The sequence below is a fragment of the Arthrobacter celericrescens genome, assembly GCF_003614925.1.
GTDB classification, from domain to species: Bacteria; Actinomycetota; Actinomycetes; order Actinomycetales; family Micrococcaceae; genus Arthrobacter; species Arthrobacter celericrescens.
In genome coordinates this window covers 1-110,577 of the sequence record NZ_QYLP01000050.1, presented here as the reverse complement: position 1 = coordinate 110,577, position 110,577 = coordinate 1, and the positions used below count along the sequence as shown (strand labels likewise).

General features: G+C 68.3%; 114 protein-coding genes (1 of these 114 only partly in view). 42 read left to right on the top strand and 72 right to left on the bottom strand.

The genetic code is table 11. From position 1 onward, the window contains the following. Positions 1–506, bottom strand: the 5' portion of a protein-coding gene (locus D3654_RS11670) for an HAD family hydrolase (RefSeq protein WP_120521661.1). 340 nt of this gene lie to the left of the window's left edge; 506 of the gene's 846 nt are visible here — the first part of the coding sequence; its start codon is at positions 504–506; its stop codon lies beyond the left edge, outside the window. Positions 507–727: 221 nt separating this feature from the next. Continuing rightward, positions 728–2,008 carry a serine--tRNA ligase gene (gene serS / locus D3654_RS11665; protein WP_120521660.1) on the bottom strand — a complete coding sequence of 427 codons (1,281 nt, stop codon included), beginning with the start codon at positions 2,006–2,008 and terminating at the stop codon, positions 728–730. Positions 2,009–2,121: 113 nt separating this feature from the next. On the opposite strand from serS, the gene D3654_RS11660 reads away from it, so the two are divergent. Then, positions 2,122–3,171, top strand: a complete 1,050-nt coding sequence (locus D3654_RS11660) for a diacylglycerol/lipid kinase family protein (protein WP_120521659.1) — start codon at positions 2,122–2,124, stop codon at positions 3,169–3,171. 30 nt (positions 3,172–3,201) lie between these two features. Here D3654_RS11660 and D3654_RS11655 read toward each other — a convergent pair whose 3' ends face one another. From D3654_RS11655 to D3654_RS11645, 3 genes are all read right to left on the bottom strand, one after another. Next, complete coding sequence (locus D3654_RS11655) at positions 3,202–3,420, bottom strand: hypothetical protein (protein ID WP_120521658.1); 219 nt, start codon at positions 3,418–3,420, stop codon at positions 3,202–3,204. Between the two features lie 103 nt (positions 3,421–3,523). Next, complete coding sequence (gene pheA, locus D3654_RS11650) at positions 3,524–4,501, bottom strand: prephenate dehydratase (RefSeq protein WP_120521657.1); 978 nt, start codon at positions 4,499–4,501, stop codon at positions 3,524–3,526. Positions 4,502–4,543: 42 nt separating this feature from the next. After that, a complete protein-coding gene (locus D3654_RS11645; protein WP_120521656.1) occupies positions 4,544–4,870 on the bottom strand; it encodes a rhodanese-like domain-containing protein in 327 nt (108 codons plus the stop codon). Positions 4,871–4,995: 125 nt separating this feature from the next. Between D3654_RS11645 and D3654_RS11635 the strand changes: the two genes are divergently transcribed. The 3 genes from D3654_RS11635 to D3654_RS11625 all read left to right on the top strand — a co-directional run bounded on the left by D3654_RS11635 (position 4,996) and on the right by D3654_RS11625 (position 8,701). Beyond that, a complete protein-coding gene (locus tag D3654_RS11635; protein ID WP_120521654.1) occupies positions 4,996–5,724 on the top strand; it encodes a Type 1 glutamine amidotransferase-like domain-containing protein in 729 nt (242 codons plus the stop codon). Beyond that, positions 5,717–7,150, top strand: coding sequence for an amidase (locus tag D3654_RS11630; protein WP_245413194.1), 1,434 nt, complete (start codon positions 5,717–5,719; stop codon positions 7,148–7,150). The genes D3654_RS11635 and D3654_RS11630 overlap by 8 nt, the downstream gene beginning before the upstream one ends. 81 nt (positions 7,151–7,231) lie before the next feature. Continuing rightward, positions 7,232–8,701 (top strand): peptide MFS transporter, encoded by a 1,470-nt coding sequence (locus D3654_RS11625; protein ID WP_120521652.1) that lies wholly within the window; start codon positions 7,232–7,234, stop codon positions 8,699–8,701. Positions 8,702–8,809: 108 nt separating this feature from the next. Here D3654_RS11625 and D3654_RS11620 read toward each other — a convergent pair whose 3' ends face one another. Continuing rightward, complete coding sequence (locus tag D3654_RS11620) at positions 8,810–9,457, bottom strand: DUF4190 domain-containing protein (protein ID WP_120521651.1); 648 nt, start codon at positions 9,455–9,457, stop codon at positions 8,810–8,812. A gap of 160 nt (positions 9,458–9,617) precedes the next feature. On the opposite strand from D3654_RS11620, the gene pgm reads away from it, so the two are divergent. Beyond that, positions 9,618–11,270, top strand: coding sequence for a phosphoglucomutase (alpha-D-glucose-1,6-bisphosphate-dependent) (gene pgm, locus D3654_RS11615; protein WP_120521650.1), 1,653 nt, complete (start codon positions 9,618–9,620; stop codon positions 11,268–11,270). Here pgm and D3654_RS11610 read toward each other — a convergent pair. The 3 genes from D3654_RS11610 to D3654_RS11600 all read right to left on the bottom strand — a co-directional run bounded on the left by D3654_RS11610 (position 11,260) and on the right by D3654_RS11600 (position 13,201). Then, on the bottom strand, positions 11,260–11,787 hold the full coding sequence (locus tag D3654_RS11610) for a 2'-5' RNA ligase family protein (RefSeq protein WP_120521649.1): 528 nt from the start codon (positions 11,785–11,787) through the stop codon (positions 11,260–11,262). The two genes, pgm and D3654_RS11610, sit on opposite strands and share 11 nt — an antisense overlap. Before the next feature lie 88 nt (positions 11,788–11,875). Next, a complete protein-coding gene (locus D3654_RS11605; protein ID WP_120521648.1) occupies positions 11,876–12,481 on the bottom strand; it encodes a malonic semialdehyde reductase in 606 nt (201 codons plus the stop codon). A 129-nt stretch (positions 12,482–12,610) separates the two neighbouring features. Then, positions 12,611–13,201: a helix-turn-helix domain-containing protein gene (locus D3654_RS11600; RefSeq protein ID WP_205571789.1), complete on the bottom strand. Its 591-nt coding sequence runs from the start codon at positions 13,199–13,201 to the stop codon at positions 12,611–12,613. Positions 13,202–13,278: 77 nt separating this feature from the next. Here D3654_RS11600 and D3654_RS11595 point away from each other — a divergent pair, with 77 nt between their 5' ends. Both D3654_RS11595 and D3654_RS11590 read left to right on the top strand, forming a co-directional pair. After that, positions 13,279–14,241 (top strand): NAD(P)/FAD-dependent oxidoreductase, encoded by a 963-nt coding sequence (locus D3654_RS11595; RefSeq protein ID WP_120521646.1) that lies wholly within the window; start codon positions 13,279–13,281, stop codon positions 14,239–14,241. A 120-nt stretch (positions 14,242–14,361) separates the two neighbouring features. Further along, on the top strand, positions 14,362–15,714 hold the full coding sequence (locus tag D3654_RS11590) for a uracil-xanthine permease family protein (RefSeq protein WP_120521645.1): 1,353 nt from the start codon (positions 14,362–14,364) through the stop codon (positions 15,712–15,714). Between the two features lie 214 nt (positions 15,715–15,928). Here the strand turns inward: D3654_RS11590 and D3654_RS11585 are convergent, their stop codons facing one another. Then, positions 15,929–16,357 carry a hypothetical protein gene (locus tag D3654_RS11585; protein WP_120521644.1) on the bottom strand — a complete coding sequence of 143 codons (429 nt, stop codon included), beginning with the start codon at positions 16,355–16,357 and terminating at the stop codon, positions 15,929–15,931. Positions 16,358–16,381: 24 nt separating this feature from the next. Further along, a complete protein-coding gene (locus D3654_RS11580; protein WP_120521643.1) occupies positions 16,382–17,311 on the bottom strand; it encodes an SDR family oxidoreductase in 930 nt (309 codons plus the stop codon). Between the two features lie 478 nt (positions 17,312–17,789). On the opposite strand from D3654_RS11580, the gene D3654_RS11575 reads away from it, so the two are divergent. Then, a complete protein-coding gene (locus D3654_RS11575; protein ID WP_120521642.1) occupies positions 17,790–19,544 on the top strand; it encodes an HNH endonuclease signature motif containing protein in 1,755 nt (584 codons plus the stop codon). Between the two features lie 289 nt (positions 19,545–19,833). On the opposite strand, the gene D3654_RS11570 is transcribed toward D3654_RS11575, so the two are convergent. From D3654_RS11570 to D3654_RS11540, 7 genes are all read right to left on the bottom strand, one after another. After that, positions 19,834–20,298, bottom strand: coding sequence for a GatB/YqeY domain-containing protein (locus tag D3654_RS11570; protein WP_120521641.1), 465 nt, complete (start codon positions 20,296–20,298; stop codon positions 19,834–19,836). 176 nt (positions 20,299–20,474) lie between these two features. Beyond that, on the bottom strand, positions 20,475–21,356 hold the full coding sequence (locus D3654_RS11565; protein WP_120521640.1) for an HAD-IIB family hydrolase: 882 nt from the start codon (positions 21,354–21,356) through the stop codon (positions 20,475–20,477). Between the two features lie 116 nt (positions 21,357–21,472). After that, positions 21,473–22,285: an alpha/beta fold hydrolase gene (locus tag D3654_RS11560; RefSeq protein ID WP_120521639.1), complete on the bottom strand. Its 813-nt coding sequence runs from the start codon at positions 22,283–22,285 to the stop codon at positions 21,473–21,475. Between the two features lie 11 nt (positions 22,286–22,296). After that, positions 22,297–23,451 carry a pyridoxal phosphate-dependent aminotransferase gene (locus tag D3654_RS11555; protein WP_120521638.1) on the bottom strand — a complete coding sequence of 385 codons (1,155 nt, stop codon included), beginning with the start codon at positions 23,449–23,451 and terminating at the stop codon, positions 22,297–22,299. Next, positions 23,448–24,080, bottom strand: a complete 633-nt coding sequence (locus D3654_RS11550) for an RraA family protein (RefSeq protein WP_120521637.1) — start codon at positions 24,078–24,080, stop codon at positions 23,448–23,450. Before D3654_RS11550 ends, D3654_RS11555 begins: the two co-directional genes overlap by 4 nt. A gap of 1 nt (position 24,081) precedes the next feature. Next, the gene (locus D3654_RS11545; protein WP_120521636.1) at positions 24,082–24,744 is read right to left on the bottom strand and encodes an RraA family protein; all 663 of its coding nucleotides are present in this window, start codon (positions 24,742–24,744) and stop codon (positions 24,082–24,084) included. Beyond that, complete coding sequence (locus D3654_RS11540) at positions 24,744–25,409, bottom strand: RraA family protein (RefSeq protein WP_120521635.1); 666 nt, start codon at positions 25,407–25,409, stop codon at positions 24,744–24,746. The genes D3654_RS11545 and D3654_RS11540 overlap by 1 nt, the downstream gene beginning before the upstream one ends. A 74-nt stretch (positions 25,410–25,483) precedes the next feature. Between D3654_RS11540 and D3654_RS11535 the strand changes: the two genes are divergently transcribed. Beyond that, the gene (locus tag D3654_RS11535) at positions 25,484–26,368 is read left to right on the top strand and encodes a LysR family transcriptional regulator (RefSeq protein ID WP_120521634.1); all 885 of its coding nucleotides are present in this window, start codon (positions 25,484–25,486) and stop codon (positions 26,366–26,368) included. A 33-nt stretch (positions 26,369–26,401) separates the two neighbouring features. Here the strand turns inward: D3654_RS11535 and D3654_RS11530 are convergent, their stop codons facing one another. Then, the gene (locus D3654_RS11530) at positions 26,402–27,544 is read right to left on the bottom strand and encodes a glycerate kinase (protein ID WP_120521633.1); all 1,143 of its coding nucleotides are present in this window, start codon (positions 27,542–27,544) and stop codon (positions 26,402–26,404) included. A gap of 198 nt (positions 27,545–27,742) precedes the next feature. On the opposite strand from D3654_RS11530, the gene D3654_RS11525 reads away from it, so the two are divergent. Beyond that, a complete protein-coding gene (locus tag D3654_RS11525; RefSeq protein ID WP_120521632.1) occupies positions 27,743–28,099 on the top strand; it encodes a hypothetical protein in 357 nt (118 codons plus the stop codon). On the opposite strand, the gene D3654_RS11520 is transcribed toward D3654_RS11525, so the two are convergent. The 5 genes from D3654_RS11520 to hxlB form a co-directional block, all read right to left on the bottom strand. Next, positions 28,077–30,782: an AMP-binding protein gene (locus D3654_RS11520; RefSeq protein WP_120521631.1), complete on the bottom strand. Its 2,706-nt coding sequence runs from the start codon at positions 30,780–30,782 to the stop codon at positions 28,077–28,079. The two genes, D3654_RS11525 and D3654_RS11520, sit on opposite strands and share 23 nt — an antisense overlap. An 80-nt stretch (positions 30,783–30,862) precedes the next feature. Next, a complete protein-coding gene (locus D3654_RS11515) occupies positions 30,863–31,663 on the bottom strand; it encodes a glycerophosphodiester phosphodiesterase family protein (RefSeq protein ID WP_245413192.1) in 801 nt (266 codons plus the stop codon). 31 nt (positions 31,664–31,694) lie between these two features. Then, positions 31,695–31,943 carry a hypothetical protein gene (locus tag D3654_RS11510; protein ID WP_120521630.1) on the bottom strand — a complete coding sequence of 83 codons (249 nt, stop codon included), beginning with the start codon at positions 31,941–31,943 and terminating at the stop codon, positions 31,695–31,697. Positions 31,944–32,229: 286 nt separating this feature from the next. Beyond that, positions 32,230–32,853, bottom strand: coding sequence for a 3-hexulose-6-phosphate synthase (gene hxlA / locus D3654_RS11505; protein ID WP_120521629.1), 624 nt, complete (start codon positions 32,851–32,853; stop codon positions 32,230–32,232). A gap of 54 nt (positions 32,854–32,907) precedes the next feature. After that, the gene (hxlB, locus tag D3654_RS11500) at positions 32,908–33,513 is read right to left on the bottom strand and encodes a 6-phospho-3-hexuloisomerase (protein WP_120521628.1); all 606 of its coding nucleotides are present in this window, start codon (positions 33,511–33,513) and stop codon (positions 32,908–32,910) included. 141 nt (positions 33,514–33,654) lie between these two features. Between hxlB and D3654_RS11495 the strand changes: the two genes are divergently transcribed. Further along, on the top strand, positions 33,655–34,950 hold the full coding sequence (locus tag D3654_RS11495) for a LuxR C-terminal-related transcriptional regulator (protein WP_120521627.1): 1,296 nt from the start codon (positions 33,655–33,657) through the stop codon (positions 34,948–34,950). 21 nt (positions 34,951–34,971) lie between these two features. On the opposite strand, the gene D3654_RS11490 is transcribed toward D3654_RS11495, so the two are convergent. Continuing rightward, complete coding sequence (locus D3654_RS11490) at positions 34,972–35,772, bottom strand: HAD family hydrolase (protein ID WP_120521626.1); 801 nt, start codon at positions 35,770–35,772, stop codon at positions 34,972–34,974. A 29-nt stretch (positions 35,773–35,801) separates the two neighbouring features. Further along, positions 35,802–36,743 (bottom strand): carbohydrate kinase family protein, encoded by a 942-nt coding sequence (locus D3654_RS11485; protein ID WP_120521625.1) that lies wholly within the window; start codon positions 36,741–36,743, stop codon positions 35,802–35,804. A gap of 231 nt (positions 36,744–36,974) precedes the next feature. Here D3654_RS11485 and D3654_RS11480 point away from each other — a divergent pair, with 231 nt between their 5' ends. Continuing rightward, positions 36,975–37,829 (top strand): lipase family alpha/beta hydrolase, encoded by an 855-nt coding sequence (locus D3654_RS11480; RefSeq protein ID WP_120521624.1) that lies wholly within the window; start codon positions 36,975–36,977, stop codon positions 37,827–37,829. Positions 37,830–37,854: 25 nt separating this feature from the next. Here the strand turns inward: D3654_RS11480 and D3654_RS11475 are convergent, their stop codons facing one another. After that, the gene (locus tag D3654_RS11475) at positions 37,855–38,676 is read right to left on the bottom strand and encodes an alpha/beta hydrolase (protein WP_120521623.1); all 822 of its coding nucleotides are present in this window, start codon (positions 38,674–38,676) and stop codon (positions 37,855–37,857) included. 175 nt (positions 38,677–38,851) lie between these two features. Between D3654_RS11475 and D3654_RS11470 the strand changes: the two genes are divergently transcribed. Then, on the top strand, positions 38,852–39,958 hold the full coding sequence (locus D3654_RS11470) for a GTP pyrophosphokinase (protein ID WP_120521622.1): 1,107 nt from the start codon (positions 38,852–38,854) through the stop codon (positions 39,956–39,958). Positions 39,959–39,985: 27 nt separating this feature from the next. After that, entirely contained in the window at positions 39,986–41,503 is a 1,518-nt protein-coding gene (locus D3654_RS11465; RefSeq protein ID WP_120521621.1) for a SulP family inorganic anion transporter, read from the top strand. A gap of 33 nt (positions 41,504–41,536) precedes the next feature. On the opposite strand, the gene D3654_RS11460 is transcribed toward D3654_RS11465, so the two are convergent. From D3654_RS11460 to D3654_RS11435, 6 genes are read right to left on the bottom strand one after another with little or no spacing between them, the layout of a single operon-like run. Further along, complete coding sequence (locus tag D3654_RS11460; RefSeq protein WP_120521620.1) at positions 41,537–42,367, bottom strand: ATP-binding cassette domain-containing protein; 831 nt, start codon at positions 42,365–42,367, stop codon at positions 41,537–41,539. After that, positions 42,364–43,215 carry an ABC transporter ATP-binding protein gene (locus D3654_RS11455; protein ID WP_120521619.1) on the bottom strand — a complete coding sequence of 284 codons (852 nt, stop codon included), beginning with the start codon at positions 43,213–43,215 and terminating at the stop codon, positions 42,364–42,366. Before D3654_RS11455 ends, D3654_RS11460 begins: the two co-directional genes overlap by 4 nt. After that, complete coding sequence (locus tag D3654_RS11450; RefSeq protein ID WP_245413191.1) at positions 43,212–44,096, bottom strand: ABC transporter permease; 885 nt, start codon at positions 44,094–44,096, stop codon at positions 43,212–43,214. The genes D3654_RS11455 and D3654_RS11450 overlap by 4 nt, the downstream gene beginning before the upstream one ends. Then, positions 44,093–45,037: an ABC transporter permease gene (locus tag D3654_RS11445; RefSeq protein ID WP_120521693.1), complete on the bottom strand. Its 945-nt coding sequence runs from the start codon at positions 45,035–45,037 to the stop codon at positions 44,093–44,095. Before D3654_RS11445 ends, D3654_RS11450 begins: the two co-directional genes overlap by 4 nt. Before the next feature lie 9 nt (positions 45,038–45,046). Further along, positions 45,047–46,678, bottom strand: coding sequence for an ABC transporter substrate-binding protein (locus tag D3654_RS11440; RefSeq protein ID WP_162943718.1), 1,632 nt, complete (start codon positions 46,676–46,678; stop codon positions 45,047–45,049). 49 nt (positions 46,679–46,727) lie between these two features. Further along, on the bottom strand, positions 46,728–47,825 hold the full coding sequence (locus tag D3654_RS11435) for an amidohydrolase family protein (protein WP_120521617.1): 1,098 nt from the start codon (positions 47,823–47,825) through the stop codon (positions 46,728–46,730). 167 nt (positions 47,826–47,992) lie between these two features. Here D3654_RS11435 and D3654_RS11430 point away from each other — a divergent pair, with 167 nt between their 5' ends. Continuing rightward, complete coding sequence (locus tag D3654_RS11430) at positions 47,993–48,679, top strand: FadR/GntR family transcriptional regulator (protein WP_162943717.1); 687 nt, start codon at positions 47,993–47,995, stop codon at positions 48,677–48,679. A gap of 64 nt (positions 48,680–48,743) precedes the next feature. Here D3654_RS11430 and D3654_RS11425 read toward each other — a convergent pair whose 3' ends face one another. From D3654_RS11425 to D3654_RS11370, 12 genes are all read right to left on the bottom strand, one after another. Further along, positions 48,744–50,234: an aldehyde dehydrogenase (NADP(+)) gene (locus D3654_RS11425; protein ID WP_120521615.1), complete on the bottom strand. Its 1,491-nt coding sequence runs from the start codon at positions 50,232–50,234 to the stop codon at positions 48,744–48,746. A 130-nt stretch (positions 50,235–50,364) separates the two neighbouring features. After that, entirely contained in the window at positions 50,365–51,771 is a 1,407-nt protein-coding gene (locus tag D3654_RS11420) for an FAD/NAD(P)-dependent oxidoreductase (RefSeq protein WP_120521614.1), read from the bottom strand. Further along, a complete protein-coding gene (locus tag D3654_RS11415) occupies positions 51,768–52,019 on the bottom strand; it encodes a (2Fe-2S)-binding protein (protein ID WP_205571788.1) in 252 nt (83 codons plus the stop codon). Before D3654_RS11415 ends, D3654_RS11420 begins: the two co-directional genes overlap by 4 nt. Further along, a complete protein-coding gene (locus D3654_RS11410; protein WP_120521613.1) occupies positions 52,016–53,227 on the bottom strand; it encodes an NAD(P)/FAD-dependent oxidoreductase in 1,212 nt (403 codons plus the stop codon). Before D3654_RS11410 ends, D3654_RS11415 begins: the two co-directional genes overlap by 4 nt. A 5-nt stretch (positions 53,228–53,232) precedes the next feature. Continuing rightward, complete coding sequence (locus D3654_RS11405) at positions 53,233–53,925, bottom strand: GntR family transcriptional regulator (RefSeq protein WP_245413190.1); 693 nt, start codon at positions 53,923–53,925, stop codon at positions 53,233–53,235. 23 nt (positions 53,926–53,948) lie between these two features. Beyond that, positions 53,949–54,890, bottom strand: coding sequence for an ornithine cyclodeaminase family protein (locus D3654_RS11400; protein ID WP_120521612.1), 942 nt, complete (start codon positions 54,888–54,890; stop codon positions 53,949–53,951). Further along, positions 54,887–55,888, bottom strand: a complete 1,002-nt coding sequence (locus D3654_RS11395) for a proline racemase family protein (protein ID WP_120521611.1) — start codon at positions 55,886–55,888, stop codon at positions 54,887–54,889. The genes D3654_RS11400 and D3654_RS11395 overlap by 4 nt, the downstream gene beginning before the upstream one ends. Before the next feature lie 197 nt (positions 55,889–56,085). Next, positions 56,086–56,991, bottom strand: a complete 906-nt coding sequence (locus D3654_RS11390) for a dihydrodipicolinate synthase family protein (RefSeq protein WP_120521610.1) — start codon at positions 56,989–56,991, stop codon at positions 56,086–56,088. 169 nt (positions 56,992–57,160) lie between these two features. After that, complete coding sequence (locus D3654_RS11385; protein WP_120521609.1) at positions 57,161–58,033, bottom strand: substrate-binding periplasmic protein; 873 nt, start codon at positions 58,031–58,033, stop codon at positions 57,161–57,163. A gap of 48 nt (positions 58,034–58,081) precedes the next feature. Further along, positions 58,082–58,735: an amino acid ABC transporter permease gene (locus D3654_RS11380; RefSeq protein ID WP_120521608.1), complete on the bottom strand. Its 654-nt coding sequence runs from the start codon at positions 58,733–58,735 to the stop codon at positions 58,082–58,084. Beyond that, positions 58,732–59,376 carry an amino acid ABC transporter permease gene (locus D3654_RS11375; RefSeq protein WP_120521607.1) on the bottom strand — a complete coding sequence of 215 codons (645 nt, stop codon included), beginning with the start codon at positions 59,374–59,376 and terminating at the stop codon, positions 58,732–58,734. Before D3654_RS11375 ends, D3654_RS11380 begins: the two co-directional genes overlap by 4 nt. Position 59,377: 1 nt before the next feature. Beyond that, positions 59,378–60,163 (bottom strand): amino acid ABC transporter ATP-binding protein, encoded by a 786-nt coding sequence (locus D3654_RS11370; protein ID WP_120521606.1) that lies wholly within the window; start codon positions 60,161–60,163, stop codon positions 59,378–59,380. Between the two features lie 193 nt (positions 60,164–60,356). Between D3654_RS11370 and D3654_RS11365 the strand changes: the two genes are divergently transcribed. The 4 genes from D3654_RS11365 to D3654_RS20490 all read left to right on the top strand — a co-directional run bounded on the left by D3654_RS11365 (position 60,357) and on the right by D3654_RS20490 (position 64,060). Next, on the top strand, positions 60,357–61,382 hold the full coding sequence (locus D3654_RS11365; RefSeq protein ID WP_120521605.1) for a LacI family DNA-binding transcriptional regulator: 1,026 nt from the start codon (positions 60,357–60,359) through the stop codon (positions 61,380–61,382). A gap of 35 nt (positions 61,383–61,417) precedes the next feature. After that, positions 61,418–62,416 (top strand): aldo/keto reductase family protein, encoded by a 999-nt coding sequence (locus D3654_RS11360; protein WP_120521604.1) that lies wholly within the window; start codon positions 61,418–61,420, stop codon positions 62,414–62,416. 109 nt (positions 62,417–62,525) lie between these two features. Further along, positions 62,526–63,509: a bile acid:sodium symporter family protein gene (locus tag D3654_RS11355; RefSeq protein WP_120521603.1), complete on the top strand. Its 984-nt coding sequence runs from the start codon at positions 62,526–62,528 to the stop codon at positions 63,507–63,509. 44 nt (positions 63,510–63,553) lie between these two features. After that, entirely contained in the window at positions 63,554–64,060 is a 507-nt protein-coding gene (locus D3654_RS20490) for a hypothetical protein (protein WP_162943716.1), read from the top strand. Positions 64,061–64,191: 131 nt separating this feature from the next. Here the strand turns inward: D3654_RS20490 and D3654_RS11345 are convergent, their stop codons facing one another. Both D3654_RS11345 and hisC read right to left on the bottom strand, forming a co-directional pair. Then, the gene (locus D3654_RS11345) at positions 64,192–65,634 is read right to left on the bottom strand and encodes an amino acid permease (protein WP_120521601.1); all 1,443 of its coding nucleotides are present in this window, start codon (positions 65,632–65,634) and stop codon (positions 64,192–64,194) included. 58 nt (positions 65,635–65,692) lie between these two features. Further along, entirely contained in the window at positions 65,693–66,790 is a 1,098-nt protein-coding gene (gene hisC, locus D3654_RS11340; protein WP_120521600.1) for a histidinol-phosphate transaminase, read from the bottom strand. A gap of 93 nt (positions 66,791–66,883) precedes the next feature. On the opposite strand from hisC, the gene D3654_RS11335 reads away from it, so the two are divergent. Beyond that, on the top strand, positions 66,884–67,387 hold the full coding sequence (locus D3654_RS11335; RefSeq protein WP_120521599.1) for an Lrp/AsnC family transcriptional regulator: 504 nt from the start codon (positions 66,884–66,886) through the stop codon (positions 67,385–67,387). A 120-nt stretch (positions 67,388–67,507) separates the two neighbouring features. Continuing rightward, positions 67,508–69,166: a thiamine pyrophosphate-binding protein gene (locus D3654_RS11330; protein ID WP_120521598.1), complete on the top strand. Its 1,659-nt coding sequence runs from the start codon at positions 67,508–67,510 to the stop codon at positions 69,164–69,166. On the opposite strand, the gene D3654_RS11325 is transcribed toward D3654_RS11330, so the two are convergent. The 4 genes from D3654_RS11325 to D3654_RS11310 form a co-directional block, all read right to left on the bottom strand. Continuing rightward, positions 69,163–70,704: a PepSY-associated TM helix domain-containing protein gene (locus D3654_RS11325; RefSeq protein WP_120521597.1), complete on the bottom strand. Its 1,542-nt coding sequence runs from the start codon at positions 70,702–70,704 to the stop codon at positions 69,163–69,165. The genes D3654_RS11330 and D3654_RS11325 overlap by 4 nt on opposite strands. Positions 70,705–70,797: 93 nt before the next feature. After that, positions 70,798–71,532, bottom strand: a complete 735-nt coding sequence (locus D3654_RS11320) for a YcnI family copper-binding membrane protein (RefSeq protein WP_120521596.1) — start codon at positions 71,530–71,532, stop codon at positions 70,798–70,800. Positions 71,533–71,648: 116 nt separating this feature from the next. Then, a complete protein-coding gene (locus tag D3654_RS11315) occupies positions 71,649–72,254 on the bottom strand; it encodes a hypothetical protein (RefSeq protein ID WP_120521690.1) in 606 nt (201 codons plus the stop codon). Between the two features lie 102 nt (positions 72,255–72,356). After that, positions 72,357–73,367 (bottom strand): LacI family DNA-binding transcriptional regulator, encoded by a 1,011-nt coding sequence (locus D3654_RS11310; RefSeq protein WP_120521595.1) that lies wholly within the window; start codon positions 73,365–73,367, stop codon positions 72,357–72,359. Positions 73,368–73,495: 128 nt separating this feature from the next. Between D3654_RS11310 and D3654_RS11305 the strand changes: the two genes are divergently transcribed. Further along, positions 73,496–73,945, top strand: a complete 450-nt coding sequence (locus D3654_RS11305; protein ID WP_120521594.1) for a hypothetical protein — start codon at positions 73,496–73,498, stop codon at positions 73,943–73,945. 58 nt (positions 73,946–74,003) lie between these two features. Further along, positions 74,004–74,402, top strand: a complete 399-nt coding sequence (locus D3654_RS11300) for a nuclear transport factor 2 family protein (protein ID WP_120521593.1) — start codon at positions 74,004–74,006, stop codon at positions 74,400–74,402. Positions 74,403–74,447: 45 nt separating this feature from the next. Here D3654_RS11300 and D3654_RS11295 read toward each other — a convergent pair whose 3' ends face one another. Together D3654_RS11295 and D3654_RS11290 are read right to left on the bottom strand one after the other, a co-directional pair. After that, on the bottom strand, positions 74,448–75,185 hold the full coding sequence (locus D3654_RS11295; RefSeq protein WP_120521592.1) for an SDR family NAD(P)-dependent oxidoreductase: 738 nt from the start codon (positions 75,183–75,185) through the stop codon (positions 74,448–74,450). A 30-nt stretch (positions 75,186–75,215) separates the two neighbouring features. Continuing rightward, positions 75,216–76,910, bottom strand: a complete 1,695-nt coding sequence (locus tag D3654_RS11290; RefSeq protein WP_120521591.1) for a SulP family inorganic anion transporter — start codon at positions 76,908–76,910, stop codon at positions 75,216–75,218. A gap of 126 nt (positions 76,911–77,036) precedes the next feature. Here D3654_RS11290 and D3654_RS11285 point away from each other — a divergent pair, with 126 nt between their 5' ends. Together D3654_RS11285 and D3654_RS11280 are read left to right on the top strand one after the other, a co-directional pair. After that, the gene (locus D3654_RS11285; RefSeq protein WP_120521689.1) at positions 77,037–77,363 is read left to right on the top strand and encodes an ArsR/SmtB family transcription factor; all 327 of its coding nucleotides are present in this window, start codon (positions 77,037–77,039) and stop codon (positions 77,361–77,363) included. Further along, the gene (locus tag D3654_RS11280) at positions 77,360–78,112 is read left to right on the top strand and encodes a cation efflux transmembrane domain-containing protein (RefSeq protein WP_120521590.1); all 753 of its coding nucleotides are present in this window, start codon (positions 77,360–77,362) and stop codon (positions 78,110–78,112) included. The genes D3654_RS11285 and D3654_RS11280 overlap by 4 nt, the downstream gene beginning before the upstream one ends. Here D3654_RS11280 and D3654_RS11275 read toward each other — a convergent pair. The 5 genes from D3654_RS11275 to D3654_RS11255 all read right to left on the bottom strand — a co-directional run bounded on the left by D3654_RS11275 (position 78,081) and on the right by D3654_RS11255 (position 82,014). Beyond that, positions 78,081–78,515 (bottom strand): arsenate-mycothiol transferase ArsC, encoded by a 435-nt coding sequence (locus tag D3654_RS11275; protein ID WP_120521589.1) that lies wholly within the window; start codon positions 78,513–78,515, stop codon positions 78,081–78,083. The genes D3654_RS11280 and D3654_RS11275 overlap by 32 nt on opposite strands. Further along, on the bottom strand, positions 78,516–79,172 hold the full coding sequence (locus D3654_RS11270; protein ID WP_120521588.1) for an arsenate reductase ArsC: 657 nt from the start codon (positions 79,170–79,172) through the stop codon (positions 78,516–78,518). A 35-nt stretch (positions 79,173–79,207) separates the two neighbouring features. After that, positions 79,208–80,584 (bottom strand): FAD-dependent oxidoreductase, encoded by a 1,377-nt coding sequence (locus D3654_RS11265; protein ID WP_120521587.1) that lies wholly within the window; start codon positions 80,582–80,584, stop codon positions 79,208–79,210. Positions 80,585–80,760: 176 nt separating this feature from the next. Next, positions 80,761–81,183 carry an arsenate reductase ArsC gene (locus D3654_RS11260; RefSeq protein ID WP_120521586.1) on the bottom strand — a complete coding sequence of 141 codons (423 nt, stop codon included), beginning with the start codon at positions 81,181–81,183 and terminating at the stop codon, positions 80,761–80,763. A 156-nt stretch (positions 81,184–81,339) separates the two neighbouring features. Then, complete coding sequence (locus D3654_RS11255) at positions 81,340–82,014, bottom strand: arsenate reductase/protein-tyrosine-phosphatase family protein (RefSeq protein WP_120521585.1); 675 nt, start codon at positions 82,012–82,014, stop codon at positions 81,340–81,342. Positions 82,015–82,060: 46 nt separating this feature from the next. On the opposite strand from D3654_RS11255, the gene D3654_RS11250 reads away from it, so the two are divergent. The 3 genes from D3654_RS11250 (at position 82,061) to D3654_RS11240 (ending at position 83,736) form a co-directional block, all read left to right on the top strand. Continuing rightward, positions 82,061–82,801, top strand: coding sequence for an aquaporin (locus D3654_RS11250; RefSeq protein WP_120521584.1), 741 nt, complete (start codon positions 82,061–82,063; stop codon positions 82,799–82,801). Between the two features lie 63 nt (positions 82,802–82,864). Next, positions 82,865–83,227, top strand: a complete 363-nt coding sequence (locus D3654_RS11245; protein WP_120521583.1) for an ArsR/SmtB family transcription factor — start codon at positions 82,865–82,867, stop codon at positions 83,225–83,227. Further along, a complete protein-coding gene (locus tag D3654_RS11240) occupies positions 83,224–83,736 on the top strand; it encodes a GNAT family N-acetyltransferase (protein WP_342635092.1) in 513 nt (170 codons plus the stop codon). The genes D3654_RS11245 and D3654_RS11240 overlap by 4 nt, the downstream gene beginning before the upstream one ends. Positions 83,737–83,805: 69 nt before the next feature. Here D3654_RS11240 and D3654_RS11235 read toward each other — a convergent pair whose 3' ends face one another. Together D3654_RS11235 and D3654_RS11230 are read right to left on the bottom strand one after the other, a co-directional pair. Continuing rightward, positions 83,806–84,141 (bottom strand): YnfA family protein, encoded by a 336-nt coding sequence (locus D3654_RS11235; RefSeq protein WP_120521581.1) that lies wholly within the window; start codon positions 84,139–84,141, stop codon positions 83,806–83,808. A gap of 16 nt (positions 84,142–84,157) precedes the next feature. Next, on the bottom strand, positions 84,158–85,084 hold the full coding sequence (locus D3654_RS11230) for a methyltransferase family protein (RefSeq protein ID WP_120521580.1): 927 nt from the start codon (positions 85,082–85,084) through the stop codon (positions 84,158–84,160). A gap of 211 nt (positions 85,085–85,295) precedes the next feature. On the opposite strand from D3654_RS11230, the gene D3654_RS11225 reads away from it, so the two are divergent. The 6 genes from D3654_RS11225 (at position 85,296) to D3654_RS11205 (ending at position 88,732) form a co-directional block, all read left to right on the top strand. Beyond that, positions 85,296–85,679 (top strand): hypothetical protein, encoded by a 384-nt coding sequence (locus D3654_RS11225; protein ID WP_120521579.1) that lies wholly within the window; start codon positions 85,296–85,298, stop codon positions 85,677–85,679. Positions 85,680–85,713: 34 nt separating this feature from the next. Then, entirely contained in the window at positions 85,714–86,196 is a 483-nt protein-coding gene (locus D3654_RS11220; protein ID WP_120521578.1) for a hypothetical protein, read from the top strand. Positions 86,197–86,842: 646 nt separating this feature from the next. Then, positions 86,843–87,082 (top strand): hypothetical protein, encoded by a 240-nt coding sequence (locus tag D3654_RS11215; protein ID WP_162943715.1) that lies wholly within the window; start codon positions 86,843–86,845, stop codon positions 87,080–87,082. Further along, positions 87,070–87,570 (top strand): hypothetical protein, encoded by a 501-nt coding sequence (locus D3654_RS20485; protein WP_162943714.1) that lies wholly within the window; start codon positions 87,070–87,072, stop codon positions 87,568–87,570. The genes D3654_RS11215 and D3654_RS20485 overlap by 13 nt, the downstream gene beginning before the upstream one ends. 274 nt (positions 87,571–87,844) lie before the next feature. Next, positions 87,845–88,189, top strand: a complete 345-nt coding sequence (locus D3654_RS11210; RefSeq protein ID WP_120521576.1) for a hypothetical protein — start codon at positions 87,845–87,847, stop codon at positions 88,187–88,189. 135 nt (positions 88,190–88,324) lie between these two features. After that, on the top strand, positions 88,325–88,732 hold the full coding sequence (locus D3654_RS11205) for a hypothetical protein (protein WP_120521575.1): 408 nt from the start codon (positions 88,325–88,327) through the stop codon (positions 88,730–88,732). A gap of 18 nt (positions 88,733–88,750) precedes the next feature. On the opposite strand, the gene D3654_RS11200 is transcribed toward D3654_RS11205, so the two are convergent. From D3654_RS11200 to D3654_RS11185, 4 genes are all read right to left on the bottom strand, one after another. Next, positions 88,751–90,520: an acetyl/propionyl/methylcrotonyl-CoA carboxylase subunit alpha gene (locus D3654_RS11200; RefSeq protein WP_120521574.1), complete on the bottom strand. Its 1,770-nt coding sequence runs from the start codon at positions 90,518–90,520 to the stop codon at positions 88,751–88,753. Next, positions 90,520–92,148, bottom strand: a complete 1,629-nt coding sequence (locus D3654_RS11195; protein WP_120521688.1) for a 5-oxoprolinase subunit B/C family protein — start codon at positions 92,146–92,148, stop codon at positions 90,520–90,522. Before D3654_RS11195 ends, D3654_RS11200 begins: the two co-directional genes overlap by 1 nt. A 48-nt stretch (positions 92,149–92,196) precedes the next feature. Next, positions 92,197–93,531 carry an MFS transporter gene (locus tag D3654_RS11190; protein ID WP_120521573.1) on the bottom strand — a complete coding sequence of 445 codons (1,335 nt, stop codon included), beginning with the start codon at positions 93,529–93,531 and terminating at the stop codon, positions 92,197–92,199. A 73-nt stretch (positions 93,532–93,604) separates the two neighbouring features. Then, positions 93,605–94,363 carry a LamB/YcsF family protein gene (locus D3654_RS11185; protein ID WP_120521572.1) on the bottom strand — a complete coding sequence of 253 codons (759 nt, stop codon included), beginning with the start codon at positions 94,361–94,363 and terminating at the stop codon, positions 93,605–93,607. Positions 94,364–94,469: 106 nt separating this feature from the next. On the opposite strand from D3654_RS11185, the gene D3654_RS11180 reads away from it, so the two are divergent. From D3654_RS11180 to D3654_RS11170, 3 genes are all read left to right on the top strand, one after another. Then, positions 94,470–95,138 (top strand): GntR family transcriptional regulator, encoded by a 669-nt coding sequence (locus tag D3654_RS11180; RefSeq protein WP_120521571.1) that lies wholly within the window; start codon positions 94,470–94,472, stop codon positions 95,136–95,138. Positions 95,139–95,189: 51 nt separating this feature from the next. After that, positions 95,190–95,648: an iron chaperone gene (locus D3654_RS11175; RefSeq protein ID WP_120521570.1), complete on the top strand. Its 459-nt coding sequence runs from the start codon at positions 95,190–95,192 to the stop codon at positions 95,646–95,648. A gap of 202 nt (positions 95,649–95,850) precedes the next feature. Further along, positions 95,851–97,725, top strand: a complete 1,875-nt coding sequence (locus tag D3654_RS11170; protein WP_245413189.1) for an APC family permease — start codon at positions 95,851–95,853, stop codon at positions 97,723–97,725. A gap of 39 nt (positions 97,726–97,764) precedes the next feature. Here D3654_RS11170 and D3654_RS11165 read toward each other — a convergent pair whose 3' ends face one another. The 3 genes from D3654_RS11165 to D3654_RS11155 all read right to left on the bottom strand — a co-directional run bounded on the left by D3654_RS11165 (position 97,765) and on the right by D3654_RS11155 (position 101,526). Further along, on the bottom strand, positions 97,765–100,647 hold the full coding sequence (locus D3654_RS11165; protein WP_120521568.1) for an NPCBM/NEW2 domain-containing protein: 2,883 nt from the start codon (positions 100,645–100,647) through the stop codon (positions 97,765–97,767). A gap of 118 nt (positions 100,648–100,765) precedes the next feature. Beyond that, positions 100,766–101,251, bottom strand: coding sequence for a hypothetical protein (locus tag D3654_RS11160; protein WP_120521567.1), 486 nt, complete (start codon positions 101,249–101,251; stop codon positions 100,766–100,768). 17 nt (positions 101,252–101,268) lie between these two features. Then, positions 101,269–101,526, bottom strand: coding sequence for a hypothetical protein (locus tag D3654_RS11155; RefSeq protein ID WP_120521566.1), 258 nt, complete (start codon positions 101,524–101,526; stop codon positions 101,269–101,271). Between the two features lie 271 nt (positions 101,527–101,797). Between D3654_RS11155 and D3654_RS11150 the strand changes: the two genes are divergently transcribed. Further along, positions 101,798–102,496: a TetR/AcrR family transcriptional regulator C-terminal domain-containing protein gene (locus tag D3654_RS11150; protein WP_120521565.1), complete on the top strand. Its 699-nt coding sequence runs from the start codon at positions 101,798–101,800 to the stop codon at positions 102,494–102,496. Between the two features lie 36 nt (positions 102,497–102,532). Here D3654_RS11150 and D3654_RS11145 read toward each other — a convergent pair whose 3' ends face one another. Beyond that, entirely contained in the window at positions 102,533–103,309 is a 777-nt protein-coding gene (locus D3654_RS11145) for a LysR family transcriptional regulator substrate-binding protein (protein ID WP_245413188.1), read from the bottom strand. A 390-nt stretch (positions 103,310–103,699) separates the two neighbouring features. Here D3654_RS11145 and D3654_RS11140 point away from each other — a divergent pair, with 390 nt between their 5' ends. Both D3654_RS11140 and D3654_RS11135 read left to right on the top strand, forming a co-directional pair. After that, a complete protein-coding gene (locus D3654_RS11140; RefSeq protein WP_120521563.1) occupies positions 103,700–105,205 on the top strand; it encodes an amino acid permease in 1,506 nt (501 codons plus the stop codon). Between the two features lie 153 nt (positions 105,206–105,358). Beyond that, positions 105,359–106,201, top strand: a complete 843-nt coding sequence (locus D3654_RS11135; protein ID WP_120521562.1) for an SDR family NAD(P)-dependent oxidoreductase — start codon at positions 105,359–105,361, stop codon at positions 106,199–106,201. 17 nt (positions 106,202–106,218) lie between these two features. On the opposite strand, the gene D3654_RS11130 is transcribed toward D3654_RS11135, so the two are convergent. The 4 genes from D3654_RS11130 to D3654_RS11115 are packed head-to-tail and all read right to left on the bottom strand — an operon-like array spanning position 106,219 to position 109,326. Continuing rightward, the gene (locus D3654_RS11130) at positions 106,219–107,295 is read right to left on the bottom strand and encodes a sulfate/molybdate ABC transporter ATP-binding protein (RefSeq protein WP_120521561.1); all 1,077 of its coding nucleotides are present in this window, start codon (positions 107,293–107,295) and stop codon (positions 106,219–106,221) included. Continuing rightward, positions 107,292–108,131, bottom strand: coding sequence for an ABC transporter permease (locus tag D3654_RS11125; RefSeq protein WP_245413200.1), 840 nt, complete (start codon positions 108,129–108,131; stop codon positions 107,292–107,294). The genes D3654_RS11130 and D3654_RS11125 overlap by 4 nt, the downstream gene beginning before the upstream one ends. Before the next feature lie 8 nt (positions 108,132–108,139). Then, positions 108,140–108,919, bottom strand: coding sequence for a molybdate ABC transporter substrate-binding protein (gene modA, locus D3654_RS11120; RefSeq protein WP_120521560.1), 780 nt, complete (start codon positions 108,917–108,919; stop codon positions 108,140–108,142). Next, a complete protein-coding gene (locus D3654_RS11115; RefSeq protein ID WP_120521686.1) occupies positions 108,916–109,326 on the bottom strand; it encodes a TOBE domain-containing protein in 411 nt (136 codons plus the stop codon). The genes modA and D3654_RS11115 overlap by 4 nt, the downstream gene beginning before the upstream one ends. Before the next feature lie 162 nt (positions 109,327–109,488). Between D3654_RS11115 and D3654_RS11110 the strand changes: the two genes are divergently transcribed. Beyond that, complete coding sequence (locus tag D3654_RS11110; protein ID WP_425359412.1) at positions 109,489–109,875, top strand: DUF5997 family protein; 387 nt, start codon at positions 109,489–109,491, stop codon at positions 109,873–109,875. 74 nt (positions 109,876–109,949) lie between these two features. Further along, positions 109,950–110,531, top strand: coding sequence for a hypothetical protein (locus tag D3654_RS11105; RefSeq protein WP_120521558.1), 582 nt, complete (start codon positions 109,950–109,952; stop codon positions 110,529–110,531). Positions 110,532–110,577: the final 46 nt, after the last annotated feature.

Here is a 110,577-nt window from a genome sequence, read left to right as displayed (position 1 = left end):
ACGACCACGCGCACCGCGGTCGCATCCAGCATGGTCTGGAAGTCGACGCCGACGGCCTCGACGCCGAAGCTGGCGTCCTGGAAGCGCTCGGTGGAGAGGAAGTTGCCTTCCTCGTCCTCAAGTGCGTACTTGGCGGAGGGAAGCCGTTCGCGCAGGGCCTTGAGGGCCGGGGCGGGATCGAAGGTGGCCTTGTGGATGATCTCGTAGCCGGTGTCCAGGGCCGGGTCCAGGCGGAGGGTCACGCCGCCGTTGCAGCACACCGCGTAGCCGCGTTCCAGGCCGATCTGCTCGATCACGGGCAGGGTGGCGTTGAGGGAACGGCCGGTGGCGATGAGGACGTCGTGGCCTTGCGCGACAACGCCCCTGGCGGCCTCACGGACGCCGGGCGACATGTGGCCGTCGTGGTCCACGAGGGTGCCGTCCACGTCCAGGGCGATCATGAGCTTGTGGTTTGCATTCCGCTGGTCATCGATGCCAGCGACTGAGGAGTCAGTCAAAGTAGTCATGGTCCTTAGTGTCGCAGAGCCCACCGACAGCCACTAGGACCGAGCCCACAGCAGAGGATGAATTCGCCGTGAAGACTTGGGGGCGCGGGTACCCTGCCCCGCCCCCACCGACGCTGCCTACTTCCGGAGGTATGGTTCCACTCCGTGCTGGAGCTGCCCCCAGAGGCTATCGCGCGCGGGACCGGTAACGGCTGCCGCGAGGAATCCCACGATCCCCGCCCCTACAGGACCGGAAGCACCTCAAGGCCGCCCAGGTACTTCTGCAGTGCCTTGGGGACATTGACGGAGCCGTCCGGGTTCTGGTGGTGCTCCAGGATGGCCACGATCCAGCGCGTGGTGGCCAGGGTGCCGTTCAGCGTGGCCACGGCGCGGGTGCCCTTGGGCGTACCGTCCTCGGCGAAGGCGCGTTCGCGCACGTTGAGGCGGCGGGCCTGGAACGTGGTGCAGTTGGAGGTGGAAGTGAGCTCGCGGTAGGCCTGCTGCGTGGGGACCCAGGCTTCGCAGTCGAACTTGCGGGCCGCGGACATGCCGAGGTCGCCTGCGGCGGTGTCGATCACGCGGTAGGGCAGCTCGCACTTGGCCAGCATTTCCTCTTCCCAGGCGAGCAGGCGATCGTGCTCGGCCTCGGCCTCTTCCACCGTGGTGTAGATGAACATCTCCACCTTGTTGAACTGGTGGACGCGGATGATGCCGCGGGTGTCCTTGCCGTGCGACCCGGCCTCGCGGCGGTAGCAGGAGCTCTGGCCTGCGTAGCGGATGGGGCCGCCGGAGAGGTCCAGGATCTCGTCCGCGTGGTAGCCGGCCAGGGCCACCTCGGAGGTGCCCACAAGGTAAAGGTCGTCTTCGGCGAGACGGTAGATCTCGGCGTCGTGCTTCACATCGAAGCCGGTACCCTGCATGGTCTCCGGACGTACCAGGGTGGGGGTGATCATCGGAACGAAACCGGCCTCGATAGCCTGGTCCATGGCCATCTGCAGCAGGGCCATCTCCAGGCGAGCGCCCACGCCCTTGAGGAAGTAGAAGCGGGCACCGGAAACCTTGGCGCCGCGTTCCATGTCGATCGCGCCGATGAGTTCGCCGATTTCCAGGTGGTCCTTCGGCTCGAAGTCCGGGAATTCGCGCGGAGTGCCGACCGTCTTGACCACCACGAAGTCGTCCTCGCCGCCTTCGGGCACGCCGTCGATGATGAGGTTGGGGATGATGCGCAGGAGTTCGTCGTGCTTGGCCTGGGCGGCATCGGCGTCAGCCGAGGCGGCCTTCACGGCGTTGGCGAGCTCCTTGACCTCGGACAGCAGGGCCTGCTTCTCTTCGCCCTTGGCTTGGGCGACCTTCTTCCCGAAGGCGTTCTGCTCGGCGCGAAGGGTTTCGAAGTGGATCAGCGCGGCCCGGCGTTCTGCGTCGGCGGAGATGATCGCATCCACCAGGGACTCGTCCGCTCCGCGGGCGTGCTGGCTGGCGCGGAACTTGTCCGGGTTTTCGCTGAGGTCTTTTACGTCGATCACCTGACAAGGGTATCTAATCGCAGGCGCCCTCCGCGGTCATTGCGCCCCCCGGTGCTCCCCCCGGTCCCCGCGCGGTCCGGAAGGACGGCGCGCCGGGATAATCTTGGAGCATCATGGGCGACTGGATCCTTTATGCGGTTCTCGCTGGGGGCATGGTGGTTTTCCTGGTCTCCAGCTGGTGGGGTGTGCGCCGGCTCAAGGCCCGGCACATCCGGAGCGCGGTGCGCGGTGCATCCCACAGGCCGATGCCCGGCGCCCAGAAGGTGGCCGTGGTACTGAACCCGGTGAAGGGCCACTCGGAAGATGCCCGGCGCGAGATCGCCGATGCCTGCGAGCTGGCCGGCTGGGATGCGCCGGCCTTCTTCGAAACCACGGCTGAGGATCCCGGCCATGCCCAGGCCCGCGCGGCGCTCGACTACGGGGCCGACGTCGTCCTGGTGGGCGGCGGTGACGGCACCGTGCGGGTGGTGGCCGAGGCCCTCGCGGGAACCGCCACCCCGATGGGACTGGTTCCGTTGGGGACCGGCAACCTGCTGGCCCGCAACCTCGACCTGGACGTCAGCGACCTCCGCGGCAACGTCCACACGGCCCTGTTCGGCCATCAGCGCTACATCGACACCGCCCGGATGGGCATCACCAACAGCCGGACCGGCGAATCCTCCGAACACGTCTTCCTGGTCATCGCCGGCATGGGCCTGGACGCCGAGGTGGTGGGCGACACCAACGCCGGCCTTAAGAAGGCCGTGGGCTGGCTTGCGTACACCGAGGCCGGCGTGCGGCACCTGCCGGGCCGGCGCAAGCGCGTCAGCATCTCCCTGGACGGCGAGCCGGAACAGTCCCGGAAGATCCGCAGCGTGCTGTTCGCCAACTGCGGGCTGATCCCGGGTGGCATCGATTTCATCCCTGAGGCCATGATCGACGACGGCATGCTGGACGTGGTGGTGATGAGCCCGCGCAGCGCCATCGGCTGGCTCGCCATGTACGCCAAGGTGCTGTTCAAGCACAACAGGAACCTGCCGGTGATGAACTTCTACCGTTCGGGGAAGGTGGTAATCCGCAGCTCCGAGCCGATGGCCACACAGCTTGACGGCGACCCCGCCGGCGCGGCGACGGAAGTCACCGTCAAGGTGGAAGCGCGGTCATTGCTGGTGCGCGTCCGCTGACCGCGGGACGACGCTTAGCCAGGACGACGCTTAGCTGGCGTCCTTCTGGTCCTTTTGGTCCTTCGCCTCGGCCGCGGCTTTTGCCGCCGCCCGGGCCTCGGATTGCTCGCGGATCATGGCCTGCTCTTCCTCGAAGCGCAGGCGGTCGGCGCGGTCGGCGTCGTCCCCGTCCCAGTCCTGGTTCTCCACTGTCGGTTTCGGGTTGACGATCATTCCCTGGCCGCCGGCGTCGCTGCTCTTATCTGTCATGGCCCGCTCCCTCCGTTTGGGGCATGGTCCATCCGTTATGGATCAGGCAAGCATACGCACTGTTCTTACCCGGCGGTAGGGGGCCGCCCGGCCGGATTCCCGGTCAAAGGACCGGCGTGCCCTCGGCGTCCGGAACGACGCCGGGCGCACCGGCCAGGATGCCGTTCACCCAGGCGTGGGCGGCGGCAAACGCGGCGTCCGAAGTGTGCGGAACAACGGCCGTCTTCTCCTGGTCCGCCCTGGCGTAGGAGCCGAGGAACCGGGTGGCCGGGCTGATCCGGTGCAGGCCGGCGAGGGCGTCCGCCACGCGGGCGTCTTCGGCGTGGCCGTCGGCGTCGATGCTGAAGAAGTAATGCCCCAAGTACTGGCCAGTCGGCCTGGATTCGATGCGGCTCAGGTTCACGCCCCGGGACGCGAACTGGTCCAGGATCTCCATCAGGGCACCGGGCCGGTCCTCGGGCAGCGGGACCACCACGGTGGTCTTGTCCGCGCCGGTGCGGGGCGTGAGCGGACCGGGACGGCTGACGAGCACGAAGCGGGTCACGGCGCCGGGGTTGTCGCCGATGTTCTCGGCGAGGATGTTCAGGCCAGGGCGTTCGGCCGCCACGAGCGGCGCGCAGATGGCGGCGTCGTAATGCCCCTCGTCTTCGAGGAGGCCGACGGCGGCAGCCGCCGTGGAGGAACCCGGAACATATTCCGCTCCCGGGATGTTTTCCTCGATCCACAGGCGGCACTGGGCCCAGGCGTGGCCGTGGGTGGAGATCCGGCGGATGTCCCCGATCCTGACGCCGGGGCGGGCCACCAGCACGAAGGTGATGGGGACCAGCGCTTCGCGGACGATCCGCAGCTCGGGGCCCGTGGCGATCGCATCGAGCGTGGCCGTGACCCCGCCTTCCACCGAGTTCTCGATGGGCACCATCGCGGCGTCCGCCTCGCCCTGGCGCACCCGGTCCAAGGCGGTGTTCACGCTGGAGCACGGCACCCTCGTGGACTCGGCAGCGCCGGGAACCTGCAGCAGGGCAGCCTCGGTGAAGGTGCCCTCCGGGCCCAGGAAGGTGTAGCGCAGCTCGGATGCCGACATCGAGTATTCCTTAGTGGTTATGTATTGGGTGGCGGCGGGCCGTCAGAGGACCACGGGCTTCAGGCCGTTGTCCGACACCATGGGCCGGCCGGCTTCGAACCACATGTCCATGCCGCCGGCGACATTCGTGGCGGTGTAGCCCTGGCCCACCAGCCACTGCGCAGCGCGCATGGACCGGCCGCCGGTGCGGCAGATGATGAAGAGGTCCTCGTCGGCATCGAGCTCATCGAGGCGCACCGGCAGCTGGTCGAGCGGAATGTGCAGTGCGCCGGCCACGTGGCCTGCCGCCCACTCGTACTCTTCCCGCACGTCCAGAATGACTGCGCCCTCCGGGACTTCGCTTGCCGGGATTGTTTCGAAATCGCTCATCGGTCCTTACGCTCCTCTTCGACTCCTTCCAGCTTACGGCCCGTGAACCCGGCCCGCTTCCGGCTCCCGTCCGCCGGCGCTAGGGTGGGCGGGAAAGGTAACGGAACACGCCTAGGAGACCTGTCATGCCCGCCGGAGAACCCACCATCCTGGCCACCTCCGGCGGCTACAAGCCAGGGCAGCGCACCCGGCTGGAGTTCGACCGCCTGGTGCATTACGCCGTCGAGCTTTCCGGAGTGTCCGGGCGGGCGCCGCGGATCGCGCACCTCGGCACGGCGTCCGGGGACCAACGCTGGTTCGCCGCGGAGATGGACCAGGCGGCCCGGATCGCGGGTTTCGACCTGAGCCACCTGAACCTCTTCACGATGCCCAACCAGGAGGACCCCGAAGGGTATCTGCTGGAGCAGGATGTGGTGTGGGTGCACGGCGGGTCGGTGGTGAACCTCCTGGCGGTGTGGCGGGCGCACGGCCTGGACGCCGTGCTCCGCCGGGTCTGGAAGTCCGGGGTAGTGCTGGCGGGCGTCTCGGCCGGGTCCATCTGCTGGTTCCAAGGCGGCACCACCGATTCCTTCGGCCCCGAGCTGCAGCCGGTCACCAACGGCCTGGCCCTGCTTCCCTACGCAAACGGCGTCCACTTCGACTCTGAACCCGCCCGCCGGCCGATGGTCCACCGCCTGGCGGCCGGGGGCGTGCTGGGCGAAACGCACTGCACCGACGACGGCGTCGGGCTGGTGTACCGGGGCACCGACCTGGTGGAGGTGGTGGCCGAGGTCCGGGACCGGGCGGCGTACCGGATCACTGCCGCGGACGGGGCCGTTGCCGAAGAGCGTCTGGAGCCGCGTTTCCTTGGCTGAGTTGCATGACATGGGTGCCGTCGAGCTGCGGGACGGCCTCGCCGCCGGGGACATGTCCGCCCGCGAAGTGGCCACGCATTTCCTGTCGCGGATCGCCGCCCGCAACCACCTGCTGGGCGCCTTCGTCACCGTCACCGCCGAACAGGCGCTGCTCGACGCCGGCGAAGCAGACGCGTTGCACGCACGGCTCCGGCGGGAGGGCCGCCTCCCCGGGCTGCCACCGCTGCACGGGATCCCGCTGGCGTTCAAGGACCTGACGGACGTGGCCGGCGTGGTGACCACGCACGGCAGCGCCGCGCTGGAGCACAAGCCGGCACCCGCCGACGGCGCGCTGGCCGCCGCGCTCAAAGGCGCCGGAGCCGTTTCGCTGGGCAAGACCCAGGTTCCCGAGTTCGGGCTGACGGCCTACAGCGAGAACCGGATAGCGCCGCCGTCGCGCAATCCGCACGCCCTCAGCCGCAGCTCCGGCGGCTCGTCGGGCGGCAGCGCTGCCGCGGTGGCGGCCGGTTTCCTGCCCTTCGCCCCGGGCAGCGACGGCGGCGGCTCCATCCGTATCCCCGCCGCGGCCTGCGGAATCCTCGGCCTGAAGCCAGGACGCGGGCTGGTGCCGGCCGGCGAGAGCCCGGGAGACGCGGCGCGCCTGGTCGTGGCCGGACCGCTGGCCCGGAACGCGGCAGACACGGCGCTGATGCTGGACGCCCTGGTCCCCCGCGAGGCCCAGCCCGACGGCGGCTACCTCGCCGGAGTCCGGCGCGAACCGCAGCGGCTGCGGATCGGCGTCAGCCTGGACAGTCCGTGGAGCGGAGCCTTCCCGTTCGACACCAGCGCCGAAGCCCTGGCGGGACTGGACCGGGGCATCGCGCTCCTTGAAGCCGCCGGCCACGCCGTCTTCGAAACCGAGGTCCGCTACGACAACCGCTACCCGGACGCGTTCACCGCGGCCTGGACGGCCGGCGTCGGGAGCGCCCGGATCCTTCCGCAGCGCGAGGCCCTGCTGACGCCCCTCACCCGGACGTTCCGGAAACGGGCACAGCAGCGCAGCGCACGGAAGGTGGCCGAGGCCGTGGCGTTCCTGCGCGGGTTCACCCAGGAAACCGTGGCGCAGTACGGGCAGTGGGACGTCATCCTCACGCCGTCGCTGGCACAGACAGCGCGGCCGGTGGGTTGGTTCAGCGGAGCGGGCGGCAGCTGGGACTGCGATCCCGACGACGACTACCGCCGGCAGTGCGAATTCGCGCCCTGGTCTTCCATGGTGAACGTGTGCGGGCTGCCCGCGGTCAGCATCCCGGTCAATGTCCCGGCGGACGCCCCTGGCGAGCTGCCGACCGGCATCCAGCTGATCGGCAAGGCGGGTTCGGAGCTGTTGCTCCTGCAGCTCGCAGCGCAGCTGGAGGAGCAGCGGGGAGCACCGGTCCTGCCGGTCTGAGCGGGGTTTCGGGCGCTCTTCGGCCCGCGCTGGGCGTCCACAATGTGACATTGACTACCATTCAGTGTCAGCATGGTGTAAATGAGCACTCCTTTAGATACGGTGTCCCCGGCCAAAACCCAGGGTGACACCTCTTTTTTTGGCCACCCAAAGATGTTGGCCAGCCTGTTCTCCGTAGAGATGTGGGAGCGATTCTCCTTCTACGGAATGCAGGGAATCCTCCTCTACTACATGTACTTCACCGCCGAGAAGGGCGGGCTGGCCATCGACCAGACCCTCGCCGCCGGCCTGGTGGGCGCCTACGGCGGCGGCGTGTACCTTTCGACAATCCTGGGCGCCTGGCTGGCTGACCGGATCTTCGGCTCCGAACGCGTCCTCTTCGGCTCCGCCATCCTGATCATGGCCGGCCACGTGGCCCTGGCCCTGCTGCCCGGCATCCCCGGCCTGATCGCCGGCCTGGTGCTCGTGGCCATCGGATCCGGCGGCCTCAAGGCCAACGCCACCGCCCTGGTCGGCACCCTGTACAAGGAAAAGGACGAGCGCCGCGACGCCGGCTTCTCGATCTTCTACATGGGCGTCAACATCGGCGGCCTCGTGGGCCCGCTGGTGACCGGCTGGCTGCAGGAAAGCAACGGCTTCCACTGGGGCTTCGGCGCCGCCGCGATCGGCATGGCCATCGGCCTGGGCATCTACGCGATCAACCGCAGCAAGCTGCCGCAGGAAGCGCACCACGTGCCGAACCCGCTGCCCGCCACCGGACGCGGCCGCTACGGGCTCATCTTCCTGGCCGTCGCCGCCGTGATCGCCGCACTGCTGGCCACCGGGATCGTCAACGCGGAGAACCTGGCCCGGTCCATGGCCTACGCCGCGATCGGCGCCTCAGTGATCTACTTCGTGCTGATTTTCCGCAGCCCCAAGGTCTCTTCCGTGGAGCGCAGCCGGGTGCTGGCCTTCATCCCGCTCTACATTGCCTCCGCCGCGTTCTGGGCCCTGTTCCAGCAGCAGTTCACGTTCATCGCCGTGTACTCCGAGGAGAAGCTGGACCGCACGCTGTTCGGCTGGGAGATGCCGGCCGCCTGGGTGCAGTCCATCAATCCGGTGTTCATCATCATCTTCGCCGGCGTCATGGCCGCGCTCTGGACCAGGCTGGGCCACAAGCAGCCGAGCTCGCCCCTGAAGTTCTCCGCCGGCCTGCTGGTGATGGGCCTGGCGTTCCTGGCCTTCATCCCGCTCGCCGGGGAAGGCAAGACCCCGCTGCTGGCGCTGGTGGGCATCCTGTTCCTCTTCACCCTGGCGGAGCTGTTCCTCTCTCCGATCGGCCTGTCCGTGAGCACCAAGCTCGCCCCGCAGGCGTTCCACACCCAGATGGTGGCGCTGTTCTTCCTGTCCGTGTCCCTGGGCACCACGCTCGCCGGCATCCTTGCCGGGCTGTACAACCCGAAGGACGAACTGCCCTATTTCGTGGGCGTCGGCGGTGCCGCCGTGGTCCTCGCCGTGGCGCTTGCCGCGGGCACCCCGGCCATCAAGAGGCTGATGGCCGGCGTGCGCTGACCGCCCCACGCTAGACGCGACCGTCAAACAGCGACGGCGGTTAAACAGCGACGGCGGCAGGCACCTTGGCGGGATTCCCGCCGGAGTGCCTGCCGCCGTCGTCGTCTGTCAGTTGCGGTAGTAGCCGTACTGCGATGCGGCCGACAGGGCGACGATCAGGAAAATGAGCCACAACAGCCCGAACAGGACTCCGATGTATCCGGTGATGAGGCCGGTCAGGGCGAAACCGCGGCCTGCGGGTTCCTTCTTCAGGCCGATGTGGCCCAGGATCACGGCGGCGATCTGGGGCAGCCCCAGGAACCCGCCGGACACGAGGCCGACGATGCCACAGATCATCGCCGCGATGCTCAGGCCCTTCGGTTCCGCGGGAACGCCGTAGTAGGCGGGCTGGCCGTAAGGGCTGGCCGGCTGGCCATACGCTGCTTGGCCGTACGCTGCCTGGCCGGGCGCCTGGCCATAGGGGCTGGCCGGCTGTCCGTACGGCTGCTGTCCGTACGGCTGCGGCTGCTGGCCATAGGGGCTGGCCGGCTGGCCATACGGCTGCTGGCCGTAAGCGGCATCCTGGGAGTAGGCGCCGGGCTGGGCGGCCGGCTGTCCGTATTGCTCCGAATCCGGCTGGCCCGGGGCGGGCTGCCCTGCACCCGACTGCTCCGTACCGTAGGGTTCCGAACTCGGCGGGATGAACGACGGCGGTTCGTACCCCTGCGGGGCGTCTTTCTTGGGCGTTTCGTCCGGCTTGCCTGGCTGCTCACTCATGAGTTCCCCCTTGTGAAGTGCTGTTTTGCCCAGCCTACCGCCGCACGACAGGTAAACGGACGATGAATCCTCCGGCGTTTGCGGCGACACCGGCCGTCACAGGGGCCAATTCGCGGTCACATCACTTCAACGCCACGAAACGGTCTGGCATGCTGGGGCAATGGCTAGCCGTGCGGGCACAATTGCCCTTCCCCAGGACCTTGTAGACCTCACTGCCCTCCTTGACGCGTACTACGACGTCAAGCCGGATCTGGGCGATCCCTCGCAACGCGTGGCCTTCGGTACGTCCGGCCACCGCGGCTCGAGCCTGAAGGCGTCCTTCAACGAGGGCCACATCCTCGCCATCACCCAGGCGATCGTCGAATACCGCGCCGGCCAGGGCATCACCGGGCCGCTGTTCCTCGCCAAGGACACCCACGGACTGAGCGAACCCGCACAGAACTCCGCCCTTGAAGTCCTTGCCGCGAACGGCGTCACCGTCCTCATCGACGCCCGCCACGGCTACACGCCGACGCCGGCCCTGAGCCACGCCATCCTCAAGTACAACCGGGAAGCCGCACCGGGCAGCCCGCAGGCGGACGGCATCGTCGTCACCCCCAGCCACAACCCGCCGGCCGACGGCGGATTCAAGTACAACCCGCCGCACGGCGGCCCGGCCGACACCGACGCCACCGGCTGGATCGCCAACCGTGCCAACGAACTGCTGGAAGACGGCCTGCGTGGCGTCAGGCGCATCCCGCTCAATGATGCCCTCAAGGCCGAAACCACGGGAAAGTTCGACTTCCTCAGCAGCTACGTGGACGACCTTCCCTCCGTGCTGGACCTGGACGCCATCCGCCGCGCCGGCGTGCGCATCGGCGCCGACCCGATGGGCGGTGCCTCCGTGGACTACTGGGGCGAGATCGGCGAGCGCCACCAGCTGGACCTCACCGTGGTGAACCCCACCGTCGACCCGCAGTGGGCGTTCATGACCCTCGACTGGGACGAGAAGATCCGCATGGACTGCTCCTCGCCGTCGGCCATGGCCTCGCTGATCCAGAAGGTCGCCTCCGGGGACGCCCGCTACGACGTCGCCACCGGTAACGACGCCGACGCCGACCGTCACGGCATCGTCACCCCCGACGGCGGGCTGATGAACCCGAACCACTACCTCGCCGTCGCGATCGACTACCTGTACCGCAACCGCAGCGGCTGGAACCCGGCCTCGGTGGTGGGCAAGACGCTCGTGTCCTCCTCGATCATCGACCGCGTGGCCGCGGGCCTCGGCCGCAAGCTCGTGGAAGTTCCCGTGGGCTTCAAGTGGTTCGTGCCCGGCCTGCTCTCCGGCGAAGGCGCATTCGGCGGCGAAGAGTCCGCGGGCGCTTCCTTCAACAAGCGCGACGGCAGCGTGTGGACCACGGACAAGGACGGCATCCTGCTGGCCCTGCTCGCCTCCGAGATTACGGCCGTGACCGGTTCCTCGCCCTCGCAGCTGTACAAGGGCCTCACCGACCAGTTCGGCTCACCCGTCTACGCCCGCATCGACGCCGCCGCAACGCGCGAGCAAAAGGCCAAGCTGGGCAAGCTCTCCGCTTCCGACGTAACGGCCACCACGCTGGCCGGCGAGGAGATCACGGCCAAGCTCACCGAGGCCCCCGGCAACGGCGCTTCGATCGGCGGCCTCAAGGTGGTCACGGAGAACGCCTGGTTCGCGGCGCGCCCCTCCGGCACCGAGGACGTCTACAAGATCTACGCCGAGTCCTTCAAGGGCGCCGAGCACCTCAAGCAGGTCCAGGACGAGGCCAAGAAGCTGGTGGACGGGGTCATCGCCTAGTTTCGGGCTCGAGGCGCACCTCAGGCTCGAGGCGCCACAGCTTCAGGATCCGGCGGATCGTGTGCTTGCCGCCGGGCGCCATGTCCACGAGGGCGACGCGGTCCAACAGGACGGCGTCGCCCTCGTGCGGCCGCTTGCCGTTGTGGTGCGAGATGTGGGGGCGGTAGCCCTCCAAGGTGTGGTGCAGGGTGGCGACATTCCCGCCCAGCTCCGCGACGGCGTCGAACAGTTCCTCGTGCAAGCCCTGCAGGATCGGGTGGGGGTCCACCAGGCTGACCGGGATGGAACCCTGCCGCCCGAACTTCTCTTCGCCGCCCACGGTGAGTTCCGCCCCCAGCGCGCCCGCCACGGGTGCCGCGGCGAGCGCGGCGAGGTGATCGACGACGTCGGGCTGGCTCCCTGGAGAGGAATCGACGTCGAACCTCAGCAGGGTGATGTGCAGCGGCCAGTCATCGCGGGGAAAGACGAGCCCCTCGGCCACTTCCTCGACGAAGACCACCATGATGAGGTTCCGCATAGGGACAGTTTCCCACCAGCCCCTTTAAACGAGCAGGCCCGGGGCCGCGCTGCGAGCGCGGTACCCGGGCCTCTGCGTCTGTTATTGCTTAGACGGTGCGGACGACGTCGTCGTAGGCGAACTTCGGCTTGGCGGCACCGAAGGCGTCCGGGCCGGGCTGGCCGATGTTGACCACGAGGAAGCTCTTCTGGTCGCCGGCCGGGAAGAAGTCGCGGTCGATCGCGGCGAAGTCGGCGCCGGTCATCGGGCCGGCGGCGAAGCCGAGGGAGCGGACCGCGAGGATGAAGTAACCGGCCTGCAGGTGGGCGTTGTTGTTGCCGGTGGCGGCGGTGACCTCGGCGTCGGCGTCGTACATGGCCTTGGGGGCGTTGTAACCCGGGAGGAAGGTGTCCCACTGCTCGTGCCAGGCGGTGTCGTAGCTGAGGATGGCGACCAGCGGGGCGGACGCGGTCTTGGCCTGGTTGCCCTTCATGAGGGAGTCCACGAGCTTGGCGCGGGCCTCGTCGGAGCGGACGTAGGTGACGCGCAGCGGCTGGGAGTTGAAGGCGGTGGGGCCGAACTTGGTCAGTTCGTAGATGGCCTGGGCCTGCTCGTCGGTGACTTCACCGGCAAAGGAGTTGGCGGTGCGGGCTTCGGCAAAAATGGCGTCGACTGCGGCGGCGTCAATCACTGCTTCTTCGTGGGCGATTGTCATTCGCGTACCTTTCGCTGGGCCCGTGGCTTTCGGGGATGGCCGGGCACTGTTGCTTTCCATGGTTGCAACTTCAAGCGTTTCCTGCCGATTCCCTTAACGCCGCGTGACGTTTGGCACACGGCCCCCCGGTCAGCGCTTGGGGCCCGACTTCGCCCGCACGTGCATCCGCTCGCCCTGCCCGCCGAAGACGCTCAGGAGTTCCACCGGCTGCTCCCCCGCGCTGCCGAACCAGTGCGGTACCCGGGTGTCGAACTCGGCCACTTCGCCGGGACCGAGCACCAGGTCGTGTTCGCCCAGGACGAGCCGCAGCCGCCCGGACAGCACGTACATCCATTCGTAGCCTTCGTGGACGCGCGGATCGGGTTCGGTGTTCGACGCCGGGATCACCATCTTCCAGCTCTGCAGGCCGCCGGGCTGCTTGGTCAGCGGGATGACCGTCCGCCCGTGCACCTGGCGGGGTTTGAGCGTGATCCGCGGGTCCCCGACCTCCGGCGCACCCACCAGGTCATCCAGCGGCACCCGGTACGTCTGCGCCAGCGGGAGCAGCAGTTCCAGGCTCGGCTTGCGCTGGCCGGTCTCCAGCCGGGACAGGGTGCTCTTCGAGATGCCCGTGGTTTCCGCGAGGGCCGTCAGTGTTATGCCGCGCTTTATCCGCAGCCGTTTCAACCGCTCGCCCACCTGGTCGAGTGCCGCCGTGATCCCGTTTGCTCCGTCTTCCACCCACCCATCCAAGCCGGATTTCCCGGAAACAGCAACGATTGTTGCCGGATCCGGGATGGCGGCCCAGCCTTGGATCCATGAGTGAATACGACGTGGTGGTTATTGGTGGCGGCGCGGCTGGATTGTCGGCGGCCTTGGTCCTGTCCCGTGCCGGGCGGAAGGTCCTGGTGGTGGATTCCGGATCTCCGCGGAACGCGCCGGCAGCGCACATGCACGGCTTCCTCTCGAGGGACGGCATGCCGCCGCGGGAGTTCGTGGCCCTTGGCCGGGAGGAAGTGCAGGGCTACGGCGGGGAGGTGCTCGACGGCGTCGTCCTGGAACTGGTGCCGGACGGCACCTCCGGTTTCTGGGTACTGCTGTCTGGCGAGGGTTCCGCCGGGGGCGGACCAAACGCCGCCGGGCGGCGGATTTCGGCCCGGCGGGTGCTCGTGGCGACCGGGCTGCGCGACGAACTGCCCGAGATCGAGGGCCTGGCGGAGCTGTGGGCCAAGGATGTGCTGCATTGCCCGTACTGCCACGGCTACGAGGTCCGTGACCGGCCGCTGGGCGTCATCGGCGCGTCCGCCGACTCGGTCCGTTACGTCCAGCTGATCCGCCAGTGGGCCAAGGACGTGGTGCTTTTCGTCCCCACAGGGCTCCTGAGCGTCCAGCAGCGCACCGAGCTGACTGCGCGCGCCATCGGGATCGTGGAAGGGACGGTCCGGCGGGTTGTTGCCCAGGACGGGCACCTTTCCGGCGTCGAAATGACGGACGGCAGGCTGGTCCCGCGGGGCGCGCTGTTCGTGCCGCCGCGCTTCGTGCCGAACAACGGCCCGCTCAATGGCCTGGCCTGTGAAACGGACGACGGCGGCTGGTTGGTCACGGACGGCACCGGGCAGACGAGTGTCCGCGGGGTCTATGTTGCCGGGAACCTGGCGAATCCCCGCGCCCAGGTCATCACGGCCGCCAGCGAAGGATCGGTTGCAGCAGCGGCCATCAACGCCGACCTGGTGGAGGAGGACATCAGGGAGGCGGTGCGCAGCTTCAATCTGGGGTACTGAGTCCGTTGCGGGGCCCGTTCTACGTCCGTTACTCGCGTCAAATCACGTAAAGCGGGCCTCGCATTTCAGGGGTAAAGTGGCAGCGAACCCCCGTTATTTCTTCTGAGGAAGGCCCCTGCCATGAGCATGCTCGGCGTCAAATGGAAGCTCCACGGCAACGGCAAGACCATCCGCCCCGGCCACGTGGTGGCGCCCGAGGAGCGCCTGGCCTGGCCGTTGACCATCGGCGTCGGCATGCAGCACGTGGTGGCGATGTTCGGCGCCACGTTCCTGGTGCCCATCATCACGGGCATGCCGCCGGCCACCACCCTGCTGTTCTCCGGCATCGGCACCCTGCTGTTCCTGGTCATCACGCAGGGCCGGGTGCCCAGCTACCTCGGCTCCAGCTTCGCGTTCATCGCGCCCATCATGGCGTCCCAGCAGCAGTACGGCGTGGCCGGAGCGCTCGGCGGAGTGGTGCTGGCCGGCGTCGTCCTGGCCCTGATCGGCGCGGTGGTGCACAAGTTCGGCGCGGAATGGATCAACCGGACCATGCCGCCGATCGTCACGGGTGCCGTCGTGGCGCTGATCGGCCTGAACCTGACTCCGGCCGCGAAGGTGAACTTCGACAAGGCACCCGTCACGGCGCTGGTGACCCTCGTGGTGATCATCCTGGTCGGCGTGCTGTTCCGCGGGATCCTGGGCCGCCTGAGCATCCTGGTGGGCGTCGTGGTCGGCTACCTCACGGCCATGGCGCGCGGCGAAGTGGACTATTCCAAGATGGACGCCGCCGCCTGGATCGGGCTGCCGCATTTCCAGACGCCGGAATTCCACCTGGGAGTGGTGGGGCTGTTCGTTCCGGTTGTCCTGGTGCTGGTGGCCGAGAACGTGGGACACGTGAAGTCGGTTGCCACGATGACCGGGCGGAACCTCGACGACGTCTCCGGCCGGGCACTGATCGCCGACGGCGCCGCGACCGTCCTCGCCGGTTTCGGCGGCGGCTCCGGCACCACCACCTACGCGGAGAACATCGGCGTCATGGCCGCCACCAAGGTGTATTCGACGGCGGCCTACTGGGTGGCGGGCGTGTTCGCGATCCTGCTGAGCTTCTCGCCGAAGTTCGGCGAACTGATTGCCACCGTCCCGGCCGGGGTGCTGGGCGGCGCGGCCACCATGCTGTACGGCATGATCGGCATCCTGGGCGTGAAGATCTGGGTGCAGAACAAGGTCAACTTCTCCAACCCCGTGAACCTGACCACGGCCGCCGTCGCCCTGATCATCGGCATCGCGGACTACACCTGGACCATCGGCGAACTGAAGTTCACCGGCATTGCGCTGGGTTCCGCCGCGGCCCTGGTGATCTACCACGGCATGCGGGCCGTCGCGAAGGCACGCGGCACCGCCGCCGAGCCCGAAACGGAAACCGCGGGGCTGCCGCCGGCCGCGAAGTCGGCAATCAACGCCGCGGCGAAGCGGCACCCGAAGAAGCGGTAGCAGTCTCTTCTACCCAGCAATCCTGCGGGCAGCGACTTGAGCCCGCGGGCGACGGCTGAAACCCGAGGGCAGCGAATCGATCCTGCAGATCAGGCGACCAGAGCCGCGTGAGACCCACCTGATCTGCAGGATGAACCGGCCTTGGCGGTACCGCCGGCCGGGAGTGCTGACGCGCTAGCGCCGCCAGGTACCGCCGGCCGGGAGCGCCGGCCGGCTATCCGGCGTCGAACCTTTCGCCTTCGTCCTCATCATCGCGGGGCGACTTTTCGTCCGGAAGCCCGCTTGCGCCGCCGTCAGGCTCTGGGTCAGCATCGGTGTTTCCGGCGTCCATGGGAGCGTCGGCGGACGGCAGGATGACATCCGGCTCGGCACTATCCTGCTCCGCCTTGGCCTGGTCTTCCGTGCCGCCCATGCGCCCGGCTCCTGGCTCGCCGGCGCTGTCGGCGTCCTCGTCTCCGAGGTGGCTCAGGTCCGGCGCGCCGCCCGGGTAGCCGCCCCCTTCGCCCCGTTCCTCCTCGAGCCCGGCCTCGTCAATGGCTTGCTCGGGGCGGTCCTGCGCGACGAGCCCGCCCATTTCCTGCTCCACCGTGGGCGTTCCGTAGCCGCCCGCTTCCTCTTCGGGGTTCCTGCGATCCTGCTCCATGGTGTTCCTCCCTTTCGTTGACAACTAGAGACCCTTGCCGCCCGTCACGGGGAGCACGGCGCCGGAGATGTACGATCCCTCATTGGACGCCAGCAGCACGTACGCGGCGGCCAGTTCGGCGGGCTGCCCCGGCCGGCCCAGGGGTGTGTCCTGCCCGAACTCGGGCAGGTGGTCGGGCCAATCGGTGGCCGGGATCAGCGGAGTCCAGATGGGCCCGGGCGCGACGGCGTTCACGCGGATGCCCTTCGGCCCGAGCTCCTGCGCGAGCGCCTTGGTGAACGCCACCTGCGCGGCTTTGGTCATCGCGTAATCGAACAGGCCCGGCGAGGGATTGAAGGCCTGGATCGACGCGGTGGTGATGATCGACGCGCCGGGCTCCATGTGCGGAATAGCCGCTTGCGCGCTCCAAATCAGGCTGTAGAGGTTGGTTTTGAAGACCCGGTCGAACTCCTCCGTGGGCGTCGAATCGAGGCTGTCGCGGTTCTTCTGGTAGGCCGCGTTCAGGACCAGGACGTCGAGCCGGCCGAATTCGTCCACGGTCTTTTCGACGATCTCCGTGCTGAACTGTTCCTCACGCCCGTCACCGGCGAGCAGCAGGGAGCGCCGACCGGCCTCCTGGATGAGGGCCGCGGTGGCCCTTGCGTCCGCCTCTTCTTCCGGAAGGTAGGAAATCGCGACGTCGGCGCCCTCCCTGGCGAACGCGATCGCCACCGCCCTGCCGATTCCGGAGTCCCCTCCGGTAATCAGGGCGGCCTTGCCGTCCAACCGGCCGTGGCCTTCGTAGCTGCTTTCGCCGTGGTCAGGCGTGGGATCGGTTTTCTCCGTGAGTCCGGGCTGTTCCTGTTCCTGTTTGGGGAAAGGACCCCTGGGGTAGCCACCGCGCGGGTCCTGGGGCGGTGCTTCAAGGGCGTTATCGGGGGTCTGTTGCGATACGTGCTGCTGCGGGTCGCTCATAGTCCACCTGCTTGTCTGCTGGGATGCCCGTCAAGGGATTCTGAGTTCGGTGGAAGGTGCCGTTATGACAACGTCCACTCTTTCGACGCTAACGGCGGGCGCGGGGCTAGTCCATGCTTTCCGGAAAAAATAATCAGTAAACTTAGTAAATTTTTTTGGGACGGGGTTAGGGGTTGGCTCGGGGCGAGCTTCGGCACGAAGGTACCGGCCGCTCGGGGCGGGGCGGGGCGAGGCGGGCTTCGCGGGGCGGGGAGGGGCGGGACGCGCAGCGCGGGGCTCCGCGGGGCGACTGCGGCACGAAGGTACCGGCCGCTCCGGATGGCTGCGGGCCAGGCTCGGCGGGCTCGGCATTGCTCTGCCGACTGTTCGGGGGCGGCGCGGGCCTTAAGCCCAGCACGAGGTCCCGGCCGAACGCGCTTCCCGTCACGGGGCTAACTCATGGGGCTAAAATGTCCGACCCCCTTGTTTGAATAAAGGCATGGAAAACACCACCCGGACCGGGGCGGCTTCGTCCCGGGAAGCGCAGGAGGGGACGGACGTCGTCCCTGTTGATGCGCTGGCCGAGGTGGTGTCTGCGCTGGAGTCTGTCGAGGTTGTCTTGGCTCGGTTGCAGGCGGTCCGCGAGGGGTTGCTGGCCATAGCCTCCCGGGTGGCGGTCTCGATGGAGCCCGACGGCGGTGCGCAGGTTGCGGGCTGGGACTCCCGGACCGCTGAGCTGGCCCAGCGTGCGGTGGCGGGGGAGATTGCGGCCGCGACGCGCATGAGTGACCGGACGGTGCAGCGCCAGAAGGGCCAGGCGTCCGAACTCATTGCCAGCTTTCCCTTGACCTTCGATGCATTGGCCGCCGGCAGGATCAGCCTGGCGCATGCCCGGGTGATCCAGGACGTCGGGACTGTGCTCTCTGATGCGGACGCACGCGCCCAGTACGAGGACGCCGCGGTGGGGTGCGCGGAGCGGCAGGCACCCTCACGGCTGCGGCGTGTGGCGGTCCGGGAGGCCGAGAAAGCCCACTCCGAACCGCTGGCAGATCGGCACGAGCGGGCGCGGGAAGAACGCAGGGTGTGGGTGAACCCCTTGCCGGACGGCATGGCCGAACTCGGGGCCGTGCTGCCCGCTGTGGTCGCGTACGGAATCCACGACCGGCTTACCCGGATGGCCCGCGCCTACGCAGACGCGGCTGTACCTGCCGGCGCTGGCAACCGCTGCGGCGACGATGGCCGCACAGGCACGGGCGCCGTCCCGGGCACCGGTAATTGCGTAAGTGGCGGCCCGGGCACTCATGCCGGCGCATCCACGGCTGCGGGCGCTGGCAACCGCTGCGGTGCCGATGGCGGGGAGACCGGCGCAGCTGGCGCAAACACAGACCGCGGACCCGGAGACGAGGCTGACAGCCACCCGTCTGCCCAAGGCCGGTCGCTGGATCAGCTCCGTGCCGACCTGCTCGCGGACATGATGCTGCGCGGGGCCCCCTCAGGACACGACACCACCGAAGGAGTGCTGGCTGCGATCATGGCAAGGATCGACGTCACCGTGCCGGCGGCGACCCTGATGGGCAGTAGAGAATCCGCCGGCGAGACCCCCGCCGGCATTGGACGGCCCACCGGCACCAGGCACCCCACCGGCACAGTAGACGCCGCGGCCAAGGAAGCGGTCGAACCCGGGACCGCCCCAGGCAACGGACCCGATGCCGACACCAGCCCATCCGGGACGGCCAACCCTGTCCCGGCCGAGCTCGACGGGCGGCACCCGATCGACACCGACACGGCGCGGTTTCTGGCCGGGATGGCAACAGGATGGAACCGGGTATTCACTGACCCGACGAACGGTTCTGTGCTGGCCGTGGACCGGTACCGGCCCAACGAAGACCTGCGGCGGCTGCTCAGGGCACGCGATTCACGCTGCCGTTTCCCGGGGTGCGGCATCAAGGCCAGTGAACTGGACCTCGACCACACCGTGGATGCGGCCTTCGGCGGGGCTACGCACTTCGGCAACCTCGCAGGCTTGTGCCGCCGCCATCACATGCTCAAGCACCACACAGGCTGGTCGGTCCGGCAGGTCGGGTCCGGGGTCCTCGAGTGGACCAGCCCCACTGGCCGGAGATATTCAGACGAACCCCCAACACCGGCCACCTACCCAACACTGCCAACAAACACCGGACCAAACACCCCGGGCCTCACATCCCCGTTCAAGGACCCGGGCCTGAGTAGTGACCCGAACCCACCGCCCTTCTAAGACCGCAAGACGCACCAAGGCGGGAACCACCCATTGGCGCCGCTGAAACGCCGTGTCAGGCAAGCGACCGCACTAACGCCCGATAGTTTCCGGACGCCGGAGGCACGCGCCCAGATGCCCTCGCGCACCACCGCCGAACCGCCGTCGTCGGTTGCCTCCACGTGCCCGTCACCCTCGGATTCCCAGCGCAGCAGCTCTGCAGGCTGGCGCTCGCGGTTTTCCTTCGCGCGGCCGCCGCCGTCAGCCGCGGCCGCCCGGCCGCCGTCATACGTCCTGCCGATCCGTTTCGCTACGTGAGGCGCTTGCGGACGATCTCGCTGACCGCCTTGCCGTCGAAGCGGCCGGCAACTTTCTCGGTAACCGGCTTCATGACATAACCCATGTGCATGAGGGACAGCTCCACACCGTCGGCCCTGAGGGAAGCGATGGCCTCCTCGACAATGGCCTCGACCTCGAGCTCCGTCAGCGGTTCCGGCAGGTAGGCCTCGATGACCTCGGCCTCTGCGATCTCCGTGGCTGCGCGCTCGGCTTCTCCCGCTTCTTCGTAAATATGGGCGGTCTCGTGGCGCTTGGCGGCCTCTTTCTGCAGCATGGCCGTGATCTGGGCGTCGTCCAGATGGATGGGTGACTTGCCCGCCTTCTCACGGGTGTCGATCTCGCTCAGGACATTGCGCACGGCGGACAAGGCCACGCGGTTGCCGTCCTTCATGTGGCTGACGACGTCTGCGTGCAGCCGTTCTTTCAACGTGGACATGGTGCTCCTCGATTCGATACGCCGGCTGGCTCGCTGCCAGCCCGGCCAGCGGTGACAGCGTCCCGGCGGGGCGTCGCATCGTAAGGTGCATGGCAGAAGTCAACGCCATACTTACTCATCAATTATCTGCCCCGCGGCAGGAATTGGAGCAGGCCTTGTCTTCACCCGGGAGGGCTTCAGATGAGTCCCAGCTCCTTGAAGGCCGCCACGAGTCCTTCGCGGTGCGGGGGCGCGGCGGTGCGGTCGGCCAGGGCAAGCAGCTCGGGCGAGGATCCCTCGATGGCGACCCCGATGCCGGCGAAAGCGACCATCTCAAGGTCGTTCTCGCCGTCGCCCACTGCGATGGTGTTTTCCCGCGAAATGCCCAGGTGCGCGATCGCGGCGGCTACGCCGTCGGCCTTGCTGATGCCGTGCTGGAACAGTTCGCCGGCGTGCCGGCCTTCGTCCGCGATGGAGTTCTCGACGACGGCGATCCCCTCGCCGATCTCCTCGACCAGTCGCCGCATGGGGGCGGCGGAGTCGAACACGGAGACCTTGGAGAACGGTACCTTGGCCAGGTCCGGGACGCGTACGAGCGAGCCCAGGATCGCGGAGGCTCCCACCTCGCGGCCGTCCGGCGCCTTCCGGAAGTGTTCCTCGATGATGGCGCGCAGCCGCTCCTCCGCCGCGGGTGCCACGTGCAGGGATTCCTGGGCTTCCAAGACGTAGACGGCATGGTGCGCATCGAGGGCGGCTACCGTGCGGGCCGCGAGGTCCGCGGGGAAGCGGCGGTCCACGAGCACCTCCCCGGCCACCTCAACATAGGCGCCCGCGCTGGCGACGAGCCCGTCGAAGCCTGCGCCGCGGATGGCCCCGGGCAGCATCGAGACCGGCCGGCCGGTGCACAGGAACACCCGGTGGCCCGCCTCGCGTGCTGCCCGAACGGCACGCACGTGGCCTGCGGGCACCACGCCGTAGTCCGCGTAGGTGCCGTCCACGTCGAGGAAGACGGCGCGGACGGTGGCTTCGGCGGCGGGGTTCGGGGTGCCTGCGATCTCACTGCTTGGCTCGGCGCTCATGGCTCCGGATCATACCGGGACCGGCCCCTCCGGCCCCAAGCGGCGTTCTGTCCGTGACGCGGCCGTGCAGGACCTGGTCGGCGGAGTGGACGTGGCCGCCGTCCGCAGAAAACAGCTCAGGAAACGGCCGCGTGGAACGTCGCGATCCGTTCCCACATCGCCACGGGGTTGGAGTACATCGGCCAGTGCGCGCTGTAGGGGATCTCCGCGAGTTCCACGCCGCGGGCCGCCAGGTGGGGCAGGTAGCTCAGGGTCCGGTTCTGCTCGCCGTACATGAACATGCGGGGGCAGGGCATGCCCAGGAAACGCTCCATGAGGCCGGCATTGTCCGAAAGGTCCACCATGGACTCGAAGATGCCGCGCACCGCCCCGGCCCTGACCTTGTGACGGACACTTGCCGCGTACAGCCGGCTGGAATAGTGCGGCGCGCTGTAGTTGCGGGCCACGAAACCGGCGAAGAACTCCTCCGGATCATCGTTCGGATGCAGCAGGATCTGGCGGCTGAGGAAGCAGTCTTCCGGGGCGACATTCCCCTCGATGTCCACGAAGCTCGCCACGCGTTCCGGGACCTGGTCCGCAAGCACGAGGGCGGTCAGGCCGCCCATCGAATGGCCCACCATGTGGAAGCGGCCGATCCCCCGCGCATCCAAGGCGGCCAGTGCGGTGTCCACCAGGAAGGGGATGGAAATCCGACCGAGATCGTCGCAGCCGGACTCCCCGCAACCCGGGGCGTCGTAGGCGAAGAACGGCCGGCCCGCCACAGCAGGATGCACGGCAAAATCGGCGTAGTCCTCCTTGGTGGATCCGAAGCCGTGCAGGAACACGGTGGGGATGCCGTTGCCGCTGCCGCTGAGGCAGGAGAGTTTCACTGCTGTTCCCCGGACGCTGAGGTCCAGGTCGTGCAGCGTGGGCACGGTGTTTGCGGGCATTGACGGTCCTTTCACGGCATGTCCCGGACGGCGGCGAGCAAGCGCTCCAGCGCGGCCTCCAGGCTCTCGGTGTCAGTGGCGAAGGACAGCCGCACATGACCCTCGCCCGAGGCACCGAACTCGCTCCCCGGGCGGACCAGCACCCCTGCTTCGGCGAAGCGGGCGGCCATGGCATCCGAGCCGAGGGTAGTGTCGATGCGGGGGAACGCGTAGAAGGCTCCCTGCGGCCGGCGCAGGCTGACACGGGGTTCCGTGCCGAGTTTGGCCAGGACCAGGTCGCGCCGGGCCTGGTAGGACTCGCGCAGCTGTTCGAGGTCCTCTTCGCTGGTTTCCAGGGCTGTGAGGGCGGCGTCCTGGACGAAGGTGTTCAGGGGGCCGTTGAGCGTCCGGTGGATGAGCGAGACCGGATCGGCGAGCGCGGTCGGGGCAATGACGTACCCCAGCCGCCAGCCGGTCATGGCGTAGCTCTTTGAGAAGGTCCCGCAGACCAGCACCTGGCCGGGCACGCGCTCGAGGGAGAGGGCGGAGACGAACGGCACGCCGTCGAAGACGATGGTGCCGTACGCCTCGTCCGAGAGCAGCACCAGGTTGGGGTTCTCCAGGAGCAGTTCCGCGACGCCGAGCAGTTCGGCGGGGCCGTAGACGGCCCCGGTGGGGTTGCCTGGATTGCACAGCACCAGCAGGCGCGCATCCGCGGCTTCCCGGCGAAGGGCTTCCAGGTCCAGCGAACCGTCCCGGCGGGGCGGCACCCAGACAACCTCGGCCCCGGCCAGCGCGGCCTGGTCGGCGTACAGGGAGTATGTCGGCTCGGGGATGAGCACCTTGTCCCCGGGGTTCAGGAGCGCCAGGAACGCGGCACCGAGGGCGGCGCTGCCGCCGTGGGTCAGGACGACTTCGTCCGGCGTCGTCTGACGGCCCGTCCGCCCCGTGACATCCGCGGCGATCGCACCGCGGAGCGCCGGGGCTCCGGTCATCGGCGCATACCGTGTCCTGCCGTCCTTGAGCGCCGCAATGGCGGCGTCGACGACGGCGGGCGGGGTGCCGCCGTCGGGCTCCCCCATCGCGAGGGAAACGGCTCCCTCAACGGCCGCTCCCAGCGTGGCGGAGCGGCGGCTGGCCCGGGTGATGCGTTCGACGGCGACGGCGGCCCGGACCCCGGCGCTCACGCGTCCGCTCCGGAGGACACGCGCCCCGCCGGGTCGAGGTTGTAGATCTCCAGGGTGGACCGGCCGGCGGCAACTTCGCGCAGGATGCGCCTCTCGTCCTCGACACGCTGGTCGGCACGGTCGAGCACCGTGTCAGCGACACTGCCGGGAATCACGACGACGCCGTCACCGTCGCCGACCACGAGGTCCCCGGGCCAGACGGTGCGTCCGCCGACCCGGACCGGGACACCGAACTCGCCGGCGTAGTCCTTGGCGGTGCCGACGACGGTCACGGAGCGGGAGAACACGGGGAAGCCTATGGCGGCCTGCTCGGCGGCATCGCGAACTCCGCCGTCGAGAACGAGTCCGGCGATGCCGCGGTGCTGCGCGGCGGCCGCGAGGATCTCGCCCCAGTGGCCGTGTTCGGCACCCTGGAGGTCGACGACGAGGACGCTTCCGGCAGGGGCGGCGAGCACGGCGTTGTGGAGGGCGAGGTTGTCTCCTCCGAGGCCGTGCACGGTGAACGCCGGGCCGGCGACCCGCGCGCCCGCCCAAGCGGGCTTGATCCCCGGATCGCAGGCAACAGGCAACTTGGCCGCCTCGAAGAGGGTCGCTGCGGAGTGGCCGCGGGCGGCGTCTGGTGCGGTCATTTCAGGCCTTCTTCCATTGGAGGTCGTGGTAGCCGAGGCTGGCGCGGGCTTCCTTGAGGGTGGCGCCGGCCTTGACGGTTTCGACGATCCGCTCCTCGGTGGCTTCGATGCCTTCGGCAAGGTCCGCGACCTGGGCGGCGAGTCCGGCAGGGACCACGAAGGCGCCGTCGGCATCGCCGCAGACGACGTCGCCGGGGGCGATAGCAATACCGTTGATGGTGACTTCGCTGCCCACGGCGGCGAGCCGGACGCGGTCCTTGCCGGTGCGCATGTAGCGGCCGGCGCTGAAGATCGGGTACTCCTGGCCGAGGGATGCGGCGACGTCGCGGCAGACACCGTTGATGACGGTGCCGGCGATGCCGCGGACGGCCGCCACCTCCGTCATGATTCCGCCCCACACGGTCACATCGGTGCGGCCCTGGTTGTCGATGACAATGATCGATCCAGGCGGGACATCATCCAGGAAATCGCCCACGCTGCCGCGTTCCTCATCGGCAGGGGCGTACCGCACGGTGAAGGCAGGGCCGGTGGCGCGGAAACCGCAGGTCAGCGGAGCAATGCCGTGCAGGGCGCCTTCTACGCCGAGGGAATCCATGGCGTCGGAGATGGAGGCCGTCGGGAGGGCCGCGAGGCGGGCCACGACGTCGGGAGTTGCGGGGGTCATCAGTGTTCCTCGGTGGTTCCGGCCAGGCGGGCATCGCGCATGGCCTCGTGCAGGGGGATGCCGGCGCGGACGTCTGCCGCGATGGCCTTTTCACGCTCGACGACGGCCTGCGCCTTCGCGAGCACGTCTTCGGCGTGGGCGCGGGGAACCACGACGACGCCGGTCTCGTCCGCGAACACGACGTCGCCAGAGGCCACCATGGCGGTGCCGATCCGGACGGTTTCGCCGATGGAGCGCTGCTGGACACGCGTGCGCGCGGTGGCGGGGATGCGGCCTTTGGCGAAGACGGGGAAGCCGAGTTCGCGGGCTTCGTGGACGTCGCGGCATGCACCGTCGGTAACGACTCCGCGCACACCCTTGAGGGAGGCTCCGAGGCTGAGGATGCCGCCCCAGCTGGAGACGTCGGTGCGGCCGCCGTTGGCGACCACGATGACGCTTTCATCGGTGGCCCGGGCGACGGCCTCGGTGCCGAGGTGGGCGCCCGAGGGCCCCGGGAGGTAAGGCTCAAGTTCGATGGTGACGGCGTAGCCGACAATTTTCGGGTGCCCCCAGACCGGCAGGAAACCGCCCTGCCCCGGAGGCAGGCCCAGGGCGTCGAGGGCGTCCGACACTGCGGCCGAGTCCAGTTCCGCGTAGGAAGCCAGGAGTGAATTTTCGGTGGTCATGCCTCAAGTACAGCGCCTTCAATTGATACTGTGAAGGTCTGATCCTGTATGGCTGCAAGACGAAGGGAGTCTTGATGAGCGTCGAGGTGCGGCAGGCCCGCTATTTCATCGCCGTCGCGGAGGAACTGCATTTCGGCCGGGCCGCGGAACGGTTGAACATGTCCCAGCCCCCTCTCAGCCAGGCAATCCTGCAGCTCGAGCGCCAACTGGGCGCCACCCTGCTCAACCGTTCGAGCCGGTCTGTCACCTTGACGGAGACCGGGCGGCTGTTCCTCGAGGAGTGCCGGCTCCTGGCCTCGGCGTCCGAGCGGGCACAGGAAATCGCAGCAAAGGCCCAGGCCGGCCTCATGGGCACGCTCCGGATCGGCGCCGTCACCTCGGCCTTCAGCGAGACACTGCCGGCAGCGTTTGAACGCTTCAGCCGGACGCATCCGCAGGTGGAACTCCGGGCGATGGAAATCGACAGCCACCACGGCCAGGAAGCGCTCCGTCGGCGCGAACTCGATGTCGCCGTGATCCGCCAGACCGTCACGGGAACCCAGCTCCGGGCCACCCCCTTGCGCCGCGACCACTTCGTCGTCGCGCTGCCTCCGGACCATTCGGCAGCCGCCCGGAGTGGCGCGGTTGAGCTTGGAGACTTCCGGGACGAGCCGTGGGTCTGGCTGGTCCGGCAGGTCTCGCCGGACTACCACGACGAAATGACGGCGGCCTGCCGGCAGGCCGGATTCAGCCCGGAAGTCCGCCATCTGGCCAACTCGATCCACTCGCAGCTTGCCATGGTGGCCTGCGGCCTCGGGGTGACGCTTGCGCCGGAATCGTCTGTGCGGCCGCTCAAGACCGTCGCCTGGCGCGAACCAGCGCAGCGGGTGGACCTGGTGGAGCTCTCCCTGGTCAGCCGCGCGGATCGTGCGGAACCGCTCGTGGACCATTTCATCGACTGCGCACTGGCCCGGAACTAGCTCGGCCGGCCAGTCCCGCCGGCCGGCTGGCGCTTACGCCCCTTCGAGAAGCTGGCTCGTGGCCCAGGCGAGGTACTTGGCGGCATTGGCAACGGCGTCCGCGACGTCCGGTTCGCCGTCGCGCTTCTGCGCGATGTCAATGAGCTGGGCGGCGCCTTCGACGCCGTGCTTGGCGAGGTCTTCGGGCGTGACCGCGATGCGGCCTGCCACCACCAGCACCGGAATCCCCCGGTCACGCGCGGCATCGGCGAGGCCGATCGGGCCCTTGCCGCTCAGCGACTGGGTGTCGAGGGAGCCTTCGCCGGTGATCACCAGGTCGGCGCTGTCCAGCTGGGATTCCAGGCCGGTCAGTCCGGCAACCAGTTCGAAGCCGCCTTCCAGCTGCGCTTCCGTGAAGGCCAGGAACGACGCCGGGAAGCCGCCGGCAGCACCCGCCCCGGGGACGTTGGCATCCCGGCCGGTCGCTTCCCGCAGCACGGACGCCCAGTTGCGCAGGCCGGCGTCGAGCAGTTCGACGGCGTCCGCGTCCGCGCCCTTCTGCGGTCCGAAAACGTGCGCCGCGCCGTCGCTGCCGTAGAGCGGATTCCGGACATCAACGGCGATACGGAAGGTGGTCTTCGCCAGCCGCGAATCCAGTGCGGAAGTGTCGAGGGCGGTGACGTCAGCCAGCGAACCGCCGCCGAGCGGGACCACGTTGCCCGCGGCGTCGAGCGGCTTGAGGCCGAGCGCGCGCAGGGCGCCGCTGCCGCCGTCGGTCATGGCCGAACCACCCAGGCCGAGCACGATCTCGGTGGCCCCGGCGTCGAGCGCCGCGGCGATGAGCTGGCCGCAGCCGTAACTGTGGGCGCGCAGGGAGTTTTCCGGCGTCGGCTCCATGCTGGCCAGGCCCGACGCCTGGGCGGTTTCGATCACGGCAGTGGCGCCGCCGAAGGAGTTTTCGCGGATCGCCCACGCGGCGCCGACGGGCTTCAGGATGGGACCGGTGACGGCGTTGATGCGTTCCTCGTAGCCGGCAGCGACGGCGGCTTCCAGCGTTCCCTCGCCGCCGTCGGCGATGGGGAAGCGGGTGACGACGGCGTCCGGGTAGACGCGCAGCGCCCCTTCGGCGATGGCCGCGGCCGCCTCAGTCGCGGTCAGGGAGCCTTTGAACTTGTCCGGGGCGATCAGAATGCGCATGGGCCCTATCTTGCCATCCGAGGCAGACAGTATGAGCTGCGTTACGCCGTCGCACGCTCCCGCCCTGACGGCGGGGGTTAACGGCCTGTGATGACCGCACCAAATCTTCGGGATTTTGCACTACGATTGTGTCTACGGGGGAAATAGTAAGCATGCTTATTAATTCACGGAGCTTAGTTCACGGAGCGAAGATCGGCCATGAAAACCACCCGCGCCTCCCTGGTGGAGGCACTCCCCCTGACTATTCAGGCTTTCCAACTCAACTATCCCCACCTGAACCTGATTGGCGATTCGTGGTCCCTCACCTTGATGTGCCCGTGGATGATTCGCCCGCCTGGCTGCCAGTTCGACTGGAGTTCGCCGGACTTGGAGACAAGAATCGGCGGCCTGCTGGGACGCAAAGTGGTTCAAGTTGAAGCCGGCACCGAGGAACTGATCGACCCGGAATTCATCCTCGACGACGGGACGCGAATCAACATGTTCCCAGGCGATAATCCCCATCCATGGGCCATGGAACTTCCGGGCGTCGTCCTTATCGGCACAGGCCGGGAGTAGCTTCCGCTGCCGGCGCAGCCACCACCGCTCCAGCAGTCCCCGCCGACGCAAACGACTTAGCCGAACGCCGCTTCCCCAGCCAACGCTCCACCAAGCCGAGAAACCGCATGGACAGCGCCCAGTACGCCACACCGGCCGCCAGCGAAGCCAGCAAAGCCAGCAGGGGGCTGGTCCCGGAGAGCAGGGGGAAGACCAGCCAGTGCGTGAGGTAGATGTACAGCGAGGCGCTGGCCAGCAGGCCGACGGGCCGCCGAAGCACCACGGGCACCAGCAGGGTGGGCAGCCAGATCAGCAGGAGCACGCCGGCGATCACCGTGTTCTCCCGGAGCTGGTCACCGAAGAAGTAGCCCGGCACGGTCAGCACCACCAGTGCGGAGACCAGCAGCCGCTGCGGCAGGGACTTGGCCCGCGCGACCACCCAGCCGAAGGTGAATAGCCAGAACGTTGGCATCGGGTGCGGAAACTGCGGATCCACGATGTCGTACCGGCTGATCAGGGCCAGGCCTGCGAGCGCCAGCGGGAAGGCGAAGGGGAAGCGCCGTTCCAGCCGCCCGACCGACGGCACGGCCAGCAGCAGGGCCAGCCCCACCAGCATGTACACGAGCACTTCGATGAACCAGAAATGCCATTGGGTGGTTACTTCCTCCGGCCCGATCATCGAGTTCAGCAGGAAGATGTTCGCCACGGTGTAGTGATCGGTCAGCACGAACGCGACGCCGATGAACGCCACCGCCGGGATTACGAGCCGGCCCAGGCTGTGCAGCTGCCGCTTCAGCCTGCCGATCCCTTCGCCGCCCAGCTGGAATCGCGCGAAGTTGTACCCCGCCACGGCCATCAGGATGTGTGCCGAGCCCTCCCAGTGGAACAGCCCGATGTGCGTGGCCGCGATCAGGATGATGCCCACCGCGCGCAGCACGATGCCGCTCTCCAGCGGCGCGAACAGCCGCTTGGCCGGGGCGAACCGGCCCTTGGCGGGGACGGCTTCCCGCGGCACCAGGTCCCGTACCGGGGTGATGTGCCAGTCCGGCGGCAGGTGGCCGAGCGCCTTCTCCAGCCGGATGGACGCCGCCACATAGGACAGCGAATCCCCGCCCAGGCTGACGAAGGTGTCCCCGTCCGCGATGTCGTCCCGTTCCAGGGCGTCGGCGAAGATCGTGCGGGCGTCTTCCGGCCGCTTCGCCTTGCGCACGGCCCCGGGAGGTTCGACGGCGGCGGCGACCCGGCCGCCGTCGGGCAGTCCCTCAGCTGACCCGGCGTCCGCCAGCGCGAGCACCGCCGGATAGTCCGTCTTCCCGGTGGAGAAGCGCGGCAGGGCGGCGACGGCGTACATCTGAAGCGTCGCGCGCGGCAGGCCGAGGCCCTGGGTGACGATCTTTGCGAGCAGCTTGGTGTCGTGGTCACCCTGGACGGCGACCACGAGTCTTTCGTCAGAGCCTGCGGCGGCGGCGGTGATGCCGAGCTCGTGCAGCATGGTCTCGACCTGGCCAAGGTCGATCCGCAGGCCCACGATCTTCACGAAGCGGCTGCGCCGGCCGACCACCTGGTACAGGCCGTTGTCCTGGACGCGGGCGAGGTCGCCGGTGCGCAGTTCGGTGACGGTCCGGCCCAGTGCGAGGTCCCCGGGGCTTTGCGCGTAGCCGAGCATGACGTTCGGGCCGCTGTAGACGAGTTCGCCGACGGACCCGGCAACGGAGTCCAGGCCGGCAATGGAGTCCAGGCCGTCCACCGGGTCGATCCGGAAGGAGCCACCGGGCACCGGAACGCCGATGCTCGAGGGGTTTTCGGCGGCGAGCCCGGGCGGCAGGTAGGCCATGCGGGCGGTGGCTTCGGTCTGCCCGTACATGACGAACAGTTCCCAGCCGCGGCGCCGGCCAAGCTCGGCGTAGTGCTGCACCTTCTCCGGGGCGAGCCGGCCGCCGGCCTGGGTGACATAGCGCAGGGCCGGCAGTTCCATGGCGCCGAAGCCCACACGTTCCAGGAGCTCGAAAGTGTAGGGCACGGCGGCGAAGGAGGTCACCTGCTCGCGGCGCAGGAGGTCCCAGAAACAGGGGTCCACCACGGACAACTCGGTGAGCGTCAGGGCGGCTCCGCGGAGCAAGTGGCTGTTGATGACCGAGAGCCCGTAGCAGTAGGACATCGGCAGCGTGGTGGCGGCGCGGTCGTCGGGACCGATCCCCAGGTACGCCGCGATCGATTCCGCGTTGGCCTGCACATTGTCCTGCGACAGGCGCACCAGCTTGGGCGATCCGGTGGATCCGGAGGTGCTCAGCAGCAGGGCGAGCTCGGGGTGCAGTTCGTGGCGGCTGCCGGGGCGCCGCTCCTGCAGCACGGGTCCGCCGTCGGCTTCGGCGCCGGGCATGTCGGAACCGGAGGTCATGACTACGTCCGGATCGTAGGCGGCGACCAACGACTCGAGGGCGGCAGGCTTGTCCGCTGGCACGATCATCAGCGGGTGGCCGCCGGCGAGCGCGGCGAGGTAGCCCACCAGGGACGCGACGTCGTTCGCGGCGGCGAGCGCCACGAGGCGGCGGGTGGTGCCGAGCCGGGACGCGACGGCGTCCACGCGGCCGGCAAGGTCCTCGTAGCTGATGACGGTGCTGCCGGTGATGACGGCGGCGCGGTTTCCGAAGCGGGCAAGGCCCGAGACAAACGGGATCCGCGCGAGATCAAGGGGGATGGTCACCCGAGCGATTTTATAGGATAGCCTTAGCTAACTTCATTGGAGTTTCTGTAAGCGTCACCGCTCCAGTCACTGGCGTCACTTCACCACCACTGGCCACGCTGTTCGAGCGTCTCTTTCAGCAGATCGGCCCTGTCTGTGACGATTCCGTCCACGCCGCGGCCTTCACCGCCCAGATCCAGCAGCCGCTCCATCTCCGCGGGGTCGTTGACGGTCCACACGTGCACCTGCAGCCCGAGGCGCCGCGCCCTGCCCAGGAAGCCCGGGGTCAGCAGTTCCAGCCGGCCGTAACGGACCGGCACCTGGAGGGCGTCGACGTCGTGCATCACCTTCGCGAGCAAGCGGTCCGGCAGGATCGGACCGGCCAGGGCGAACACCGCGGTGAGGAAGATGCCCGCGGAGGACGCCGTGCGGCGGCTGAGGCGTTTCAGCACACCCCTTCGGCGGCGGTCGGAGAAGCTGGTGATGAGCACGCGCTCATGGGCGGCGCAGCGGTCGATCACGGCGGCGAGCGGCGCCACCGTATGCCGGTCTTTGACGTCGACGTTCAGCCGGGCGTCCGGGAATTCGCGCAGGATGTCTTCGAGCAGCGGGATGGCTTCGCGCCCGCCGATCTTCGCCCGGGACACCTGCGCCGCGCCCAGTTCACTGATCCGGCCGCGGGAGTCCGTGACGCGGTCCAGGGTGGCGTCGTGGAACAGCAGGACGGCGCCGTCGGCGGTGGCGCGGGCGTCCGTCTCCAGGTGTGTGATGCCGATCCCGACGGCGGTGCGGAAGGCTGCCGCCGAATTCTCCAGTCCCTCGCGGGAGAAGCCGCGGTGGGCCAGGGCGAGGGGACGGCTGGCGCCGTCGGGTCGCAGGAAATAGGGCAGCGGCTGGCTCACCCGGGTAGCGTAGCGCCTCAGCCCCGCGGGGTCAGCCTTCGGCGCGAACGATCTCCACGCCGTCGCCACAGTGCACCAGCGTGCGGCCGCGGCCGCCGTCGAGGTTCACCCACACGATGCTGTGGTCGCCGGAGACGGCGTCCACGAATCCGCGGTTCTCGTAGCCCGGCGCGAGCTTCACGCTGACGCGGTCGCCGCGGCGCAGCTGCTTCCAGTGTTCGGCCGGCTCGGCGCGGCGGATCGGCGCCTCGTACATGCCGCTCGTCTTACGCTTGGCCATGTTGTCCCCCTGAAGTGAGCTCTCAGATATGAGGCCAGCCTACGGGTGGGAGTTGAACGCGAGTTGGATTCCAGATGTGAGTTTCCGGTGAGCTTAATCGCGATTGGGAACACCCAGCCCGGGCGGCTCCGTTCAGCCCGGCGGTAAACCCGGGCAAACAAAAACAGCGGCGATGCGCACCCAGTCCTGCCGGAACATGGAGTCCTGTCCGCAATCCCGGCAGGAACGCACCGCCGCTGCGGCTTTTTGCTTGCCCTTGCGGGCTGTCCGCTGGAAGCGCGGGCCGCTAGATGATGGCGGCGCGCAGTTCCTTCGCAGCGAGGGCCGGGTCGGCCGCACCGTAGATGCCACCGCCGACGACGGCGACGTCAGCGCCGGCGCGCTGCACGGCAGCGATCGTGGTCAGGTTCACGCCACCAGCCACGGAGAACGGAACGCGGGCTTCTTCACCGGCGCTGAGGAGCACGTTGAGGTCGTAGCCCGGCTTGGCCTGCTCGTCCAGGCCGGCGTGCATCTCGACGAACTTGGCGCCCAGGGCGCGGACTTCCTTGGCACGGGTGACCTTGTCCTCGACGCTGATGAGGTCCACGACGACGCCCTTGTTGTGGGCCTTGGCAGCCTTGACGGCACCGGCGATGGTGGAGTCGTCGGCGGTGCCGAGCACGGTGACCAGGTCGGCGCCTGCCTTGAAGGCGATGTCGGCTTCAAGTTCGCCGGCATCCATGGTCTTCAGGTCGGCGAAGACGATCTTGTCCGGGTGGGCTTCCTTGATCGCGGTGATCGCGGCGAGGCCTTCGCTCTTCACGAGCGGGGTGCCGAGCTCGATGATGTCGACGTACTCGGCGACCTTGCCGGCGATGTCGAGGGCTGCTTCGGTGGAGAGGACGTCGATGGCGACTTGGAGCTTCATGGTGTTTCTCATTTCGTGTTCTGGAGTTGCGGGAGTCTTGGAGCGTGCGGGGGCTTACTCGAGGTTGGCGTGCCGGAGCCAGAGTTCCTCCGCCGGGGTGGCGTCCCCGTCCCAGAGGGTCTGGAATACGGCCTCGGCGGCCAGGAAGAGCACCTGCTCGAAGAGGCTGCCTGCGTACTGGCGGGACAGGCTGGAGCCGTGGTCCGTTTTCTGCGCGGCGGGAATGGTGACCACGACGTCGGCCAGTTCCGCGAGCGGGGAGGCCGGGTTGGCGGTGTAGGCGGCCAGGCGAGCGCCGGCTTTCGCGGCGGTCTGTGCGGCGCGGACCACACCGGAGGTGGTTCCGGAGCCGGAGGCAAGCAACAGGACGTCGCCCGAACGGATAGCCGGGGTGGTGGTGTCTCCGGCGATGTGCACGTCGAGGCCGAGGTGCATCAGGCGCATGGCGGCCATCCGCAGCACCAGGCCGCTGCGGCCGGCGCCGGCGACGAAGACCCGGTTGGCCGAACGCAGTTCCTCCGCGAGGCGGGAGAGCTGGCCGGGGTCGATTTCCGCGGCAGTTCCGGCAACTTCGTCCCCTACAAGGGAGAGATTCGCCGAAATCAGGCGGGATGTTTCTGTGTCCGATACGGTGGGCGCCACCTCAGCGGTGAGTGTCATTGCCGTGCCTCCTGTCCTGCTCGTGAAGTGCTTGTGGATCAATCGTCCCTTCCTGAACGGGTGAGCTGAACAGCGAGGATGGGCAGTGTTTGCTACCCGTTCGGACAGTCAGGCCGGGGCGGGACCGGCTAAGGTGGCTGAATGACTTCAGCGCAGAAGACTTTGGCCCAGAATTCCCGGACCCTGCTGGACGACGTTGCCGCCCTGGTGGACGCTCCCCTGATGGACATCGCCGAGCGGTTGCGCGAGGCGGTGCTGCCGTACGTCGGCAACAGCGCGCTCATCATCTTCACGGAGGACTGCACGGGCCGCCCGCAGAAGAAGGCCGGCGCGGAGGAGATCATCAGCCGCGTGTCCGTTCCGGAACTGGACCAGCTGCGCAGCCAACTCCCGGACCGCGAGCCTTGGGAGGGGACCGCGACCATCGGCGGCGCGGAGCACCCGGTCCTTGCCCTGTCTTCGGAGACCAGGGCCCTGGTCACCCTGACCGCCCCGCAGCTGCCGGCAGATCCGGCGGAGAGGGCGGAGTCCCTGCGGATGCTCGGCTACCTGTGGGGGCTGGCGGCCCGCAGGATCCAGGAGAAGGTGGCGGACGCACCGCCGTCGTACTTGCTTGAATCGCGCGCGGCATCGGCCGAGCGGCTGCGGGTCACGGCGGAACTGGTGGACCGGCACTCGACCACCCTCGAGACCCTCCTGGCGGCCCTGCGCTCCCAGGCCCTGGACGACGCCACGGCCCGCCGGAACGTCACCGACCTCGCCGTGAAGGCGCTCGTGGAACTGCGCACCATCAGCGACCGCACCACGGACCTGGTGGAGGAGCCCGTGGCCACGGCCTTCGAACGGCTGCGGGAGGACCTGCGGCCCCTCATGCATTTCAGCGGCATCGACGTGCAGTTCATCGAGCCGCCGGTCAACGGCCGCGCCCTGCCGGGCGAGGTGGCCCACGCGGCGCGGGCCATTGTGCGCGGGCTGGTGCTGGCGATCGTGGAGCAGCCGCAGGTGCGCCGTGTCCGCGCCCAGTGGGACTGCGACGGCGAGAACCTGCTCATCAACGTGCGCGACGACGGCCAGGGCGAACTGTCCGCGGATTCACCGAACATCACCCGGCTCGCGTCGCGGGTGGAAGCGCTGAACGGGCGGATGAACCTGGAGGTCATGGCGGGCTGGGGTGCCGACGTGCAGGTGGCCCTGCCGCTCGATCCGCCCTCGGCCCCGGTGGGCGACGCCGGGGGCTGGGGCCTGGCCGAACGGGAACTGGAAGTCCTCCAGCTGCTCTCGGCCGGTCAGCGCAACCGGGCGATCTCCGCGAAGCTCCACATCAGCGAGAACACGGTTAAATTCCACCTGCGGAATATCTTCCGGAAGCTCGGCGTAGGTTCACGCACCGAGGCGATCGCCCTCGCGCACAGCCACGGCATGCGGGCGCACTCCTAGGACCGGCGTTCCGGCCGGGCCTCACCCGACGAGGAGGGCCTCGATCACCTGGGCCACGCCGTCGTCGTCGAAATGCGGGGCCTGGTACCCCGCCGCGGTGATCGCTTCAGGATGGCCGCTGGCCATCGCGTAGCCGTGGCCGGCCCAGCGCAGCATTTCGATGTCGTTGGGCATGTCCCCGAACGCCACTACGTCCGCGGCCTGGATGCCCAGGGACGCGGCGTATCCGGCGAGGGTGACCGCCTTGTTGACTCCCGGCGCGGACATTTCCAGCAGCGCGGTGCGCGGCGCCGAATGCGTGGTTTCCACCAGATGCGCGACGACGGGCTGCACCTGCGCGAGGAAGGCGTCCGGGGTGCCGCTGCGGGTCACCGCCAGGAACTTCACGACGGCGTCCTCCGCCGTCAGCGTCCGGTGCAGGGGTGCGGGGGTGAAGTCAGCCAGCAGCTCGCTGGTGGGGTTCTCGATGAAGCCGGGTTCGAGGTGGAAGCCGGACACCGTCTCGGCGGCGAACAGGGCGTCGGGGCAGACCGACTTGATAAGGCGCCGGGCCTCGAACACTGCGTCAAGCCCGATCGCCTGGGCGGACAGCAGTTTGTCCTCGGCAAGGTCCCAGAGCACGGCGCCGTTGGAGCAGATCACCGTGCCGCTGTGGCCGAGCTGTTCCCGGAGCGGGTAGAGCCAGCGCGGCGGACGGCCGGTCACGAAGACCACCTCGATGCCGGCGTCGACGCAGGACTGGAATGCGCGGACCGTGCGGCTGCTGATCCGGCCGTCGTGGCCGAGGATGGTGCCGTCGATGTCACTAGCTACAAGCCGCATCTTGCAAGTCTACGGGCGGCGGAGTGCGGCTATTGCGTGGCGGCCAGGGCGTTCATCTCGGCGCGGGTGGGCGGGTTGGCACCGGCGCGGGACACGGTGACCGCCGCGGCACTGGCGGCGTGGGCCAGGATCCCGCGCAGGATTTCGGCCGGCATGGCCCGCAGGTCCTCGCGGTTCTGGGCACCGTCCAGGCCGCGGTCCACGATGCCGGACAGCAGCGCGGCCATGAAGGAATCGCCGGCGCCCACGGTGTCCGCCACCTTGACCTTCGGCGCCGGGACTTCGGCCTCGCCGGCGGCGGTGACGCCCCAGGGACCGGCCGAGCCGCGGGTGACCACCACCATGGCGGGGCCCTGGTTCCCGCCCAATGACAGCCAGCGCCGGGCGGAGTCGCGCACGTCCACGCCCGGGTAGAGCCATTCGAGGTCCTCGTCCGAGGCCTTCACCACGTCGGAAAGGGCTACGAACCGCTCGGTCCGCTCGCGCGCGAAGTCCTTGTCCGTGATGATGCTGGGGCGGCAGTTGGGGTCGAAGCTGATGGTTGCGTTCGGGTGGGCGTGCTCGACGGCAGCAAGCACCTCGGATGCGCCCGGTTCGAGCATGGTGGCGATGGAGCCTGTGTGCAGCAGCGAGGCGCCCTGCAGCATGAACGGCAGGCGTTCGGCCAGGCCGGGCAGCTCCCAGCTGAGGTCGAAGGTGTAGCTTGCGGCGCCGTCGTCGCCGACCACCGCGGTGGCCACGCTGCTGGGCTTGCCGTCCGGTGCGAACGGAACCAGCACCGAACTGGAGCGCAAGTGGGCCGCGATCGCATCCCCATAGGGGTCTTTTCCGAAGCGCCCGATGAATTGCACCGGATGGCCCAGGCGGGCCAGGCCCACCGCGACATTCAGCGGGCTGCCGCCCACGTGCGCCTCTTCGCCAGAGGTGCGCCGGACGACGTCCACCAGGGCCTCACCAATCACTGTCAGCATGGGCAACACTCTGCCAGAGCGGCCATGGCCGAACCAGAGCAGCCGTTCTGTTACTCGGCACCCGGGACGCAAGACCCGAAACTGCACGTTTTCCCATCTACGCCCGAGACGATTGCGCCAATAAGTTACCAGCGGGTAACCTACTGAACCTTGGGGGATGTGTGATGCGCGTCACCGATGCGCGGAAAACTTCTCATTGATTGGAACTGCCCTATGACAGTGCAAAAAGCCATGACCAGGCAAAAACGGTCCGTCCTGTCCGCCATCGCGGTCCTCGTGCTCTCGCTCCTCACCGGGGTAGGCAGCGCCTCGGCCGGAACCCTGGACGTCCCACCTCCAGGAGCCAACGACTGGGGCTGCAAACCCGCCGCCGAACGTCCCTACCCGGTGGTGCTGGTGCCGGGAACCTTCGAAAACATGGCGAAGAACTGGAGCACACTGTCTCCGGTCCTGAAGAACGAGGGCTACTGTGTGTTCGCGCTCAACTACGGCGAGTCCAACGGCATCGATGCTTCGGGCCCCATCGAGGACTCGGCGGCAGAGCTCGCCTCGTTTGTCGAAGCCGTCCTCGCCGCCACCAAGGCAACCAAGGTGGACATCGTGGGCCACAGCCAAGGCGGGATGATGCCGAGGTATTTCATGGGATTCCTGGGCGGCGCCAAGAAGGTCCACCACCTCGTGGGCATTTCGCCATCGAACCACGGGACGGAGGGCCTCATCCTTCCTCCCCCGGAAGGCTCGCCGTCCGAAATGCTGCTCTTCGAGCCTTTCTGCCAGGCGTGCATGGACCAGGAGGCGGGGTCGGCTTTCCTAACGAAGCTCAACTCCATTGGCGACACTGTCAAGGGACCGGCATACACCGTCATTTCCACCGTCCATGACGAGGTGGTGACGCCTTATCAAAGCCAGTTCCTGTCAGGCAGCACGGCGCAGGTCAGCAACATCACCCTGCAGAACCGGTGCCCCTTGGATCCGATCGAGCACGACCAGACTCCCAATGACCCGGTGGTGCACCAATGGGTCGTGAATGCCCTGGCACAGGCCGACGGACCTGCCGATCCGGGTTTCCGCCCGGCCTGCCTCTAGGCAGGACGCCCCGGGGAGGTCCCGGTCAGCTCAGCAGCCTCTGCACCAGCTCGCGGCATTTCTTATAGGCCGCAGCGCGGGGATCGATGAGGTCGTAGTGGTTGCCCGGGACCTTCAGCAGCTGGGCCGCACCGCCGGCTGCGATCGAGGCGTTGACGTAGCCCTCGGACAGGCTGGTCGGAACGTCCTCGTCGTCCATGGCGTGGACGGCATATACGGGAATGCTAAGAGGCACGCACTTCATCGGGTCGGCGTAAATATGCCGCTTGGGGTACCTGACGGAGTCCCCGCCCATGAGGTTGTCCACCGCGCCGTTGCTGAGGTTGAGGCGCTCGGCCTCGGCCAGGTTCAGCACCCCGGACTGGCTGACGACCCCGCTGAGCTGCACCGCGGCGTCGTCCCCGTTGCGCACCAGCTGCCGGTCGGCGTCGGGGGTTCCGATCTTGTCGAGCTTCCGCCGGCCGGCCGCCCACACAGCGAGGTGTCCGCCGGCGGAGTGCCCGAGGGCCACCACCTTGCCGAGGTCCAGGCCGTGTTCGGGGGCCACGTCCTTGAGGTGGTCGATGCCGCTGAGCACGTCCTCGAAGGTATGCGGCCAGCCGCCGCCGTTGCCCGCCCGCCGGTACTCCAGGTTCCAGGCCGCGATGCCGTGCGCGGCAAGGTCCCTTGCGAGCGGTTCGCCCAGCTCTGCGCCGTATTGCGAACGCCAGTACCCGCCGTGGATCACCACGGCCACGCCGTGGCATTTGACCGGCCGGTTCCCGTTGGGGGAGTGCGCGGGTTCCGGTAGGAAAAGTTCGGCCCACTGGCTGGGGTGCTCGCCATAGTGGTACTTCTGCCGCTTCACTGCGTGCCTCCTTTGCGGCTTCCCGTCAGTAAGACCTTTGCTCGGGTCCTTCAAAAAGCTGTGCTTCAAGAGCCTCCCCTGAGCCTACAATGCATTTCGCAGCGGCGGCGGGATCCGCCGCCGGGCCGGGGCCGGGGCGGATGCCGTGTCAGTGCCGCCCCGTAAGCTTGGGACCATGGCTAGCAATTGGGAGAGGCTGGATCCCCAGCTGCGCGAATCGGTGCAGGCGAACGTCGGGATCTACGAACGCGTGCGCCCGGCGTTGAAACTCATCACACGCGATGTGCTGCTCACGCTGCGGGACATTCTGAAGAACAGCGACTCCGTGCCGCTGTTCGTCACCGGCCGCACCAAGACCGTTGATTCATTCCGCGAAAAGATCTCCCGCACGGACGAACCGCTGGAGCCGGGCGGGCCGCGGCCGCTGAAGTTCCCGGACCCGTTCCGCACCCTCAACGACATGGTGGGCATCCGCGTCATCACCAAGCTACCCGCGGAGAACGCCGCCGTAGCCAACCTCATCAAGCGCCAGCGCCAGCTGTTCGACTGCCGCGGTGACCGCGAGAAGGACATCGGCTCCATCGAGTCCGGCACCTACGGCTACTCCAGCCGGCACCTGATCCTGCGCACCATCCAGAACGAGTCCGTGAAGGCCTACCAGCAGATCTTCAACCCGGAGCTCCCGGCCAACGGCAGCTACTTCTTCGAGTGCCAGATCCGCACGGTGTTCGCCCATGCCTGGAGCGAGATCGAGCACGACATCCGCTTCAAGGCCGAGGACCCCCGGGCCTGGACCCCGCATTTCGACCGCCAGTTCACCGCCACCGCGGCCATGCTGGAAACGGTCGAAAGCGCCTTCGCAGACCTCAATGAGCGCTACGCCGAGGTCCGCAGCTACTGGGACCTCGAGGGCGAAGGCTCCACCCCGCTCACCCCCAACCGGGTCCGCGATGTCTGGCGGACCCTCCTTCCCCACGTTGACCGTAAGGTTGATGACGACTGGGGCTGGGCCGCGGAACTCCTCGCGGCGCACGGGCTGAAGCAGACCGTGGAACTGGCCGGGCTGCTGAGCGCCAACCGCATCACGGAGGTCCGCAAGGCCCTGGACCACCGCTACTCCCCCGGGCCGGACCGCCTGCTGGACGACCTCCTCCTGTGGGAGTACGGCACCGGGCATATCGAGCTGACCGCCGAGGCGGCCGACGTCGTCCCGCACCCGCGGCGGGACAGCCTCCAGCGGCGGCTCAAGCAGATCGAGCGCTACCGCCAGACCCAGAAGTAACGATCCACCGACCCCAGTTAGGCCCCGTTGACACCGCCCGCCGCACCGCCCGCCACCCCTGAGCAACTCCAGTCCCTGCGTTTCACCCTGCGCTCCCCGCGCCGGCTCAAGACCGAAACACTGGCCGCCCTGGTGGTCGCCCTGGCCCTGATCCCGGAGGCCATCGCGTTCTCGGTGATCGCCGGCGTCGATCCGCGGATCGGGCTGTTCGCGTCCTTCACCATGGGCATCGTCACGGCGATCGTGGGCGGCCGGCCGGCCATGATCTCCGCGGCCACCGGCGCCGTGGCGCTCGTGATCGCCCCGGTGATGAAGGAGCACGGCATCCACTACCTGATCGCCACGATCATCCTGGCCGGCGTCTTTCAGATCATCCTCGCGGCGCTCGGCGTCACCCGGCTGATGCGGTTCATCCCGCGCTCGGTCATGGTCGGCTTCGTGAACGCCCTGGCGATCCTGGTGTTCATGGCACAAATGCCCGAGCTGAGCGGCGTGCCGTGGATGGTCTATCCGATCGTGGCGGCGGGCCTGCTGATCGTGTTCACCCTGCCGAAGATCACGACGGCGGTGCCCGCGCCCCTGGTGGCGATCGTGCTGTTGACCCTGGCCACCGTCCTGGCGGCCATCGACGTGCCCACCGTCAGCGACAAGGGCGAGCTGCCGCAGAGCCTGCCCGGCTTCTTCTTCCCGCAGGTTCCGCTGACGTGGGACACCTTCCGGATCATCGCCCCGTACGCCTTGTCCATGGCCTTGGTGGGCCTGCTCGAATCCCTTCTGACCGCCAAGCTGGTGGACGACATCACGGACACCCGCTCCAACAAGACCCGGGTGTCCTGGGGCCAGGGCGCCGCGAACATCGTCACCGGCTTCCTGGGCGGACTGGGCGGCTGCGCCGTGATCGGCCAGACCATGATCAACGTCAAGGGCTCGGGCGCCCGCAGCAGGCTGTCCACCTTCCTGGCCGGAGCGTTCCTGCTGGTCCTGGTGGTGGTGCTGGGCGACGTGGTGGGCATGATCCCGATGGCGGCGCTGGTGGCCGTGATGATCTTCGTTTCGCTGATCACCTTCGACTGGCATTCGATCCGCCCGTCCACGCTGAAGCGGCTGCCGAAATCGGAAACCGGCGTGATGCTGGTGACCGTCGCGGTGGTGGTGGCGACGCACAACCTGGCCATCGGCGTCGGCGTCGGAGTGCTCGCCGCGATGGTGCTGTTCGCGCGGCGGGTGGCGCACTTCGCCACCGTGGAGCGGACGGAACTGGACCTCAACGGCGAAACCGTGGCCACCTACACCGTGGACGGCGAGCTCTTCTTCGCCTCCTCCAACGATCTCTATACCCAGTTCGACTACGCCAAGGACGCCGATGACCGGATCGGCCGCGTGGTGATCGACCTGCACGCCTCACACGTCTGGGACGCCTCCACCGTGGCCGTGCTGGATTCGGTCACCGAGAAGTACCGCAACCACGGCCGCGAGGTGGAGTTCATCGGCCTCAACGCGGCCAGCGTGTCCATGCGCGAACGGCTGGCGGGGAAGCTGGGCTAGCCTCCCCGCCATCCGCCGTCGGGCACGGAACCGCTAGGACGCGAGGCGTTCCCGGCGCACTGGCTTCCATCCCTGCCGCGGCACCGCGGCGCGCAGCGAGCGGGTGTAGGGGTGCACCGGGTTGGCGAGCAGCTCGGCCGTGTTGCCGGCGTCGACCACCCGCCCCTGTTCCATCACGATCATCCGCTCAGAGACTTGGTTGACCACAGCGAGGTCATGCGAAATGAACAGGTAGCTCACCTCGCGCTGGGCCCGGATGTCGCTGAGCAGGTTCAGGATCTGCGCCTGGATGGAGACGTCCAGCGCGGCCACCGCCTCGTCCAGGACGATCACCGCAGGGTCCGCGGCCAATGCGCGGGCGATCGCCACGCGCTGCCGCTGCCCGCCGGAAAGCTGGTGCGGGTGCTTTCCGAAGAACGGGGCGGCAAGGCCCACGCTGTCCAGGATTTCCTGGGCCTTCAGCTTCAGCTCGCGCTGGCCCGGGTTGCCGGGAGCGTGCAGCGCCAGGCTCGCCCGGACGGTGTCCCCGATGCTTTGCCGCGGATTGAGTGAGGAGTACGGGTCCTGGAAGACGTACTGTACCTCCCGGGCCCAGCGACGGCGGTCGGCCAGGCTCCGGGCGCCTTTGTTCCGCGCTTCGCCGCGGACGCTGAGCTCGCCTCCGGTGACCGTTTCCAGTCCCACGAGCATGCGTGCCACCGTGGTCTTCCCGGAGCCGGACTCCCCCACGATCGCCAGGCATTCGTTAGGGAAGAGCTCGAAGGACACATCGTCGACGGCGACAATCGGCTCGCTCTTCATGCCTTTCGGGGCCGGGAATTCCTTCCTCAGGTTCCGGGCAACAACCAGTGCTTCGGTGTTCATGCTTCCGCCTTCAGTTGTTCATGGATGTCCCGGTTGTAGCGCAGCACCGGGAGCCGGTCCAGCCGTTCGTCGATGCTCGGCCGGGCGCCGAGCAATTCGATCGTGTACGGGTGGCCGGGCGATTCGTACACGTGGGCGCCCTGTTCCACGATTTCCCCGGCGTACATCACGGCAAGCCGGTCGCAGCACGCCGCCGCCAGCTCGAGGTCGTGGGTGATGAACAGCAGGGACAGGCCGCGGGCGCGGCGCTGCTCGTCGAGGATCGCCATCACGTCGGACTGCGCGGTGACGTCCAGCGCGGTGGTGGGTTCGTCCGCGAGGATCAGCCGCGGCTCGGCGAGCAGGACGCTGGCGATCATGACGCGCTGCAGCATGCCGCCGGAGAGTTCGTGCGGGTACTGGGTGAGGCGGCGTTCGGGGTACCGCACGCCCACCTCGTCCAGCAGCGCCACGGCCCGGTGCTCCACCTCGTCCCGCGTCAGGCCGCGGTTGCGCACGAGTTCCTCGGTGAGGAAGTCGCCCACGGTGTGCACAGGGTTCACGTGCGCCCGCGGGTCCTGGAAGATCATGCCGATGTCCATGGAGCGGTAGCTGCGCAGCTCGGACGGGGTCATGGACAGGACTGGTGCGCCGTCGAAGGTGATCGATCCGGACACCTCGAAGGCGGGGTCGAGCATCCGGGTGATGGCCCGGGTGGTCAGGGACTTGCCCGAGCCGGACTCGCCTACCAGGCCCAGCGCCTCGCCCTTGGCAATGCTGAAGCTGACGCCGTTGAGCAGCGCCTGGGACTGGTGGCGGGTGTGCAGGACGGCACGGACGTTGTCCAACGCCAGCAATGCTTCGCTCATCGCATGCTCCTCGCAGCTGTGGTCAGGCGGTCGCCGATGACGGTGACGCACCAGACGATCAGGATGATCAGGACGCCGGCGGCGATCGCCTCGGCAGGGTGGCCGCGCAGCACGGAATCGAAGCCGCTCTTGACCATGAGGCCCAGGTCGGCGGTGGGCGGCTGCACGCCAAGGCCCAGGAAGGACACGGCCGCGAGGTCGATCACGGCGAAGCCCAGGGAGGAAATCGCCTGGGCGATCACGATGCCCTGCACGTTCGGCAGGATCTGGGTGAAGGTGATCCCGGCCCCGGACTGGCCCTGCAGCCAGGCCGCGGACACGTAGGGCAGGTTGCGTTCCCGCAGGCCCGCGCCGCGCACAACTCGTGCGACATACGGGATGTAGGCGACCGCCAGGCCTGCCACTACGGTGAACAGGCTCGGGCCCCAGATCGCCACCGAAATGAGGGCGAACACGATCCCCGGAACCGCGAAGAGGATGTCCAGCACCCAGCTAATCACGGTGTCCACCCGGCCGCCGCACCATGCCGCCACGAGGGCAAGCACGGTGCCCACCACGGTCGAGAGGAGGATCACCAGGCCGGGCCCGGCGAGGGTGACCCGGGCACCCCACATCAGGCGGGACAGGATGTCGCGGCCCAGGGCGTCGGTACCCAGGGGGTGCTCCGCCGTCGGGCCGCTCAGCGCTGCCAGCAGGTCCGGGAAGTCCGGATCATAGGGCGCCAGCAGCGGCGCGAACGCCGCGGACAACGAAACGAACAGCAGGACGAGCGCGGCAGCGGAGCCGGCCAGGCCCAGCCGCTCGTAGCCCTTCTGCAGGAATCCGGGCTGCCGGGCGGCCACGGCCGGTGTTTTCACGGTCTTCTCCATGCTGATGGTCATTGCCGGCTCCCCAGGGCGATTCGCGGATCGATGACGGTGTACAGGAAATCGACCACGGCGTTCACCACGACGAACGCCACGACGAGCACCAGGATCACCGCCTGAACCACGGCAAAATCGCGCTGCAGGATGGCCCGGACCAGCAGCGAGCCCAGTCCGTCCAGGGCAAACACGTTCTCCACCACCACGGCGCCCGCGATGAGCGTTGCCACGGTGAGGCCCATGACCGTGGTGATGGGGATGAGCGCGTTGCGCAGGACGTGCCGGCGGACGATGACGCCCGGGGCAAGCCCGCGGACCTTTGCAGTCTGGACATGCTCCCTGGTGCGTTCCTCGTTGACGGCGGCCTTGGTGATCCTGGCCAGGTAGGCCGCGCTGGCCACGGCGAGCGCGATGGCCGGCAGGATGAGGTGGACCAGGGTGTCGAGTCCGCCGGAGCCGACCCCGAAGGTGGGGAACCAGCCGAGCCCGACGGCGAAGACGCTGATGAGCGCGACGCCGATGACGAACACCGGCGTGGACAGGCCGATCGCCGCGATCGTGGAGATGATGGTGTCCACCCAGCGGCTCTTGAGGGCGGCGAGCATGCCGGAACCGACGCCGACGACGGCGATCAGCACCGCAGACAGCGAGACCAGCGCCGCGGTGGTGCCGATCCGGCCGGACATCAGTGCGGTGACGTCCTGCCGGTAGACGATCGAGCTACCGAGGTTGCCCTGGAAGATGTCGCCCAGCCAGCGGAAGTACCGCACAAAGAACGGGTCATCGAAGTGGTACTGGGCGGTGACGGCGGCGACCTGTTCGGGCGTGCCGCCGCGGGGGCCGAGGACGAAGGCCAGCGGGCTTCCCGGTGCCAGGTACATCATCCCGAAGACGATGAACGAGGTCACCAGGAGCACCAGCAGCAAGCCTCCCAACCTCCTGAGAAGGAAGGAACGCATGGACACCGGCTATTTCACCCCGCCGATGGTCGCGGCCCACGGGTAGTAGAGGTAGGAGAACGACGCCGTCGCCCCGGAGATGCGCTTGTTCTGCACCACTGTGTTGGGCTCGTAGGCCAGCGGGATGCGCGGGTTGGCTTCGGTGACCTTCTTCTGCGCCTCGACGAGGAGCTTGGCGCGCTCCTTGGTGTCCTTCGCCGAGACGGCCTTGTTCAGCACGTCGCTGGCCTCGTTCCAGTTGATGTAGTTGCTGTTACCGCCGGCGCGGAAGATCTGGTAGACGTCCAGCGGGTCGGCGAAGTTGCCGTAGTAGGTGGTGAAGAAGCCGTCGATTCCCTTGCGGGCGGCGGGGTCGAAGTACAGGTTGCCGAACTGCTCCACCGGGATCACCTTGGTCTCGACCTTCAGGCCGAGGGCGGCGCCTGCGGCCTGGAACAGGTTGGCGGTCTGTTCGTGGACCGCGGAGCTGCCCTGCACGCCGAGCACGATGCTGCCTTCCTGGGGGCCGGCCTCGGCGAGGAGCTGCTTGGCCTTTTCGATGTTCGGCGCGGTGGAGAATTCGGAGTGGGCCTTGGCGAAGGCGTCCTTCTCGTAGCCCCAGTAGTCCGGGCCCACCAAGGTGGGTGCCGGGATGGCGGCATCCTGGAACACCACCTTGGCCAGGGCGTTGCGGTCGATCGCCAGGGACAGCGCCTCACGGACCAACGGGTTCGCGAACGGGCCGGATTCGCTGGTGGCGGCCAGGGTCCAGAAGACCAGGGACTTGCCGTGCGTCAGGGTGACCTTGTCGCTGTGTTCCAGCTGCGAGATGCCAGCCGGGGGCAGGTAGAAGTACTGGCCGTCGATGTCGCCGCTGCGCAGGGCGTTCACGGCGGTGGATTCGTCGGCGATGAAGCTGAAGCTGAGGTCCTTCACGAGGGGAACCAGCTTGCTGTCCCAGTACTTGGGGTTCTTGGTCAGCTCGATGCTCTTGCCCGGGGTCCACTTGGCCAGGGAGAAGGGGCCGGTGCACTGCAGTTTGCCCTCGGGTGTGCCGAAGGCCTTGCCGGCGGCTTCGGCGGCCTTCTTCTGCACGATGGCCCCGGCTGCCATGGCCATGCCCTGCTCGAAGAGGACGTCCGGCCTGCTCAGTTTCACGGTCACTTCACGGTCGCCGGTGGCCTTGACGGACTTGACGTTCCGGAAGTAATCGCTGAAGTAGGCCACCGCATCGCCGGTCTGGCGGCTCAGGGAGAACGCGACGTCGTCGGCCGTCAGGGGGCTGCCGTCCCAGAAGGTGACGCCCGCGCGGATCTTGTACACCAGGGTGGTGTCATCCGGCGACGTGACGCTCTCGGCGAGGCCGGGCTCGATCGAGAGCTCGGGGGTGAGGCGCATGAGGCTTTCGCAGAGGTTCGCGGTGACCGTATTCTCGGCGTAGTTGTAGCCGATCATGGGGTCGAGCGAGAGCGGCTCGTACGGCAGGTTCCAGGCCACGTGGTCCACGGCTTCGGTGCCGCGCGGCGTGGTGGTGGCCAGCTTGGACAGGTCCGCGGCGGGCTTGGCGGCGTCGGGCTTGCTGTTCGGCGCGCCGCAGGCTGACAGTGCCAGTGCGGCGGCCGCGAGGACGGCGGCGCCGGTCATCATTTTTCGGGAAGACAAGACGAGAACTCCTTTGTTGACGTGTTGTTGGGGGAAGCTTCAGGGCGCTTCAAGACAGCGGCAGCAAGGCCGCCGCAGGCACGGGATCCGTTTCGAGCAGCTGCCCATGGCGGAACACCTTGAGCGGTGCGGGCCGGTCGGCCACGAGCTGGGCCAAGGATTCCGCCCGGAATTCCAGCCGGGTGGCTGCGTCCGGGCCGGTCCAGCGGGCGAGGTCGTCGATCCCGAGCATGCGCCCGCCCGCGGTGGAGGCGAGCGCATAGCAGCGCTCCAGTTCGGCGTCGGTCACCGCGCCCGTGCGGTAAGCCAGCAGGTGCGCCCGGTCCACCATGCTGCCGGTGCCGAACGGCGTCCAGGCGTCCCGGACGCCGTCGGAACCGACAGCCAGCTGCACCCCATGGACGGCGAGCAGGCCGATGTCCGGAACCGGGTCGGAACCCAGCGCGCACGTGGTGATCCAGATGCCGGCGTCGGCTACCCGGTCCAGGGTCTCGCGTTGTGTGGGCGCGGCGTCGTCGGCGAGGGCGAAGGCGTGGCTGACGGTGACCTTGCCGCGCATTCCGGCGGCGACCGTTCGGGCCGCGATCTCGCGGATCTGGGCCAGCCCGGATTCGCCGCGGTCGTGCAGGTGGATGTCGAGGTCCCGCCCGCTGCGTTCGGCGAGGCCGAACACGGCGTCAAGGTGGCCGCCCAGGTCGCCCTCGAGGCCTACCGGATCGATGCCGCCCACCACGTCAGCGCCCGCGTCCAGGGCCGCGGCCATCACGTCCAGGGTGCCGGGGTTGCCGAGCAGGCCGAACTGCGGGAACGCCACGATCTGAACCGTGAGTTCTGGGATCCGCTCGGCGGCGGCCCGCACTCCCTCAACGTTGGCCGTTCCGAGTTCGCTGGAAACGTCCACCTGTGCCCGCATGGCGAGGGTTCCGTTCGCCACCGCGGTGCGCAGCAGCCCGTAGGCACGCTCCTCCACGCTGCGGGTGTAGCTCCGCTGCGTCTCCAGGTCGTTGGCGATGAAGTCCCGGAGCCCAAAGGCGTCCCGGCGCGACAGCCATGCGCCGCCCCAGCTCGACTTGTCCGGATGGATGTGGGCATCGACCAAGGCCGGTGCCGCAACCGTCGAAGCGTCCGCTTCGGAAAGACCGCTCATGAATGGTGAACTCCCTTGTTCATCAATAGTCCGCTGATCGGGAAACCCGTTCATCAAGGAACCCGCAGGTCCCGCGTCTTGCGCTGAAGCGCCTGCCGCGAGAACATGGGTCAGATGGTATGACGTCTGATCGTAAGAGGTCAATGGGTTATGGAAACATTGGAACCGTGAAGCCAATCCAGCGAATTTCACTCGTCGACACGATCGTCGACCGGCTGCAGTCCGAGATCAGCTCCGGAAACTGGCCCGTGGGCACACGGATTCCGGCGGAGAGCGAGCTGACGAAGGTGCTCGGCGTGAGTCGGCCCTCGCTGCGCGAGGCGGTGCGCTCGATCGTGCAGCTTGGCCTGCTCGAAATCCGGCAGGGCGACGGCACCTACGTGGTGGCGAGCGATGCGAGCGAGGTGGCGCTCCGCCGCATGCTCAGCGAGGCGGACACCCGCGAGGTGCTGAGCGTGCGCCGCGCCCTGGACGGCCTGGCGGCGCGCGATGCCGCGCTGAACCGGACGGACGCCGAGGTGGCGGCACTGGAAGGGCACCTGAAGAAGCGCAGGGAGGCCGTCACGCGGGAGGACCTGGAGGCGTTCGTGGACCACGACGTCGCCTTCCACATCGGCATCGCCACTGCCTCGCACAACCGCCTGCTCGCGGGCATCTACGCCAGTTTCGACACCTCGCTACGGCTGTCCGTGGGGCCCAATTCCTGCATGTCGGACAACACCGACGAAGTGCTGGACGAGCTGCATTCGAGGCTGATGCTTGCCATCAAGGAACGCGACCCGGAGGGTGCGGCAGCGGCGGCCCTCGGCCTCCTGGACCGCAGCGAGGCCATGCCGGACACGCCGCGGGACTAGGTCGCGTTAAACGAGCCAAGCCGGCACCGCGTTGCGCGGTGCCGGCCCATTCATTGACGGGTGTTCAGCCCTCCCGGCGGCCGTTCACCAGGCGCGGGACGCCCAGCGGGTTGTTCTCGCGCACGGCCTCGGGCAGCAGGTGCTGCGGGAAGCCCTGGTACGCCACGGGACGCAGGAAGCGTTCGATCGCCGCCGTTCCCACCGACGTGCTGCCGGCCGCCGTCGTCGCCGGGTACGGTCCGCCGTGCTGCTGCGCGTAAGTGACCGAGACCCCGGTGGGCCACTGGTTCCAGAGCACGCGGCCGGCCTTGCGGGCGAGGACCTCCACGAGCCCGGCCACATCGCAGGTGTCCGTGCCGTGGATCGTGGCGGTCAGCTGCCCCTCGAACGTTTCGGCGAGCTCCGGAAGCCGGGACTCGTCGTCGTACTCCACCACGACGGCGGTGGGGCCGAAGCATTCGGCTTGCAGTGCGTGCGGCTCGGCGAGCATGTCCGCGGCGGTGGTGAGCAGCAGAGTGGGGGCTGGCGGATCGGCCAGCGGCTCCTCGCCCTGGGCCAGGACTTCCAGGCGCGGATTAGCCTGCAGGCCTTGGAGGACCTCGGCGTAACCGGACTGGATGCGGCTGTTGAGCAGCGGCGCGGCGGCGGGCAGGGCGGCAGCGCGCAGGGCCTCGACCATGCCCGAGGAGGCGGGAACGAACAGCGTGCCGGGCTTGGTGCAGAACTGTCCGGCGCCCATGGTGAAGGAGCCCACGAAAGCCTCGGCGATTTCCGGGCCGCGTTCGGCCGCCGCGGCCTCGGTGACGAACACGGGGTTGTTGCTGCCCAGTTCGCCGAAGAACGGGATGGGCTCTGGCCGGGAACTGGCGATGTCGAACAGGGCGCGGCCGCCCGGGATGGAGCCGGTGAACGCGCCGGCTTTGATGCGCGGGTCCTTCAGTGCGGCGGCCCCCGCCGCGGTTCCGGTGATGAGCGCGAAGGTCCCCTCCGGTGCCCCGGCGGCAGCCAGGGCTGAAACCACGACGGCGGCCGTCGCCTTGGACAGCTCCGGGTGGCCGGAGTGCGCCTTGAGGATCACGGGGTTGCCTGCGGCGAGCGCCGAGGCGGTGTCGCCGCCGGCCACGGAGAAGGCAAAGGGGAAGTTGCTCGCGGCGAAGACCACCACTGGGCCCACAGGCACCAGCAGGCGGCGCAGTTCCGGGCGGGGTGCGCCCATGGGCCAGTCGGGGTCGGCGTGGTCGATCCGCGCGTCCAGGTAGCCGCCGTCGCGCAGCACCTCGCCGAAGAGGCGCAGCTGGAAGGTGGTGCGCTTGAGTTCGCCGCGCAGGCGGGCCTCGGCGAGCCGGGTCTCCTGCTGCGCAACGGGCACGAGCTGCTCCGCGGCGGCATCAAGGGCGTCCGCGACGGCGTCCAGCAGAGCGGCGCGTTCCGCGGGGCGGAGGGCGGCCAGGGGTGCCGCGGCGGCGTGGGCGGCAGCGAGGTGCTGTTCGAGCTCGGCTTCGGTGGTGGCGGCAGCGGTGCCGGCAGTGGTGGTGCTCTGGGTGATCGCGGTCATCGCGGTCTCCTTCCGTTGAGGTCTCGGGTACTGGGTCAAGCACGGGGTCGCGGGAACGCTGCGGGGTCGCTGGAACGTTCCGGCGACCCGGCAGTTCTCCGGCGAATTCGGGGCTGTGTGCCCGGCACGGTCAGTCGAGGGCAGCCAGTTCCCCGATGCCCACAGGCGCGGCGAGGGGGCGTTTGGCACTGGCGGCGAGGGATCCGGCGTCGGGCGCTTCACCCGGACCGGCGCCCAGGCACGCGGCCGCGAATCCGCAGACCCGGCCCTGGCACCAGCCCATCCCGGCGCGGGTGAAGGACTTCAGGCTGCGGACGTCGCGGGCACCCAGCTCCTCCCGGGCCTCCGTGATGTCGCCGGCGGTGACTTCCTCGCAACGGCACACGGTGGTGTCCGGGGTGAGCCAGTCCTGCCAGGCGGCGGGCACCGGATGTGCCTGGTGCATGGCCTGCGCAAAGCGGCGATGCCGGACGATGGCGGCAGGCTGCTTCACGGGGACACCCGAGTCCGGCCGGGCGGCCGCGGCCCCGGCGGCGAGGCCTTCCAGGACGGCCAGTGCCGCTCCCCCGACGCCGGTCACCTCCCCCGCGAGGTAAACCCCGGGAACGCTGGACTGCTGCCGTTCGTCCACCACGCCCACCAGGGAGCCGTCGGCGTCGAGCCGCGTGTCCACACCGAGCGAGACCGGTAGCTCCAGCTGCGGCGTGAAGCCCCAGCCGAAGCCCACCACGTCCACGTCCGCGTAGACCCGCCCGGTGCCGGGGCGGGCCCGGCCGTCGGCGTCGACCCGGGCGGTGCGGACGCCCTCCGCGCGGCCGGACCCGAGCACTTCGGTGACGATGCTGCGCGTGCGGTACGGGATGCGGTGCCGGGCGAACACGGCCGCGTACTCGGCGCCTTCGAGGGCCTTCCCGGGTACGCCGGACGCGGCGCGCAGGTGCGGCAGCCAGGCCGACGGCGACGAGGACTCGAGCACGGCCAGCACCTCCCCGCCGGCCTCTGCGATTCCCGCTGCGACGGGCAGCAGGAACGGCCCGGTGCCGGCGATGATGAAGCGTTTGCCCGGGAGCGCGCCGTTGGCCTTGATGAAGGCCTGGATGCCGCCGGCCGCCATGACCCCGGGCAGGTCCCAGCCGGGGACGGGCAGCTGGCGGTCGTAACCGCCCGGGCACAGGACCAGGCGGTCCGCGGTGACAGCCACAGGCACGGCCCCCGCGGGGGCGACGGCCGCAGTGGTGTGCAGGGTGAATCCGGGTTCCGCCATCCACACCTGCAGCCCCGGCAAATATGTGATCCGCCCGGCGCGCTGCGCGGCGTCGAAACGCGCGCGCAGGTCCAGGTACGTGCTCCAGCCGTGGTGGCCGTGGCCGTCCGGTTCGGGCCGGACGGTCTCGGGTGCGTGCCGCCAGAACTGGCCGCCCGGCTGGTTTCCGGCGTCGACGACGGCGACCCTCGCCCCCGCTTCGGCGGCGGCCACCGCTGCGGCGAGCCCGGCGGGACCGGCACCGACGACGGCGACATCAACAGTGACGCTCATGAGCCTTCCACCTCCATGCCCTCGCAGACCTCCACGAGGCAGGCGCGCTGGTTCGTTTCGCCGTCCACCGTCACCAGGCAGTCGAAGCAGACGCCGATGCCGCAGAACAGGCCGCGGGGCTTGCCGCCTTTGCGGGTGCTGCGCCAGGCGGTGATGCCCTGGGATGCGAGGGCGGCGCCGACGCTCTGGCCGGCCGTTGCGGTCAGCGGGCGGCCGTCGAAGGTGATGGTGACAGGCTGGGGGTTCATGCCGTGGCCTCCTCTCGGGATGCTGTTTGGGGACTCGCCTCGCCGAAACGCGCCGGGGCGAAGGGCGTGAGATCCATGTCCGGGGTGAGTCCGGCGAGGGCCTGGGCGAGGAGCTTGCCGGTGCCGGCGGAGAGCCCGATTCCGGCGCCCTCGTGGCCGGCGGCGTGCCAGAGCCCGGGGGCACGGTCGTCGTGGCCGATCACGGGCAGGTGGTCAGGGCAGTACGGCCGGAAGCCGTGGTAGTGCCGGATCGCCTTCACCCGCTCCAGGAAGGGGAACAGTGCGGTGGCGTTGCGAGCCAACAGGCCGAGGGCGGCCGTGCTGACCGTGCGGTCGAAGCCGACGCGTTCGCGGGTGGAGCCGATGAGGATGGTGCCGCTGGGCGTGCCCTCGACCACGGGCGAGGCCTGCAGTCCGGCGTCGGAGCTGCCCACGTTGTCGATGTATTCGGCGGCGTAGACCTTGTGGTGGACCATGGGCGGCAGCGGTTCGGTAACCATCACGAAGCCGCGGCGCGGCAGGACGGGGACCTCGACGCCGGCCATCGCCGCGAGCTCGCCGGCCCAGGTTCCGGTGCAGTTCACCACGGCTCCGGCGGGGAAATCGCCGCGCGGGGTGCGGACGCCGGTGACCCGGCCGCCGTCGCGCCCTGCCCCGTCGCGCATGAACCCGGTAACCGGGGTGCCCGCGATGAAGCGGGCGCCGGCCTCGGTGGCCAGCCGGACGAGGTGGGCCGCCACGAGCATGGGCTGGACCTGGCAGTCCTCGCGGTAGCTGGCGCCGCCGAGGGCTTCGCGGGAGATGTGGGGTTCGGCCTCGCGGAGGGCGGCCTGGTCCAGTTCCTCGACGTCCACGCCGAAGCCCTTCTGGACCGCCATCACCCGGTTCAGGGAAGCGAGGCTGCTCTCGCGGGAGGCGACGATGATGCCGCCCTTGGATTCGAACTCCCAGAGTTTCTTGTGTTCGGCGAGGTCGTTGTGCCAGACGTCCAGGGAGTAGCGGGTGAGTTCGAGTTCGGGGCCGAGTTCCTTGTCCGAGACGAGGATGTTGCCTTCGCAGGCGGAGGAGGTGCCGCTGGCCGGGAGGCCCTTGTCCAGGACCGTGACGCTCAGGCCCTGCTGTGCGGCGAAATAGGCGGTGGCGGCTCCGACGACGCCCGCGCCGATGACCAGGACATCGCTGCCCCGGGGGCCATTTCCAAAGTTCATGTCTGTTACTCCAGGGGTGGTGTTTCGTCCTCGCCGGTGGCCCAGAGCCCGCGGGCGTGGCCGATGTGGCGGCGCATGAGCTCGCCGGCGGCGGCGCCGTCTCCGGCGGCAATCAGGTCAAGCAGTTCGTGGTGTTCCTGGGCGGAATTGGCCAGGCGGTTGTTGTCGCTGAGGAGTTTCAGGCCGTACATGCGGGTGCGGGTGCGCAGGCTGGTGGCCAGCTCCACGAGCTGCTTGTTGCCCGAGTACTCCAGCAGTTCCGCGTGGAATTCACGGTCCGCGGCGAGGTAGGCGGCCAGGTCGCCGTCGCGGGCAGCGCCGACGATGTTCTCGGCGAGCGTGCGCAGGCGCTCCATGTCGCGCTCCGGGATGGTTCCGGCGATCCCGGCCATCACCGGCGGCTCCAGCAGCAGGCGGATCTCGGTGATCTCATCCAGTTCACGGTCGCTCATGCTGGTGACCCGGAAGCCCTTGTTCTTCACCGTTTCCACCAGGCCTTCGCGGGCGAGGTCCATCATCGCCTCGCGCACCGGCGTGGCCGAGACGCCGAACGCCGCTCCCAGCGCGGGGGCCGAGTACAGCGTCCCTTCCTCCAGCGTGCCGGCGATGATGGCGGCACGCAGCGACTCGGTGACCGACTCACGCAGGCTGCGCTGGCGGCCGAGCGGGGCGATGGGGAGCTGGTTGTTGGCTGGCACGGTGAGCACTCCTTGGGCGGGCATCATTCTCTGGTGCCTCCTTCATACACCACGGCCGCCGTCACGAGGTCCTCCCAGGCCATGCCCACCCCGGCGTACAGGCAGGGCTTCCCGGGCGTGCGTTCCAGCTTCCCGGCCACGAGTTCCCGCAGGTTCAGCGGGTGGATGGTTTCCCATTCCTCCGCGCTGCGCGCCGGAATGAGGTCCCCCGCTTCGCGCAGCGCCGAGGCGCGGCCTTCCACCACGACGTCGGAGCGCAGTACCAGCGCGGCGTCCACTTCGCGGGCGTCCAATCCGTGCTGCCCGACGGCGGCCACCACCGCGCCGTCCGCCACCAGCCCGCCGTCGAACAGCGGCGTGCGGGAGGAGGTGGTGCAGAGGATGACGTCTGCCTCCGGGACGTCCGCGGTGCTGCCGGCCCGGACGGAGATGCCTTCCGCGGCGAGCGTTCCGATCAGTGCCTGCACCCGTTCCGGACGCTGCCCGACGACGGCGAAGCGCGCCCCGGGCAGCACGGCGTGCGCCGCGCGGAGGTGGTTGAGCGCCTGGATGCCGGCGCCGAAGACGAGGACCTGGAGGTTTTCTTTGGTTTCCGGCGCCGCGGCGAGGATGTGCTTGACGGCCATGAGGGTGGTGGCCGGGGTGCGGATGGCGGTGAGCTCGGTGCCGTCCATGGTCGCCAGCGGGGCCAGAGTGTCCGAGTCGATCAGCAGGTAGATGCCCTGGATCTTCTCGAGCCCGCGGGCCGGGTTGCCCGGGGCGACGGCGAGTGCCTTGACGCCGGAGTAGCTCTGACCCTGTGCCGGCATGAGCAGGAACTCCCCGCCCGGCGCCGGGCTGAACAGCCGGGGGCTGTCCAGCTCCGGGTCTACGCCGTCGGCGAGCGCGCGCTCCAAGGCCGCGACCGCCGTCGGCCACGGAGCAGCAGCACGCACGGCGGCGGCGTCGAAATAAGGAAGGTTCACAGCAGGAAGCCTTCCGGGAAGGGATCCGTGGGATCCAGGAAGTATTGCGCGGTGCCGGTCAGCCAGGCGCGTCCCGTGACGGTGGGGACGACGGCGGGCCGGCCGGCCACCTCGGTCTCCTCCACCAGGCGGCCGATGAAACGGGAGCCGATGTAGGACTCGTTGATGAAGTCCTTGTTCAGCGCCAGCTCGCCGCGGGCGTGCAGCTGCGCCATCCGGGCGCTGGTGCCGGTGCCGCAGGGCGAACGGTCGAACCAGCCCGGGTGGATGGCCATCGCGTGCCGGGAATGCTCCGCGGTGGAACCGGGGGCCTTCAGGTACACATGGTGGCAGCCGCGGATGTCCTCCCGCTCGGGGTGGACGGGCTCGTCATTGGCGTTGATGGCGTCCATGATGGCCAGGCCGGCCTTGAGCAGATCGTCCTTCCGCTCCCGCTCGAACGGCAGGCCCAAGGCGTCCAGCTCCACCACTGCGTAGAAGTTGCCGCCGAAGGCGAGGTCGTAGTTGACCGCGCCGTAGCCCGGGACGTCCACCTCGGCGTCGAGCCGGTCCACGAACGAGGGTACGTTGCGGATGGTCACGGATTCGGCGTGGCCGTCCTTCACCGCGACCTCCGCGATCACCAGGCCGGCCGGGGTGTCCAGCCGCACCGTGGTGACCGGCTCCACGACCTCCACCATGCCGGTCTCCACAAGCACCGTGGCCACTCCGATGGTGCCGTGCCCGCACATCGGCAGCAGGCCCGAGACCTCGATGTACAGCACGCCGTAGTCCGCGTCCGGACGCGTGGGCGGCTGCAGGATGGCCCCGCTCATCGAAGCGTGGCCGCGCGGCTCGGTCATCAGGAGGGTGCGGATCCAGTCGCTGTGTTCCATGAACCACAGGCGGCGCTCCGCCATGGTGGCGCCGGGGATCGTCCCGATGCCACCGGTGATCACGCGCGTGGGCATGCCCTCCGTGTGGGAGTCCACGGCGTGGAAGATGCGGCTGGTTCTCATGTGCTCTCTCCTTAAGCTTGTGGCTGGGTTGGGCGGGATTTCGGCCCTCCGGCGTCGCTTAGACACGGCCGAAAGGCGCTTCTTCGGTCGCTGAGCGACCTCCGTCGCGCGTTCGGCCGCGATGCGCTCCTTTCCGGAGAACCGAAATCCCGTTCTGGTGCCTCACCTCTGCGGGCAATGCAGCAGCAGCCTTTTGTTTATTTGTAGCCCTTGGCGAGGGCTGCTTCCGTGTCCCTTGTTACTGCTGCGTGGGCTTCGGCCGTCAGGGGGCCGCGCGGGGGGCGGCAGGCTCCTCCTCGGAGGCCCACGATGTCCATGGACAGCTTGATGGACTGGACGAACTCGGTCTTGCTGTCCCAGCGGAGCAGGGAGTGCAGGTCCGTGTAGATTTCGCGGGCGCGGGCCAGGTCTGCCACGTCGCCGGAGGTGGAGAGGCGGTACAGCTCCAGGGTGGACTCCGGGATGGCGTTCGGGTAGCCGGCCACCCAGCCCACGGCACCTGCCAGGCCCATTTCGACGACGGTGTCGTCGGTGCCGATAATCAGGTCCACCTCCGGGGCGAGTTCCTTGATCTCGTAAGCCCGGCGGACGTCGCCGGTGAATTCCTTGACGCCCACGATCAGGCCTTCGCCGTGCAGGCGGGCGATCAGCTGCGGGGTCAAGTCCACCTTGGTGTCGATCGGGTTGTTGTAGGCCACGATCGGCAGGCCGACGGCGGCGACGCGGCGGTAGTGGTCCACTACCTCGTCGTCGTTGGCGCGGTAGGCGTTCGGCGGCAGGAGCATCAGGGACGACGCGCCGGCTTCGGCGGCCTGCTCGGCCCACTTCACGGACTGCAGGGCGCTGTAGGCACCCACACCGGCCATCACGGTGAAGCCCTGGGGGGCTGCCTCGACCGCCGTCGAAATGACCCGTCCACGCTCTTCCTCGCTGAGGGTCTGGTACTCGCCCAGGGAGCCGTTGGGAGCCACGCCGTCACAGCCGGCGTTCGCCAGGAAGCGAACGTGCTCGGCGTAGGCGTCGAAGTCCACGCTGAAATCTTCGTTGAAGGGCAGCGCAGTGGCCACGTGTACGCCGTGCCAGGGCATGCGGGTCTCAGTCATGATCGGTTCCTTTCTTCAGGCACACAGGGCGCCGGTTATCGTGCTGCCGTGAAGTTCCTCACAGCCAATTTACCATGTGACATTGCACAGGTGGAAGAAGGGGATGCCGGGCCGAAGAAGCCCGGCATCCGGGGTTAGCTACAGCGGGTATGCCCGCGCCGCCGGGGACTCAGCTCGCGGGGACCACGTACTGCTTCTCGGCGACCTTTCCGAGGCCTTCGGAGAGGCCGGCGTCCGTGAGCAGCTTGGCGATGGTGCCGTCTTCGCGCTGGGCTTCAATGCCGGCGTCGAGCGCTTCCTTCAGGCTGGTGTTGCCCTTGGTCATCGGGAAGGCGGCTTCAGGCGCCTGGGTGATGGCGCCGACGCGCGGGTCCGGCTTTTCGTTCGACAAGGCGACCGTGACGCCGGCGGCGTCCTTGAACTGGAGGACCTGCACGCCGTACGCGTCGACGTCGGCGTCCAGGCGTCCGGCATCGAAGTCCGCCTTCAGCTCAACACTGGACGGGTAGGTGACCAGCTTGTCGCCGAGGATCTTGCGGAGGTCCTCCACCCAGAGGTAACCGTCGATGGTGCCCACCTTGTCCATCTTCTCCAGCTCCGCCACGGTGGTGGCGCCGGTCTTGGAGGCGATGCCCATGCCGTCCAGGTAGGTGGAGGCGGAGAAGTCCACGGCCTTCAGGCGCTTCTCGGTGGCGTCGATGGTGCCCAGGGCGAGGTCGATGTTGCCGCCGGAGATGGACTGCACGGCGTCGGCGTAGGTGGCCTGCTGGTAGACGGGCTCAAGGCATTCGTCCTTGGCGATCTTGTTCACGATCGCGATGTCGATGCCGTTGGGCTTGCCGCTGTTGTAGCTGCTGAACGGCGGGATGTCGATGACGCCGATGGTCAGCTTGCCCTGCGCGACGGTCTGGATTCCCTCATGCTTGGGGGTGCAGTTGGAGTTGCTGGCGGTCGAGGACCCGCCGCAGGCGGTCAGGCCCAGTCCGGCGGCGAGGACGACGGCGGCCAGCGCACCGGTGGTCTTGAGCTTGTGCATGGTCATTTCTTTCCTCCTGTGGGTGGTGGGGGATGAAGCGTGTTGTGGTTGGGGTCAGGCGTGCCGGGCCAGGCGTTTCTCGAAGTACACGGTGATCCACGTGGCCGGCATGGAGATGGCCGCGTAGCAGATGCCCGCGAGGGCGAAGATCTGCAGGTAGTTGAAGTCCTGGGAACCGATGTTGTACGCGGACTTCATCAGCTCCGGCACGGCGATGGCGTAGGCCAGGGACGTTCCCTGGAACATCTGGATGGCCACCCCCATCAGGCCCGGGATGGCCGAGCGCATGCCCTGCGGCATGATCACCCGGAAGAAGGTGTGCCCGCGGGACAGGCCCAGGGCCGCCGAGGCCTCGTGCTGGCCGCGGGCCACGGACTGCATTCCAGCCCGCATGATCTCCGAGGAATACGCCGCGGAATTCCAGATCAAGGCCAGGCAGGCGGCGGTGATGCTTTCGAAGGCGATGCCGAACTTCGGCAGCCCGTAATAGAACAGGTAGAGGATCACCAGGGCGGGGGCGCCGCGGCCGATTTCGACGACGGCCAGGCCCAGGGTGCGCACGGCCAGGTTCCGGTGCTGGACCATCACGCTGAGCACCAGGCCCAGCGGGTAGCCCGCCACGATCGAGACGCCGGCGATCATCAGGCTCACGCCGAGCCCGGACATCAGCTGGGGCAGGTAGCCCGCCCATTCGATCAGCCAGTTCATGCGTAGACCGCCTTCCTCATGCGGGCATCAAGGCTGCGGGACAGGTAGGCCACCGGCAGGCTCAACACGATGTACAGGATGCCGACCAGCACGTAGGGCAGGATGCCTTCCATGGTGGGGTGCTGCCGGGCGAAGGCCTGGGACTGGAACACCATTTCGGCCACGATGATCGTCGAAGCGATGGACGAGTCCTTCAGCAGGCCGGTCAGGTACGTGGCAATGGACGGGGACACGATCCGGAACGCCTGCGGCACCAGCACCCGCAGGAACGTGGTCCCACGGGCCAGGCCGAGCGCGTCCGCGGCTTCGTTCTGCCCGCGGGGCACGGATTCCAGGCCGCCGCGGTAGATCTCGGCCAGGTAGGCGATGGACACCACGCCCAGGCCCACGATCGCCGCGCCTACCGGGTTGAACTTGAAGGTGCCCACCTGGATGCCGAACTTCAGCAGGAACAGCCACACGATGATCGGCACGCCGCGCACCAGGTCCACGAAGAGCCTGCAGGCCAGGCGGAGCACCACGTTCGGGGACGACAGGCCCACCGCCAGCGGCACCGCACCGACGATGCCGATGGCGAAGGCCGACAAAGTCAGGACGATCGTCATGGGCAGCCCCTGCAGGACTGCGGAGAATGCGTCCATCTCAGCGCTCCAGCACGGCGCGCAGGAAGCGCCGGGTGCGGTCCTCCTGCGGGTCGCTCATGATGGCCCGCGGATCGCCCTGTTCGATGATCCTGCAGTCGGCCATCACCACGAGCGTGTCCGAAACGTCCCGGGCGAACTGCATCTCGTGGGTCACCACGATCATCGTCATCCCGTCGTCGGCCAGTTCGCGCATGACCGCCAGGACCTCCAGGCCCACCTCGGGGTCCAGGGCGGAGGTCGGCTCGTCAAAGAGCATGATCGACGGATCCAGGGCCAGCGCCCGGGCGATGGCGATGCGCTGCTGCTGGCCACCGGAACACCGGCCAGGGTGCTGGTGCGCCTTGTCCTTCAGGCCCACGCGCTCCAGGAGCTGCATCGCGCGTTCATCGGCCTCTTCCTTGCTGCGCCCCAGGACTTTCTGCTGCGGGAAGCTGATGTTCTTCAGGGCGGACATGTGGGGGAAAAGATTGAAAGACTGGAACACCATTCCCACCGTGCGGCGCAGCGCCGCGAGGTCCTTGGCGTTGATCACCTTGCCCGGCTCGATGGTGTGGTGGTCCACCTGGATGGTCCCGGAGTCGGGGCGCTCCAGCAGGTTGATGCACCGCAGGAAGGTGCTCTTGCCGGCACCCGAGGGGCCGATCAACGCCGTCACCGTGCCCGGTTCGACGTTCAGCGACACATCGTCGATCACCAGATGGTCGCCGTAACGCTTGGAGATGTTGTCCAGCCTGATGCCGGTACGGGGCGCGAGCTTGCCGTTCGCGATTTCTGAAAGGGTCATAACGCTCTTCCATGTGGGGAACAGGTGAAAACATCGTTCGCTGTGTTCGATGTCACATGATATGTGCAATGGTACATGACACAAGGCAAGATGCAAGAGCCGATTTTTGGCCCGCTTGCCGCGCCGCAGCGTTTCCGTCTCAGCGGGTCGCAAGCGCTTGCAATTCCCAAGCCGCCTGCCCTAACCTCGAGGCATGCCTTCCTTAGTCCAGGACGTCGCCGAACGCGCCGGTGTCTCCGTTTCCACGGTTTCCCGTGCCCTTCGCGGGGTTCCTGGCATCGCCGAGTCGACCCGCAAGCGCGTGCAAGAAGCTGCCGAAGAACTCGGCTACGTCGCCTCGCTGAGCGCCTCCCGGCTGGCGACGGGACGCACCCGCACGGTCGCCGTCGTCGTGCCGCTTCTCTCGAAATGGTTCTTCGCGGAGGTGATTGCCGCGGCCGGCCGGGTGCTGAGCCGTGCCGGCTACGACGTCCTGCTCACGGAGCTTTCCACGCCGGAACTGCGCGACGCGTTCTTCGCCGCGCCCCGCCTGCAGGGCCGCTCCGACGGTGCCCTGGTGCTCGCGCTGCAGCTCGCCCCGGAAGAACTCGCGGCCCTCGAAGCGCAAGGCCAAGCGGTGGCCCTGGTCGGCTCGGAACGGGCGGGCGCATCCTCGGTGTGCGTCGAGGACCGGAACGGCGGGCGCGCGGCCACCCGGCACCTGATCAACCTCGGGCACGAGCGCATCGCCTTCCTCGGCATCCAGGAGGCACCCGGTTCCACCCTCGGCGGCGTGCCTCCCGCCGAACGCCTGCTCGGTTACCGCGACGCCCTCGCCGACGCCGGGATCAGCCCCGATCCGGGCCTGGAGTTCGGCGTCGGAAACACCGTGGACGCGGGATCCGCGGCCATGGCGACGGCGCTCACCATGGCGGAACCCCCGACGGCGGTGGTCGCCGCCTCGGACGAGCTCGCCTTCGGCGCCCTGGCCACCCTCCGCGGCGCCGGGCTGCAGGTGCCCGGGGATTTCTCGGTGGTCGGCTACGACAACCACGAACTCGCCGGATCGGTCGGCCTCACCACGATGGACCACGGCGTCGCCGAGCAGGGCCGCCTCGCCGCGGAAGCCCTCATAGCCACCCTCGACGGTGCGCCGGCCGCCGTCGAGCGCCTCCAGCCGAACCTCGTTGTGCGGGGTTCCACGGCCCCGCCCCGCCGCCTCCGCGCGGCGGGCTCCTAACCCCTTCCCGAAGCATCCAGCGAATAGGAACCCCCATGGAATACCGCAAGCTCGGAAACTCTGGCCTGTACGTGAGTGAAATCGCGTACGGCAACTGGACCACCCACGGCGAACAGATCGGCCAGGACGCCGCGAGCTCCTGCGTCCGCACCGCCCTGGACCTGGGCATCACCACCTTCGACACCGCGGACGCCTACGCCGGCACCCGCGCCGAATCCGCGCTCGGCGCAGCGCTCGACGGCGTGCGGCGCGAAGGCGTCGAAATCTTCACCAAGGTCTACTTCCCCACCGGCGAGGGCAGGAACGACCGCGGCCTGTCCCGCAAGCACATCATGGAATCCATCAACGGCTCCCTGGCCCGCCTCCGCACGGACTACGTGGACCTCTACCAGGCCCACCGCTACGACTACGAAACCCCGCTTGAGGAAACGATGCAGGCGTTCGCCGACGTGGTCCGGGCCGGCAAGGCGCTCTACATCGGTGTCTCCGAATGGACCCCGGACGAGATCCGCCGCGGCGCCGCCCTCGCCAAGGAGCTCGGCATCCAGCTCATCTCCAACCAGCCGCAATACAACATGCTGTGGCGCGTGATCGAGCCCGAGGTGGTGCCGCTCAGCGAGGAACTGGGCCTCGGCCAGATCGTGTGGTCGCCTATTGCGCAAGGCGTGCTGACCGGCAAGTACGTGCCGGGCGCGGGCGCACCGGCCGCGTCCCGCTTCTCGACGGACGGCGGCGGCGCGAAGACCGATCACCGCTACATGCAGCCGGCGGTGCTCGAACGCGTCCAGGAGCTCAAGCCGCTCGCGGATGAAGCCGGCCTGTCGATGGCAGCGTTCGCCGTCGCGTGGGTCCTGCAGAACAGGAACGTCTCCGCGGCGATCGTCGGCGCCTCCCGGCCGGAACAGCTCAAGGACAACGCCACGGCGTCCGGCGTCGTCCTGGACCCGGCGCTGCTGGATAAGGTCGACGGCGTCCTCGGCGACGTCGTCGAACGCGATCCCGGCAAGGTGGAGTCCTTCCTCAAGCGCCCCTGAGTCCGTTGTCTTGAGTCCGGCCCGCCGTCGGGCGGACATGCCTGACATACATGCCCGACGGCGGGTCACGGATTCGCGGACGCCTCACCGCGGCTGCCACCATGGATAGATGCTTGAGGCAACAAACACCACGTCCGATTCAGCCGTCCGGAACCCGGCCCTCGCCGCGGAGGCGAAGATCGCTCGGGTGGCGGTCACCGTCTTCCCGCTGCTGGTGGTGGCTGCGGGCCTCGCCGGTTTCCTGGCCCCCGGCGCCTTCAAGTCCCTCGCCCCGTCCGTGCCGTACCTGCTAGGCGTCATCATGTTCTGCATGGGCCTGACCCTGACGCCGCCGGACTTCGCCTCCGTGGCACGCCGGCCCTGGGCCGTGGCGCTGGGCATCGTGGCGCACTACGTGATCATGCCCGGTGCGGGGTGGCTGATCGCCGTCGCATTGCAGCTGCCGCCCGAGCTCGCGGTCGGCCTGATCCTGGTGGGTTGCGCGCCCTCGGGCACCGCCTCGAACGTGATGGCCTTCCTCGCCAAGGGCGACGTTGCCCTGTCCGTTGCGGTGGCTTCCGTTTCCACGCTGATCGCCCCGCTCGTGACGCCGGCACTGACCCTGCTGCTGGCCGGTTCCTTCCTGCACATCGACGCCGGCGCCATGGTGCTGGACATCGTCAAGACCGTGCTGTTGCCGGTGGTGGCCGGCCTGCTGGCGCGGCTGTTCCTCAAGAAGCTCGTCGCGAAGGTGCTGCCGGCACTTCCGTGGGCATCCGCCGTCGTGATCTCCGTGATCGTCGCCGTGGTGGTGGCGGGAAGTGCCGGCAAGATCGCTGCCGCCGGCGGCATCGTGTTCCTGGCCGTGGTGCTGCACAACGGCTTCGGCCTGGGTCTGGGCTACCTGGCCGGCAAGGTGGGACGCTTGGACGGCAAGGCCCGCCGCGCGCTGGCCTTCGAGGTGGGCATGCAGAACTCGGGCCTGGCAGCCACCCTGGCGAGCGCGCACTTCAGCCCGCTCGCCGCCCTGCCGTCGGCCGTGTTCTCCGTGTGGCACAACGTCTCCGGCGCCATCGTGGCGGCCTGGCTGGCGCGGAAGCCGCTGCAGGACTGAAGGCCACAGAGCCACTGGGCACCGGGGTCCCGTAGGCTTCGGGCATGGGGAAACAGGGTGTTCTGAGCGTCATCGTCGTAGCGGCTGGGGTGCTGCTGGCCGGCTGCGGGACCGCGCCTCCCCCGGGCCAGGCAGTCACTTCCAGCCCCGGCCCGACGGCGGCCTGCCCTTATGTGCCGGAGCATCCGCAGCCGTCGAATTGCGCGAGCTATGACCCCGAAGCCGCGATGGCGGAGAACGAACAGTACCGCGAACAGCGGCCGTTGAGCGCCGAAACCAAAGCCGAGCACACCCGCCGTATCCCGGTGGTCCGCAAGGCCCTCGAGGCGCTTGCGGATCCGGCGGACAGCAAGGACGTCGAACGCGCACTGGACGCCATCGGCGTCAACGCGCAAGACGCCCAAACCGACGACACCGGCAGCGGAATCCGTTTCGGTGTCCCTTTTGCAGGCGGCTGCCTTGTCGGTTTTGTGGGCACCGACGGCAAAGTGGAGGTCTCGTCGCGCGGATCCATCCTCGACGGCGGATGCCTGGAGATGTCCGGCCACTGAGGCGGGGGTTGGCTGAACCGTGAAATTAAACGAACGAACCCGCGGGTCCCTGCCCGGCTTGCGGATTGCACACCGCGAGCAGGACAGGAACCCGCGAGCGCGGGCGCAAGCAGCTTCAGTCGACCAGAACTTCAGTCGACCAGAACCGGAGCCTTCGCTTGATCAGGTGAGCTGACGCCGTCGGGCCCGTTGCCGGACCCGGTTTTGGCAGTCCGGTGGTGCAGCCAGTTCGCCACCGCCAGGACAGCCACCAGCACGAAAGTGCTCAGCAGCTGCGGACGGGAATCCTCGCCGATGAAGCCGACGGTGAAGATGGCCGCGAGGATGAGCAGACCGATGCCCGTCAGCCAGGGGAAGCCTGCCATGCGCAGCGGAAGGACGGTCCCGTCACGGTCCGCGCGGAGGCGCAGGGCAAGCTGGGCGAGGAGGGCGGAGGTCCACACCAGCAGGGACGTCGAGCCCACGATGTTGAGCAGGACCGGGAGCACCTTGTCGGGGAAGGCCACCTCGAGGACAGCGGTGACGACGCCGAAGGCAACGCTGGAGAGCACCGCGACAACGGGGACCTGCCCCTTGGAGACGAAGGCGAGGGCGCGCGGCGCTTCGCCGCGCTCGGCCAGGGAGAACGCCATCCGGGAAGCGCCGTAGAGGTTGGCGTTGAGTGCGGACAGCAGTGCCGCGACGGCGACCAGGGTGATGGCGGTGGCGGCGCCTGGCATGCCGGCGGCGTCCAGGACGGCGGCGAACGGGCTCTTCAGCCCCGCCGAGCCCACGGGAACCACGGCGGCGATGATGAAGATCGCGCCGATGTAGAACACCAGGATGCGCCACAGTACGGTGCGCACGGCCTTGCGAACGCTGCGGGCAGGCTCCTCGGTTTCGGCGGCAGCCACGGAAACGATCTCGGTGCCGCCGAAAGCGAACGCCACCACGAAGAGCGCCGTGGCGATGCCGGCGAAGCCGCTCGGTGCGAAGCCGGCGCCGGTGAAGTTGGCCAAGCCCGGGGACGGGACACCGGGGATCCACCCGAAGAGGAGGGCGGCACCAACCAGCAGGAAACCGACGATGGCGGCTACCTTGAGGAGCGCGAACCAGAACTCGAATTCGCCGAAGTTCTTCACCCTGGTGAGGTTCACGGCGGTGAGAACGGCGATGAACACGAAGGCCATCAGCCATACCGGCAACGCCGGGAAGATGGACGCGAGCAGCGCGGCCGCGCCGAGCGCCTCAGCCGCGATCACCACCACGAGCTGCACCCACCAGAGCCAGCCCACCGTGGCACCGGCCGTCGGTCCGAAAGCCCGGGCGGTGTAGACCGAGAAGGCGCCGCTGTCCGGATTGGCGGCGGCCATCTCGCCTAGGGCCCACATCACCAGGATGATGAGGGTTCCTGCCACGAGGTATGAGATCAGCACGGCGGGGCCGGCGGCCTGGATGCCTGCGCCCGAGCCGATGAAGAGCCCCGCGCCGATGGCGCTGCCGAGTCCCATCATCGTGAGCTGGCGGGGTTTGAGGGCGGCGCCAAGTCCGGCACCGGATGAGGTGCGGGCAGACGTCGTTGTCCGTTGTTCCATGGGGAGTCCTCTGGGTTGTAGGTGGAAACGGGGTGTTGGGGTGGAACGGGGTTGGGGGTCAGGCTGTGAAAGTTTCCAGAACGCGGAGCACGCGGTCATTTGAGGCGGGGTCGGCTACGGTGATCCGCACGCCGTCGCCCTGGTAGGCGCGGACCATGATGGCCGCCTGGTCGAACGCGGCCACGAGCCGCTCGCGGAGCCCGTCCGCGGCACGGATCCACAGGAAGTTGCCCTGGCTCGGCTGTAGTTTCCAGCCTTGGGCCGCCAGCCGTGCGGCCATCCGAGCGCGTTCCTGCCCGACGGCGGCCACGCGGGCCTGCATCTCCCCCGCCGCGTCGAGGGACGCGATGGCAGCCTTCTGGGCCAGGGCGGTCACCCCGAACGGGATGGCGGTGCGGCGCAGCCCTTCGGCGATCTCCGGAGCGGCCACGGCGTAACCCACGCGCAGCCCGGCCAGGCCGTAGGCCTTCGAGAAGGTGCGCAGGATGCAGACGTTCGGGTATTCGCGGTACAGGGCGAGGGAGTCGGGTCCGCTGCCCGCCTCGGCGTATTCCACGTAGGCCTCGTCGATCACCACGAGGACGTCGGAACGGACGGAGCGCAGGAAGGCCCCGATGCGCTCGTGCGCGATCGGCACACCGGTCGGGTTGTTGGGCGTGCAGAGCAGCACCACCTTGGTGCGGCTGGTAACAGCCGCTGCCATGGCGTCGAGGTCGTGGCCCTCGGTGTCGTCCAGCGGAACACGGACCGCCCTGGCCCCCGCCAGCTCCACCAGGATCGGGTAGGCCTCGAAGGAGCGCCACGCGAAGACCACTTCGTCCCCGGCGTCGCACAGTCCGGTGATGATCTGCTGGAGGACGCCGACGCTACCGGGTCCCACGCCGATCTCATCGGCGGTGACGCCGAGGTGGCCGGCGAGCCGTTCGCGGAGTTCGACGGCGGCCATGTCCGGGTAGCGGTTCATCCTGCCTGCCGCTTCGGCCACGGCAGCGGCGGCGGCGGGCAGCGGTTCGTAATGGCTTTCGTTGCTGGCGAGGGCTGCGATGTCCACGCCGGCGCTGCGCCGGCCGGGAACATAGGAGGGCAGTCCGGAGACGGCTCCGCGCAGGACGGGGCGTGCGGCGTGGGGTGCCGTCAGCATCTGATCACTGGTCATGAGGCTCGATCATGGAAGTGACCCGGAGCACATTGCAAGATACGCTGACGGCATTGGGATTTCTGCTCAACTTCTATCGTCTGTGGTGAAAATATGACCATCCCGAATCCACGCAACCTCGATTCCCTGGACGCCCGGATCATCCTCGCCCTGGACAAGGATCCGGAATCCAGCGCCCTGGCACTCTCCCGGACGCTCGGCGTCGCACGGAACACGGTGCACGCCCGCCTGGCGCGGCTCGAACGCAGCGGCGCCCTCAGCTCCTTCAGCCGGAGGCTGGACCCGGCCGCGCTGGGCTACGGCCTGATCGCCTTCCTCTCCCTGGCCATCAGCCAGACCCGGGCGGGCTCGGTGGAAAACGGGCTCGAAGCGATCCCTGAGGTCATCGAGGTGCACGCCACCACCGGGGACGCGGACCTCATGGCCAAGGTGGTGGCCCGGGACACCGCCGACCTCTACCGCATCACCAACCAGATCCTGGAAATCGAGGGAATCCAGCGGACCAGCACCGCCATCTCCGTCCTGGAGTTCATGCCGCCCCGCTTCGACGGGCTCCTGAACCGGCTGGCGAAGCAGGAATCCCGCCCTCCGGAGTGAGGCCTGGTGACCCACGCCATAACTGGGCAAATTTTCAGAATCCATGCCTACAACTGAAAAAAGTCCCAGCCAAACTTCTGTCTCTTGCCTATCTGGCGGCAGCCTCGCAAGATCACTGCCATGACTTCATTGACCGTCTCCGGCCGCGTGGCCGAGGTTCTCAGCAGTTACCTCAGCGACATTTTCGGCGTCATGGGCAACGGAAACGTCTACTTCCTGGACGCCGCCGAGAAGCAGGGCCTCCGCTTCTCTGCCGTGCGCCACGAAGGTGCGGCCATCGCCGCGGCCGACGCCTACTACCGCGCCTCCGGGCGCCTCGCGGCAGGCACCACCACCTACGGCCCCGGCTACACCAACGCCCTGACCGCCCTCGCGGAGGCTGTCCAGGCGCAGATCCCCGTCGTGCTCGTCACCGGGGACGCACCAAGCAGCGGCGCCCGGCCCTGGGACGTCGACCAGCCGGCCATCGCCGCCGGCCTCGGAGCGGCCACCTTCACCGTCACCCGCGAAGCCGCGGGCTCCATCACGCAGGAAGCGGTGGAGTACGCGCTGGCCAGGCGGACCGCCGTCGTGATCGCCATCCCGTACGACCTCGCGGCGCTGGAGGCAGCGGACGAGGAACTGCCGGTTCCGCCGGCGGCAGCGGTGAGGGACTACGTCGACGGCGGCCTCGAGCGGGTGGCCCGGCTGCTCGCCGGGGCGAAGCGGCCCCTGGTCCTTGCCGGCCGCGGCGCGCACCTCGCCGGAGCGGGGCCCGAACTCCGCCAACTCGCCGACCGCCTCGGCGCGCTGACCGCCGGAACGGCACTGGCACTGAACCTGCTGCAGGGCGAGGGCTACCTCGGCGTCGCGGGCGGCTTCGGCACGGACACCGCCGCCGGCCTCATGGGCTCGGCGGATGTGGTGCTGGTGGCCGGGGCGAGCCTGAGCCCGTTCACCATGCGCTTCGGGCACCTGATCGGCCCGGACAGCACGGTCATCCAGATCGACACTGCTTTGCAGGCGACGCACCCCCGGGTGGACCTGTTCGTCGGTGCGGACGCAAAGGCCGCCGCGGGCCTGCTCCTCCGGCTGTTGGGTGGCACACCCGCCACGGATGCCTGGCGGGCCGAAGCCCGCAAGCGCCTGGCCGAAGCACCCGGGCACGACGCCGGCTCCGCGGACACCGCGGACGGCCGCCTCGACCCGCGCGCCCTGGCCGCGGCGCTGGACGCGATCCTCCCGGAGCGCCGCACGGTGGTCCAGGACGGCGGGCATTTCCTCGGCTGGGCACCGATGTACTGGCGGATCCCGCGCCCGCAGGACCTCGTGATGGTGGGAACCGCCTATCAGACCATCGGGCTCGGCCTCGCCAGCGCCGTCGGGGCCGCCCGCGCCGTGGACGAAGGCCGCACGCTGGTGCTGGCCTCCGGCGACGGCGGGTTCCTCATGGGCCTGTCCGACCTCGAATCGCTCGTGGGCGCAGCGCGCAGCGCCGTCGTCGTGATTTACAACGACGCCGCCTACGGCGCCGAGATCCACCAGTACGGCTCCAAGGGCCTCACCGAAAAGCCCATGCTGATCCCCGAAGTGGACTTCAGCGGGATCGCCCGTGCGCTCGGCGCGGAATCCGCGATCATCCGCTCGCTGGCGGACCTCTCGGCGCTCCAGGACTGGATCGACGACGGCGCCAAGGGAACCTTCGTGGCCGACTGCCGGATCACCTCGAGCGTCCGGGCGCCGTGGCTGAGTGAGTGGATGAGGGCGTCGCAGGCGGAGAAGGAAAAAGTCGCCGGTTAGGCGGCCCGCCGCCCGCGGAGATACCCCACGGCGGTGTCCAGGAGGACGAACGCCAGCAGGCTCCAGCCCAGCAGCGGCAGGAAGAGCCCGACGGCGACCATCACCGTGATCGCGGCCAGGACACCGGCCCAGTGCGCGCGGAGGAAAGCACCGCGCGGTGCCGGGCGGCCGACCGCCCACGTACTGCCGCGGGTGGGCCGCCGCTTCCACCACATCACGTAGCCCCAGGCCACCATGGCGGCCAGTCCCACGGCCACGGCGAGGAGGGCGAGCTGGTTCGGCAAGCCGAAGAGCATGCCCATGTGGGCGGCGATCCCCCAGCGGGTGAGTTTCGCTGGGAGGTTGAAGTCGTCGAAGTCGAGCCGGTGGGTGATCTCCCCGGTGGCCGGGTCGATCGCCACGGCGCTGGCAGATGCCGGCCATTCCCGGCCGGATTCGGTCACCGACCAGGCCATGCCGGGCTTCGCCGGGGGCTTGATGTCGATCATCGGCGCGCTGATGATGTCTGCCCGCGCGATGCTGGTCACGGTGTCGAACATGGCCGGGTCTAACTTGGCCGGATCGGCCTTGGCCGGCTCGACGGCGGGCGCCGCGGAGGGGGCCGTGGCCTGCCCTGTGCCGCCTCCGTGGCCGCCGTGGTCTCCGGCCGGGGCGGACTCCCCGCCCGGCAATGCGGTCTTCAGGCTGGGTGTGGTCCAGTCGAGGGCCATGCGCAGGGTGCTGACGTTCTCCCCGGCATTGGCCGACCAGGTCAGACCGGTGGCGGAAAGGAACATGAACGCGAGGAACAGGACCGTTCCGGTGGTGCCGTGCAGCCAGACTGTGCGGGCGCGGCCGGAAGCCTTGCGCGGTGTGGCGGCGGCGGCCTTGGCGGCGGCTTTGCTGGCGGCTGCGGCTTTGCCGGCGGCCTTGCGGCCTGCGCGTTTGCGGCGGATCCTGTCGATCCAGAGCAGCAGACCGCCCAGTGCGACCACCCACAACCAGGAGGCCGCGAGCTCGCTGTAAACACGGCCGGGTTCGCCCAGGTTCAGTGAGCGGTGGAGATTCGAAATCCAGGTCCGCACCGGCAGGGCGCCGCTGCTGCCGTACGTGGGAAGGTCCCCGCGGATCTCCGCGGTGCCGGGGTCGACGAATACCGTGCGGTATTCGGATTCGCCCAGGGTCTTGTCGGCAAACAGGACCCGGGTTGTGTCCTCCGGCCCGGGCGCCGGCCGCACGGTCACCGGGGACGCTCCGCCCGCATGGTCCATGGCCGCTTTGACCTGGGCCGAGAGCGGCAGCGGATCGGCGACGGCAGGAACGTGCAGTTCCCGGGCGTAGAGGGCCGACTCAAGCTGGGGTGCCATCGCGTAGAGGCCGCCGCTGACGGCCGCGACCAGCAGGAAGGGGCCAGCCAGGATTCCTGCGTAGAAATGGATCCTGAGTAGGAACGCCCTGAACCAGCCGCGTTCCACCGCCTCACGGGCGCCGCTCGGAGTGCTTGTTGGCGCATCGGGTGTGCCGGGTGTTCCGGCCGGGGGTTTGGTGAGAAGAGTCATTATTGCTGTCTTTCAGAAGTTTTCGGGCAGCACGAACCCGGCCGTGCCGGTGGAACCGGCACGGCCAGGTAGTGCGTGGTGCGTGGTGCTGGTTCAGCCCTTGCTGGCGCGCGTGCGGGCCAGGGCGGTGACGCCGGCGCCGAGGCCGATCAGCCCGGCACCCAGGCCGAACCAGCCCGCCGTCGAGCCTCCGTCAGTGGAGGCGGCCGCAGCAGCGGGTGCCGCTGACGGCGCGACAGTTGCCGAGGGCGACGGCGCGGCGTGGTGGCCGGCCTCCTCGGCGGCCGTGGTCACGAACGAGGGCGCCGGGTGTTCCGGCTCTTCCTGGCCCTCTACCGCGTTCTGGTCCCATTTCACGACCGTGCCATCCGTGTAGCTCTGGGTGGCCGGCAGCGTCACGGTGGTGCCGGCGTCGGGCAGGACGCCCACGGAGATCGAGAACGACTGGTACTCGTTCGGCCCGATCTGGTGCGCGGCGTCGGCCGTCCACACGATGGAACGCGGTGCCTTGGTGACCGTGGCGCCGTCGACCGTGACGGGCTTGGGCAGCGCCCCGGTGATGACCCGGGCGGTCCAGCCTTCCACCGGCTTCACGGACACGGAATTGAACGGGGTGCCGGCCGGCAGGGCCACTTCGAGCTTGTTCGTCTTGGCCGTGTCCGATTCGTTGGGAACGTTGAACGTCAGGTGGGTGTAGCCGCCCGCTGCCGTGTCGTCGGGATCGACGTGGACGTGGGCCGAGGCTGCGGCAGCGCCGGCGGCAAGCAGGCCGGCGGCCATGGCGGCAGTGGAGGTGGTCTTGAGGGTACGGCGAAGGAAGGAATTCATGGCAGGGATGCCTTTCAGGGAAAGAAGGTCAGGGACCCGGCCGGGATGGTGCCCGCCGGGCGTTTCGGCACAGCAAGGGCCGCCTGGTCTCCTCCCGTGAGTGAGGCTCCCGGGGCTCAGGCGGCCTGAACCGTCGACGGCGGTCCGCGCCGTGCGGGGATGCGCCGGACCAGCTGGTCCCGGGTCAGGACGATCGGGGCCGTGCACGCCCCCGGCACACGGGCCGGGACGATCGCGCAGGGCACGGGCAGTTCCACCAGCGGCCGCAGCCAAGCGGCCAGGGCCCACAGGGCCTGCTCACCGCGGGCGAGCACGGCGGCGGTGGTCACGGTAGCGAGGGCGTGCGCGGCGAACATCTGCCAGCCGTCGGCTCCGGCCTCGGTTCCGGCAGGGGTCATGCCCGTCATCAAGGGCATGACGTTCAGGCCATGCTCCGAGTGCCCCGAATGGTCCGGCGGCGCGAGCGGCGCTGCCGTGGAGAGGGCGTGGAAAGCCCAGTGCAGCCCGGCCTGTCCGGCGCCAAGGAGCCCGGCCAGGGCAGGAAAGGACAATCGGAACTTGGTTGCCACCGTGACCGGCAGCACCGTCAAGGCGCAGAGCCTGAGGAGGATGGCCGGTTCGGGGAGCAATCCCCCGCCGGCAAGGTGGCCGCCTGCGGCCAGTCCAAGGATGAGGGCGGCGATGGTCCCGGTGCGGAGCAGCCGGAAAGAAGCACGCGTCATCATCGGCGCTCCTTTCCGGGTTTGGGGCTGGCTCATCCCATTCTAGGGATTGGTCCGGTGGTGCGTCGGGCATGACAAAGGAGGGCTACCTCCCGGGCCGTGCTAGTCCTGGGTCGTCGTGCCGCGCAGGTGCAGGGTCCAGGGTGCCGGGACGCGGACGCCCTCGCCGGTGGCGCCTGATTCGAGGCGCTCCACCAGCATGTTCACCACGCGGTCGAAGATGGGTTCCGGCCCCACGGTGGTGAGCGCCGGGTCCGATTCCTGGCCTTCGGTGGAGTTGCCCACGCCCACGATCTGGACGTCCTCGGGCACCCGCAGGCCCAGGCGGAAGGCGGCGCGGACGGCTTGGAGCGCCTCCATGTCGTCGTTGGCGAAGATGGCCGTGGGGCGGTCCGGCAGCTGGAGCAGGTCGAGGGCGGCCTGGTAGGCGAGGTCCTTGCGGTGGTGCGAGGTGCGCACCAGTTCGGGATCCACCGGCAGTCCGGCGCGCTCGAGCCCGGCCACGTAGCCGCTGTACCGGGAAGGGATGGCCCGGGCGCTTTCGTCCGCGCGCCGGATGCAGGCGATGCGGCGGTGGCTGCGGGTGAGGAAGTCCATCCCGGCGGCGATTCCGTCCGTCGGTTCGGGGGCCAGGACGTCGAAGCCGGCGGGCTGCATCACCTCGGAAATGACCACCTGTGGAACACCGCGGCGGGCCAGTTCCAGCATGGTTTCGTCTTCGGTCACCGATTCCGGGATGAAGCCAAGGATCACGCCGTCGGCCCCGCCGGACAGCATGAACTGCCGCCAGGCATCACCCAGCAGCACCACGGGCTGGTAGCCGTGCTGGGGAAGGACCCGTGCGGCAGCGGCGGCCAGGGCGCGGTCCCACGGCCATTCGAGGTTGCCGATCGCCACGGCCACGAGTTCGGTCTTGCCGCGCCGCATACCGCGGGCGGCGCGGTTGGCCACGTAGCCCAGTTCGCGCACGGCTTCCTGGACGCGCTGCTTGGTGGGTTCGCTGATCCGGGTGGTGCCGCCGAGGCGCCCGGAAAGCACGTAGGAGACCGTGGTGAGCGAAACGCCGGCACGCTCGGCCACGTCGCGGATGGTCGGCTTGGAACCTTGCCTCACGTCTGTGTCCTGTCTCTGCTTGCGGTTTTCGTACTCTATCGGGATTTGCCGGGGAGGCTCCTTTCGTGAATGTACGACGGCGGCGGTCGCGAACCGAGCAGCCAGCACCGGCGTGGAACAATCACCGCATGGAACCCGACGAACCTGAGATTGTGGACTGGCCCTCACTGCTCTTCGCACTGCTTGTCGATTCATTCGTCGTGTGGGCTCCGGCCGTCCTGGCATTCATGCTGCTGCCCGCGCACCGGATCCCGATCGCCATGGGCGTGCTCCTCGGGGCGCTGCTTGCTAACTGGGCTCTCTACAACCGCGGAACCACGCTCGGCGCACGCCTCGCCGGGTTCCGGCTCCGGACGCGGCGCCGGCAGGTACCCGGGGCAAAGTACGGCCTGATCCTTGCGCTGACGTCCTTGCTTTCGGTCCCGGCGGTCCTGCTCCTGGTTATCGTCAACGTCCCAGGAGGCGACGTCTCCGGCCCTCTCGGAGATCCTGCAAGCTACCCGTTGCTGGGGGAACGTACCGGACGCCGGCGGCTCCTCGAAGCGGCCGACGCCTACTGGGAACGCTGGTCCTACTGACTGGTCCGGCCAACCCGCTCCGCCTGTCCAAAACCCCCCGCCGAACGCATACTGAGCTATGACTGCCAACGACGACTTCCAGGCATGGGTGAAGTCCACGCTGTACCAAGCGGAACTGGCCCTCCACAACGGCGACTCGGCTCCGCGCCGGGCCATTTGGTCGCGCAATGAGCCAGTAAGCATCCTGGGTGCGTGGCGCAACGCCTACGGACAAGAGCAGGTGGACGAGACCTTCGACTTCCTCGAAAGGTCCTTCTCGAACTGCACGTCCTACGCCTTCGAGCTGCAGGCTCATGACGTCACAGGCGACATGGCCTACACGGTTGGCCTTGAGCACACCTCAGCCTCCGTCGACGGCCAGCCGCGAAACTACACCCTGCGGGTCACCCAGGTCTACCGGCGCGAGGACGGGGAATGGAAGGTGGCCCACCGGCATGCCGATACGGTGATCGAATAGGCCTGCGAGGCCGGCGCCTGTCTATGGGCTGTCGTGTCGGTTCGATCAGCGGCGTTCGATGGTGCTTCCGGTGTACTCGGCCAGCGAGCGCAGAAGTGCTTCCTGGAAGTGCTCATCACGCACCGCCGGATGCGGTTCCCGCGTCGCCTGGTGGTGCCAGTAGCCGCCGGTACTGAGGGCTTCGGGGCTGTCACTTACCGCGAGCCACGCCTGTGTGACATGGCCCAGGCGGAGGTCGCCGGGCGCGCCGGGTCCGCCCATCCGGGTCGGCACCCAGCCGGGGTCCACCGCGTGTGAATGCACTTCCGGCCACAGCCTCGCGATGGCCGCCGCGAGCGCGGTCACGTAGAGCTTGCTGTCGGGATACGAGCGGGTGTCCCGCGTGCCGCTCCAGTCCACGCCGTCGAGGTCCGGCTGGCCGCTGCGGTGCCAACCGCTGCTGAGGTAGATCAGCCGCTCCGGGCGTTCCATTTCCGCGGTGAGAACGTAGGGAGCCACGACATTGACCGGCAGCACTGCCCGGCCGCCGAGGACGCCGGCGTTGTGGATCACGGCGTCAAAACGGCCCAGCGAATTCGCCTGGTCGGCCAGGCTGCGCACCTCATCGAGCCTGGCGAGGTCGCCCACCACCGCCTGGGCGCCACGGTCCAGGAGGCCCTGGACGGCCGTCAGCCGCTCCGGCGCCCGGACATGTACGACGACGGCATGGCCGCCGTCGAGCAGTTCCTCAGCTGCCGCGCGGCCCAGGCCGTCGGCGGATCCCGTAACGAGGATGCGGGACATCTTTCCCCTTGCTGTTGCGATGACTTACTCCTAGTCCCTACCGTCCTCGCGCTGGAACGCCCGCACCGCGGCGCCCACTGTCGGGAAGAAATGCTCGGACGAAAAGCGGGCGCCCACGCCGTACTGCAGCAACCGGTCCTTGACCGGACCTTTGAGCTCAGCAAAGATCAGGTCCACGCCGTGCAGGTCAAGCCATTCGTCCAGCTCCACCAACTCGTCGAGCGCAGTTGTGTCGATGCCCGTCACGGGTTCGGCCGCCAGCACCACACGCTTTGTTTCCTCCGCCGCCTGGTCCAGTTCAACGCGGACAAAGGAGCCCAGCAAGGCTCCGTTGCCGAAGAACAGGGGCGCGTCGAAGCGGAGGATCAACATGCCCGGGATGCGTTCACCCTCCGGGTGGCGGTTCACGTCGTGGTATCCCGGCACCCCCGGTACGTCCACCAGTTCAGTGCGGTAGGGGTCCCAGGCCCGCCGGATGAAGTCCAGGACTGCCAGGCCGATGGCAATGGCAATGCCCGGGAGGACGCCCAGGATGGTGACGCCCAGGAACGCCGCGAGCATCACCAATGATTCGCTGCGGCTCATCCCGATGAGCCGGCGCACACCCGCCGGGTCCGCGATTGCAGCGGCTGCGGCGATGACTATGGCGGCAAGCGTTGTGGAGGGAAGGAACTCGGTGGCGCCGGGCAGCAGAAGCATGAAGCCGAGCACCAGGACGGCACCCACGGCCCCGGTGAGCTGGGATTTCGCCCCGGACTCGACTGCCACCGGGGTGCGGGACGTGCTGGCCGACACCGGGAACCCTCCGAGGAGCCCGCTTGCAGCGTTCGCCGCACCCAGCGCCGCCATTTCATGGTTTCCGGAAACCCGGCTGCCCTCGGCGGCCGCCAGTGATTGGGACAGGGTCCCGGTATCAACGAACACGATGAGCGCGATCGCCGCGGCGGCGGGCAGCAGGGCCGCGACGTCGCTCCAGGCGAGTCCGCCGAGGGCCGGTGCAGGCAGCCCCTGTGGCAGGGCACCTGTCACCTTCACGCTCTCCTGCAGCCCCAGCAGGGCAACCGCGACACACGATACGACCACCGCAATGAGCACACCCGGAAGCTTCCACTTCAACCAGCGGGGAACCCAGATAAGCAGCAAGGAAAGCAGCCCGAGAAGCAGCGCCGCCACATTGGTCTCGCCGGCTAGCACCTTCGGCACCGCGGCGAAGAGCTTCTCCCAGGGTGTGCCGTCGTCGACGGAGATCCCCAGAAGGGTAGGCAGCTGGGACACCGCCACCAGCAAGGCGATTCCGTTGAGATAGCCGAGCCTGATGGGCTTGGACAACAGCCCGGTGACGATCCCCAGTTTCAGCACCGAACCGAGCAGCAGGATGCCGCCGATCAGGATGGCCAGCAGGCCTGCCAGCGCCACGGATTTCTGCTCGTCCTGAGCAGCCAGGGGAACCAATGCTGCTGCGATCATCGGTGCCAGGGCCGAATCCGGGCCCAGCACCAGCACCCGCGATGGGCCGAGCGCCGCGTAGACAATCAGTGGCACCACCGTCGCGTACAGGCCGGTGACCGGCGGAAGTCCGGCGGCTTGGGCATAGGCCATGCCGGCGGGGACCAGGATCGCAAAGAGCGCGGCTCCGGCCGTCAGGTCATGGCGCAGCCACTCGGTCTTGTAGCCGCGCAGGGCCGGCGGGACCGCCCAGGCCGGAATCATGCCGGTTCGGCGCATGTTCCGATCATTGCCGATCCTGCCCCTGCGCGCCACGCCCCGGCACGGACTATCCCTGTGCCGTTGTTGAGGCCGGGCATTTGATACATCTTTGAATGAATACATCGGACGATGTACTTTTGGTCCATGGAAACCCTTACGCACGCCCCCGTGCTCGCGCGCTTCGGCTACGCCGTCTCGGATCCCACCAGGGCCCGGATCCTGCTGGCACTCGCGGAAGACCCGGCGTATCCCTCGGATCTCGCCGAATCCCTCGGGGTGTCGCGGCAGAGCATGTCCAACCACCTGAGCTGCCTGCGGGGCTGCGGGTTGGTGGTGGCGGTTCCGGACGGCCGGCGGACGAGGTACGAGCTGGCCGACGCGCGACTGGGCCATGCGTTGCGGGACCTGATCGGCGTGGTGCTGGCCGTGGATCCTGACTGCTGTGCACCGGACGGGAAGCTCCTGGCATGACCGCGGCTGTTGGTTCACGATCCGCCGAGCGGCGGGCCGTGCTGCGGCGGAGGATACGGTTCCTCGCCGCGGCGACCATCAGCTACAACGTCATCGAGGCGGCGGCCGCGCTCTGGGCCGGAGGCCTCGCGGACTCCTCTGCCCTGATCGGCTTCGGCCTGGATTCCGTGATCGAAGTAGCCTCCGCCGTCGCGCTGTCCTGGCAGTTTTCCGCCGCAGACCCGGAACGACGCGAACGGGTGACCCTGCGCATCATCGCGGTCTCGTTCTTCGCACTGGCCGCCTTCGTGGCCGTGGACGCGTTCCGCTCACTCATGGGCGGCGGTGAAGCGCAGCACTCCGCCCCGGGCATCGTGATCGCGGCCCTGAGCCTGCTCATCATGCCGGTGCTGTCCTGGCTGCAGCGCCGCGCCGGACGCGAACTCGGCTCCCGCACCGCAGTGGCCGACTCCAGGCAGACCTTGCTCTGCACCTATCTGTCGGCCGTCCTGCTGGCGGGCCTCGTGTTGAACAGCACCCTGGGATGGTGGTGGGCCGACGCCGGCGCCGCGCTGGTAATCGCCGCAATCGCTGTGCGGGAGGGCATCAATGCGTGGAAGGGCGACGCCTGCTGCGCCGTCCCGCCCACCCACGTGGACGACAGCGAGACTGTCGATGCCTGTTGCGCGGAATGCGGCGGCACGGCCCCTGAGTCCCGGGAAGCCGTGCCGCTGGACCTTACGCGCCGGCCCGATCAGGGTTGGCGATAAGTTCGTTGTATAGCCCGTCGACACGGGCTTTGATGTCGTCGCGGACCAGGCGCATGCGTTCCATGCCTTCGATTCCGCGGCTTGAAGGCTCGTCGGTATCCCAGGTTTCGAAGCGTGCGGTGCCGCGGGGTTCGAGCTTCGCCTCGGTGCCCAGGACCACCACGACGTCGACCGCGTCCAGTACCTCGTCCGTGACGGGTTTGGGGTGTTCGCCGGTGGTATCTATGCCGAGTTCGGCCAAGGATTCGACGGCTTGGGCGTTCAGGGCCGGGCCGGGTTTGGTGCCGGCGGAGTAGACCGTGAGGGCGTCGCCCGCGAGCTCGCGCATGAGTCCTGCGGCGAGTTGGGACTTGCCGCCGTTCTTGCTGCAGACGAAGAGGACGGCGGGCTTTTCCTGTGTCATTTAGTGTGCTGCTTCCTTCGTGAGTGAGGCGACAAGGGTTTTGATGCGGTGGTGGATTTCGTCGCGGATGGCCCGGACGGTGTCCAGGGGTTGTCCTGCGGGGTCACTGAGATCCCAGTCCTCGTAGCGTTTGCCGGGGTAGATGGGGCAGGAGTCCCCGCAGCCCATGGTGATGACGACGTCCGAGGCGCGGACGACGTCGTCGGTGAGGGGCTTGGGGTAGTCCTTGCCGAGGTCGAGGCCCATTTCGGACATCACGGTGAGGACTGCGGGGTCCAATTCGGCGGCGGGCATGGAGCCAGCCGAGCGTACGCGGATCCTGCCCTTGGCTTCGACGTTGAGCAGGGCGGCAGCCATTTGCGAGCGGCCGGCGTTCTGTACACAGACGAAAAGGACTTCCGGCAATTCGGAGACGATCGATCCTTTGGATTTGGCCAGCGCAGCGAGCCGGTCGCTGGCGAAGTGTTCAGTGGTAGCGGGCAGGTAGGCGCTGATTTTCGCTGTCCTGGCCAGCGCCGCGTAGGACTCGAAGACATAGCGTTCGACGGTTTCGGCGGCGAAGGTTCCGGCGTAGCGGTCGGCGAGGCGTCTGCTGATCCGGTGGAGGACTTCGGTGTTGTCCTGCAGACCCAGTGTTGTTTCCTGTTGTTCGGTCATTGCGGTTTCTCCCTGGCTCTTGGTGCCGGTGGTGCTCAGAGTTGGGCGGAGCGGCCGTGGGCCAGTCCGGTGGGAATGCCGATCAGCAGTGGTTCCGGTGCGGCGCAGCAGCCGGACTCAGCGTCCGCGGTCGCGGCGGTGGCCGGAACGTCGCAGCTGGTGCCGGCATCAGTGGAGCAGACGCCTGTTTCCGGGAGTTCCAGGTGCACGGTGTCGGCGGCTTCCCGGTCGCCGGAGAGGGCGGCGGCGACCGAGCGGACCTGTTCGTAGCCGGTGGCGAGCAGGAAGGTCGGTGCACGTCCGTAGGACTTCATGCCGACGATGTAGAAGTCTTTTTCCGGGTGGGCCAGGAGCGCCGCGCCGTGCGGGGGAACGGTGCCGCAGGAGTGGAATTCGGGATCGATCAGCGGGCCAAGCTCGACGGGCGCTTCGACGGCGGGGTCCAGGTTGAGGCGGAGTTCGCGCAGGATGTCCAAGTCCGGGCGGAAGCCGGTGCAGGGGACGATGATGTCGGCGTCGAGCGTGCGTCCGTCGGCGGCTTCGACGCTGACGTGGGTGTCCAGGGTCTTCAGGGTCGCGATGCCGAAGCCGGTGTGCAGTTCGATGGTGCCGGCCTCGACCAGGCGGCGGAGGCGGGAGCCGAGCTGGCCGCGGGCGGGCAGGCCGTCCGCGTCGCCGCCGCCGTAGGCCTTGTCCGCGGAGGCGCCCCGGACGGCCCAGAGGATGGTGGTGTCCGGCTCCCCCTTGGCGAGGTCTGCGAGGTTGATCAGGGTGTTGGCGGCGGAGTGTCCTGCCCCGACAACGAGGACGCGGCGGCCGGCGAAGGATGCACGATCCCGTCCGGTGACGTCGGGCAGGGGCGAGGAGATCCGGTCACCGGCGATGTTCTCGCCGATGGCGGGCAGGCCGGAGGTGCCGAGCGGGTTGCGGGTGGCCCAGGTGCCGGAAGCATCGACGACGGCGGCCACGGTGTGATCGCGGGTTTCACCGTCGGCGTGCTCGACCCGAACAACGAAAGGCGTGGTGTCGCGATTGCGGACGTGGGTCTTGTCCAGGCCCTGCCGGGTGACCGCGATGACACGGGCGCCGGTTTGGAGGCGGGAGGCGATCGCCGGGGTCGCGGCCAGCGGGGCGAGGTAGCTGTCAAGAAGGTCACCGCCGTAGGGCAGCGCCGTGGGGCGGGGAGACTCCCAACCGGTCGCTTCGAGCAGGCGGACGGCGGCGGCGTCGAGGTTGAACCGCCAGGGCGAGAACAGCCGGATGTGGCGCCATTGTTCAATGGCGGCGCCAGCGGTGGGGCCGGCTTCGAAGATGACCGGGTCGAGGCCGCGTTCGAGCAGGTGCGCCGCGGTGGCAAGGCCCACCGGGCCTGCGCCGATCACGGCGACGGGAAGGTTCTTCAGTGAATCCATGCTGTCCTCTTGCTTTCTCCGGTGGTGTGCGGTTCGGGTCGGGTGCCTGCCGGGTCCTTGTGGGTCCGGCAGGCCGGGGCGGTGCTTGCTTAGCAGCAGTCCTGATCGTTTTCGTCGCAGCAGCCGGTGTCGGTGCAGCATCCGTTGTCCATCCAGTTCACCCCCTTCCGCTTTGGCTAGCTGGCGGTCGGGGTCAGGGATTCGATCAGACCCTCGATGCGGGTCTTGATCTCGTCCCGGATAGGCCGCACGGATTCCAGGCCCTGGCCAGCGGGGTCTTCGAGGACCCAGTCCTCGTAGCGCTTGCCGGGGAAGTACGGGCACTCGTCCCCGCAGCCCATGGTGATCACGACGTCGGAGTCCTGGACGGCCTCGGTGGTGAGGACCTTGGGGATTTCGGCGGACATGTCGATGCCCATTTCGGCCATGGCTTCCACGGCGGCGGGGTTGACCTTGTCCGCGGGCTGTGACCCAGCGGAACGGACCTCGATCTCGCCCTTGCCCAGGGTGGTGAGGAAGGCTGCCGCCATCTGGGAACGGCCGGCGTTGTGGACGCAGACGAAGAGGACGGAGGGCTTTTTGGTGGTTTCGGTGCTCATCGGGTTTCTCCTGAAATCACGTGGAACGGTGGGTGGTGGACTGGTTGAGGTCTTCGCACCCGACCCCCGCCGCATCAATAGATTGATAACTATCGATGCAAGGAGTATCGGGGCATATATTGATGAATGTCAATATATTGCGGAAAGTTGGCGCGGTCAGGCGGCGTGCAGGCGGGGGGCGAGGTCGTTGATGCGGTGGGAAATGTCGGCGAATGCAGCGTCAAAGGCCTCCCTGGTGTTCAGGCGCAGCGGATCCGGGACGGACCAGTGGATTCCCCGCATGCCGGGCAGTTCCTCATGGGCGTTGTCGCACACGGTCACCACCAGGTCACCTTCCCCGGCAACCTGGTCCAGCAGCCGTGGGACCACTCCCGTGAGGTCGATGCCATGACGCCGGGCGACGTCGACGGCCCCAGTCGCAATGCGCTCGGCAGGGTGGGTACCGGCGGAGGCGGCAGGGATCTCGCTGGCCTGCCGCCAGAGGGCAGCAGCCAACTGGGAACGCGCACTGTTCCGGGTGCAGACAAAAAGCACGCGGTGCGCCCCGCGGGCGCGCCCGGGGACCAAGCCGTCGAGAGCGCCGGCGGCCAGCCGAAAGTAGCTGCGACGCTTGTCCGCCTCCGAGCGGTGGCGAGTGGCGAGCCCGGCCGCCTCCAGCGAACGAAGGTGATGGGAGAGCAGGTTTGCGGGCATGCCGAGTTCGGACTGCAGCTCCGTCGAGGACAGGTCTCCAAGGGTGAGCAGGTCCACGATGCGCAGCCGCGCGGGATCGGCAAGGGCGGCATGCTTGGCGACCCTCGCCTGCAATTCCTCGGTTGGTTCAATATTCATTGATTCAATTTTGACTGAACTAGTTTCTTGGGTCAAGCTTGTCCCCATGACTTCACCCCAGCCCCCGTTGTGGCGCCGCGCCCTGGCCGAACTGCTCGGCACGGCTCTGCTTGTCTCGATCGTCGTCGGCTCCGGGATTGCCGCGCAGCAATTGTCCCCGGGTGACACCGGCCTGCAGCTGTTCGAGAACAGCACAGCAACCGTCCTGGGCCTGACGGTGTTGATCCTCGTGTTCGGCCCCGTCAGCGGGGCGCATTTCAATCCGGTGGTCTCGGCCGTGGACTGGATCCTGGGAAGGCGCAGCGGTGCCGGGCTGAGCCTTCCGGACCTGGCGGTCTATGTCGTAGCGCAGACCCTTGGCGCGATCGGCGGCAGCGTGCTGGCGAACGCGATGTTCGAGGTGGGCACGTCCATCTCGGGCAAGGACCGCACGGGCGGCGGGCACCTCCTGGCCGAGGTGGTCGCCACCGCGGGGCTGATCCTGCTGATCTTCTCCCTCGCCGCCACCAGGCGGGGCGTCCTCGCCGCACCGGCGGTGGGCGCCTACATCGGCGCCGCCTATTGGTTCGCCTCCTCGACCTCGTTCGCGAACCCGGCCGTGACCGTCGGGCGCATCTTCAGCGACACCTTCGCCGGCATCGCCCCGGCATCGGCCCCGCCGTTCGTGCTCGCGCAGCTGATCGGCGCGGCGCTCGGACTGGGCCTGCTGGTCCTGCTGTTCCCCACGGCCGGCAAGGCCGCGGACGACGTCGTCCTCCCCCACGGCAGCGAAGCCGCCCAGCCCTGAGGCCCCGGGCCGCGCCCCCGACCAATACATTGATGTTTATCAATATTCGGGGATAATGGGGAGATGACTTCCCTGCCCACACTCGAGACCGCGCCCGCTGCAGCCGCAGACGATAGCTGCTGCGCACCGGCAGGGACGCCGGTGCTGGGTGCTGAAGAAGCGGGCCGCCAGGCCCTGCTCTTCAAGGCCTTGGCCGACCCCAACCGCCTGCGCCTGCTGTCCATCGTGAAGAACGCCGGCGGCGGCGAAGCCTGCGTCTGCGACCTCACCGAGCCGCTGGACCTTAGCCAGCCCACTGTGTCGCACCACCTGAAAATACTGGTCGACGCCGGGCTGCTGCACCGCGAGAAGCGCGGCACCTGGGCCTACTATTCCCTCGTCACCGGCGCGCTCGACGATGCCGCAGGCATCCTGTCGAAACTGTGACCCGAACCCTTCACCTGAGAGGCATGCAGGCCGCGGATTGGCCCGCCGTCGCCCGGATTTACCAGGAAGGAGTCGACGGCGGGCACGCCACCTTTGAATCCGCCGCCCCCGACTGGGACACCTTCAACGCATCGAAGCTTTTCGCCCACCGGCACGTTGCGACGGTCGCGGACGGCGTCATCCTCGGCTGGGCAGCTGTTTCGCCCGTCTCCTCCCGCCCCGCTTACGCCGGAGTGGTCGAACACTCCGTCTACGTCAGCACCGAAGCCCGGGGCCTCGGCGTTGGCAAGGCCCTGCTGCACGCACTCGTCCGCAGCACGGAGGACGCCGGAATATGGACGATCCAAGCCAGCGTCTTCCCCGAGAACACACCCAGCCTCAGGCTCCACGAGACGGCAGGATTCACAATCGTCGGACGCCGGAACCGGATCGCCCGCATGCCAAGCGGTCCCCTCGCCGGGCAATGGCGCGATACTCTCCTGATCGAACGCCGCTCCACGTCGTTGTGACCGCCATTCGCCGGAAGTTTGGCGGCCGCTGACGTGCCCTGCCGGCACCTCGCGAAGGCCTCATCCGGTCTAGGAATTACGTGGCGAGAACATGATGACGGCGACGCCCAGCAAACAGATCAGGGAACCAATGACGTCCCAGCGGTCGGGGCGGAAACCGTCGAAGATCATGCCCCAGGCCAGCGAGCCTGCGACGAAAACACCGCCATAAGCGGCAAGGATCCTGCCGAAATGTGCATCAGGCTGCAAGGTGGCGACGAACCCATAGATCCCCAGCGCGACGACACCGAGGCCGGCCCACCACCAGGCTTTGCCTTCCCGGACTGCTTGCCAGACCAGCCAGGCGCCTCCGATTTCAGCGGCGGCAGCGAGGGCGAACAACAGGACGGATTTGGCAATGGGCATGATGCCATCCTGTCACTCAGCGCTTAATGGAGTGCTTAGTCGAAACCGCTCCGTGGCCCGGAATCCAGCAGCGCACTGCCTCCCGGTACCGCTCGAAGTCTTCGCCGAAGCGTTGCTTGAGATCGGCTTCCTCCAGCGGCCTGATGGCGTAATTCCAGAACAGCGACCCCGCAAGCGCGTAGACGACTACAAGCCAGGACTGCAGGATGAGGCCGATCGCGGCGCCCTGGGCAATGCCGGCGAGGGCCATGGGATTGCGGACCCAACGGTACGGGCCGGTGACGACCAGGCGGTTCGGCATCGCGGCCGGCAGCGGCGTGCCCTCCCCCTTCGTGGACATCGCCACCGCGGACGCGACGCCAAGCACGCTGGCAAGGACAAGGACGATCGCACCGGCAAGGCCCGCGAACGGCGGAAAGGGCAGTGCCACGTTCCACCGCTGTTCAAGGGCGGTTATGGCAGTCGGAACCACCACCAGGAAGAAGCCCCAGAAAACAACGAGCTGGCCGAAGGTCGTGGCCACGTGGTTTGCAGAGTCCGAGCGCCTGGCCGCGCGGAACGCAAAGGGCCCCCGGAGGATCCACTCCGTGGGTACGCGTCCCAGGAAAACAAGGCAGAGCGCCGCCAGGGAAGCTGCGGCGGCCGCACCCATGGCGAGCACGCCCCAGCCAGCTTCGCCGGTGATTGTTGCGTAAGCGGCCAGTACGACGGCGACAATCACCGCCCAGCCCGCGCTCACCGCCACGGCCGCCCGGACGCCGAATGCAGCCACCGCCGAGGCGATGACGAACAGCGGGATATCGAAGGCGGCCACGATGACCGGATCCAGGCTGCCAAGCGTCGACTCACGCACGAACGGCACAGTGAAAACCAGGACCCACCACAAAAGTCCTGCGGCCGCTTGAAGTGCGAAATAGGCACGCCCCCACCGCAGCAAATACATCACCGTTCCGTGCCAATTCGGCCTGTTCGGAGGCCGAAACAATGTTGGCTTCAGCGTAGCGAAAGCAATCACTGGTAAAACCGTCCCGGGTGTTGCAGGGAGATATCCCGGCGCCTGTCCTCCGCAAATGCAAACGCAAGATCCAAGGGAATGAGCGCTCGGTGTGTTCGCCGGCGTCCGAGCTCGTGCCTAGTTCGTTGACCATACCAACATGGCCGGGACCGCGTACCCTGTCGTGGCCGATCCGTGGTTCGGGGCACGGCTCTTCCAGCCCGTGAAGCGCTCTATCTCCAGGGGCGACTACATGTATAGCGCCTGGCTCACACCGTGGGGCGTAGCGGTATTGAGTGGCGGCGGCTCCGGGATCTTTAACTATCTCGCCGGGGGTTACATCATCCGAACCGCAGGCTGGGAGGAATGGACCAAAGCCTGGCCAGCTATCACCAACAAGGCAACCCTGAAGCAGCAATTCGATTGCCATGTCGCTGCTGGGATCTACGGCATTCCATTCACGCAGGACTACAACCTGGAACGGTTCCGGGCCGACAGACCGAACTGGCTACCAGGTGTCTGGTCGCACCACTGCAATTGGTAGCTTGAACGGGCAAACTAGGGTCGGGGGGAAGAATATGAAACTGACGAAACAATTCCTGATCACAGGAAGCATCATGGCCGGAGCCGGGCTCCTCGTAGCAGCGGGCTTCCTCGTGGCTTCCGGCATCGACTACCGCATCGCCGAAGACACGGGCGTCCAACCGGGCTACACGCCGGAATGGATAATGAACGGCATGACCGCCGGATTCCTGCTCGCAGGACTCGGCGCACTGGTGGCGATCGCCGGCGGCGTGCTCGCCCTTCGACGTTCTATCCGCTTGACGAATCGATTCCTGATCGCAGGATGCATCGCGGCCGGACTCGGTGTCCTCGTAGCGGGGGGCTCCCTCGTGGCCTTGCTCAGCGGCTATGGCATGACCGAAGACGCCGGCATCCACATGCCGCAATGGTTCCTCAACGGCATGACCGCCGGAATCCTACTCATCGGACTGGGCGCAGCGGCAGCGATCACCGGCGGAGCTCTCGCACGTCGCCATCCACCCCGCCCCATCAGCTAAGAGGGCCGGGAGCCCTGGTTGGCAGGGCAGCAGCATCAGTGTTGAATAAGTGAGGGCCCCGCCGAGCGGGCCCTCACTTCTTTTTGGTGCCGCATCGCGAGGCCTGCCAGAAACGACCGTTTAAGGCCGGGCTCTGGTTCGTCAGACGCCCTCAAAAAACCGGTCACCGGATTGTTTGAATCGACTCTCCACATTTTGTCCACCGAATGTTTGACAATTGCGATTTTTGCTTCGATGATCTGTTCACCCTCTGAAATGAATGGGCCATTCGGCCCACCTTTGACGTCCATGTGGGGGGATCATGGCACGAGATAAGGAACCACCATGAAAGGAAAAAACCAGAGCTGCCCTGACCGGCGCTCTTACCGCGGGGCTTCTGGCCGCTGGATCACTAACACCATCATTCGCTGCGGCTCCAACGGCGGCGCCGGCGAAGATCTCAAACCCAAGTCCACAAGGGGCCTGCCAAGCTGCCTGGTACTACAGGGCAACCGGGCGCGGGGCGGACACCCACGTAGCCGTCGGCGCAGTTCAGTCGAACTACAACGGAACGCCCTACACCGCCTCAATGACTGTGTCTGCCACGGTCACAGGGACTGCCACGGCTACGGTTTCGGGGAATCTTGAATTCTCAAGGGACTTCGTCGTGGCGAATGTGAAAGCGACATACGGCATCAATGCATCGCTTTCCTTGTCGACCACCCTGGGCAACAGCTTCACTTTCAACGTCCCCGCCTGGAAGACCGGCAACGCAGTCTACGGCGTATACAGGTCCTACACCACAGGCCGTGAAGAGTGGTACACCACGAACTGCGTAGTCACCCAGTACCGCAACGTGAAGGCATACTCCCCCTACAAGGTCGGCTGGCGGGTATGGTTCTCGTAAGGCTCGTACACTCGGTCGCTGCCGTTGTGCTCGTCGCTGCGGCAGCAACCGGCTGCACCTACGAGGATCCAGAACCTCGGGCAACCGCCTCAACTGGGACGCAAGGATCCGAGGGCGCAGCGCCAACACCGACCCCGAGCCCCACCCCGACAATGCCGACGAAATTGCTGGCGTCGTACCCAGAGAACGAAAAGCTAATTGTTGAATCATCTTCACATCGCGGCGCCGCCAAGCTTGGCCCCTTCACAAGCAAGACCGGCTACATAGCCGTCTACGTTCGGTGCATAGGGAATTCAGAGATCAAGATCGACATTTCCGGTGTCGCGAACTTCCCACAGAATTGCGTAAATGATCCAGAGGACCTGGGAACAAAGAACTCCATCGACGTCCGCTACGCCGACAAGTTCACGATCACCGGGGAAGCCGATGCCTCCAGCATCTGGGCCATTGCCATAACAGAGGACCCCACTGGAGGAGTTGGGCAGTAGGAGACCGACCACGAATTTCCGGAGGCGGCAAGCCTCCAAAACTTCGCCGTAGGGAGCGTCAGTCCTCTTGACGCTCCCTCCGCGTTTCTCCGGTCCAGAAACCACCGTTTGCGAACTAGCGGTCCTATCGCCTCAATGCGACAAAGGGGTCTGGGTGGGCGTGGAAAAGCGTTGACCCGTCGAAGCTTCTGGCCACGTACTACTCCGTTATCGTCCGTGCAAACCAGGACGGTAAAATCATCACCGCATTTCCATCCAGGACAAAGTAAGAGGCGTGGTTACGACGCAAGAGCCAGAAGCATTTGCCGCCGAACGCACCACCGGCCTTCGGGACGTTGGACAGGTCCGGTTTGAGGGCGAGGGTGATGACTCCATTGTCTTCATCAAGCCCTCCGATAGCGCCGAGGCCCCGGGCGAATACCGCTTCGCAGAGACGCTGCGCGAAATCTCGGAAGCCATCACAATCGATGAAGCAACATGGCACTCGACCTGGCCCGACAGATCGCTGACCGCTGCCTCCATTGCAATGCTTTCGGTACATATCCAGGAAGCCATCGGCACGGCCCCGCGGGGTGCCACGATCCTGCGCCTGGTCACCGGCGGCGTCGTCGCCGTCTGACAGCCAAAACCCTCGAAGAAACGGTCGAGAGGATCACCGATCATCCAGACTAATATCCTTACGCTCGTTGAACGGCACTTTGACGGGCCCGCCCCTCGGCGCGGCCTGCTTTCGTTCAGGCGCCCGGAGAACGAGATGTTCCTGGATTTCTTCGTCGACGGCAAAGCGCTCCGGACGTGGATTCAGGAGTGGGAAGATGCAGACCGCCAGCCCGATGAAACATCCCTCCTCACTCCCGCCCGGCCGGAGTGGGCAGTCCAACAGATCGACCGTCTACTTGGCCGGATTCCACACCAACATTGGAACAGAGCCTGGCTGCTGTTTTGCAGCGCATGTTGGACCGAGGACTGCGGTGGAGTAACCGCAGACCTACGCAAGGAGAAGGGGTTGGTTCATTGGTCGGGCATCGGCTGGGATGACTCCCTCACCGATGAAACGTACCGGATCGAGACCGCCCTTGATTTCGTCTTTGACGCTCAGCAGTACGAGCAAACGCTCCTTGATGCCAGGGCTCGGTTCACGCGCAGGAAGCGGAGCGGCTAAGCGCCTTTAACACCAGCCCTACTCGATATGTCCCAGCACCGAGCCGACGGACACAACGCCGCCCGCGGCCGACACCACGGAGGCCAGCGTCCCGCCGCGGTGCGCGGGGACCTGGGTTTCCATCTTCATCGCTTCGAGGACCACCAGCGCGTCGCCCTCGGCAACCGGAGCGCCGGGCTCCACGAGCCACTTCACCACGGTGCCGGCCATGCCGGACACGACGGCGGACTCCGGCAGAGCGGTACCGGCAGCCTCGGACGCAACCGAAGCACCGCCGTCGGGCCCCAACGAAATACCAGCGAGGGAGCCGCCGGAACGGGCCCAGCCGTCCAGCAGATCGGCGGGCAGGCCCACGGCAAGCCGCTTGCCGTCCACGTCCACCGTGATCGTGCGGCGCTCACCGGAGGGGGCCACGGGGCTGTACTCGGGATCGACGGGAATGCGGTCGGCGAACTCGGTCTCGATCCAGCGCGTGTGCACGCCAAGCCCATCCGGGGAGGTGAATTCCGGCGCCTCGACCACGGCCCGGTGGAACGGCAGCACGGTCGCCAGGCCGGAGATGTCCATCTCGGCCAGGGCGCGGCGGGCGCGGCGGAGGGCCTGCTGCCGGTCGGCTCCGGTGACCACGAGCTTGGCCAGCAGGGAGTCGAACTGGGGCGGCACCACGGAGCCTGCGCGCACGCCGGTGTCGAGGCGGATGCCCGGGCCGGTCGGCCCCGCAAAGCCAGAAACCGTGCCCGGGGAGGGCAGGAAGCCGCGGCCCACGTCCTCGGCGTTGAGGCGGAATTCGAAGGAATGCCCGCGCGGTTCCGGGTCAGCGAGCATGCTCAGGGGAAGCCCGGCGGCGATGCGGAGCTGCTCCTGCACCAGGTCGATCCCGGAGGTTTCCTCGGTGATGGGGTGCTCCACCTGCAGCCGGGTGTTGACCTCCAGGAACGCCACCGCGCCGCCGGCCGAAACCAGGAATTCCACGGTTCCGGCCCCGGTGTAGCCGGCCTCCCGGCAGATCGCCTTGGCGGCCGCGTAGATCGACTCGCGCTGTGTATCAGTCAGGAACGGTGCGGGGGCCTCTTCCACGAGCTTCTGATGGCGGCGCTGCAGGGAGCAGTCGCGCGTCCCGACGACCACCACGTTCCCGTGGGTATCGGCGATCACCTGCGCCTCGACGTGCCGCGGCCGGTCCAGGTACTGCTCCACGAAGCATTCCCCGCGGCCGAAGGCCACTACGGCCTCGCGCACCGCGGAGTCGAAGGCTTCCTCCACCTCGGCGAGTTCGCGGACCACCTTCAGGCCGCGTCCGCCGCCGCCGAACGCCGCCTTGATGGCCACGGGCAGCCCGTGTTGCTCGGCGAAGGCGCGCGCCTCCGCCGCGGAATCAACGGGTCCGTCGCTGCCGGCCACCAGCGGGGCGCCGGCGCGGACGGCGATCTCGCGGGCGGTGATCTTGTTGCCCAGCTGCCTGATCGCTTCCGGTGAGGGGCCGATCCAGGCCAGTCCGGCGGCGAGCACTGCCTGCGCGAAGTCCGCGTTTTCGGAGAGGAAACCGTAGCCGGGGTGCACGGCGTCGGCGCCGGAGCGGGCCGCGATGTCCAGGAGCTTGGGGATGTTCAGGTAGGTATCGGCCGGGCTGTTGCCGCCCAGGCTGAAGGCCTCGTCCGCGGCAGCGACGTGCATGGCGTCGGCGTCGATGTCGGCGTAGACCGCCACCGAAGCAAGGCCGGCGTCCTCGCAGGCACGGGCAATCCGGACGGCGATTTCGCCGCGGTTCGCGATCAGGACCTTGCGCATTACTTGCTCACTTCTTTCGTGCCGAGGGCGGGGGAAACGCGGAAACGGATGCTTCCGCCGATGGGGACCTGCGCGGCGCGGTCCAGGTGTTCGTCGGTGACCACGGCGATCACGGGGTAGCCGCCGGTGATGGGGTGGTCGGCCAGGAACAGCACCGGCAGGCCGGCGGGCGGGATCTGGATGGCCCCGGCCATGGTGCCTTCGCTGGGCAGTTCGCCCTCGCGGCTGCGCGTGAGCGGTTCGCCGGCCAGGCGCATCCCCACCCGGTTGGACTGCGGCGTGACCTGCCACTCCTGGCTGCAGAGGGACTCGAGTTCGGCGGGGTCGAACCAGTCCTCGCGCGGGCCGGGGACGATGTCCAGCACCGTGACGCTGCCGGGCTCCGGGAAGTCGGGCTGCAGTTCGGGGCTCCCGACGGCGGTGGATGCGGTGTCCTGCCCGACGGCGAGCAGCTGCCCCGCCGCGAGCGGTGCAGGTCCGATTCCGGAGAGGGTGTCCGTGGAGCGGCTGCCCAGGACGGCGGGCAGGTCCGCCCCGCCGCGAACGGCGAGGTAGTTGCGGAAGCCGGCCTCCGGGGCGCCGACGGTGAGGGTCTCGCCGTCGAGCAGCGCGAAAGGCGCGGCCATCTCAACGGTGCGGGGCTGGGCTGCCGGTCCGCCGTCGTCGTCGGAAACAGCGCCCGACGGCGGCGTGATGGTGAGGCTCGACGGCGCACCCGCCACGGCGATCACCTGGTCCCCCACGGCCTGGATGGTGAGCCCGCCGTTGACGGTCTCGACCGCGGCGGCTGTGGACTTGTTGCCCACCAGCCGGTTGGCGCGGCGGAGGGACGCGCGGTCCAAGGCGCCGGCCGCCGAGACGCCCAGGCCACCGTGGCCGCGCCGTCCCAGGTCCTGGATGAGGCTCAGGGCGCCGGGGTTTAGGATGCGGATACCGGCAGCGGGCTCCGCCGCAACAGCCGCAGCGGCGGGCGCCACCTCCACGACGTCGCGCACGGCCCGGTACTGCACCCGGTCCCCCGGCCGGGCGAGGGCGGGCTGGGCACGCTCGAGGTCCCACATGCGGGCGCCGGTGCGGCCGATCAGCTGCCAGCCGCCCGGGGAGCGCCGCGGGTACACGGCCGAGTAGTTCCCGGCCAGGGCCACGGAACCCGCGGGCACCGCGGTGCGCGGGGTGGACCGGCGCGGTACTTCGAGGAGCTGGTTTTCGCCCACCATGTAGGCGAAGCCCGGGGCAAAACCGGCGAAGGCCACGGTCCAGAGCTGCCCGGTGTGCGCGGCGATCACGCCGTCCACGCCCAGGCCGGTGAGCCCGGCGACTTCGGCGAGGTCGTCGCCGTCGTACACGGTGTCGATGACCACAAGCTTGCCGTCGTTTTCGACCGGGCCGCCGAGCTCCATTTCGAGCAGCCGGGCGCCGATGGCCCGCGTGGTGGCGGCGGACTCGGCCACCACCATCACGGTCTCGGCGGCGGCCAGCACGTCCAGCTGCCCGGGCAGCGGGGAGGCGAACAGCTGCGACTGCAGCGCCAGCACATCCTCCATGCTGTCCAGCTCGGCGAGGACCGCGCGGGTCCCCACCGGCCGCACGGAGCGCACCTTGTGGGCGGTCTGCATCCCGGTTTCCATCATCCGTTCCTTAATTCCGTTGCCAGTTCCGGCCAGCCGGCGGGCTGTTTACGCCTGGACGTCCTGCAGGAGCCGGACATCCTCTTCGGGCTTCGGGTCGCGTCCCAGCAGCAGGCCCACGATCGTCACCACCGAGGCGGCGAGCAGGTAGACCGCGATCAGCCACCAGCCGCCGGAAGCAGCACCGTAGAGCGCGGTGAAGATGATCGGGGCGACGGCACCGCCCACCACACCGGCCAGGGTGTAGGCAAGGGAGCTGCCGGCGTAGCGGAGGCGGGCCGGGAACTGTTCGGTAATGTACGCGGCCTGCGGGCCGTACATGAAAGCGTGCAGAGCCAGGCCGATCACCACGCCGATGGTCAGCATCACCACGGACTTGCCCTGGATCATCAGGAAGAACAGCGGGATGAACGCCGCGGTGGCGGCCGCGGTGACGCCGTAGACGAGGCGGCGGTTGAAGCGGTCCGTCACGGCGCCGGCCAGCGGGATGAGGAACAGCTGGAAGGCGGAGCCGATCAGGATCGCGGCCAGCACATTGCCGGTGGTCATGCCCAGTTCCTTGGTGGCATAGACGGCCACGAACACGGTGAAGAGTGCATAGAGCACGTCGGGGCAGACGCGGGACAGGGCGGCGGAAACCAGTGCCTTGGGCTCGTGCTGGAAGACTTCCTTGATGGGGGCCTTGGGGCGGTCGCCGTGGGCCTGGATGGCCTTGAAGACCGGGGTCTCCTCAAGCTTGAGGCGGATCAGCAGGCCGAATGCCACCAGCAGCGCCGAGGCGAGGAAGGCCACCCGCCAGCCCCAGGAGAGGAAGTCGTCGTTGCTGAGGGAGGCAGCGAGGACGGCGAGGACGCCGTTGGCCATCAGGTTGCCGGCGGGCGGACCGATCTGTGCCGCGGAGGACCAGAAGCCGCGCTTGTTGGGATCGCCGAATTCGCTGGAGAGCAGCACGGCGCCGCCCCATTCGCCGCCGACGCCGATGCCCTGGGCCAGGCGAAGCAGCACCAGGATGGTGGGGGCCGCGACGCCGATCACCGAGTAGTCCGGCAGCGCACCGATGAGGACGGTGGCCACGCCGATGAGGACCAGGGTGAAGACCAGCACGTACTTGCGGCCGATCTTGTCGCCGAGCCGGCCGAACACCACGCCGCCGATCGGGCGGGCCAGGTAGCCCACGGCGAAGGCGGAGAAGGACAGCAGCAGGCCCACGAACTCGTCCCCGGAGGGGAAGAAAATCTTGGGGAACACCAAGGCCGAGGCCACGGAGTAGATGGCGAAGTCGTAGTACTCAAGCGAGGTGCCGGTGAGGCTGGCGATGTATGCCTTGAGGGCGCCGGCCGGTGGCTTCCTCGTCACGGCCTTTGCCTTGCTGTTGGTGGTCATGTTTTCCTCCGGGGGATGAGGGTTTTGCTGGAGATTGGGGGTTCTGGGGTTTGGGCGTTCCTGAGGAACGGGTTCAGGCGAAGGAGGCGATGCTGACGCCGGCGTCGCTGAGGGCGGACTTCACGGCGGTGGCCATGGCCACGGCGCCCGGTGAGTCACCATGCACGCAGATGCTTTCCGCGCGGACATTGAGGATGGAGCCGTCGGTTGCCATGATCCGCTGTTCGGTGGCCATCCGCAGCACATGCTCGGCGACCTCCGCGGGATCGTGCAGGACGGCGCCCGGCTGGGTGCGCGGGACAAGGGTTCCGTCCGGATTGTAGGCGCGGTCCGCGAACGCTTCGCTCACGGCGCGCAGGCCGGCCTTTTCGGCCAGGCGCAGGACCTCCGAACCAGGGAGCCCGAGGATCGGCAGGTCCGGGTCCACTGCCTTGACGGCGTCGACGACGGCCTGCGCCTGGGCGGTGTGCTTGACGATCGCGTTGTAGAGGCCGCCGTGCGGCTTCACGTACTTCACCCGGGCTCCGGCGGTGGCCGCCAGGGCTTGCAGCGCACCGAGCTGGTACACGACGTCGTCGGCCAGTTCCTTGGGATCGATATCCAGGAAGCGGCGGCCGAAGCCCGCCAGGTCCCGGTAGCCCACGTGCGCTCCGATCGCGACGCCGGCCTGGGCCGCCTTCGCACTGGTGGCGCGGATGACGCTGGGGTCGCCGGCGTGGAAGCCGCACGCCACGTTGGCGCTGGAAACGGACTCGAACATCGCGGAATCGTCGCCGAGGGTCCAGCGTCCGAAGGACTCCCCGACGTCGCTGTTCAGGTCGATGCTTGCCATTGTGATCCCTATCTCATCGGATGTGGTCCATCTAGGATGCACTACATTGTCGAATTGTTCAACGATTCTTCGATCCGAATTTGCGACAATCAGGTAAATTCATGTCATGGCACCTCCCCAGACCGGCAGCGCGCGCGTCCGTATCGCCGTGCCGTCCGTGGCCGAACGCGTGGCCGAGGAACTGCGTTACCAACTCGCCGAGGGCATGCTGCTGCCGGGCGCCCGGCTCACCGAGGCCACCATCGCCGAGGACCTGGGCGTCTCCCGGAACACCGTGCGGGAGGCCTTTGCCGAACTCGCCAGCGAACGGCTTGTGGTCCGCCAGCCCAACCGCGGCGTTTTCGTGGCCACCCTCGAAGCCGGGGACATCCACGACCTCTATACCGTCCGCCGGGCCATCGAGGTGAGCTCCATCCGCGGCGGCGGCAGCGCCGAACGCGTGGCGGCAGTCCGTGCCGCCGTCGACGAAGGCAAACGCGCCGCCGCGGCGGACGACAATGACGCCCTGGGCAGCGCCAACCAGCACTTCCACGGCGCCATCGTGGCCCTGGCCGAAAGCAAGCGGCTGGACACGATCATGCGGCACGTCCTGGCCGAAATGCGCCTGTACTTCCATAAGGCCACCTCGGACGCGCACTTCTACAGCGCCTGGCTCGAGGAGAACGAGGCCATCTGCGCCGCCCTCGAAGCCGGGGAACTGGAGCGGGCCGGGGAACTCTTGCTCGGCTACCTCAACCGCTCCGAGGAACAGCAGCTCACCGTTCACGGGGAGTAGCGGGCGCGTCTAGTGTGGGTTTCCATACCGACCACACGAAGGGGAACGGCCATGGCGGAGAGCACTAGGAACAAGTCCTACGACGGATTCACCGAAGAAGAGCGCGCCGCCATGAAGGAGCGTGCCCAGGAACTCAAGACAAGCTCCAAGCGCCCGAAGGCAGGCAAGGCGGACGGGGAAGCCGACGTGCTGGCGAAGATCGCCGAACTTCCCGAGCCGGACCGCTCGATGGCAGAGCGGATCCACGCCATCGTCAAGGAAAGCGCTCCTGCGCTCGAGCCGAAGACCTGGTACGGAATGCCCGCGTACGCCAGGGACGGCAAGGTGGTGGCCTTCTTCCAGGGCTCGGGGAAGTTCAAGACCCGCTATTCCACGCTCGGCTTCAACGATCCGGCAAAGCTGGACGACGGCGACATGTGGCCGGTCGCCTACGCCCTGACGGAGCTGACCGCCGAGGTCGAGGCGAGGATCGCGGAACTCGTCAAGAGGGCGGCGGGTTCACAGGCGTAAAGGAACCGTTAAGATCGGCTGATTTTCGCCCGCCGGGGTTTTTCGCGGTGCTAGCCTCCGGGAGGTCATAGCCTGCGAACAGAAAGACGAGTCCTTGACGGCATCTGCCACCCACGGCCTTCCACCGGTCGTCCCCACCCCGCAAAGGCGAGCGGAATCCGGCCACCCACTGATGCGTTGGCTGCTGGAACACCGCGTCCACATGCCTGTCGGACCGGAATCCGCCGAGGACCACACACCGCAGCAGCGCTGGTGGAAGGTCATGTGCCTCACCGGCGTGGACTACTTCTCCACGCTGTCCTACCTGCCCGGCATCGCGGCCCTCGCCGCCGGGGCACTTTCGCCGTTGGCGACCTTGCTGATCGTGGCCCTGACCTTGCTCGGCATGCTGCCGATGTACCGGCGGGTTGCCAAGGAGAGCCCGCACGGCCAAGGTTCAGTGGCCATGCTCGAGACGCTGCTCTCTTTCTGGCGCGGGAAGATCTTCGTGCTGGTCCTGCTTGGCTTCGTGGCGACCTCGTGGATCATCACCATCACACTGTCCGCCGCCGACGCCACCGTTCACCTGCTGGAAAACCCCCTGGTGCCGCATTTCATGGAGGGCCAGGCCGTCGTCGTCACGGTCATCCTCCTCCTCATCCTGGGCGGCGTGTTCCTGCTCGGCTTCACCGAAGCAGTTGCCGTCGCCATCCCCCTGGTGGCCGTCTTCCTCCTCATGAACGCGGTCATCATCGGCAGCGGCCTCGTGGAGGTCTTCACCTCCCCGCAGCTGCTCTCGAACTGGACGGCAGCATTGGGCTCCGCCGGTGCCGGACCGGGCGGACTGATCGGACCCGCGCTCGTGGCCTTCCCGCTCCTGGTGCTTGGCCTGTCCGGCTTCGAGACCGGCGTCAGCATGATGCCCCTGGTGGCCGCCGACGGAAAGACCGCCGAGGAACGGCTTGCTTCGAAGATCAGGAACACCCGGAAGCTCCTCACGACGGCGGCGCTGATCATGAGCGTCTACCTGATCGGCAGCAGCCTGGTCACCACCATCCTGATCCCCACCGAAGCCTTCGAAGCCGGCGGCGAGGCCAACGGCCGCGCCCTGGCCTACCTGGCACACGAACGGCTCGGTGAAGGCTTCGGCTCGGTGTACGACATCAGCAGCATCCTGATCCTCTGGTTCGCCGGCGCTTCGGCCATGGCCGGCCTGGTCAACATCGTCCCGCGGTACCTCCCCTCCTACGGCATGGCACCGGACTGGACCCGCGCCGTCCGCCCGGTGGTGCTCGTCTACACCACCGTCAGCATCCTCATCACGATCGGGTTCAACGCCGACGTCAATGCCCAGGCCGGCGCCTACGCCACCGGCATCCTCGCCATGATGGTCTCCGGAGCCGTGGCGGTGACCATCTCGGCGATCCGCAGGAAACAACGGACCGCCTCCATCGGTTTCACGGTGCTGACCCTCGTCCTGCTCTACGCACTCGTGGCCAACGTGATCGAAAAGCCGGACGGCCTCACCATCTCCGGCTTCTTCATCCTGGGCATCATCGCGGTTTCCCTGGTCTCCCGGGTCAGCCGGACCACGGAGCTGCGCGTGGACCGCATTGAATTTGATGAGGACGCCCGGCGCTTCATCAAGGACACCCTCGACTTCGACGGCCGGATCAACCTGATCGCGAACCGCCCCCAGGCCCGGGACGCCGCCGAATACCTGGCCAAGGAAATCGACCAGCGGGAAATGAATCCGGTTCCTGGAACGGCCGACGTCATGTTCCTCGAAATCGAGATCACGGACCCGTCAAGCTTCAGCGACACCCTGGTTGTCCGGGGCATCGAGGTGGAAGGGCACCGGGTCCTCCGTACCGAGAGCCCGGCCGCCCCGAATGCCATCGCCGCAATCCTCCTGGCGCTGCGCGACGCCACCGGTGTCCGCCCCCACGCCTATTTCGAATGGTCCGAGGGCAACCCGCTGGCCCACCTGATGCGCTACCTGCTGCTCGGACGCGGCGATACCGCCCCGGTGGTCCGCGAAATCATCCGCGAGAACGAGCCGGACCCGGCCCTCCGCCCCGGCATCCACGTGGGCTGAGCCGGGGCGGCCGCCGGCCTAGGCGTCCCGGCCGCCTGCCTACCCCAGCCCCACCGGTTTGTTCCCGATGGCCACATCCATGATGTTCAGGCCCTCATCCACCAAGGCGCTGCCCGCGGGCAGGGTGATGCCGGAGACCTCGAACGCGGCCGGGATATCGATCTTCGTGGCGAACACCGAGGCCGGCTCGTCGACGCGCAGCACGGTGGCAGCGCCGCCGATGTAGCCCTGGGTGTGCCGCTGGTGGTAGGCCGACTTCGCCAGCAGCATGCTGGTGTCCGTGGGCACGCCGCCCTTCCAGTTGGGCAGGGTGATGGTGACCTTCTTGGACATGCCGTTGGTGAAGTGCACCGTGGCCACGCCGGAGGACACCGCGCCAGTGGAGAAGCCGGTCACCAGCAGGGTGCGGCCCTGTCCGGAGACCGCCAACCGCTGCCCGGCGGACTTGAGGGTGTCCGGCGTTCCCACCGGGTTCGGGTGCCATACGGATTCGACGCCGAACGCCGAGTACCGCTGGCCGCTCACCAGCCCGGCGTCCGCCAGGGCTTCTTCCGACAGCGTGCGGCGGTCCGCGGTGATCGCACCGTTGCGCGGGTTCGCGGCGTTCGCCACCGAGGTCTGGTTCAGCAGCGCCTGGAACGGCAGGGGCGTAACATCGACGCCGGGGCCCTGGTACGCGCCGATGTTCGGCGCCGCCGCAGAACCCGAGGCAGCGGTGGGGTTCCCGAAGAAGTCCCGGCCGCCGTCGTCGGCGATCACGGCGCCGGCACCCAGCAGCGGCGAGCCGGACGCGAGCTTGTACCCCGGCACGTCCAGGGTGGTCTGGCCGCTGCCGCCGGCAATCAGCTTGGGGTCGCCCAGCACAGCAAGGGCCTCCCCGGCAGGTGGCTGGATCCCGCCGAAGTAGGCGTTGTTGGAGTACACCGCGGACGCCGCGCGGAGCGGGCCTCCCGGCGCCACGAACACGTTGTTGCGGACCTCGCGCGGGCCCGTCATGTCGTCCAGGAAGCCGCGGGACGGGCAATAGAAGGTGTTGTTGTAGATGTAGTGCTTGCCCGGACCGGTGCTGGCGCCACCCAGGCGGCAGTCGTCCTGGGCCACGTTGTAGCGCAGCACCACATTGGCCGCGGTGGATCCGCCGCCGCAGTTGGAGACGCAGTTGAGGTAGAAGCCGCCGGCGTTCCCGTAGGAGTAGTTGTACTGGAACAGGCAGGTGCCCACGATCTTCATGTCGCAGTCCCAGGCGGTGGAGTCGTAAACGGAGGTGGTGCTGTTGCCCACCACGTTGAACTGGAACACCGGGTTCTTCGAGTTGTACGGCCACATGCCGGCGAAGTTGCCGCCCTCGTACGGGTGCGCGCCCTGGCCGAGGTTGAGGCCGCTGTTGTACTCGATGAGCGGGGCGTCGGAGTTGTGGATGACGATCGCGTCGCCGCCCACCTCGTGCATCGTGTTCCGGGCCACGTACACCTTGGTGTTGTAGCGCTCGGTGGTGTCCGGGGCGGAGATCTTCACGCCGCCGCCCGCGGTGTCGTTGACCTCGTTGTCGGTGATGGTGATGCCGTCCACGGAACCCTTGCCCCAGGTGCGCACCATGATCCCGGCGGACTGGGCGAAGCCCGCCCCGTTGGTGGCCTTGTTGCGCCAGCCGGCCACGTCCTCCACGTGGTTTCCGGTGACCACGATGCCCGCAGTCTGGGCGGTGCCACTGTTTTCGAAGAGGATGCCCACGCGCCGGGTCGGGGTGTCCGAGGGGTTCACGACGTGCAGGCCGCTGACCGTCCAGTGGCTGGCGTTGGTGATCTGGATGGCGGCCACCGCGCCGTCTCCGTTGATGGTGGGCTTGGCGCCGTCGCCGTAGCTGGAGAGGGTGATCGGGTGGCCCGCGACGCCGGTGCCCGCGGGCTTGAGCGCGCCGGTGCAGCTGGTGCCGGCGCGGAAGAGGATCGATTCGCCCGCGTTGAAGGCACCGTGGCCGGTGAGCTGGGCGATCGAGTTGAAGGGGTTCGCCTGGCTGCCGTCGCCAGGCGCGGCGGCCGAGCAATCCACGTAGAACTTCGCGTCGCTGAGCTGGACGACGAGGGCACTGAGCGTGCCGCTGGTGGGCACGTCGAACGGGCCCGTGCCGCTGGCCGTCAGTTCGGCGGTGCCGCCCGTGGCTCCGGCGGGCACCACGAAGGTGACGGCCGCCGCGCCGGTGGCGTCAGCAACGGCGTCGGCCACTTTCCCGCCGCGGAAGGCGAGGCTGAGCGGGCTGAGCGGCTTGAGGTCGCGCACGACGACGGTGGCCGGCGTTCCGGGGACCAGCGCGTTGAGGTTCGTCCCGGCCGAGCCCTCGAGGCGCAGCGGCATGGCGAGATATTCGCCGGAGCAGTTGATGCGGGCATCCGCCCAGTCGGCGTGGTCGTTGCCGTTGCCTTCGGGCCCGGCGTCGACGCGCAGTTCGAGGGTGGTGGCGCCAGCGAGGTCCACGTTGACGGGCAGGGCGCCGTCCGTGCCCTTGCGCTCGGCGGCGAACCGTTCCACACCGTCCACCAGGACCCGGAAGTCGACGCGGCCGCGGCCGGCCTGCGTGTCGTCGATGCCCACCTGGGACAGGAACTGCCGGCACTGGCCGCCGATGTTGTAGGTGATGGACGACGCCGCGTGGGTGCCGAGCCCTTTCGGGTAGACAGTGCCGCTGATGGTCAGGGGGCGCCGGTTCGCGTCGCCGAGGGCCTGGCCGCCGTTGCTCATGTCGAGTTCGGCCGGGCCCCAGCCGTTGCTCATGCTGGCCCAGGGAACGTCGCTGGCGTACCCGACGCCGGGAAGCGGCGGTGTTTCGGCGGCGACGGCGGCGGGAACCGTTCCGACGCCGGCCGCGACCATGGCGGCCGCGGCTGCGATGGCGGCCAGGTTCCTGGCCAGGGTTGGTGTTTTCAAGGTTGTCTCCTCGTTGAGTGCTTCCCTGCACAGCTTTTGGGAAACGCACAGAGATGGTCAACGAGGTGCACAAACTTGAACAGAAACTAACGCACGCGGTTCGGGGCAGCCGCGCAGCTTAGTCGGGCAGTTCGATCCGGAACCCGCAGGCGCATTCGAGTGTTTTCGTGCCGAGGATGACCTCGGCGGTGCCTGCGTCCGGGCATTCGGCGGTGGACATCGGCGCCTGGATCGTCCGGTAGGACGTGCCGGTCACGGCCATCGGCACTCCGCAGTGCAGGTAGGAGCCGCCGAAGTGCAGTGTGCCAGGGACGGTCCCGGCCTCGTTCAGCAATGCTGCGACGTGGCGGAAGGGCGCGGCGTGGGCATGGAAGGAGCCGCACGCGGTGCAGGCGTAGATGACATGCACGAGCGGTTCGACCGGGTGGGCGGGCAGGGACTCGACGGAGTGCAGCATCAGGTGCTTGTCCGTGCCGCAGGTGGAGCACCAGAGTGGCAGCCATTGCGGGGACGCCGGCATGCGCGGCCTCGTCCCGTAGGGGCTTCCCGTCATCTGCTGCGTGCCGGGGTTCAGCCGATCCTGGAGGTTGCGTATCTTTTTCATGGTTAGTCACCGATCCTTCAGGGCAGGGCCGGGTAGGTGTGCAGGATGTAGTCCATGGCCGCAGGTCCGGTCCTCCGCAGGCCCGTGGCCGAGGGGCGGACGCCATGTCGTTTCATGCCCGCCCGGAAGCCGGCTTCGGACAACGGGACGCAACGTTCCAGGCTGCACCAGCTCAGGTACAGGCCGAAAAGCTGCTCTTCGGCAAGCCAGCGGGCGGGGTCCAGATCAGGGATCGTGGCTTCGGCGAGGAAACGGCCGAAATGCGGGGCGGCCATGGTCGGCCTTTCAGGGAGGGATGCTGCCGTTTACGGCTTGGGCGCCGGGGCAGTGGGGCGGTCGCGGGCGGAAGGTGCGAACCGGGGTTCGTGCCGGGAATGGCGGCACGGGCCATATGAGGCAGGAAACTCCGAAGTGCCTGCAAACGCTAGGTAATCGCTCCCCACAGCACTACACTGTAGTAATAACCCGTAGATTTATAATCTTGTCTACACTGTAGACCTACAGCCGCAGGAAGGCAAGGGTTTCTTGGAACGTTAGGAGGCGGTCGTGGAACGCAAAGGAGCGTCCGGACAAAACGGGGCCGGACGGCTCAGCCGCACCTCGGTGCTGAAGGCGGCCCTGGAACTGGTCGATGAGCACGGGGTGGAGGCCCTGAGCATGCGCCGGCTCGGCCAAGCCATCGGCCGCGACCCCATGTCCATCTACCGGTATGCCGCCAACCGGCAGGAACTGCTCGCCGGCGTCGCCGAGCTGGTCCTGGACGAGGTGGAAACCTTCCCTGACGATACGCACTGGCAGGCACAACTGCGCCGGATGGCCCACGAACTGCGCCGGGTATGCCTGCTTCATCCCAATGCCGTCCCGTTGCTGGTGACCGGACCGTTGTCCACGCCCCTTGGCCTGCGGCCGGCAGGAACATTGCGGCCACTGGAACAGGTACTGGGAACACTGATCCGCGCCGGGTTCGTCCCGGCCGATGCCCTGCACATCTACCGCGCCTTCTATGGCTTCCTCTACGGACACATCCTGAACGAACTGCAGGAACTCATCGCGGACCCGGACGAAAACGAAGCCCTGCTGCGCCTCGGACTCCAGCGCCTGCCCCTCCGGGATTTCCCCCACCTGCGCAGCCTCGCGCCCGAGCTGCTGGAGTACGACGGGTCACAGGAACTCGACGAAGGACTCACCATCCTGCTGGCCGGGCTAGGTCACCAACTCGCCGACAACGAAGCACGCTACACCTGAACCGGTACCTCTTCCAGACCCTGACGATATGGGCGGCTAGGGCTTGCCCTTCTTCCGCGAGCCGCGCCCGCGGCCCTTGTCCGGGTTCGGGGCGTAGCGCTGGGCCACCTTCTTGGCGCCGCCCGCAGCGGCGCCGCCGGCCTTGCCGCGGCGGTCCGGCTTGGGGGCCTTCTTCGGCTTCTCCTGCTGGGCCGAGGGCTGGCGCGAGCTGTTGGCGGTGCGGCCCCGGACCACGCCGATGAATTCCTCGATCACCTCGTCCGTGGCGTCCTTCGGCCAGGCCAGGGCAATCCGGGTGCCTTCGCTGCCGTGGAGCCGGCGGGCCACGGTGTCCTTGACGTTGAAGTGCCGGGCCATGGGCATTGGCATGACCACCAGGCCCGCGCCCGACGCCACCACCTGCAGGGCCATCTCCGGCCCGCCCATTTCGGCGATGTCCAGGAAGTTCTCTTCGGCCAGGTCGGCCAGGTCCACGTCCTCGAAGACCGTGATCTCGTGCCCTTTGGGCGCCACGACGGCCGGCTGTTCCTCGTAGAGCGGGATGACGTGGAGCCCCTCCTGGTCCACCGGAAGACGGACGAAGCTGAGGTCCGCGGAACCGTCGCGCAACACTGAAAGCTGGGCGGCGTCGTCGGCCATGAAGGAATGCAGCGGAACGTCCGGCATGCGCTCTTCCCAGCGGCGGATCCATTTGCCCGGCATCACCCCGGGAACGTACGCGAAGCGGAGCTCGCGGCGCGGTTCGGCTTCGGCGGGGGCTTCGGCGGGTGCTGTCTCGTCGCTGGCGGGGGCGGAATCGTGATCGGCTGGCACCTGTTCACAGTACCGCGTGGCGGTTGGCCGGACAGGGGGCCGACGGCGGGCGGGCCAAGATAGCAGCAAACCCAAGTAATGCTTGAAACAGTTCCGGCCCAGCATCAGCCAAGCTGTTGCTCAGGGCGCCGCCGCGTTGCCCATCGGCGACGATCCTTTGGCAATGTGCCTGAGCTCTCAGGAGCCGTCCCGGGCGGTGTTAGCTTGATCACCGAAATGGTCCCCACCGCCACCCTAGCCTCGCTTCGCTTCGGCCAGGGAACCCTGGCGGCGTGGGCCCAGACGGGGTACTCCCCCTTATCCTGAAGACCAGAATCCCGCAGATTCCGGCGTTTGTCCGGCTCTTTCTGCGCGCCCGATTTTGCCTTGCCCTAACCCCACGGAGGATCCATGAGCGCTGCTCCGCTCCAAGAAACACAGGCAACCCCGGCCGATCCCGCAAAGCCAGGCCTCAGGCGGTCTATGGAAGCCCGCCACCTGGTGATGATCGGACTCGGCGGTGTGATCGGTTCCGGGCTGTTCGTCAGCTCCGGCTACACGATCTCCCAAGCCGGACCGCTCGGTGCGGTCATCGCGTACCTGATCGGCGCCGTCGTCGTCTATCTGGTGATGGCCTGCCTCAGCGAACTGGCCATCGCGTATCCGGTGTCCGGTGCGTTCCACATCTACGCCGCCCGCTCGATCGGCCCCGCCACCGGCTTCACCACGGCCTGGCTCTACTGGCTGACCTGGGTGGTAGCACTCGGCTCCGAATTCACCGCCGCCGGCCTGCTCATGCAGCGCTGGTTCCCGGACGTTCCGGTGTGGATCTGGTGCCTGGTCTTCGCCTCGGTGCTGTTCTCGATGAACGCCATCTCCTCCCGTGTCTTCGGCGAGAGCGAGTTCTGGTTCGCCATGATCAAGGTCGCCGCCGTCGTCGGCCTGATCCTGCTGGGCGGCGCCGCACTCCTGGGCTTCCACCCGATGGCGGACGGCGGCTACCCGCAGCTGTTCGAGAACTTCTCGACGTCGGAGGGCCTCTTCCCGAACGGCTTCACCGGCGTGCTGGTCACGGTGCTCGTGGTCTTCTTCGCGTTCTCCGGCTCCGAGCTGATCGGCGTCGCTGCCGGCGAAACCACCGATCCCGCCCGCAACATCCCCAAGGCCATGCGCACCACGGTCCTGCGGCTGGTGATCTTCTTCATCGGCGCCATCGTAGTCATCGCCGCCACCATCCCATATGACAAAGCCGGCCTCGACGAGAGCCCGTTCGTCACGGTCTTCTCCGCGATCGGCATCCCGTATGCCGCGGACATCATGAACTTCGTGGTCATCACGGCCCTGCTCTCGGCCGGCAACAGCGGCCTCTACTCCTGCGCCCGCATGCTGTTCTCCCTGTCCGCGGAGGGTCACGCTCCCAAGGCGTTCGCCAAGCTCACCAAGCGCGGCATCCCGCTGATTGCCCTGGTCGTCAGCATCTTCGGCGGCCTCGCCTCGCTGATCAGCAGCATCGTGGCGCCCACCACCGTGTACCTGGTGCTCACCTCGGTTGCCGGTTTCGCCACCGTGGCTGTGTGGATGTCGATCGTGGCCTCGCACTACTTCCACCGCCGCGCCTTCGTCCGGAACGGCGGGGACCTCTCCACCCTTCCGTACAAGGCGCCCCTCTTCCCGCTGGTTCCGATCCTGGCCTTCGTGGCGTGCCTTGGCTCCATGGTGGGCATCGGCTTCGATCCCACCCAGGCCCCGGCGCTGTACTTCGGCGGTGCCTTCACGGTGGCCTGCTACCTGTTCTTCCACTTCCGGTACCGGAAGAGCGGCAAAGCCCCGACGGCGGCCGCACCTGCCGCTGCAGCCGAGCCGTCCGAAACGGACGACGACGCCGGCGCGAAGGTTCCGGCCGACGCCACCGTCTAGGGCCGCCGTCGGGCCCTGACGCCCAACCCTGGCACCGGAGTCGCGGGAGCGCTGCGGGGTCGCTGGAACGTTCCGGCGTCCCCGCAGGCTTCCCGCGACTTCGCGTTTCCGAACGCCTGCCGGGTCCCGGTCGCCTGTGAGACCATGGCTTCCATGAAGGGCACCGTAGCGCTCGTGACGGGGGCGACCGGCGGCTTGGGAAAGGCCATTGCCACCGGCCTTGCCCGCGAAGGCGCCATGGTGGCGGTGGTCGGCCGCTCCATGGCCAGGGCGGAAGAGGCGGCCAAGAGCATCGGGCAACTCGTCCCCGGCGCCCGGCTTGAGCCGTTGGCCTGCGATCTCTCGGACCAGTCCTCCATCCGCGCGGCGGCGGCCGGGTTCCTGTCCCGCCATGACAGGCTCGACGTGCTCGTCAACGCGGCGGGGGTGTTCCGCAAGGAGCGCCACGTAACCCCCGACGGTCTCGAACTGACCTTCGCCACCAACGTGATGGCGTACTTCCTGCTGACCAGCCTCCTGCAGGATGCGCTCAAGGCCGCCGCGGCGGATGGAAACGCCCGCATCGTCAACATCGCGTCCAGGTACGGGAACACGAAACTCAACTTCGAGGACCTGCAGACCGCCGAGGGTAAATACAGCTACCTGCGCTCGACCCCGCCCACCATGCTCGCCCGGGTCCTCCTCACGCAGGAGTTCGCCGAACGGCTGTCCGGTTCGGGCGTGGTGGCAAACGCCGTCCATCCGGGACTCGTCAAGGACACGGCGCTGCTGCACGACGTCGGCGGCCCGTTCCGCTGGGTCACGAACACCTTCGGAGCAACGGCCGCAGAGGCGGCGGACACGCCGCTCTGGCTCGCCACCTCACCGGAAACAGCCGCCGTGTCCGGAAAGCTCTGGACCAAACGCAAGCAGCTTCCGACGCCGGGCATGGGGTCGGGCCCCGCGGCCCGCAAGCGCCTGTGGGACGCCTGCGCGCGGCTGGCCGGGATGGCCTGAGGCCGCCCACACGCCGGCTACGCCCCGTACACCTGCACCTCGGCCGACTTCACCACGAAGAACACGGCCATCCCGGGTTCCAGGCCCAGTTCGGCCGAGGCCGCCGGGGTGATGTCGGCTGCCAGCTCGCCCGCCCGCACCCGGATCCCGCCGGCGTGCGGCTCGAGCTCCGTGATCACCACGGGCAGGCAGTTGCGGGGGCTGCCGTGCGGCAGCTCCGGGAAGACGGAGACGGCCGACGGCGGGAACGCGGCAACTCCGGGCTCCCCGGCCGCCGCTTCGCCGTCGAACATCCCGGAAAGCGCGGTTCCGGAAAGCCCGCCGAACCCTGAAACGAGCAACCCCTCGGCAGTGACCGTCCCGGCGAGCAGGTTCAGCCCGGCGAGTCCGGCGGCGAAGGCGCTGCGCGGGCGGCCAAGCACCTCGCGGACCGGGCCTTCCTCCACGATCCGGCCGCCCTCCAGCACCACTATCCGGTCCGCGAGCATAAGGGCGTCGAGCACCTCGTGCGTGACGATCACCGCGCTGCGGCCCGCCAGCACCCGTTTCAGCACCCTGCGCAGCTGCGGCGCGCCATGGATATCCAAGGCGGCCATCGGTTCGTCGAGGAGCAGGAGTTCCGGTTCGGCGGCGAGGGCGCGGGCCACGGCCACCCGCTGCGCCTGCCCGCCGGACAGCTGCCCCGGCCGCCGGGCCGCGAGGTCCAGGGCATCCACCTCCGCCAGCCAGCGCCGCGCCGTCTCCCGGGATTCCGCCCGCGACTGCCCGGCGGTGCGCGGCGCAAACGCCACGTTGTCCAGGACGCTCAGGTGCGGGAACAGCAGTGCCTCCTGGGCCAGCAGGGCCACGCCCCGCAGGTGGGGCGGAACCCAACGCGGCGGAACCCAGCCGTGCTTGCCGCCGTCGCGCTCAAACAGGACCTTGTCGCCCAAACGGGCGGACCCGGCGTCGGGCTTCAGGAGCCCGGCGGCCACGGCGAGCAGGGTGGATTTCCCGGCACCGTTCGGCCCGAGGACCGCCACGGTCTCGCCGGGCGCCACCGTGAAGTCGGCGTCCAGACGCCCGTGCACGAGGGCAGTCATCCGGAACGTCATGCGGCCACCTGCCTGCCGGGCTTCCGGTAGGACAGCCCGACGACGGCCACCGCCACCGCCACCAGCAGGAGGGACAGCGCAACGGCGGCGTCGGCGTCGGCCTCGCGCTGCAGGTAGATTTCCAGCGGCAGCGTCCGGGTGACGCCCTGCAGGCTGCCGGCGAAGGTGAGGGTGGCGCCGAACTCCCCCAGGCTGCGGGCGAAGGACAGCACCGCGCCGGAGGCCAGCCCCGGCATGACGAGCGGCAGGGTCACGCGGCGCAGCACGGTGGTGGGGCCGGCGCCGAGGGTCGCGGCCACGGTTTCGTACCGGTTGCCCGCGGTGCGCAATGCACCCTCGAGGCTGACCACCAGGAACGGCAGGGCCACGAAGGCCTGGGCCAGGACCACCGCGGTAGTGGAAAAGGCGATCTGGATGCCGGCCAGTTCCAGCGTTTTCCCCAGCAGGCCCTGGCGGCCGAAGGTGTAAAGCAGCGCGATGCCGCCCACCACCGGCGGAAGCACCAGGGGCAGCAGGACGAAGGCGCGCAGCAGGCGTTGCCCGCGGAACGGCCGACGCGCCAGGACCATGGCCAACGGCACTCCGAATACCAGGCAAACCACTGTGCTCGCGGCGGAGGTCCGCAGGCTCAGGCCGAGCGCGTCGAGGGAAGCGGCCGACGTCACCAGCGGAATGAACTGGCCCCAGTTGACCTTCGCCAGCATCGCCACCAGCGGCAGCATGACGAACAAGGCCCCGACGGCGGCCGGAAGGTACAGCCAGCGCGGAACGCCGCTGTAGCCGTGGCCGCCGCCGTCGGGGGAAGCGTTCGGGGAAGCGTCCCGGGAAGCCCTCAGGGAAGGGGTCACGGTGCGCCGAATCCGGCGTCGACCAGGACCTTCCTGCCCTCGCTGCCGGCGACCAGTTCCATGAAAGCCCGCGCCAACTCCTTGTTCTTGCTGGAGCCGACGATGCCGATCGGGTAAGTGTTCACGGCCTGGTCCGCCTCGGCGAAGGGGATGCCCTTGACCTTGCTGCCGGCGGTCTTCACGTCGGTGACGTAGACCAGCCCGGCGTCGGCTTCCCCGGAGATGACCTTGCCGAGGACGTCGGTCACGGAGGATTCCTCGCTCACGGGCTTCAGCGTGGTTCCGGCAGCCTTTTCCACCTTTTCGGTGGCGGCGCCGCAGGGCACCTGCGGGGCGCAGACCACCACCTTCACGCCCGGCTTGGCGAGGTCCGCGAAGGACGAGACCGACGCCGGATTGGCCGCCGGGACGGCGATCTCCAGGACGTTCGTGGCGAAGTCCTTCGGCTCGCCGTCCAGCAGGGAGGCGTCGGCGAGCTTAGTCATGTTCTTGGTGTCGGCCGAGGCGAAGACGTCGGCGGGGGCGCCCTGGGTGATCTGGGTGACCAGGTCCGAGGAGCCGGCAAAGTTCAGCGTGACCTTGGTTCCGGGGTGGGCCGCTTCGAAGGAGGCGGCCAGTTCCGTGAAGGTCGTCTTCAGGGACGCTGCGGCGTAGACGGTCACCGTGCCGGCCGTCGTGTTCGTTCCACCTCCGGCCGCCGGGGAACACGAGGCCAGCGAAGCAGCCAGGCCGAGTGCGGCCAGTAGTGCCGCCGCCTTCCGGAATGCGTTCCTCATGCGATGCCCTTTCCTTGGGGTGCCTCGATGATGACGGTGGTTGCCTTGACGACGGCGGTGGCCACCGAGCCGAGCTCCAGGCCGAGGTCCCGCACGGCTTCGCTGCTCATCAGGGACACCACACGGAAGGGGCCGCACTGCAGCTCCACCTGCGCCATGACCTTGTCCGCCGTGATTCCGGTGACGAGGCCAACGAAGCGGTTGCGCGCGGAGCTGCCCACTCGGGTGGGATCCTCCGGCAGGGCGGCCTGTTCGCGGGCCAGGTGGGCGAGCTCCAGCCCGTCCACCACCACGCGCCCGGCGTCGTCCTTCGTCCCGGTCAGGGCACCGTTGTCGATCCAGCGGCGCACCGTGTCATCGCTCACCCCGAGGAAGCGCGCGGCCTCCGAAACTCGTATCTGCGGCATGGATTCATCATAGATACGCATTTGCGGAGCAATCCACAAGATTGCTCCGCAAACACATATGTGACCGTGCGCCTGTTCAGTGGACCGGCGGCGGGCCGCGGGCGGTCCGGACGGCGTAGCGGGCGATACCCTTGGACAATGAAGACCCCGAGCCCCCAAGCCATGAAGCCGGCCACCGCTGCGAAGAAGCTTGGCATCTACCTGCCCGCAGCTCCCCAGGAGTTCCAGGACTCGGCCGTCACCCGTGCCGAGTTCGCGGAACTGCAGTCCAACCCGCCCGAGTGGCTCGCCGAGCTCCGCCGCACCGGCCCGCACCCGCGCCCCGTGGTCGCCCAGAAACTGAACATCTCCATCGCCGGGCTCGCCCGCGGCGGCATCACCGAGCCGTTGACGACGGCGGAAATCACCGCGCTGCTGGCCGCACCGCCCCAGTGGCTCGTCGTCGAACGCGCCACCCACGCCGCCGTCCGCTCGGAAGCGCAGCGCATCAAGGACGCGAAGAAGGCAGCGGACAAGGCCGGCGAGAAGGACAAGAAGGCCAAGGCCTAACCCCCACTCGCCAGCGTTCGGGCTCCGGCGCATACTGGAGAAAAGGCGGCCCTGCAGCGTGCGGAGGTGTCCAGATGCCCGCCATATCCGGAGTACAGCTGAGCCTGTGGCAGACCGTTTTCTGGGCGGTCCTGCTCGTCGCCGCCGTCGCGGCCACCGTCCTCTCGCTCCGGAAGAAACAGGACCAGGAACCGGACGCCTTCTTCTGGAACGCCTTCGCCGGGCTCGTGGTGATCGTTCCGGCACTGCTCGTGCCCGCGCTGCTGTCCCCCGCCGTCGGGCTCGTCCTGTTCTGCCTCGCGGCCGCCACGGCGGTTGCCGCCTTGGTCGGCGAACGCAAGGTGGGTGAGCTGCGCCGGCAGCACAGCGTGCACGCCGCCACCGCGGCCCGGCACCGGGACCTCCTGCGGCGCTGGCAGCTCTACGAGCTCGACCCCGGACGGCAGATCGACTACCCCGCCATGAGCGATGCCCGGGTGCCGTCCACCGCGGAACTCTTCCGCGCCATGCGGCACGCGGAGTCCTCCCGTGTGACGGCCGACGGCGGCTACCCGGCCGCCGTCGAGCAGCTCGCCAGGGCGCTGGAGGACGCCGAGCACGCGGCAGGTGCCGCCGGACCGTCACCGGCACCGTTACCGCACGTCACCCGAAACTGACAGCCCGGAAACGGCAGAAGGGGCCGGAACCGCCCAAAGCGGTTCC

Coding starts and splice junctions, on each gene's coding strand:
- D3654_RS11345 (WP_120521601.1), bottom strand. CDS start 65,634: ATGGAACAACGGACAACGACGTCTGCCCGCACCTCATCCGGTGCCGGA.
- D3654_RS11535 (WP_120521634.1), top strand. CDS start 25,484: ATGAGCGTCGAGGTGCGGCAGGCCCGCTATTTCATCGCCGTCGCGGAG.
- D3654_RS11285 (WP_120521689.1), top strand. CDS start 77,037: ATGGAAACCCTTACGCACGCCCCCGTGCTCGCGCGCTTCGGCTACGCC.
- D3654_RS11245 (WP_120521583.1), top strand. CDS start 82,865: ATGACTTCCCTGCCCACACTCGAGACCGCGCCCGCTGCAGCCGCAGAC.
- D3654_RS11410 (WP_120521613.1), bottom strand. CDS start 53,227: ATGAACTTTGGAAATGGCCCCCGGGGCAGCGATGTCCTGGTCATCGGC.
- D3654_RS11625 (WP_120521652.1), top strand. CDS start 7,232: ATGAGCACTCCTTTAGATACGGTGTCCCCGGCCAAAACCCAGGGTGAC.
- D3654_RS20485 (WP_162943714.1), top strand. CDS start 87,070: ATGGTTCTCGTAAGGCTCGTACACTCGGTCGCTGCCGTTGTGCTCGTC.
- D3654_RS11290 (WP_120521591.1), bottom strand. CDS start 76,910: ATGCGCCGAACCGGCATGATTCCGGCCTGGGCGGTCCCGCCGGCCCTG.
- D3654_RS11335 (WP_120521599.1), top strand. CDS start 66,884: ATGACCATCCCGAATCCACGCAACCTCGATTCCCTGGACGCCCGGATC.
- D3654_RS11225 (WP_120521579.1), top strand. CDS start 85,296: ATGGCCGGGACCGCGTACCCTGTCGTGGCCGATCCGTGGTTCGGGGCA.
- D3654_RS20490 (WP_162943716.1), top strand. CDS start 63,554: ATGGGGAAACAGGGTGTTCTGAGCGTCATCGTCGTAGCGGCTGGGGTG.
- D3654_RS11260 (WP_120521586.1), bottom strand. CDS start 81,183: ATGAGCACCGAAACCACCAAAAAGCCCTCCGTCCTCTTCGTCTGCGTC.
- D3654_RS11605 (WP_120521648.1), bottom strand. CDS start 12,481: ATGACAATCGCCCACGAAGAAGCAGTGATTGACGCCGCCGCAGTCGAC.
- D3654_RS11570 (WP_120521641.1), bottom strand. CDS start 20,298: ATGTCCACGTTGAAAGAACGGCTGCACGCAGACGTCGTCAGCCACATG.
- D3654_RS11580 (WP_120521643.1), bottom strand. CDS start 17,311: ATGAGCGACCCGCAGCAGCACGTATCGCAACAGACCCCCGATAACGCC.
- D3654_RS11250 (WP_120521584.1), top strand. CDS start 82,061: ATGACTTCACCCCAGCCCCCGTTGTGGCGCCGCGCCCTGGCCGAACTG.
- D3654_RS11385 (WP_120521609.1), bottom strand. CDS start 58,033: ATGACCATGCACAAGCTCAAGACCACCGGTGCGCTGGCCGCCGTCGTC.
- D3654_RS11180 (WP_120521571.1), top strand. CDS start 94,470: ATGGCACCTCCCCAGACCGGCAGCGCGCGCGTCCGTATCGCCGTGCCG.
- D3654_RS11270 (WP_120521588.1), bottom strand. CDS start 79,172: ATGACCGAACAACAGGAAACAACACTGGGTCTGCAGGACAACACCGAA.
- D3654_RS11490 (WP_120521626.1), bottom strand. CDS start 35,772: ATGCGGCTTGTAGCTAGTGACATCGACGGCACCATCCTCGGCCACGAC.
- D3654_RS11175 (WP_120521570.1), top strand. CDS start 95,190: ATGGCGGAGAGCACTAGGAACAAGTCCTACGACGGATTCACCGAAGAA.
- hisC (WP_120521600.1), bottom strand. CDS start 66,790: ATGACCAGTGATCAGATGCTGACGGCACCCCACGCCGCACGCCCCGTC.
- D3654_RS11645 (WP_120521656.1), bottom strand. CDS start 4,870: ATGAGCGATTTCGAAACAATCCCGGCAAGCGAAGTCCCGGAGGGCGCA.
- D3654_RS11620 (WP_120521651.1), bottom strand. CDS start 9,457: ATGAGTGAGCAGCCAGGCAAGCCGGACGAAACGCCCAAGAAAGACGCC.
- D3654_RS11550 (WP_120521637.1), bottom strand. CDS start 24,080: ATGACCGCACCAGACGCCGCCCGCGGCCACTCCGCAGCGACCCTCTTC.
- D3654_RS11560 (WP_120521639.1), bottom strand. CDS start 22,285: ATGCCCGCAAACACCGTGCCCACGCTGCACGACCTGGACCTCAGCGTC.
- D3654_RS11185 (WP_120521572.1), bottom strand. CDS start 94,363: ATGGCAAGCATCGACCTGAACAGCGACGTCGGGGAGTCCTTCGGACGC.
- D3654_RS11305 (WP_120521594.1), top strand. CDS start 73,496: ATGGAACCCGACGAACCTGAGATTGTGGACTGGCCCTCACTGCTCTTC.
- D3654_RS11195 (WP_120521688.1), bottom strand. CDS start 92,148: ATGGAAACCGGGATGCAGACCGCCCACAAGGTGCGCTCCGTGCGGCCG.
- D3654_RS11315 (WP_120521690.1), bottom strand. CDS start 72,254: ATGACGCGTGCTTCTTTCCGGCTGCTCCGCACCGGGACCATCGCCGCC.
- D3654_RS11460 (WP_120521620.1), bottom strand. CDS start 42,367: ATGAACACCGAAGCACTGGTTGTTGCCCGGAACCTGAGGAAGGAATTC.
- D3654_RS11325 (WP_120521597.1), bottom strand. CDS start 70,704: ATGACTCTTCTCACCAAACCCCCGGCCGGAACACCCGGCACACCCGAT.
- D3654_RS11425 (WP_120521615.1), bottom strand. CDS start 50,234: ATGACCGCGATCACCCAGAGCACCACCACTGCCGGCACCGCTGCCGCC.
- D3654_RS11105 (WP_120521558.1), top strand. CDS start 109,950: ATGCCCGCCATATCCGGAGTACAGCTGAGCCTGTGGCAGACCGTTTTC.
- D3654_RS11275 (WP_120521589.1), bottom strand. CDS start 78,515: ATGACACAGGAAAAGCCCGCCGTCCTCTTCGTCTGCAGCAAGAACGGC.
- D3654_RS11320 (WP_120521596.1), bottom strand. CDS start 71,532: ATGAATTCCTTCCTTCGCCGTACCCTCAAGACCACCTCCACTGCCGCC.
- D3654_RS11435 (WP_120521617.1), bottom strand. CDS start 47,825: ATGAGCGGTCTTTCCGAAGCGGACGCTTCGACGGTTGCGGCACCGGCC.
- D3654_RS11295 (WP_120521592.1), bottom strand. CDS start 75,185: ATGTCCCGCATCCTCGTTACGGGATCCGCCGACGGCCTGGGCCGCGCG.
- D3654_RS11660 (WP_120521659.1), top strand. CDS start 2,122: ATGGGCGACTGGATCCTTTATGCGGTTCTCGCTGGGGGCATGGTGGTT.
- D3654_RS11470 (WP_120521622.1), top strand. CDS start 38,852: ATGGCTAGCAATTGGGAGAGGCTGGATCCCCAGCTGCGCGAATCGGTG.
- D3654_RS11495 (WP_120521627.1), top strand. CDS start 33,655: ATGACTTCAGCGCAGAAGACTTTGGCCCAGAATTCCCGGACCCTGCTG.
- D3654_RS11530 (WP_120521633.1), bottom strand. CDS start 27,544: ATGCGCATTCTGATCGCCCCGGACAAGTTCAAAGGCTCCCTGACCGCG.
- D3654_RS11330 (WP_120521598.1), top strand. CDS start 67,508: ATGACTTCATTGACCGTCTCCGGCCGCGTGGCCGAGGTTCTCAGCAGT.
- hxlA (WP_120521629.1), bottom strand. CDS start 32,853: ATGAAGCTCCAAGTCGCCATCGACGTCCTCTCCACCGAAGCAGCCCTC.
- D3654_RS11510 (WP_120521630.1), bottom strand. CDS start 31,943: ATGGCCAAGCGTAAGACGAGCGGCATGTACGAGGCGCCGATCCGCCGC.
- D3654_RS11540 (WP_120521635.1), bottom strand. CDS start 25,409: ATGACCACCGAAAATTCACTCCTGGCTTCCTACGCGGAACTGGACTCG.
- D3654_RS11360 (WP_120521604.1), top strand. CDS start 61,418: ATGGAATACCGCAAGCTCGGAAACTCTGGCCTGTACGTGAGTGAAATC.
- modA (WP_120521560.1), bottom strand. CDS start 108,919: ATGAGGAACGCATTCCGGAAGGCGGCGGCACTACTGGCCGCACTCGGC.
- D3654_RS11255 (WP_120521585.1), bottom strand. CDS start 82,014: ATGAATATTGAACCAACCGAGGAATTGCAGGCGAGGGTCGCCAAGCAT.
- D3654_RS11585 (WP_120521644.1), bottom strand. CDS start 16,357: ATGGAGCAGGATCGCAGGAACCCCGAAGAGGAAGCGGGCGGCTACGGA.
- D3654_RS11200 (WP_120521574.1), bottom strand. CDS start 90,520: ATGCGCAAGGTCCTGATCGCGAACCGCGGCGAAATCGCCGTCCGGATT.
- D3654_RS11420 (WP_120521614.1), bottom strand. CDS start 51,771: ATGAGCGTCACTGTTGATGTCGCCGTCGTCGGTGCCGGTCCCGCCGGG.
- D3654_RS11455 (WP_120521619.1), bottom strand. CDS start 43,215: ATGAGCGAAGCATTGCTGGCGTTGGACAACGTCCGTGCCGTCCTGCAC.
- D3654_RS11235 (WP_120521581.1), bottom strand. CDS start 84,141: ATGCCCATTGCCAAATCCGTCCTGTTGTTCGCCCTCGCTGCCGCCGCT.
- D3654_RS11655 (WP_120521658.1), bottom strand. CDS start 3,420: ATGACAGATAAGAGCAGCGACGCCGGCGGCCAGGGAATGATCGTCAAC.
- D3654_RS11365 (WP_120521605.1), top strand. CDS start 60,357: ATGCCTTCCTTAGTCCAGGACGTCGCCGAACGCGCCGGTGTCTCCGTT.
- D3654_RS11140 (WP_120521563.1), top strand. CDS start 103,700: ATGAGCGCTGCTCCGCTCCAAGAAACACAGGCAACCCCGGCCGATCCC.
- D3654_RS11635 (WP_120521654.1), top strand. CDS start 4,996: ATGCCCGCCGGAGAACCCACCATCCTGGCCACCTCCGGCGGCTACAAG.
- D3654_RS11205 (WP_120521575.1), top strand. CDS start 88,325: ATGTTCCTGGATTTCTTCGTCGACGGCAAAGCGCTCCGGACGTGGATT.
- D3654_RS11375 (WP_120521607.1), bottom strand. CDS start 59,376: ATGGACGCATTCTCCGCAGTCCTGCAGGGGCTGCCCATGACGATCGTC.
- D3654_RS11390 (WP_120521610.1), bottom strand. CDS start 56,991: ATGACTGAGACCCGCATGCCCTGGCACGGCGTACACGTGGCCACTGCG.
- D3654_RS11380 (WP_120521608.1), bottom strand. CDS start 58,735: ATGAACTGGCTGATCGAATGGGCGGGCTACCTGCCCCAGCTGATGTCC.
- D3654_RS11525 (WP_120521632.1), top strand. CDS start 27,743: ATGAAAACCACCCGCGCCTCCCTGGTGGAGGCACTCCCCCTGACTATT.
- D3654_RS11415 (WP_205571788.1), bottom strand. CDS start 52,019: ATGAACCCCCAGCCTGTCACCATCACCTTCGACGGCCGCCCGCTGACC.
- D3654_RS11170 (WP_245413189.1), top strand. CDS start 95,851: ATGCCTGTCGGACCGGAATCCGCCGAGGACCACACACCGCAGCAGCGC.
- D3654_RS11395 (WP_120521611.1), bottom strand. CDS start 55,888: ATGAGAACCAGCCGCATCTTCCACGCCGTGGACTCCCACACGGAGGGC.
- D3654_RS11230 (WP_120521580.1), bottom strand. CDS start 85,084: ATGTATTTGCTGCGGTGGGGGCGTGCCTATTTCGCACTTCAAGCGGCC.
- D3654_RS11355 (WP_120521603.1), top strand. CDS start 62,526: ATGCTTGAGGCAACAAACACCACGTCCGATTCAGCCGTCCGGAACCCG.
- D3654_RS11110 (WP_425359412.1), top strand. CDS start 109,489: ATGAAGCCGGCCACCGCTGCGAAGAAGCTTGGCATCTACCTGCCCGCA.
- D3654_RS11190 (WP_120521573.1), bottom strand. CDS start 93,531: ATGACCACCAACAGCAAGGCAAAGGCCGTGACGAGGAAGCCACCGGCC.
- D3654_RS11485 (WP_120521625.1), bottom strand. CDS start 36,743: ATGCTGACAGTGATTGGTGAGGCCCTGGTGGACGTCGTCCGGCGCACC.
- D3654_RS11265 (WP_120521587.1), bottom strand. CDS start 80,584: ATGGATTCACTGAAGAACCTTCCCGTCGCCGTGATCGGCGCAGGCCCG.
- D3654_RS11610 (WP_120521649.1), bottom strand. CDS start 11,787: ATGCGGAACCTCATCATGGTGGTCTTCGTCGAGGAAGTGGCCGAGGGG.
- pheA (WP_120521657.1), bottom strand. CDS start 4,501: ATGTCGGCATCCGAGCTGCGCTACACCTTCCTGGGCCCGGAGGGCACC.
- D3654_RS11595 (WP_120521646.1), top strand. CDS start 13,279: ATGAGTGAATACGACGTGGTGGTTATTGGTGGCGGCGCGGCTGGATTG.
- D3654_RS11450 (WP_245413191.1), bottom strand. CDS start 44,096: ATGACCATCAGCATGGAGAAGACCGTGAAAACACCGGCCGTGGCCGCC.
- D3654_RS11370 (WP_120521606.1), bottom strand. CDS start 60,163: ATGACCCTTTCAGAAATCGCGAACGGCAAGCTCGCGCCCCGTACCGGC.
- D3654_RS11115 (WP_120521686.1), bottom strand. CDS start 109,326: ATGCCGCAGATACGAGTTTCGGAGGCCGCGCGCTTCCTCGGGGTGAGC.
- D3654_RS11575 (WP_120521642.1), top strand. CDS start 17,790: ATGGAAAACACCACCCGGACCGGGGCGGCTTCGTCCCGGGAAGCGCAG.
- D3654_RS11220 (WP_120521578.1), top strand. CDS start 85,714: ATGAAACTGACGAAACAATTCCTGATCACAGGAAGCATCATGGCCGGA.
- D3654_RS11155 (WP_120521566.1), bottom strand. CDS start 101,526: ATGGCCGCCCCGCATTTCGGCCGTTTCCTCGCCGAAGCCACGATCCCT.
- D3654_RS11280 (WP_120521590.1), top strand. CDS start 77,360: ATGACCGCGGCTGTTGGTTCACGATCCGCCGAGCGGCGGGCCGTGCTG.
- hxlB (WP_120521628.1), bottom strand. CDS start 33,513: ATGACACTCACCGCTGAGGTGGCGCCCACCGTATCGGACACAGAAACA.
- D3654_RS11160 (WP_120521567.1), bottom strand. CDS start 101,251: ATGAAAAAGATACGCAACCTCCAGGATCGGCTGAACCCCGGCACGCAG.
- D3654_RS11480 (WP_120521624.1), top strand. CDS start 36,975: ATGACCAGGCAAAAACGGTCCGTCCTGTCCGCCATCGCGGTCCTCGTG.
- D3654_RS11300 (WP_120521593.1), top strand. CDS start 74,004: ATGACTGCCAACGACGACTTCCAGGCATGGGTGAAGTCCACGCTGTAC.
- D3654_RS11545 (WP_120521636.1), bottom strand. CDS start 24,744: ATGACCCCCGCAACTCCCGACGTCGTGGCCCGCCTCGCGGCCCTCCCG.
- D3654_RS11445 (WP_120521693.1), bottom strand. CDS start 45,037: ATGCGTTCCTTCCTTCTCAGGAGGTTGGGAGGCTTGCTGCTGGTGCTC.
- D3654_RS11135 (WP_120521562.1), top strand. CDS start 105,359: ATGAAGGGCACCGTAGCGCTCGTGACGGGGGCGACCGGCGGCTTGGGA.
- D3654_RS11590 (WP_120521645.1), top strand. CDS start 14,362: ATGAGCATGCTCGGCGTCAAATGGAAGCTCCACGGCAACGGCAAGACC.
- pgm (WP_120521650.1), top strand. CDS start 9,618: ATGGCTAGCCGTGCGGGCACAATTGCCCTTCCCCAGGACCTTGTAGAC.
- D3654_RS11130 (WP_120521561.1), bottom strand. CDS start 107,295: ATGACGTTCCGGATGACTGCCCTCGTGCACGGGCGTCTGGACGCCGAC.
- D3654_RS11565 (WP_120521640.1), bottom strand. CDS start 21,356: ATGAGCGCCGAGCCAAGCAGTGAGATCGCAGGCACCCCGAACCCCGCC.